We start from the raw sequence: 115,343 nt of genomic DNA, 5'->3' as shown, positions 1-115,343 counted from the left end.
ATGACAATGCATTTTAGTGTTCTCGCAAGCGGGAGTACAGGAAATGCCTTTTTCGTGGAAACGGAGGATCAATCATTCCTTGTCGATGCAGGCTTAAGCGGTAAAGCCCTCGAAGCATTGTTTCAGGATATTGGCCGTGATATGTCGAAGCTATCCGGCATCCTTGTTACCCATGAACACAGCGACCATATTAAAGGTCTTGGCGTGGTAGCCAGAAAACATAAACTCCCGATATATGCGAATGCAAAAACATGGAACGCCATGGATCGATCAATCGGTGAAATTGCAACCGAACAAAAATTCACATTTGAAATGGAACAGGTCAAAACGTTCGGCAGCCTTAATATAGAATCTTTTGGCGTTTCACATGATGCCGCAGAGCCGATGTTTTACGTCTTTCATCATGAAGATAAGAAACTTGTGGTCATTACCGATACAGGGTACGTAAGCGATCGGATGAAAGGAATCATCTCGAATGCCGATGCTTATGTATTTGAAAGTAACCATGATGTGTCCATGCTGAGGATGGGAAAATATCCATGGAGCATCAAGCGCCGGATTTTAAGTGATGTCGGACATGTTTGTAATGAAGACGCCGCCCTTGCAATGAGTGAAGTGGCCGGTGATAAGACCAAGCGGATTTACCTGGCCCACTTAAGCCTTGATAACAATATGAAGGATCTAGCAAGAATGTCGGTGGAACAAACGTTAAAGACAAAGGGGATTATCGTAGGTGAACAATTTTCCTTATATGATACTGACCCGAAAAAACCAACGGAACTTGTTACATTATAAATAAAAGGAATGGATGAGGGATACCTTGTTCATTCCTTTTTATTTTTTTAAAATTTCGCTTCGTAAGTTACGAAACGGGTTAAAAGGGGTATCGTTTGGTTAGAACTGTATAGGTAAAAGAAAAATGGCTGATACTAGACAATTTTAAGTTTCACCATAAATAAAAGCATGCATTTTTTTAGAAAAATTTCGGTAATTGAGTATAATTGAGGGAGGATACCAAACAATAGAATTGCTATAATTCATTCCTAAAATGAGAGGATGGGGCGGTCTTGGGTTATTATGATCAGAATGATGAGAACCAAAATAAAAGGAAAAAGAGCCATACGAGCTATTTTCTAGCAGGCTTGGGGGGCGCCATTATCGGGGCCTTACTTATTTTATTAGCCTTTCCGGGAAGTGGACTGTTAAATAACGAGGATAACGAAATTACAACGGAAAAATCAACGGGAAGTGAGTCCACGGAGCAGGCTCAGCAAAACCTTACTGTTGATGTAACGAGTGCCGTCACCAATGCCGTTGATAAAGCCAGCGACGCAGTGGTCGGCATCACTAACATTCAGGAAACGAACTTCTGGGGCCAAGGGAGCAACGCAGAGGACAGTTCCGCAGAAGCCGGCACTGGTTCTGGTGTCGTCTACAAAAAAGATGGCGGCAAGGCCTATATCGTCACGAATAATCACGTCATTGAAGGCGCTAATGAACTGGAAGTGACATTAAGTGATGGCACTAAATTGCCAGCTGAACTACAAGGCAGTGACCCATGGACAGATTTAGCCGTCATTGTCGTCAATGGTGATAAAATCAAGACCATTGCAGAATTCGGAAAATCCTACAAATTGAAACCTGGTGAGCCCGTAATTGCAATTGGTAATCCATTAGGCCTTCAATTCTCTGGATCGATCACACAAGGGATCATCTCCGGTGTGGAACGCACGATAGAGGTGGATATCAATGAGGACGGCCAAGTGGATTGGAATGCGGAGGTCATCCAGACCGATGCGGCGATTAATCCAGGTAACAGCGGGGGGGCACTCGTTAATATGTCAGGGCAGGTCATCGGAATAAATTCAATGAAGATTGCAGAAAATGCAGTGGAAGGAATCGGTCTTTCCATCCCAATCGATTCAGTTATACCGATTATTAATGATATAGAGGAATTTGGTGAAGTGAAACGTGCCTTCTTGGGTGTGAACTTGGCATCTGTAGAAGAAATATCCCAATATCATCAACAAAATACATTGAAGCTGCCAAGGAAAGTTACCTCTGGCGTTGCAATAACAGGCGTTCAAAGCAACTCTCCAGCATCCAAGGCAGGATTGAAGGAATTTGACGTCGTAGTTGGAATGGATAATGAAAAAATCCATGATGTCGTGGAATTAAGAAAATATCTTTACAATGAAAAACAAGTCGGTGATAAAGTTAAAATCACTTATTACCGTGACGGAAAGAAAGAAACTACGGAAGTCACGCTTTCAAGCAGCGAAATTTAAAGCACAAAAGGACAGGGGGCAGAAAATGCCTCCTGTCCTTTCTATTTCCTTGCGATTTTCTTATTTTTTGTTACGATTACCTGTGGATATATACTGAAGTTAAGGATCTCAAGTAACTTGTGGATAATTGGGAATAGAAGTACTGGGAATAATGAGTGGGAAAGGAGATAAGAAAGATGAAATTATATTGCTGTCAGGAACACGTGGACATGGCGCTGGATGAAGTGGTATACGAATGTGAAACCTATCCTGTTTTAACGCTGGTTTCCGAAGAAAATCAGTTATCAACAACCTGTGAATATTGTCGAAACGTGGCAATATATCTAGTAGGGAACTAATATTCCCATACAAGATGTGGATAGAATTTGTGGATATGTGGATAACTTTTGTGGATAACATGTTTGTAACCTGTTCTTAACATTTTCCGAATAATTAAGCGGCTGGTGGAATTGTTTAGATCAAGCTTTTGGTTGTACGAATAATCAACCATAATTCTTTATCGGATCCTACCTAAGTCCAGCCCAATTTCTTCAATATACATTAAAAAAAATGAAAGTTACCGTTGCCGCTTTCAGGGGCAGCGGTTTTTATTTTTAAAAAATTGGAAAGGATATGCTTGTTTTGCTTATAGGTCACTGTAAGGTATGATAATAGGTAGGCAAATCCAACAATTGATAGTAAAAACATAATGAAAGCTAGAGGTTTTATATGAAAATAACGATTATTACTGTTGGCAAGCTAAAGGAAAAATACTTAAAGCAAGGAATTGCTGAATATACAAAAAGGTTAAGCGCCTATGCTAATATAGAACTTGTTGAAGTGCCGGATGAAAAAGCTCCGGAGAACCTGAGTGCAGCGGACATGGACATTGTAAAGCAAAAGGAGGGTGAACGAATCCTGGCCAAAGTCAGCCCGGACACCTACGTAATAACGCTTGAAATCGATGGAAAACAGCTTACTTCAGAGCAGCTGGCCACTCATATGGATCAGCTCGCCACTTATGGAAAGAGTAAAATTGCCTTTATTATTGGCGGGTCGCTTGGGCTTGGCACCGAGGTGTTATCAAGAAGTGATTATGCCCTTTCCTTCTCGAAAATGACCTTTCCCCATCAATTAATGAAGCTGGTTTTAGTGGAGCAAATATATCGGGCTTTTCGGATAAATAGAAATGAACCATATCATAAATGATAGAACTGATTCCCGGGAATTCCCCGTAACCGATAATGGGTTAACATATTAAATCTTATTGTAATGAAAAGAGGGTAACGAATGAATAAAGAGTCCATTTATGGTTTAACATTCGAACAATTGACAGCATGGCTTTCGGACCATGGCCATAAAAAATTCAGAGCTTCCCAAGTTTGGGAGTGGCTTTATAGAACACGTGTGACGAATTTCTCTGAAATGACAGATGTTAATAAAGACTGCATAAAATTACTTGAAGAGCACTTTGTCATCCAGACCTTGACTGAGCACGTTAAGCAAGAATCAGCGGATGGTACGATCAAGTTTCTGTTTAAATTACAGGATGGAAACCTTATCGAAACGGTTATGATGAGACATAAATACGGAATTTCGGTTTGTGTCACCACCCAAGTGGGCTGCAATATTGGCTGCAGTTTCTGTGCAAGTGGATTATTGGCCAAAAGCCGTGATTTATCCAGCGGGGAAATAGTGGAACAAATCATGAACGTTCAACTGCATCTGGATAAATTGGATCAAGGGGATGTTGTAAGCCATGTTGTTGTAATGGGAATTGGCGAACCGTTCGATAACTTTGAAAATATGATAGACTTTTTGAAGGTGCTCATGGACCATAAGGGCCTTGCCATCGCTGCTAGGCGCATTACTGTTTCGACGAGCGGTCTTGCCAATAAGATTTATGAATTCACCGATACTCAATTACAGGTGAATCTGGCCATCTCATTGCATGCGCCGAATAATGAACTCAGGACACGGATCATGAAAATAAACCGAGGTATTCCGATAGAAAAATTGATGAAATCTCTTGATTATTATTTAGAGAAAACGAATAGGAGAATTACGATTGAATATATCCTGTTGAAAGATGTCAATGACCACCAAGAAGAAGCCGAGCAACTCGCCAATCTTCTTGAGGACAAAAAACATCGCCTCTATGTCAACCTGATCCCATATAATCCTGTAGATGAGCATAGTCAATACCAAAGAAGTGAAAAAGAGTCCGTTCTCTCGTTTTATGATACGCTGAAAAAGAGAGGCGTAAATTGCAAAATCCGCCAAGAACATGGAACGGATATTGATGCGGCTTGCGGTCAGCTTAGAAGCAAACAAATCAAGAAAGCTGAAGCCCAGTAAGTCACTAAGAGAAAACAACAAAAAGAGGCGCATATTTTGCGGCCTCTTTTTTTGTGATTTCATTATTTCGCTATTTCCTTTACCGAGGCGACTTCATACGTTGTAAGCTCGCTGCCTAGAATTGGAGATTCTTTTTTTGCTTCACCGGAACCTGGTTCAGGCCGTTTATGTGCAGCTTTGAATGCATCGCTATTTCTCCAAGCAGTAAAGTTATCAAGGTTTTCCCAGTACATATTAACGCTCAGTTCATCGTAATCCGACAAATTCTGCGTCAATAATACTTCAACTTTTACGAAGCCTTCCATAGTATCAAGTGGACCTGGTGCAGTAAATCCCGGGGCCATGACTGCACCCATCCCTTTTTTGACTCTGATTCTATTCGTTACGATTATCATAAATCAGCACTCCCTTTGGACATCGGTTTAGAATCTACACCCTATTTTCCGCAATTTCATACATATTTTAGCATATTGAAAGAAGCAGGGTCCATTTTGATTAACTCAGATCATAAGATCCTGATGACCATTGTTTTAATGAAGACGGACGTTTCATTATATTGAAATAAGGGAATTGAATTTGGATATTACAAGGTTTATCGATGCATATCGCGTATAATAGAACTCTGTATAAGGAAATTACGATTATGGAAAGAATAAGGAAACATACTAAACAACAAAAGAGGCTGTTATATGAATGAATTGAGTTTTACTGATTATACATTAAGCGATGAAATTGTAAGGGCATTAGAAAGCTTGGGATATCAACGTCCAACCGAAGTACAGCGTGAAGTGATTCCAGTGGCGCTGAAAAAGCGGGATCTTGTCGTTAAATCGCAAACGGGAAGTGGCAAGACCGCTTCATTCGGCATCCCGATCTGCGAAATGGTCGATTGGGAGGAGAATAAGCCTCAGGCGCTTATTTTAACACCGACACGTGAGCTTGCCGTGCAGGTAAAAGAGGATATTACGAATATTGGCAGATTTAAAAGGATAAAGGCTACTGCGGTTTATGGAAAACATCCATTCGCACTGCAAAAAGCGGAATTGAAACAAAAAAGCCATGTAGTCGTTGGAACTCCGGGGCGTGTTCTGGATCATATCGAGAAAGGGACATTCGTATTGGAACGCTTAACTCATTTAATTATTGATGAAGCGGATGAAATGCTGAATATGGGCTTCATTGAACAAGTGGAAGCCATTATTAAAGAGCTTCCGAAAGATAGAGTAACCATGCTGTTCTCTGCTACGTTACCTGAGAGTATAAAAAAGCTATGCAAGCAATATATGAAAGATCCTTTGGATATTGAAATCAAAGCAAAGGGTTTAACGACGGAGAAAATAGAACATGCACTTATTGAAGTGAAGGAAGATGATAAGTTTTCCCTGCTTAGGGACGTCACCATCACGGAAAATCCCGATAGCTGCATCATTTTCTGCCGGACGAAAGATAGGGTGGACCAAGTATGTGAACAGCTGCTGGAACTGGAATATCCGTGTGATATGATTCACGGCGGCATGCTTCAGGAAGATCGCCTTGCAGTGATGAATGAATTCAGAAGAGGTGAATTCCGCTATTTGGTTGCGACAGATGTTGCTGCACGTGGAATTGACATCGATAATATTACCCACGTGATTAACTATGATCTGCCATTGGAAAAGGAAAGTTACGTACATCGAACTGGAAGAACGGGCCGTGCCGGTAAAAAAGGGAAAGCCATTACTTTTGTGACGCCGTACGAAGACAAATTCCTTGCTGAGATTCAAGGATATATCGGTTTTGAAATCCCTAAGATGACTGTTCCTTCAAAAGAGGAAGTCTCCAATAAAAAAATGGAATTCGAAGCGAAACTGGAAGCTCGTCCAAAGATCAAAAAAGATAAAAGTGAACAATTGAATAAACAAATCATGAAGCTGTATTTTAATGGCGGTAAGAAAAAGAAACTCAGGGCTGTAGACTTTGTCGGAACCATCGCTAAGATTGATGGAGTGAATGCAGAGGACATCGGGATCATTACAATCCAGGATAATGTTTCTTATGTGGAAATATTGAATGAAAAGGGACCGCTTGTCTTGAAAGTGATGAAAAATACGAAAGTAAAAGGCAAGCTTTTGAAGGTTTCAGAGGCCTTTAAGAACTAAGGTGTTGAATGAAAAGAAGCGGGAAGAGCGAAAATCGGTCTTCCCGCTTCTTTTTTATATGTTTTTCTTCCCGTCCCCATTGTTTAAAACTGGGGACGGGAAGAATTCAACCTATCTCAGACATAATTCGACCTACTTCCGGAAGAATTCGACCTACATCAAAATAATCTATCCTACACCGTGAAGATTCTTTTTCTGAATTCTGTTTATCCGTCAAAATAGAGTGGTATATGAGGAAGGATAATGCAATTATTTCGACTCAATAAATACATACAACACGATTTAATCTGGATTCTTAGACTTGGAGGGGAATGAAAAGGGATGAAAAAAGCAAATGAAAGCGGAAAAATCGATGAGCTAAGTAAGCAGCGGCAGTTGGATCAATATCGAGTGGATGACAATGGGAAAAAGATGACGACTAACCAAGGTTTGCGTATTTCTGAGGATGAGCATTCTTTGAAAGCGGGAACCCGTGGTCCAACTTTGATGGAGGACTTTCATTTCCGTGAAAAAATGACTCATTTTGACCATGAGCGTATTCCTGAGCGCATTGTCCATGCCCGTGGATCTGGAGCGCATGGATATTTTCAGGTATATGAACCGATGACCGAATATACAAAAGCCAAGTTTCTTCAAGACCCTTCAGTCAAGACGCCAGTATTCGTTCGTTACTCCACGGTGGCAGGCTCCCGCGGATCGGCAGACTCGGTCCGTGATGTAAGGGGATTCTCCACTAAGTTTTATACTGAGGAAGGAAACTATGATTTGGTCGGAAATAATATTCCGGTATTTTTTATCCAGGATGCCATTAAGTTCCCTGATTTAATCCATGCGGTTAAACCGGAGCCTCATAATGAAATACCTCAGGCAGCGTCTGCCCATGATACTTTTTGGGACTTCGTCGCCAACAATGAAGAAACGGCACATATGGTCATGTGGCATCTTTCTGATAGGGCCATACCGAGAAGCTTCCGGATGATGGAAGGGTTTGGTGTCCACACATTCCGTTTTGTAAATGAACAGGGCGTGGCCCATTTCGTTAAATTTCATTGGAAGCCTGTACTGGGAGTTAAATCCCTTGTATGGGATGAGGCACAGAAAATTGCAGGGAAGAATCCTGATTTTCACCGCCAAGATCTGTGGGAAGCGATAGATACCGGAAATTATCCTGAATTTGAATTTGGCGTGCAAATGATCAAGGAAGAAGATGAATTCAAATTCGACTTTGATATCCTCGATCCTACTAAACTATGGCCGGAAGAACAAATCCCGGTGAAAATAATCGGAAAAATGGTTTTGAACCAAAATACGGATAACTTTTTTGCAGAGACAGAACAGATAGCTTTCCATCCGGGGCATGTTGTACCGGGTATTGATTTTTCGAATGATCCGCTGCTTCAGGGACGTTTATTCTCATACACCGATACCCAGCTATCCCGATTGGGAGGACCGAACTTCCATGAGCTTCCGATCAATAGGTCGGTTGCCCCCGTCCATAATAATCAGCGTGATGGCATGCACCGAATGTCAATAAATCCAGGGCCGGTCAGCTACCACAAAAATTCCCTTGCAGGCAACTCTCCTGAACCTGCTTCAAAAGAGGAAGGCGGCTATGCACATCACCAGGAAAAAGTCGATGGCAGGAAGGTCCGGCAACGCAGTGAAAGCTTCAAGGATCATTACAGCCAGGCTAAACTATTTTGGAATAGCATGACGGAAGTGGAGAAGGAGCATATTATACAGGCTTTCCACTTTGAAGTGGGAAAAGTGAAAAATAAGGACATTCAGCAGCAAATTGTCGAGATGTTCAGCAATGTAGATGTCGAACTGGCTAAAACGATCGCTATTGGAGTGGGCGTGAATCCTCCAGCCAACAAGAGTGAGGTCAAAATGGATTTGGTCTCTCCGGCCTTAAGCCAGGAGCAAATGAAAGTGAACACGGCCGCTACAAGAAAAGTGGCAATCTTGGCTGCAGATGGTTTCAATGGCTCAGAGGTTAATCAAGTCTTGGAATCATTTAAATCGGCAGGTATAACGGCTGAAATCATCAGTAATAATCGTGGAGTGATCACAAGTTCCAAAGGACAGCAGGTCGAGGTGAATCAGACATTCCTGACAGCCGATTCTGTACTTTTCGATGCTGTATATGTGGCAGGAGGCCAGGAGAGTGTCGATGCTTTAAAGGCATCCAAGGAACCAATTTACTTTGTTGATGAAGCCTACAATCATTTCAAAGCGATTGGTGCGGGAATGGAAGGAGCCGAGATCTTATCGAAGGCAGGCATCGTTTCCAATGATCCAGCCTCAGGCATTGTAGCAGTTACGGATAAAAATAGCGGTTCTGCCTTTATCGAGGCAATTGCCAAGCACCGTCACTGGAAACGCGCTTAATATTGGATGAAAAACCCCCAGACTTGGAGTCGGGGGGTTTTTCAATAAAGACTACTACGCTTTTTCTTCAAAAAGCGATGCAATGCCAACGATCACCTTAGTGGCCAGGATCATATTGTCAACGGAAATAAATTCATATTTGCCATGAAAGTTCTCCCCGCCCGTAAAGATGTTGGGTGTTGGCAGGCCCATATACGATAATTGAGATCCGTCCGTACCACCGCGTATTGGTGAGATTTTCGGTTTAATATCGAGTTTCTCCATTGCTTCATGGGCAATATCCACGATTTCCTTCACGGGCTCAATTTTTTCCTTCATGTTGAAGTATTGGTCCTGTAATTCAAGCTGGATCCGGTTTTGCCCATATTTTTCTTTTAAATCTTCGATGACTTTTGTTATATATTCCTTGCGGTCATTAAATTTTTGGCGGTCGAAGTCCCTGATGATGTAAGAAAGCTTTGTTTCTTCCACATCACCGTGAAATGAAAGCAGATGATAAAATCCTTCGTATCCCTCCGTATATTCCGGTGCTTCTGCCACTGGGAGCTTATTATGGAGTTCCATGGCGATTTTCGTCGAGTTCACCATTTTTCCTTTAGCCGTACCAGGGTGAATATTCGTCCCTTTGATCAGGATTTTGGCCGATGCTGCATTGAAGCTCTCATATTCAAGTTCTCCAAGTGGGCCACCGTCCACGGTGTAGGCAAATTGGGCATCAAAAGCATCTATATCAAATTTATGGGGTCCCCTGCCGATTTCCTCATCGGGAGTAAAAGCAACACGAATTTTTCCATGCTTGATTTCGGGATGCTGGATCAAATAATCCATGGCAGTCATGATTTCGGCAATTCCAGCCTTATTATCTGCTCCCAACAGGGTTGTCCCATCCGTTGTAATCAAGGTATGCCCTTTATAGTTCTTAAGCGAAGGAAAATCATCAGGTGAAAGAATGACATCCAATTTTTCATGTAAAGTAAGATCTTTGCCATCATAGTTGTCAACGATTTGCGGTTTTACGTCTTTTCCAGTGAAATCAGTTGCTGTATCGACATGGGCCAAGAAACCGATTGTCGGGACATCCTTATTTGAATTGGCTGGCAAGGTTGCCATGACATAGCCGTTCTGATCAATTGTTACATCCTTCATCCCAATGGATTGAAGTTCCTTGACCAATGCATTTGCCAAGGTCAACTGTCCGGGTGTAGAGGGGCATGAGGGATTTTCCTCATTCGATTGGGTATCCACTTTCACATAAGAAGTGAATCTTTCAATGATTTCATTTTTCATTTTTCCTTCAACTCCTTTTTCCCTTATCTTACCATGATTAATCGGAATGGAAAAATTATCTTTTTTCAAATCTTCAAGGGTGGTGTCATCAGCAAAGAACAGCATATCTGCAAAAGACATGCCGTTCTTTGCTATCTCTTTTTAGAGTGGATTATTCAAGGCCCATACGGATACGCTTTTCCCATGAACGGGGAATGTCGCGAAACCATCTTCTTCAATGGTAATGTGGTCATCTCTATGACAAGTCAAATCACTCCAGATTTCACCAGCCCGATGTTCACCGACGAACATCCTTTTTTCACTGTTGTGATCTCCATTCGAGATAATGACTGCACACCCTGAGCCTTCCAGCTCTTCATCTCCGTGCCGTACCCAGCCTATCGTATTTGGGTCATCAAAGTAGTCCGTCTGTTCTCCGTATGCTTTTTCATACCTCGCATATAATAGGCGATCCAGGATATCCTTTTTCCCAGGCACCGGGGAAGGACCGCCGATTCCATAATAGTCCCCGTAAAAGACACAAGGATAACCGCAAAGTCTAAGCAGGGTAAGTGCATATGCCGATGGCTTGAACCAGTCCTTTACCCAGGACTCCAGTGATTCATGAGGCTGGGAGTCATGGTTATCGACAAAGGTGACGGCCTCTGCCGGATTGGTTTGGACGAGGGTATCATCAAAGATGGTTGAGAGGTCGAAGTCTGATCCTGCGTTTGAGGCCTCATGAAATTTATAATGCAGGGAAACATCGAACAAGTTGAGGTCATGATTGGTTTGCTCTAAGTAAGTTTGACAAGCTTTAACATCCGCCTTCCAAAATTCGCCGACCATGAAGAAATGTTCCTTTGTATAAGGAATGAGTTCTTGGAGAAATTCATTGATGAATTCATAATCGATATGTTTAACGGCGTCCAAACGAAAACCATCACACTTTAACGTATCAACCATCCATTTTCCCCAGCTAATCATTTCCTGACGAACTTCCGGCAGGCTGTAATCGATGTTGGCAAACATTAAATAATCATAGTTTCCGAATTCATCGATAACATGCTGATTCCAGTGCTTATTTTCGCCTGTGATTCGATATACGCCCATTTTGTCGTTTTCGGCATCATAGTCTGTACCATTAAAATGAGTATGATTCCACTTAAAGTCAGAGTATTTATTATTACGGCCCGGAAAATCGAATTTTGTCCAGCCTTCCATTTCGAATGGTTCTGAGATATCTTCCATACGGTTGTCTGGATTGACTTCAATCACTTCAAATTTTTCGGTTCCATCAGCTCCTGCTTTATGGTTCATGACTAAATCGATATAAACGCAAAGTCCGTAGTTATGACAAGTGGCTATTGCTTGCAGCAATTCATCTTTGGTCCCGTATTTGGTACGAACTGTTCCTTTTTGGTCAAATTCCCCCAAATCATAACCGTCATATATTCCATATCCATTATCCCCAACGGATTGCCCTTTGGTAACTGGCGGAAGCCAAACGCAGTCAATTCCTATATCCTTTAACTTTGAGGCTGCAAATTTCAATCTGTCCCAATGAGAACCATCTGCCTCAAGATGCCACTCAAAAAATTGCATCATCGTATGATTTCTTTTCATCCGTTCCCCCCCTGACACCGACCCATTTTTAACAAAAGTGAAACTAATGCGATCGGATAAAGTAATAATGAAAATCTTTACCCTCTAAAATCAAATGATAAACAAGTGAACAACCCTCTGGATTGAGGTTCATTTACCTCTCTATTTTACTATTTTATACCAAATAAGGGTATTTTATATTGATTAGCAGCTAAAAATAATTCAAATGTGGAGGAATAACCCGGAAAAGGCTATACGCCCTTCATTAAAAAAGGCATCCCGAATATTTTGGGATACCTTTAGACTATAGATAATTCGAAGAAAGCAGTTTGGCCATTGTTTTAAAACGTTCCAGGTGTTTTCAGAATTCGCTCCCTTTCCGCCGACTGTCTGCCAAGCCTCATCAAACCAAGCGCCTTTGGTGTCTTGGCTAGCCAGTTATTCGGCAGGAGTATCGCAAATTTCTTCAATCTGGCAGGGTTTTCAAAAAAACAGTAAAAAACCATTAGTATACCCTAGTCTTGATCATACTTCGGGATGGAAATCCCTAACCCCCTTTGCACCTTTTTCATATTGGAAGGGGATAGTTCATTATCCTTTTCTACCTCTTCGCTTAAAGAAGTGGGCGAAAGCCATTGCACCAATTAATAAGATTAGGAGCACGGAAGATAGAATGATCGTATCTTTTGAGGAGCTGCTGTTACCTGCCCCTTTTTGGCCCATGTTCCCGTCTATACCAGGAGGTGCACCATTCCCGCCCCGGTCCATATCAGGGGGTTGCATCGCAGCCCCGTTCCCGCCTCCGCCCATGTTTGGTGGTTTCTGGCCTGCATTTGCGTCATCGCCGATATTAGGAGCTCCCCCGCCCATACTGCTTTCTGTCTCGGCTTCCACAACCAGGTCTCCAGAAAGCTGTGCCAAGATCGATTCAGCACGTTGGACAGCGAAGTCAACCAGGGTTTCCTCGCCTGACGTTGCTTCTGTATACTCGTCCATTGTATAAAACTTAGTCGGATCCTTTTTCACATATGGTGTGATTAATGTAGAAATTTCATTGGTCATTGCTGTCATATTTTCTTCAGAGAAAAAATCTGTGGCAATGTCGTCTAGATAATCATAATATTTCTCACGGTACCCGTCGTTGGAAAGCAGGGCATTCAATAAAGGGCGATCTTCAAGGGTCGTACCTGAAACAGGCTCGGTAATGCTGAAGTTGATATTGCTTTCATTCATGAAATTTGAACTCATATCCATCATTTCGCCACCGTTCATATTAGGTGCTTCTCCAAGAAGCTCCGTGTCGTCCTGCTTAGCAGCATCGTCGTTACTCTCAGCCGCCGTCCCTTCTTTTTGGTCAGCGGCCACTTCATTGCCTTCATTTTCATTTTCTTGATCGGATGCGCCTTCCTGCCGTCCTCCGCCTCCGGAAAAGCCTCCAAATGACATATTATAGTCCCAGGGAAGCATGGAAAAGATGCCGTTTTCTTCATATAGGTAGTAGTTATGCTTTAATGTGCCTTGATAATGATCGAGGTTGACGAGGGCTGTATTGGCTGCAAAGTAGCGTAATGTTTCATCTACATCCAAGACCTCTTCCAAATCCCCGCCATTATTGATAGCTTCAAGCATCTTGATCATGGCAGATTGATCAGAATTTTCATTTGTTTTTAAGTTCAACCCTGTATAATCATCAATATCATCACTAATCCATTTTAAATCACTTCCAGTGCCATCAGGATAATAAAGGTCACCGTTGCCAGATGGAAAGTTATTGTTCAAAAATGTTTCATTAATAGATTCAACGCCTAAATACAAGCCCCATTCTTTTCCGTTAATTGTCACGTACATATAGGAATGTCCGGGAGTAGCAATGCCCATCTTTTCCATTAGCTCATATGAAAGGTACTCCCTCATATACGTGGGATCACTATAATTATTATTTAAATCGAATTCTTTCAGGCCGTGTAAATTTTGATCAGTCTGATAGTAATTAAAATCTATATTCCAGCTGTAGCGTTCCGAATCTTCCATTTGGACAACAGAGTTTAAGGAAAGGTTTCCTTTGGTTCGAAACCCCACATTTTCAACTTTTTCCCCATTAATGGTCACATCGGATGCAACAACCTCCTTTTCAGTGGGGTTTTCCAGAATGGAATCCAAATCCTCATCAGCCAATGTTATATCCACGGTTGTCACCTTACTTTGGTCAAATACAGATTCTGTATAAGTATTTCCTTTTGTGGCTTTTTCAACTTGAAGATCGGGAAGGAAAAACAGCACTGCTATAAAAATCATTATCAATAATCCAATGGTCGCTACAACGTATCTTGTTTTTAACATGCCTTGGCTCCTTCCTCTCTTAGTCTTATATAGAGGGGTGGGCATGGATTTTTATGTCCGCCATCTACCTTAAGCTGTGAAGTTGCCATCGTAACTTAACATGATGGCAGAGTGAACGCTGTTCATGTCCTTGACTTGATTAATGAATTCCGCATTATTATCTTTTAATCGAATTTCATATGTCACTTCGAGGTTATTATCCGCCATGACGGATTTCGATTTGACGGAATGCTTTTTCACCTTGTTGGATATCATTTGTTCCAACGTTTTTTCAATTGACGCATCTGAATATTTAACGATTAATAAAAATGGATTTTCAACAGTGATCCGATTGGCAAATATGAGCATGACGATACCTATTAAGATGGCACCGATGATAACCAGCGGAATTAATCCTGCCCCGCATAAAATCCCGGAGGCCGCTGCCCAGAATAGGAATACCAAGTCCATGGGATCTTTGATAGGCGTTCTGAACCGTACGATGGAGAGTGCACCGACCATACCCAGGGAGATAACGATATTCGTTGATATGCCCATGATGATCAAAGCCGTGGCCATTGTCATGATGATGAGGGATATATTGAAATTGTGTGAGTACATCACACCGGAAAAGGTCTTCTTATAAATGACGTAAATGAACAATCCGATGGAAAATGCCAACAGTAATCCGATTAGGGAGTCAATGATTGAAAAGCTCTCTGTCTTGTCCAAAAAGCTTGATTTGAAAATATCATTAAAGGTGGTGCTAGTTGTCGTCGTATCCATTTGCTATTCCTCCAAATATTATGTGTGTGCTGCAATCAGCCGTATCTTCTGCTTAGTTGGTATTTTGAAAAAGCTGTTTTTCTAGTATCGATGATGGATAACAATTGTTTGATGATATCCGGAAGAAATTCGTCAAACTTTATTTCCAGGATGACACAATCTGGGTCTAAAGCATCGACTACGATTAATTCGGGATTCAGGAAGTCCGTATCCCGATAGCTCGTTTTCACATTACTGTCAAAGGTGACCCGCACATTTCCGTACTCATAGATGAATACCTCCCTTTCATAGTCAACGACGGTTGTCGGCTTGATTTGGAAAAGGGTCATTTGAACGTATAAGTCCCTGAGGATATCCCTTGAATCTTCGGACATCCAATCTATATCCCCTGAACGGATCCGTTCGTATTCTTCGGCAGAAATCCTGCATTTCTGTTTATAGGTAAGGTTATTCCGCTTACTCTTTTTTTCTAGATTGATGAAATCGGTATTATAATCATAAAGTCTAGCCCTGAACTTATCCCTGTGATAGAACCCCTCTATTTTTTGCCGCAGGATTTTATTGTCAAAGTTATCGAAATAGACACTTCGAATTAAATATTTCCCATCCAGCCCATGTGGATCAAGCCTCATGAAGTTTTGCAGATTATTTCTTAATAAGTGACAATCCGCTTTGGTGATTGCATGTTTGAGTTCCCGCCTTCCCTTTAAACCATTCATTGTTGTTCCTCCTTTTCCTTGATTTTTGACTGCGTTCAGCTTATTAACAGAATCTTAATAAAACCTTAAGAACATTTTTTTATTCAATAGATAAATGGAGAATAGGCCCCAGTTTTAACCTTTTCTTAATTTTATTGGAATTTACTAGAAGAAAAATGAGTGAATTTACTCATTGAGAATAATTATCATTATCAGTAAAATAAGTTTTATGATAATGATAATTGTTCTCAATTAATTCAATACATGGAGGTTCACTATGGTAACGAACACGCTTACAAAAAATGATCAACTACTGGAACAACAAAATACAAGGGAATCAAATGCCCGGTCATATCCTAGAAGATTACCCATGGCGATCGATCAAGCGGAGGGAATTTACCTTACAGACATGGATGGAAAACGATATATTGATTTTCTTGCCGGGGCTGGAACATTAGCGCTTGGACACAATCATCCGGCAGTGCTTGAAGCAATGGAAAAAGTACTTAAGGATAAACGTCCTTTACATACATTGGACTTTACGACGCCGATCAAAGAGCAGTTCATCGATGAAATTTTTGAATGCCTGCCTGAGGAATTCAGGAAAAATGCAAAAATTCAATTCTGTGGTCCTACTGGCGGAGATGCCATTGAGGCAGCACTTAAACTAGTTAAAACAGCGACAGGCAATAGAAGCATTTTATCCTTCCAAGGAGCTTACCACGGGGCAACGCATGCAACGATGTCAATCAGCGGCAATACAAAACCAAAGGAAAAAATACAAGGGTTAATGCCGGATGTACAATTCCTGCCGTATCCCTATCAATATCGCTGTCCTTTTGGAATAGGGGGAGAAGAAAGCCATAAAATCAGCAGTCAGTATATCGAAAATCTACTGAATGATCCTGAATCAGGATTATTGGCACCAGCAGGAATGATTTTGGAGGCAGTACAAGGAGAGGGAGGTTCCATTCCAGCTCCAATTCCATGGCTTAAGGAAATCAGAAGAATAACAAAAGAGAAGGGCATTCCGCTAATTATCGACGAAGTTCAATCAGGTATCGGCCGTACAGGGAAAATGTTTGCCTTTGAACATGCAGGAATCGTTCCGGATGTTCTTGTACTATCCAAAGCAATAGGCGGAAGTCTTCCATTATCGGTGGTGATTTATAACAAAGAGCTGGACCTATGGTCTCCAGGTGCACATATCGGTACATTCCGCGGAAATCAAATGGCGATGGCAGCAGGAACAGCTACTTTAAAATACATGAAAGAGACGAATCTTGTGGAGCATGCCGCTAAAATGGGAGAAATCTTAAAGGATATTCTTAAAGATTTACAAAAAGATATTAAGCAGATCGGTGATGTCAGAGGCCGGGGATTAATGGTCGGTGTGGAAATGATCAATCATGAAGAACCGCAAAATGCGAATGGAAGCCATCCTGCTGATTCGCAACTTGCCAGTGCCATTCAACAGGAATGTTTTCAAAGAGGGCTGATTCTGGAAGTTGGTGGCAGACATGGAAGTGTAGTGAGGTTCTTGCCTCCATTGATCGTTACGGAATCCCAGCTTCGCGAGGCCACTGCAATTTTTGAACAAGCTGTTCGTGCAGCTGTTGCAAGAGGGTGAATGATCAATGATCGAAATGATAAATAAAACGGATTTTGCTTATTCTCGGTTGTTCTTGAATAACGAGGAAGGCTTCAATAACTACAGCCAGTCATTAAACATCATTGAAAAAAAGCTGACCAGCTTTTTAAAAGGGAATAATTCACCATACTCTGGGAAAAAACCGTATGAAATCGAAGCAAGATTAAGCGAGCTGACCCTCGCTTCCCCAAAAGGGAAAACAATGGAAGCGGTAGCGGCTGAGCTTGCGGAGTTTGTTATTAATGACAGTATCAATGTACACAGCCCTGCTTGTATCGGACATTTGCATTGCCCGACATTAATACCTGCCGTGGCTGCCGAAATGATTATCGGTACGTTGAATCAATCCATGGATTCATGGGACCAAAGCTCGGCGGCAACCTTCGTTGAAGAGCGTTTAATAGATTGGCTGTGCAGCCAGGTAGGGTTACTGGAACAAGCGGATGGGATTTTCACAAGTGGTGGAACCCAATCTAATTATATGGGCCTGCTATTGGCGAGGGACGCTTATTGTAAGCGTTTCTGGGGTGTTGACGTTCAACAGCATGGCTTGCCGGTCGAGGCGAAAAAATTGCGGATCTTATGCTCCGAGGCTGCCCACTTTACGGTTCGTAAATCAGCGGCACAGCTGGGGCTTGGTGAACAGGCTGTAATCACGGTTAAAACGGATTCAAATCACCGTCTGTCCATAGCTGAATTAAATCAACAACTGCTGCTTTTAGAGGAACAGGGTTTACTTCCATTTGCCATCGTGGCAACTTGTGGAACAACGGATTTTGGCTCAATCGATCCATTACACGAATTGTCCGAAGCTGCAAGGAAAAATGGGATATGGCTGCATGTGGACGCCGCATATGGAGGCGCGATGATTTTAAGTAAGGATTACAAAGAGTTAATCAGCGGAATTGAACGGGCCGACTCGATTACGGTCGATTTTCACAAATTATTCTATCAACCCATCAGTTGTGGTGCTTTTCTCGTCTCTGACAGCAACTCATTTCAATATATCCAGCATCACGCCGATTACTTGAATCCACAGGAAGATGAAGCGGAGGGCATGGTTCACTTAGTCAATAAATCGGTTCAAACGACAAGAAGGTTCGACGCACTGAAACTCTGGATGTCATTGAAGGTCGTCGGACTGGATACCTTTGCCGAAATGATCGATTATACTTGTCACCTTGCACGCGAAGCGGCTGTGAAGATCGATAAAGAGGAAGGATTCACAGTATTGAATAAATACCCTGAATTGAATGCGGTTGTATTCCGTTATAATCCCGAAGGAGAAAGCGATCAGTTAGTTAATCTATTAAATAAACAGATTCAGCAGGAATTACTGAAAAGCGGACGGGCATTTTTAGCAAAAACACGTTTTGAGGGACAGGTATATTTAAAAATGACACTATTGAATCCAATGACAAGGCTTGAACACATAGAGGAAATTATAGGTGAAATTCGCGTATTAGGTGAAATGTTCAGGATGATGGAGGAATGAAGATGAATGGTAAGCAAATAGCTGAAAGGGCGACAATGCAAAGCTTTCTGAATTGTTATTTCCGGGAAACCGGAAATTGCAGTTTAGAAGAAACGAAAAACTGGCCGAATTTGGAGGGGGCCATTTCGGATTCATTAATGGTCAGTAAGCTCGTATCCCAAGATATTGCTTTGCTTGTTCCGTTTAAATATCGGTCGGAAACGGGGCGTCATATTTTCAACTTCCCGATATACTATCAAACGGCAGCCAAACAAGTACATGAATTAGATTACGTGACAATGGTCTCGATTGTTTCTAAAGAATTATTGAATGAGCAGGGCCGGACGGATAGTGAAGATGAATTGATGCTGCGTGTCATCTTAAGCAGCCAAAATATTCAACGGTATGTCGAAGCAAGGATGGAAGACATTGGAGCACTTCAAAGTCCTGATTTCACTTACATCGAAGCGGAGCAGTCGCTTTTATTCGGGCACCTGTTCCACCCGACACCGAAAAGTAAGCAGGGCATTTCAGAAAAAGATGAATGGATCTATTCACCTGAATTAAAAGGGGAGTTTCAGCTGCACTACTTCCTGGCAGAACCTTCGATTGTCATCCAGGATTCTAGTGAAGTCACAACGGCAAGTGAGATCATTAAACAGGAATTAGCCGGTGACTTGGAGATTTCCAGTGAATTCCGAGGAACGTATTGCCAAAAGGAAAGCCGGTATATCATCATCCCGGCACACCCTCTCCAGGCAAAAGTGCTTATCGAAAAAGAAGAGGTCAAGAGGCTAATCGAGCAAGGGAAGCTAGTTTATGCAGGACCGCTTGGGAAAAAATTCACGGCCACCTCTTCATTTAGAACGGTATATAGTGCCACATCGAGATATATGTACAAATTTTCCGTTCCGGTTAAAATCACGAATTCTTTACGTGCAAATCTGCAAAAAGAATTAGATCGTGGTGTGGAAATTGCAAAATTAATAGATTCTAAAGTGGGCGACGATCTAAAAGAACGGCACCCCTCCTTCCGTATCATCAAGGACCCGGCTTATCTAACGATCAAAACAACCGAGCAAGAATCAGGGTTCGATGTTGATATTCGGGAAAACCCTTTTTATGAAAACGATAAACAAGCAAGCCTGATTGCCGGCTTATGTCAGGATAATGCCTATGGTGCACCATCAAGGCTTGGAGCGATCATCCGCAAATTATCAGCTGATGAAAACCGCAGTACCGAAGAAGTAAGTAAGGAATGGTTCAAAACCTATCTGTCAATGACATTGAAACCGATGCTTTGGCTATTTGAAGAGTATGGAATTGTTTTAGAAGCCCATCAACAAAATTCCATCATTCAACTTCAAGATGGGTATCCAGCCACTTTTTATTATCGTGATAATCAAGGGTATTACTATTGTGAGTCCAAAGTGGACAGGCTGCTGAAGATCTTGCCTGAACTAAGTGAAAAAAGCTTCACGATTTGTTCTGATGAAGTCGCTGAAGAAAGACTGCAATACTATTTCTTTTTTAATCACTTATTAGGCTTAATCAATAATTTTGGTACGGAAGGATTAGTATCAGAAAAAACACTGTTACAGCTCGTTCAGGAACAACTGGAAACATGCAGCACGGAAAGCGAAGATGAAGGGGTGAAACGAGTTGTTTCAAGGCTGCTTCATGCCCGGGAATTATCTTGTAAGGCTAATTTACTGACACGTTTTCATGATATGGATGAGCTTGTCGGTTCACTTGAGACTCAATCCGTTTATACAACGATTGATAATCCGTTCGCGCAGGGGGTTATGGCAGTCAATGAAAAATAGTTATGAAGAAATGCTGAAGGAATGTAATCAGCAGCTTTCATTTGTCAAAGTTGAATTTGAGAGGGATTTCGATACATTGCATAAATGGATGCATGAAGATCATGTGATACCCTACTGGAATTTGAATTTCACAAAAGAAAAATTCGCTGTTCATTTAAAAAAGGCATTGGCTGATACACACCAAACACTCTATTTAGGCTGTCTGGACTCCGTTCCCATGAGTTATTGGGAGTCGTATTGGGTAAAAGGCGATATCATTGAAAATTATTATGAATCCGAAGAGGGAGATCAAGGCATTCATTTACTCATTGGAGATCCGGATTATCTAGGGAAAGGACTGGCTTTTCCGTTTTTACGTGCAATGGTGAAATACCAACTACTTTCTGCGAAAACTAAAAAAGTGATGGCTGAACCGGATATTCGAAATGCAAAGATGATTCATTTATTTGAAAAGTGCGGGTTTACCCCAATTAAAGAAATTGAGCTCCCAGATAAAACAGCATTGCTTATGTCATGTACACGGGAGAATTTCGAGAGGAAGTGGAAGTATGGAGAAGCAACAATCTATCTTTGACCTGGTAGGGATAGGGATAGGTCCCTTTAATCTTGGACTTGCGGCCCTTTTGGAAAAAACCCCGGAGTTGAATGCCGTCTTTTTTGAGAAAAAGCGGGAATTTAATTGGCATGAAGGGATGCTGTTGGAGGGGACGACTTTGCAGGTGCCGTTTTTTGCCGATCTGGTTAGCATGGCAGATGTGACAAGCCCATATAGTTACCTGAATTATTTACAGCAGCATGATCGGCTCTATCATTTCTACTTCCTTGAAAAATTCTTGATTCCACGAAAAGAATATAACGATTATTGCCGCTGGGCTGCCCATCAACTTGATAGCTGCCTTTTTGGAAAAGCGGTGGAGGCGGTTGAATATATAGGGGATCAAGATGAACCCTGCTATCAAATCAGTGTAAGGGATGCACAATCTCAAAAGATCGAAGTCTATTATAGCCGTCATGTAGTCATGGGAATTGGCAGCACCCCGACTGTTCCATCGGCCTTTCATCCATATATGGGAGAGAGCATCCTGCATTCGGCCGATTATTTACGGAATAAAGAAAATGTCTTAAAGAAAAAATCCGTAACCGTTGTCGGATCCGGACAGAGTGCAGCCGAGGTCTTTCTGGATCTGCTTAATGAGCAGGAGGAATATGGCTTCCAGCTAAACTGGTATACGAGATCCAAGGGATTTTTCCCTATGGAATATTCAAAGCTTGGGTTGGAATACTTCACTCCGGATTACCTTGATTTCTTTTATCGGCTGCCACAGGAAAAGAAGGATGAAATTCTGCCGAAACAGGATTTATTGTATAAAGGGATCAGTGCCACGACAATTGCAGCAATTTTTGACAAGATGTATGAAAAATCGATTGGAAATGTTGAACTTGCCATTGAACTTCGGGCCATGACGGAAGTTGCGGCAGTTACCCCCGCTGAAAATGGCTGGAGATTGCAATGCCGACAGTGGGTAGAAGATAGCGAATTTGATGTGGACACAGAGGCGATCGTTTTTGGGACGGGCTATAAATCAACCCTTCCGGCATTCCTTGAAACCATGGAGGACCATTTAGTCCGCGATGACTTGGGACGTCTTGCAATAACGAAAGACTATCGGGTAGGAACGGCCATCTCTACACCGAATCACCTTTTTATTCAAAATGGCGAGATACATACACATGGTGTTGGTGCTCCGGATCTAGGCTTAGGGGCATTCCGAAATTCGATTATCATCAATCAATTGGCAGGTAAAGAAGTTTATCCATCCGAGCCAAAGGGTGCATTTCAGTCATTCCGTGTAAAAACACCCGTCATGGCTTACTAAGAGAAGGGAAGGGGAGAATTGTATGCAATTCATTAATGAAGTGGAAAAGGCGGTTTCAAAAAAAAATTGGTCGATTGTAAACCAAAATCTGCTGGCCAAGATGATTTCTGAGTATATGTATGAAGATATGATCCATCCAGCTGTTCTGAACGAAAATGCAGCAGGAAACCTATATGAGTTAAAGGTAAATGAGGGGAAATCTTATCAATTTTTGGCGTCGCCCCGTCTTTTTGACAGCTATGAAGTACAGGCCGAGTCGATCCAGGTATGTGAAACGGAAGGTTTTACACAGGCCGATGATGCCATTCAATTCATTTTAGACATCCAGCCTTTAATTGGGATGACTGCAGAAACAACAGGACATTTAATCAAAGAATTCCATCATACTCTGCTTGCGGATCTCCAATTGCTATCCAAACCTGAACAAGATGCGGATGATTTAGTCGAACTGGATTATGCCTTACTTGAAGGAGAAATGAGCGGTCACCCTTGGATTGCTTATAACAAGGGAAGAATCGGTTTCGGTTATGATGATTATTTGAAGTTCGCTCCAGAAAACCAGAAGGAAGTTCAGTTATCTTGGATTGCCGTCCATAAAAAGAGGGGTGAGTTCAATTCAGTCGAAACGTTATCCTATAAGCAATTGATGGAGAATGAACTGGATGGGGAAACCCAAAAATCATTTGCAAATAGATTGACGGAAAAAGGGCTGAATGCAGAAAACTATTACTACCTCCCAGTCCATGAATGGCAGTGGAAGAATGTAATCATCCAGAACTTTACCGATGACTTGGCTAAAGGGCTGATCGTAGCGTTGGGAAATGGTCCTGATGAGTATCTGCCGCAACAATCCATCCGGACATTTGTTAATGTATCGAATAAGGATAAACACCATGTCAAGCTGCCGATGAGCATTTTAAATACGTTAGTCTACCGTGGATTGCCAGCGGAGCGAACGGTCATTGCCCCAAAAATCACAACGTATATAAAGGACATTTATGAAAATGATTCATTCTTGAAAGAACAATGCAAAGTAGTGCTTCCTGGTGAAGTGGCCAGTTTAAATGTTGATCACCCGTATTATTCCAAGCTAGAGAATGTACCTTATCAATATTTAGAGATGCTGGGCGGCATTTGGAGAGAAAGCATTTACAGTTATATGGAAGATGGCGAAAAGCCCATTACGCTAGCGTCCCTTTTACATGTGGACAGCAAAGGGAAACCATATGTGGAAAGCCTTATTGAAAAATCAGGATTGACTGCAGAAGCCTGGACAGCTCAATTATTCGACGTCATTCTCTCACCATTACTACATTTTATCTATCAATATGGATTGGTCTTCTCGCCGCATGGTCAAAATACCATTTTAGTTTTGAAGGATTACAAGCCTCACCGTTTGGCCATCAAGGATTTTGTAGACGATGTAAACGTCAGTGATCAGCCGCTTCCTGAATTAAGCAGCCTTCCTGATGATTTAAGGAAAGTATTAAGAAGTGAGACTCCCGAGGGGCTGGTTCAATTCATTTTCACGGGACTATTCATCTGTCATTTCCGATACTTGTCAACACTTCTGATGAAGAGGTCCCTTTTGGATGAGAATGCATTTTGGGAAGGCGTCGCTCGAACAATCCTTACATATCAGAAAAAATTCCCTATGTTACAGGATCGTTTCGATACATTCAATTTCTTTGCGCCAAAATTAACGAAACTCTGCCTGAATAGAAATCGGATGCTTCAATATGGATATAGCGATGGTGAAGACCGTCCGCATGCATCTGAATTTGGGTATGTGAATAATGCCCTTTATGAAAAGTTACCTGCAAAAACGCTTTAAAGTTAAACTTGCTCAGACTTTTGAGCCAGTTTCAGACAGTAGACAAACACGATGAAAATCGAGTTTATCTACTGTTTTTTTTATCGCTTTTACAATTTGACCGTTGACCTCCGCTCCAGGCACTCGCTTTCCGCGGGCGGTCAGGGAGCCTCCTCGGCTTGCGCCTGCGGGGTCTCCCCTTGACGCGCTTTTCCCGCAGGAGTCTCGTACACCCGATCCAATCAACATCCTTATTAAATTTAGATAGAAACCATATCTAAGGAGTTGAAGGTGTTAATATGTGTTTCGACCCTATTCCACAGTTTGTTAATGGCTTTTACAATTTGACCGTTTATTTACGCTCCAGACACTTGCTTTCCCCGGGCGGTCAGGGAGCCTCCTCGGCTTGCGCCTGCGGGGTCTCCCCTTGACGCGCTTTCCCCGCAGGGGTCTCGCACTCCCGTTCCAATTAATTTTGTTTTAACTGTTAGGTAGAACTCTGTTGCATACAGTCTTTTTTGTTTTAAATAGAAGTATCAAATCTTGAGGTAATGAGGATGTAAAACCTATATTTGCCGAGATGATAGAGTGCGATAATTATTAGCAAATATCACATAAAAAAGGGTTGTGTTATCCTCTTTGGTTCAAATTCCCTAAAAATTATCTTTGGAATAGGGCTTGTCGTTCATATATATTGGTGATAAGCTATGTGTAAACGGTTACACAAAATATTGAGGGTGATATATTGGCAACTATTCGGGATGTGGCAAAGGAAGCTGGGGTTTCCGTGGCAACGGTTTCCAGAGTTATGAATGGCAGTGGTTATGCACATGAGGACACAAAAAAGGCGGTCATGTCAGCTGTTGAGAAATTAAATTATAAACCGAATGAAGTGGCAAGATCCCTCTACAAACGGAAGTCCAAATTGGTTGGTTTGATTTTGCCGGACATTACGAATCCCTTCTTCCCAGAAATGGCAAGAGGTGTCGAGGATTATCTGCAGCAATTTGGATATCGGTTAATTTTTGGAAATAGTGATGAAAAGAGAGATAAGGAAATAGAATATATTGACACTTTCCTGCAAAATAATGTAGTGGGCATGATTGCTTCAACTAGTGAAGAAGCCAATGAAAATTTCGACAATCTGGATATTCCAGTTGTCCTTCTCGACCGTACAGCAGAGAATTTGCCAGCTGTTTATTCCGATCAAAAGACAGGCGGTAAGATGGCAGCACGGGTATTACTGGATAGAGGCAGTACGAATATCGTCCTCATTAGGGGGCCAGTCGAAATAAAGCCCGTATATGAACGGTACATGGCAGCACTGGAAGAATTGAATCAAGCAAAAGTGAATGTGCAAGTCATGGATTCATCCCTAACTCTTCAGGGCGGCCAAACTTGCGTGAAGCAGCTGTTCGAGCAATATCCGGAAACGGATGGAATCATTGCTTGTAATGATATTGTTGCAGCCGCAGCACTTCAAGAGATTTTAAAACGGGGAATACGGATACCGGAAGACATACAATTGATCGGCTATGATGATATCGCCTTCACAACGTTATTGCACCCCCCGTTATCGACAATTCGACAGCCAGCCTATGAGATGGGGGCACAAGCGGCGGAAATGCTAATTAAAAGGATCAATCAAGAAAAATTGGAAGTAACACATAAAAAGCTCCCTGTTTCTTTTGTGGAGAGACAAACAACGAGAAGGAAGGCGGAGAAGACATGATTAGAATTGCAGTAGTGGGAAGTTCTTCAATGGACTTAGTGGTGACATCAGCCAAGCGGCCAATGGCCGGGGAAACGGTTTTAGGAGAGTCCTTTATCACGGTTCCTGGAGGAAAGGGAGCCAATCAGGCAGTTGCAGCGGCACGTCTTGGTGCTGAAGTATCGATGGTTGGATGTGTAGGAGATGATGTCTATGGAGAGGTCATCTTAGAAAACCTTAAAAAAAATCATGTAAACACGGAGTATGTGGAACCGGTTACAGGTTCCGCTTCCGGTACAGCACACATTACCCTTTCGGAAGGTGATAACAGCATCATTGTCGTAAAAGGTGCAAATGATTTCATTACTCCTGAATATGTACAAAAGGCGAAAAAGGTGATTGAGGAATCGGATATCGTGATGGTTCAGCAGGAAATACCTGAGGAAACGGTGGAATATCTGGCTGAGTTGTGCAACACGCTTCAAAAGAAATTACTGTTGAACCCGGCACCCGCCCGCAAGCTAAGCGAGGCTGTCATCCAACAGGCATCATTCCTTACTCCGAATGAACATGAATTCGAGATACTATTCCATGGGAGAGATAGAACGAAGGTCCTGACTGAGTATCCTAATAAATTATTCATTACCGAAGGAAAAAATGGCGTCCGTTATTTTGACGGACATGAAGAAAAGGTTGTTCCAAGCTTTGAAGTGGAAGCGGTGGATACGACAGGCGCAGGGGATACATTCAATGCTGCCTTTGCCGTGGCTGTTGCAGAGGGAAAAAGTTTTGACGATTGTTTGTCATTCGCGAACAGGGCAGCCTCCATTTCCGTGACGAAGTTGGGCGCTCAAGGTGGCATGCCGCAAAGGTTAGAGGTCGAGAGGGGCTTTGAAGCATGAAACGTCAAGGAATCATCAATAGTTCAATAGCCAAGGTCCTGGTTGACCTTGGTCATACCGATTATATTGTCGTAGGTGATGCCGGGCTGCCGGTGCCTCCGGGAGTTTGCAAGATAGATTTAGCATTGACGCCTGGAACACCATCATTTCAAGATGTCGTCCGGGCGGTTCACGAAGATATGGTTGTTGAAAAAGTTATCGCTGCCACAGAAGTGAAGGTTAAAAACCCGGAACAGCATCAATATATGGAGCAGCAATTCGGAGCAGCGATGGAATATGTTTCCCATGAGGATTTTAAAAGGCTGACAAGTAACGCGAAAGCAATAATCCGGACCGGGGAGACGACGCCATATTCAAATTGCATATTGCAGTCTGGAGTATTCTTTTAAAGAAATGAGATGATGAGCATGCAAATCGAAATGCACAATATTTATAAGGCATTTGGTCAAAACAAGGTATTGGAAGGTGTTCATTTTTCTTTAGAGGCTGGGGAAGTACATGCACTAATGGGGGAAAATGGAGCAGGGAAATCAACCTTGATGAACATTTTGACCGGGCTGCATAAACAAGATCAAGGAATGATTGAGATTAATGGTAAAGAAACCTCATTCAAGGATTCAAAGGAAGCGGAAGAGGCGGGAATGGCCTTTATCCGTCAGGAATTGAATATTTGGCCAGAAATGACCGTGCTGGAGAATCTATTCATCGGCAGGGAAATGGTGAATGCCTTCGGTGTCCTGAAGACGAAACAAATGAAAGCGCGTGCAAACGAGATTTTTAAAACACTTAATATTTCCCTTCCTTTTGATAAGGAAGCCGGATTTTGTTCTGTCGGGGAACAGCAAATGATTGAAATTGCCAAGGCGCTTATGACGGATGCCGAAGTCATCATCATGGACGAGCCCACAGCGGCTTTAACTGATAGAGAAATAGAGAAGCTCTTTGAAGTGATGAAGGGACTTACCAAAAAGGGTGTATCGCTTGTTTATATTTCTCACCGAATGGAAGAAATATTCGCCATTTGTGACAGGATCACCGTAATGCGTGACGGAAAAACGGTCGATACGAAAAGAATTGCAGATACAAATTTCGATGAAGTCGTTCAAAAAATGGTCGGGCGGGAGCTGGAGGATCGTTTTCCTCATCGTGAAGCGAATCCTGGCGACATAGTCCTTGATGTAAAAGGTTTAACTAAAAAGGGGCTTTTTGAAGATATCCATTTGGCGGTTCGCCAAGGTGAGATTGTCGGTGTTGCCGGATTAATGGGAGCAGGCAGAACAGAAATAATGCGCGCCCTTTTTGGTGTCGACCAAATAGACAGCGGTGAAATCACCATTGAAGGCAAGAAGGTTTCCATACGTAAACCAACGGATGCAGTTCGACACGGCCTGGCTTTCATTACGGAAAATCGTAAAGAAGAGGGGCTGATCCTGGACTTTTCTGTAAGGGAAAATATCGGCTTGCCGAATCTCAAGAGTTTTGCTCCTAACGGTATCGTAAAAACGGAAGATGAGATGAACTTTGCCGAAATGATGATTAAGCGACTTCACGTAAAGACATCTTCTGCTGAAACGGTAATCGGCAATCTATCCGGAGGAAATCAACAGAAGGTGGTAATAGCCAAATGGATCGGCACTTCCCCTAAAGTTTTAATTATGGATGAACCGACCAGAGGCATAGATGTTGGCGCAAAACGTGAAATTTACGAGTTGATGAATGAATTGACGGAGCGAGGCATCGCCATCATCATGGTTTCTTCAGAGCTTCCGGAAATCATTGGAATGAGTGATAGAATCCTTGTGGTTCACGAAGGTGAGATTGCTGGGGAATTGTTAAAGCAGGAAGCGACGCAAGAAAAAATTATGGCATTGGCGACAGGAGGGAACTAGGATGAAACTTGAGGCTACAGGGAAAATCGGGATTTGGCAGAAATTTGGACCGTTACTCGCCCTAGTACTTTTATTTATCGTAATAACCGTTTTAAATCCATCATTCATGGAACCGAATAATATTTTGAATTTATTGCGTCAAACTTCCATCAATGCACTTATTGCATTTGGGATGACCTTTATCATATTGACAGGTGGCATCGACTTGTCCGTCGGCTCCATTTTAGCTCTATCCAGCGCACTTATGGCTGGTATGATGGTCTCGGGATTAGATCCGATTTTAGCAATATTAGTAGGCATTCTGCTAGGTGCAATAATGGGTGTAATCAATGGGATTCTCGTTTCAAAGGGAAAAATGGCCCCTTTCATCGTGACACTGGCCACCATGACGATTTTTCGGGGGTTAACGCTGGTGTATACGGATGGAAAGCCGATTACTGGAATTGGCGATTCCGTTATGTTCCAGATGCTTGGGAGAGGTTACTTCCTGGGAGTGCCAGTACCGGCAGTTGTTATGGTCATCGCTTTCTTAATCCTATGGTTCCTGCTTCATAAAACTTCCTTTGGCCGTAAAACTTATGCCATTGGCGGAAATGAAAGGGCTTCCCGAATTTCGGGGATTAAAGTTGACCGGGTCAAGGTGGCTATCTATGGTCTGGCCGGTACGATGGCGGCCATTGCTGGTGCCATTTTAACATCCCGTCTGAATTCGGCACAGCCGACGGCAGGCCAATCCTATGAAATGGATGCCATCGCAGCCGTGGTGCTGGGCGGAACGAGCCTTTCAGGCGGTAAAGGGCGGTTGTTCGGTACGCTGGTGGGCGTCCTGATCATCGGTACCTTGAATAACGGCATGAATTTACTTGGTGTATCCTCTTTTTACCAGCAAGTGGTAAAAGGTGCAGTTATATTAATCGCGGTCTTACTTGACCGTAAAAAATCATAAGAAGAGGTGTAATCAATGAAAAAAATAGTATCGATCATCATGGTTCTTTCTTTAATGGTCTTGGCTGCCTGTTCAATGGATTCTGGTCTAACAGATGATAAAAAAGAAAAGAAAGGCTCCATGAAAGACGTGAAAGTCGGAGTCAGCATCTCTACATTAAACAATCCATTCTTCGTTTCCTTAAAAGATGGTATTGAAAAAGAAGCAAAAGAAAAAGGCATGAAAGTCACAGTTGTTGACGCCCAAGATGATACGGCAAAACAAATTAGCGGAATTGAAGATCTAATCCTTCAAAAGGTTGATGTCCTTCTGGTGAATCCTACTGACTCTGCGGCAATATCTTCAGCCGTTCAATCAGCTAATGAGGCGGGCATTCCCGTCATCACGATTGACCGCTCTTCAGACGAAGGTGACATTGAAACGTTCATCGCTTCCGACAATGTGGCTGGCGGGGAAATGGCTGCAGAATATCTAGTTAAAGAGCTTGGCGAAAAAGCGAAAGTAGTGGAACTTGAAGGGGTATCCGGGGCATCTGCAACTCGTGAACGAGGAAAAGGTTTCCACAATATTGCGGACAAGCAGTTAGATGTCCTTACAAGCCAAACGGCGGAATTCGACCGGACAAAAGGGCTTAACGTCATGGAAAATATCCTGCAAGGCAATAAAGACATCCAAGCGGTATTCGCCCATAATGATGAAATGGCACTAGGAGCCATTGAAGCAATCAAGGCAGCAGGAAAAGACATCATCGTGGTTGGTTTTGACGGAAATGATGATGCTTTGAAAGCAGTTGAAAACGGCGAACTAAAAGCTACAATCGCCCAACAACCGGCACTTATCGGTGAAGAAGCGGTTAATGCGGCTGAAAAAATCTTAAAAGGCGACAAAGTGGATGATACAATATCCGTTCCATTGAAATTGGTCACCAAAGAATGATTGTCATCCAAACAATGAGAGTGCCGGAACTTTTCCGGCACTCCTTTTTTTAATCCCATTGAGGTTATCTGGTTGTGGATATTCAGCTTGAATTGATATGAATGAGAGGGAATAAGGAAGTGAAAATCATTCTTTTACAAAAGTAGGCGGCCCATGTCGGGAACATAAAAGGCCTGGTGGGAGCAGGTTTGGGTATAACCTTGATACCTGAGATTTCCTTGATTGATAGCTTGCCACGTTTTACGGTTAAATTGCCGCTGGAGGATCCGTCTGTTACCAGGGCTGTAGGGTCATCGTTCCTACTGATAGGGAACTGATGCCAACGGAGAAATTGTTTTACAAATTTTTGAGGGACACTTTTGCAACATTGGAAGGTTTTCAATAGAAATAAGATGGATATCTATTAGAAAAGTCATAAATCCAGCTAGTGAGAGAATCCTTGAATCGGGTTCTTTTTTTTGTCGTATATGTAGCGAAGTATCTCCATGTAGCACATCCTTAAAAGGGGATAACTTATTTTGAAATAATAAAATATTAGTTTTTTATTTAATAGTAATGTGTTAAACCACTATTTTGAAAGCGCTTTTATTTTATTAGAATAAAAATATCACTTACATTATCAGAAAATTCATGTTATTATACGGTCAGACATTAGCAGACATTTAGGTAGCGGTGCGATATACTTAATAGGCTTTTTTTATAAAGACATTTATTTTTTTTTTTCGATTTTTCGAAATTGAATATTCTGATAATTTTTAAGGAGTGGAGATAAAATGAGCAGGAAAGAATACATCAGCAATCGAATGTACAAGGCATCAACAGGGATAGCCAACGCTGTTTTGGTTACATTAGGGATCGGGTTATTGTTTGAATCCATAGGGGGCTACTTAGGCTGGGAGATCTTCCTGGCAATAGGGGGGGCAGCAAAGGTCTTGTTAGCGCCAGCTTTAGGAGCAGGTATCGCATATCAGCTAGGAGGAAATTCATTAATTATCTTTAGCGCCATGGCTTCAAGTGCTGTTGGAGGTGCTGCCATTCACAGAACTGCTGAGGGTGCCTTCACGATTGTTACGGGTCAGCCACTAAGTGCTGTCTTGGCAGCAGTGATTGCAACATATATAGGTAAGCGCCTAATCGGCAAAACGAAGTTGGACATCATGGCCATCCCAATGGGAGCCGTTCTTGTCGGTGGAGTTTCGGGATATGGCCTGGCTCTTGTCACCACTCCGCTACTAACATGGATAAGCAGTCAAACCACCGCTGCGGTCGAGGGTTCTCCCTTAATCGGTTCCATGGTCATAGCCTTGGTATGGAGCATTTTATTGATGACACCGGCGTCTTCCGCTGCACTGGCGATCGCCCTGCAATTAGATCCCGTTTCCAGTGCTGCAGCTCTAATTGGATGTACCGTTCAGTTTGTCGGGTTCACTGTCATGTCTTATAAAGATAATGATGTGGGCGGGTTCCTGGCACAGATGGTCGTTACGCCAAAAGTTCAATTTCCTAATTTGATCAAAAAACCATTATATGTAATTCCGCCTTTTGTGGCGGCAATCATCTGTGCGCCTATCGCAACCTTGGCATTCGATTTTCAAGTGCCGTATGAGCTTGGAGGTATGGGGTTAAGTTCAATGATTGCCCCGATTGCCATCATAACTGGTCAGGGGTTGTACACGTTCTTGGTTTATGTGGCAGTGGGTATGGTATTGCCAGCTGTGATCACACTTGCCTTACATCGGGTTTTGAAGATGATGGGCAAAGTTAAGCCAGGCGATCTTCATTTGGAAGTTTCATAATCAAAGTTTTCTTAGAAACCAGCCTGGTTAAGGAACCGGGCTGGTTTTTATTTATAAAGGGATTAGGGTAAAATGGGGAGGAAAGCATTTGCATAGATAGGATGATATATATGGGAAAAGAAATAGATATAAAAGTGAAAGCTAAGTTCGTGAGTAAAATCGGCAAGGGTTTTCCCTTGATTGTTAAAGAGTCGATAGCCAACCTTAATGACCTTAAGGAAGAGGGGGCCTTGGTGCGTTTGGTGGATGAAAACCACCGCTTTCTGGCAAAAGGATATTATGGTAAACAGAACAAGGGCTACGGCTGGGTATTGACGCGAAGAGAAAATGAAAAGATCGATCAAGCCTTCTTTAACGGCAAAATCCAGGCAGCATGTGAATTCCGAAAGTCTTTTTTTGAAGATGGGGAGACTACAGCTTTCCGCTTGTTTAATGGCGAAGGAGATGGAATTGGCGGTTTAATCATTGATCATTATGATGGTCACTATGTCATTAGCTGGTATAGCAAAGGGATATATTCCTTTAAAGACTACATCATTAAGGCATTGCAGGAAACGGTCGAGGTCAAATCGATTTATCAGAAGAAACGCTTTGATACAAAGGGGCAGTACGTCGATGAAGACGATTTTGTCATGGGTGAACAGCCGGCATTTCCGCTTCTTGTAAAGGAAAATGGAGTCCATTTCGCTGTTTATCTGAATGATGGGGCAATGGTCGGTGTCTTCCTTGATCAACGCGATGTCAGAAGGAAAATCCGGGATGAATACGCAAAAGGGAAAACCGTGTTGAATATGTTCTCCTATACTGGGGCATTCTCCGTGTTCGCCGCTTTAGGCGGTGCTGTTAAAACAACTAGTGTCGACTTGGCGAATCGCAGTTTACCAAAGACGATCGAGCAGTTCAGTGTGAATGGAATAGATCATGAAGCTCACAATATCGTGGTGATGGATGTTTTTAAGTATTTTAAATATGCAGTGAAGAAGGCTTTGAAATTTGAAATGGTCATCCTCGATCCGCCCAGCTTTGCCAAATCGAAGAAGTTTACTTTCAGTGCCGGGAAAGACTATGTGAATCTATTGAAGGATACCATTTCCATTACGGAAGACAATGGGGTCATTATCGCCTCAACTAATTGCAGTACGTTTGACATGAAAAAATTCAAGAGCTTCATTGATGTTGCTTTCAAGGAAATGAATGGAAAGTATGAAATCATGGAAGAATTCTCATTACCGGCTGATTTTAAAACAATCAGGGAATATAAGGAAGGGAATTATTTAAAAGTAGTCTTCATTAAGAAAATTAAAGGATAAATAAAGGCGTCCACAGTTCAAGCAGAGCTGTGAATGCCTTTTTTAAATGAAAATGTTTCATGTGGAATGATTGGACATTCAGATTCACTGGATAGGCCATATATAATAGCCCCGTGATAGTGATTGCAGCAGGTAAGCATTTCATTAACGTTCAATTCCCTCCTTCAACCTTTAATTCTATGAAAGGGTAAGGAATCCCTTGTCAATTAAAGCACTGTTTGAAGGAAAGTCTTGAAAATGAAAAAACTGGCACCCGTTTTAACCAGGAGCCAGTTCAGTTATAAGAATCATACGGCTGAATTTTCTTTAACGAATGCTTGTTTTAACCAGTTTTTCCCCTCAACAAGCCTTGTGACAAGCATGGCACAAACCGTGTTTCCTGTAGAGTTAAGAAGTGTAGCGGGAGCATCGATGATCGTGGATATAACCGCAATGATCGGCAGGACTTCAACAGGGAAGCCGAATACACTAAGAATCAACATTTCCCCAATCATGCCGCCTCCAGGAATGGCACCCATAACAGCTCCAACCAAAAAGGCAACAGCAAGTATACTTAAAATGCTTGAAATGCTTGTCATATCCTTTCCAAATAAGCTGAATAGGAAAACGATTTTCAATACCCCGCCAAATACCGAACCATCTTTATGAGTGTTGGCTCCGAGTGGGATGACAGTCTCGGCTATATCCTTAGGCACGCCCATTTTCTTGACTGATTCCAGATTGACTGGAATGGATGCGGCACTTGAACAAGTTGCGATGGCTGTAATGGATGGTGTCAGGGCATTTTTCCAAAATAGTTTAACTCCATCTTTCCCGCCTGCGATAAAAGCATACAAAGTGAAGAAGCCGAAATAATAAATCAAGGCCAAGACTAGATAAAGAATGAATGTGCGAGCATAGCCTTCTAAAATCTGCGGCCCAAGCTGCCCGATAATCGCCGCAAAATAAGCACCAAGTCCAATCGGAGCATAGTACATGACGATTTTGACAACCTTCATCATGACAGCTGTACCCGCTGTCAAAAACTCAGTAATCGGTCTTGCTTTCTCACCGACCAGTGCAGTGGAAAGTCCGATTAATACTGAGAAAACGATAAGCTGAAGCATATTGCTTCTGGAGAACAGTTCTGGAAAATCTGACACGGTTACTGTGTTGACCAGTTGACTGAAGAAGGAAACTTCTTCGATGGTCTCTTCAGAGGAACTGTTTTCCATCAGTTCTTTAATGGCTGTCGTATCTGTACCTTCCAACGGATTGACGATGGTTGTCCCAATGAATCCAATGACGGCAGCTAAAGCGGCAGTTGTCAGGAAAACGATTACAATACTGCCCATGATTTTGCCAAGACGATTCATTCCGCTCATATTGGCAATCGCTGAAGCTATGCTGAAAAATACTAATGGCACGATAATCGTGAACATCAGATTTAAGAATAAGTCCCCTAGCGGCTGTATGACCGAGGTTTTCTCCCCGAAAACCACGCCCGCTATCCCACCGATAATGATGGCAGTGAGCAATATTAAAGAGGATCGATAGTTTTTGATAAAGCTCTTCATTAAATTTCCGTCCTTTCAGGATGAAGATATCAATAAAAATATACTTCATTATCAACTCTAAAATGAGGTTTGACAATATATTTTTATAGGAAGGAATGTTAAAAGAAGAAATGCAATAAATAATAATGGGGAATGGGTTTTGAAAAAATCGTGAAGGAGGGATAGAATGGCATTTATTGAGGTGGAAGAAGGCGTTCGGTTGTTTTATGAAGAAAAGGGCAAGGGGAGACCGATTATTTTCATCCATGGTGTGTGGATGAGCAGCCGGTTTTTTAGAAAGCAGCTTCCGTACTTTTCAGAAAAATATAGAACGATCCTACTTGATTTAAGAAGCCATGGACAGTCAAATCATGTGCATTACGGAAATACGGTCTCCGTTTATGCAAAAGATCTTCATGCGTTCATAGGTGAACTGGGATTAAAGGATGTCATACTTGTAGGCTGGTCCATGGGGGCATTTGTCGTCTGGGAATATCTTAAGCAGTTCGGTGAGGAAAATATTCATTCAACCGTGATTGTGGATGAATTGGCCTCTGATTTCAAGTGGCCCGATTTTAATATTGGTGCATTTAATATGGACACGTTGATTGCCTTCATGACTGAAATTCAAACAAATCGTTCCCCATTTTTGCAAAGCTTCATTGCTTCCATGTTCAACAATGAATTATCTGCAGAGGATGCAAGCTGGATGCTTGGGGAAGTGACCAAAATGCCGGAGTCCATTGCCAGTAGCATTCTATTTGACCAATCGATTGTGGACTATCGTGAATTCTTGCCAGAAATCAATATTCCGACTCTTCTCTGTTTTGGAAGGCATGAAAAAGTCATTCCTGTAGCTGCAGGGGAACATTTGCATAAAAACATTCCGAATTCCAAACTAGTAATCTTTGAAGATAGTTGTCATTGTCCATTTATGGAAGAAAGCGATTTGTTTAATGAAACAGTGGATTGCTTCATTCAAAAGGGAGTATAGTCGTAACGGATAGGAAAAAGGGGATGCAGGGTTCGTGCCCGCATTCCTTTTAATTATGGTCATAAATGAATTTTTCTTCTAACTAAACGGTTTCGGCAGGAAATAAAGGGAATACTGGTACTAATGAAAAAAGTAGTGAAGGTTAATGGAATTGATAAATTAAATAGGTAATATTTTTTATATCCTTTTCACAGGAATTGGGCTATTATGAGGTGGATTTAAATTGGTAGGATCGTTATCTGTTATTGAGAGAAACTCATGCAGAAAGTGATGGAGAGGATAAAAATGGATGATCGTTTACCAAACAATGAAATTATAGATGTATGTTTACTTGCGGGAAAAATCATGCTTCAGAATGGAGCGGAAACTTCGCGGGTGGAAGATACGATGGGTAGAATCGCTGCAGCGTTTGGGTGCGGTGAATCACACAGTTTTTCGACCCCTACAGGAATTATTTTTTCGCTGGATGGTATACACCCAGCTTCAAAATTAATTCGAGTTTCCCAACGATCTACAGATTTACATAAGGTGACGCTGGTTAACAGTATATCCCGAAGCATTTCCAGCAAGGAAATGACACCGGAGGAAGCATATTTACGGTTAAAACAAATCGAAAAAGCCGGGATGGGGTATCCCATGTGGGTACAGGTCTTTGCTGCCTTTATAGCGAGCGGCTGCTTTTTAATCATGTTCCAAGGACAGTGGAATGATTTCATCTGGTCCTGTATAGCTGGAGGAATGGGATTCTCTTGCCTGCTTTATTTGCACTGGTTACTGGAAGTTCGTTTTTTTGCTGAATTCATCGCCTCTTTAGTCGTAGGTTTAGTAGCTATGTTCTTTGTCCAGATTGGAGTTGGAAGCCATTTGGACACAATAATCATTGGAGCGGTGATGCCACTTGTGCCAGGGCTGTTAATTACGAATGCTGCCAGGGATTTAATTGCAGGACATTTGGTTTCGGGTCTATCCAAGGGTGCGGATGCAGGTTTGACTGCTTTAGCCATTGGGGCAGGAATATCGGCTGCGTTTGTTTTCTTATGATTTTAGGGGAGGAAGAATGATGATTGCACAGCTTATTACAAGTTTCATTGCCTCAGCCGCCTTTGGAGTCATCTTCAATGTACCAAAAAATTCATTATTTCAATGTGGTTTCGTAGGGATGTTGGGGTGGATCTTATACTTTTTTCTGGTTGAAAATGAGGTTAACAGCATTATTGCAACATTAGCGTCTGCATTTATCGTTGCGGTTATCAGCCAGTATTTTGCCAAAAGGTATAAAACGCCGATCACGATTTTCAATGTATCGGGAATCATCCCTCTCGTGCCTGGAGGTTTGTCGTATGATGCGATGAAGCATTTTGTCGGAAATGATTTTTATGTCGCCGTTCAATTGGCCGCCAAGGCCTTCATGCTGGCTGGTGCCATTGCTATGGGGCTGATCTTTGCAGAAGTCATGAACCAGTTAGTAAATAAATACAATAGAAGGAAGTTAAGATTGAGAAGTTAGCGGGATTATTTTCAATCTTCCTGATAAATATGTTCTAAATAAGAGAAAGGAGAGCAGGTCGAAAAACCCTGATCTCCTTTCTCTTTTTAATATTATAAAATAATAATAAATCTAGCTTATATAGGATCTTTCATCCCAGTGTTAGCCGTGACCAAAATTTCGTCGAATTTTTCGGCATCAGCTTTCTTGCTTGACAAAAGTGTACCGGCGATGGCTGCGATAAAACCAATCGGGATGGAGATGATGCCTGGATTGGCAAGTGGGAATAATGGCTCCCCAACGAATATTGCCGCTCCCTCTACCGGTGACCAGACATTGGGACTTAGGAAAACAAGCAATAAAGAACTGACCAGTCCAACTATCATGCCCGAGACAGCCCCAGCTGTGTTAAAACGCTTCCAGAATACCGTGAAGACAATGATTGGTAGATTGGCACTGGCAGCGACGGCAAAGGCAAGTGAAACAAGGAAGGCGACATTCATGTTTTGGGCAAATAAGGCAAGGATGATGGAGAGGACGGATACTCCGATGGATGCCCAACGAGCTGCAACGACTTGTTCCTTGTCAGTGGCTTGACCTTTCCGGATGATGTGGCCATAGAAGTCATGGGCAAAAGCAGATGCTGCCGATAGGACGAGACCTGCTACAACCGCTAAAATGGTTGCGAAAGCAACAGCAGAGACGAATGCGAACAGGAAGTCACCCCCAATGGCTTCGGCAAGCAGCGGAGCAGCCATATTGCCGGCCGCATTCGCGGCTATGATTTTGTCGTATCCAACAAAAGCTGCCGCTCCAAAGCCAAGGAAAATGGTCATTATATAAAAGATGCCAATGATCCAAGTGGCATATACTACGGACTTTCGGGCTGTGATGGCGTCTTTCACCGTAAAGAAACGGATGAGAATGTGAGGTAGTCCAGCTGTACCGAGTACAAGCGCTAAATTAAGGGATAAGGTATCCAAGGGATCCTTGAATTTGTTACCTGGGTTGAGGAAATCCCCGCCCAAAGGAGTGGCTGTTTTCATTTGCTTGAACATCTCGATCACGCTAAAGTCGAATTTCGCCAACACGATGATGGAGATGATGAATGTACCTGCCATCAATAAAACGGCTTTAACGATTTGGACCCAGCTGGTGGCCGTCATACCGCCGAATACGACATAAACGGTCATTAAAATACCTACAATGATGACGGAGTAAAGATAATCAATTCCAAGTAAGAGTTTTATAAGGGCACCTGCACCGACTAATTGGGCGATCATATAAAAGGTTGAAATGGAAATGGTGTTAAGGGCAGCAACCCCGCGCACTTTCTTTTCATTGAAACGGGCAGCGATCATGTCCGCCAATGTATACTTGCCAAGGTTACGGAGCGGTTCGGCCACGATATAAAGAACGACCAGATACGCAACCAAAAAACCTATGCTATAGAAAAAACCATCAAATCCAGAGAGTGCGACCATGCCGGCTATCCCCAAAAATGAGGCGGCGGACATATAATCTCCCGCAATGGCCCAGCCATTCTGCCAGCCAGTAAGGCTGCTGTCCGCCGTATAAAAGTCCGCGGTCGTTTTGGTGCGCCGTGAAGCAAAATAGGTAATGACCAATGTTAGTCCGACAATGATTAGAAATAATATAAAAGCAAGTATATTCATTGTATATTCACCCTTTATCCTTTCGCTTCTTTAACGATTTTTTCTACTAATTGGTCAAATGTCGCAGCTTTTTTGGAATAGAGGATGCATAATGTCCAGGTCATGATAAATTGAGCGAAGGCAAAAATCCAGGCCCAGCTGATTGCCCCGAAAGCAATTGAGTTAAGAACTTTAGAATAGGAAGTTAGTATTGGCAGTGTGAAATAAAAGACCATGAAAAAGATGGATAGCGGGACGATGAAATTGCGTTTTTTCCTTAGGAGTTCTTGAAATGATTGTGATTGGACGATCTTGGTGTAGTCCGTGGAAGCGCTTGCCTTGGTCTCCTTTGCGATTGAATCGTTTGATGCCAAGTTGGTTCCCCCTTCATCATTATTGATTTGGATTTCATTAACAATTTCCGATAACAGTATCAGTATATAATTATCAGAATATATTGTAAATTTAAATGCTGAAATTAAATCTTTTTTCGTTCGACATCGTTTTAATTTTTTCGTACAAGCAAGGAAGTGTGCCGTATAAACGGAAAATCATGGAAATCAAACGCATGGCCATTAAGGAAAAGTTAAGCTTCTTTCACGATACTGGTTTCAACGAAGGAAATCTGAAAGGAGAAAAGTGATGAAAAAGTTGATAATGATAGGTACGGTTTTAGTGCTGGCCATAGGGGGATGCGTTTGGTTTTTCATGAAGGATAATGCTGAGCCTGTAATTGCAAAGTCGGTGACGGCTACAGTTGAAAAGGGAGATCTTGAAGTTCAAATAAGCGGTTCCGGATCGGTCGCCGCAATCAATAGTGAGGACATCACTTCCTCGGTAACGGGTGAAGTGGATGAAGTCCTTGTAGCGAAGAATGAAATGGTTGAGAAGGGTGATGAACTCATTACCTTCGCGGATGGAAGCGATCCGATAACGGCCCCATTCGATGGTACCGTGACAACATTGGATGTAGAAGAAGGAGATCGTGTATCGAGCAGTGAAGTGGTGGCACATGTTACGGATTATAAAAAATTGAAAACCACGATCAGTGTGGATGAATTGGATGTTCCAAGCGTAAAAAAGGGACAAACAGTTGAAATTAAAGCCAGTGCTTTTGAAGATGAAACGTTCACGGGGGAAGTGACCAGTGTAGCAAAGGAAGGTACATATGAGAATGGAGTTTCTTCATTCGATGTCACTATCAAGATTGACAAACCCGGCGATATAAAAATTGGGATGTCGACTGAAGTGAGCATTTTGACGAATAGTGTAAAAGATGCTTTATATGTTCCGATCGAAGCAGTCCAAATTGACGGTGAAGAGAAATATGTGAATATACAACAATCCGGTACAACTGAAGGAGCTGCCAGTAGAAAGACAGTGGTTGAGACTGGAATCAGCAATGATATGTATATTGAAATAACTTCAGGTCTTGAAGAGGGCCAGTTTGTTTCCTTGCCTATTACCATCAATGAAAGCTCCACTGGCAGTGGCGGCGAAGGAATGAGGGGAGGCCAAGAAGGCGAAATAAGAATGCAGAGCGGCAGCGGAATGCCGAGCGGCGGGATGACAAACGGTGGCGGAATGCCGAGCGGCAAGGGAGGTCAGTAAAATGGCGAAACCCATCATAAAAATCAAGAACATGTCTAAATCATATGAATTGGGCGGTGAAACGGTTAAGGCACTTCAAGATGTCTGTCTTACAATCGATAAAGGCGATTTCATTTCCATCATCGGACCTTCTGGATCAGGGAAATCGACGTTCATGAATATGATTGGCTGCCTTGACAAGCCTGACATAGGTGAATATCTTCTTGATGGAAAAGAAGTGGAAAAGATGAAGGATAATGAGTTGGCTGCCATTCGTAATATTAAAATAGGATTTATCTTTCAAAATTTCAATCTGTTAGCAAAACTGACAGCGTTGGAGAATGTCGAACTTCCCCTTGTTTATAGAGGGGCAAGCGTGAAGGAAAGAAGGGAAGTGGCCAATGCATGCCTTGATATGGTCGGCCTGAGTGACCGGAAGAATCATCTGCCGACCCAACTGTCGGGAGGACAGCAGCAAAGAGTTGCGATTGCAAGGGCACTTGCCGGTAACCCTCCCGTTTTATTGGCGGATGAGCCGACGGGGGCTCTTGATAGTAAAACGAGTAAAGAAGTGCTGCAGATGCTGAAAGAATTGAACGAAAAGGGACAAACAATCATTCTTATAACCCATGACTTGGAAGTGGCAAAAGAAGCAACTCGTGTCGTTCGGATACAGGATGGTCAGCTATTTGAAAATGGAGGTGATTGGATTGAACCTGAGCGAATCAATGAAGATGGCTATACGCAGTATCAAAACCAATAAAGTCAGAGCATTTTTAACCATGCTTGGAATCATAATTGGTGTTGCCTCCGTAATCGTTTTGGTTTCGATTGGGCAGGGTTCCTCACAGTCCGTTCAGGATGAGATCAATAGCCTTGGAACGAACCTGATAACGGTAAGTGTCACGGATACCGACACCGTGGAGCTGACGGATGATACAATTGAACAGTTTAAAGAGCTAAGCGGGATATCGGAAGTGGCTCCTGTGGTAACTGGACGCGTTTATGCTAAAAACGGAGAAGCTTCGGCACAGGTTTCAATGACCGGTGCAACTTCATCCTATTTATCAGTTAGGGATTTGGAGCTCAGTCAAGGCCGGTTTTTGACGGATATGGAAACGGAATTACGCTCCAAGGTCGTTGTCCTGGGATCAAATACGGCCACCACGCTTTTTGAAAACCAAAAAGCGGTGGACCAGAACGTTCTTATCGGCGGCGTTTCCTATCGCGTGATCGGTGTGCTGAAATCGGTAGGCACCTCAATGGGATCGAGCGGGGATGATGTAATCATTGCACCAATCACCACTGCCGAAAGGGCTACAGGCAGCACGACAATCGGAACCGTATATTTAAAAGCGGAGAACGAGAATATCATAGATAGGGCGATGTACCAGGTCCAGGGTGCGATGACCACATCATTCCCAGAACAGAGTGATAACTATTCGGTGTCCAATCAAGAAGATCTGATGGATACAATGAGCTCTGTGTCGGATACGTTCACACTCATGCTTGGCGGTATTGCCAGTATTTCGTTACTGGTAGGCGGAATTGGAATCATGAATATCATGTTGGTTTCCGTCTCGGAGAGAACGAAGGAAATCGGGATTAGAAAGGCAATCGGGGCAAACCGGAAATCGATTCTTCTTCAGTTTTTAATTGAAGCGATGGTCCTGAGCTGCTTAGGGGGATTGTTGGGAGTTGGAATTGGATTGGGAATCGCAAAATTGATTTCAGCTTTTTCAAGTTTAACGATCAGTTATTCATGGTCGGTAACACTGTTTGCCTTCTTATTCTCCATTTTAATCGGGATAATATTTGGCGTATTTCCTGCCAATAAGGCATCCAGGTTAAATCCAATCCAAGCACTGCGTCACGAATGAACATACAATTTTTAGAGAAAGCAGGCGATTAAAAGCCCGCTTTCTTTTGCATATGAAAAAGGATAAAATCAACATATATCACAATTGAAGCGGATGGGAGGTACCCTGAATGAAGGTTTTGGTGGTAGAAGATAATGTTTCATTATTAGAATCGATCCGACAGATTCTGACGGATGAATATGAAGTCGATACAGCAGATAATGGGGAAGATGGGCTATTCATGGCTCAGCAAAGTATATACGATATCATCATTTTGGATGTAATGCTTCCGGGAATCGATGGATTTGAAATCGTACGGAAAATCAGGGAAGCAAAAATCGATACAAGTGTCTTGTTTTTGACGGCAAAAGATGCGCTTGAGGATCGTGTCAGAGGATTGGAAATGGGTGGCGATGATTATTTAGTCAAGCCGTTCCAGGCACCGGAACTTAAGGCCAGGATACGTGCCCTGCTTCGAAGGAGCGGCATTATATCACTTGCGCAGCATGTGAAATACCGTGATATTGAACTGTTGGAAAAAGAAAAGGATATTTTGGTTGATGGAAAGGTCATTAAAATGACCTTGAAACAGTTTGAATTACTGGAGTACTTAATTCAAAATAATGGAAAAATATTGACCCGTGAGCAAATTTTCGACCGCATTTGGGGGTTTGATTCAGATACGACGATTGCCATTGTGGAAGTGTTCATCCATCATCTTAGAAAAAAGCTTGAACCTTTCAATTATCATAAAGATATTCAAACCGTACGCGGTATTGGTTATATGCTAAAACAACCATAAGGGGATCATTATGTTCCAAAAAACACGGCTTCAACTAACATTATTGAATTCTATCGTCTTTATTGTCTTAATAGCCATATTAAGCAGAACGATTTATTTCTATACGGAAAATCAGATTTATAAGGATGTCAATGATTCACTTAAAAAGGATTACAGGGATTTCAATAATGGCGGCATGCCAGGCGGACGTCCGCAAGGTGAGTTTCTCTTAGGACCGGGACCGAGCGTCATCATTTGGGGACCGGATGATACGATTATTGAGCCAAGACTGAGTGTAGACCATTTTTTTAAGGTCAATGAACAACAATTTTTCCCTAAAGCTTTTGATGAAATTGAAGAAATATCGGTGAATGGATACACGTATCGGGCCCTTTCCACCCAGGTCGATACGGGCTATGGTGAGATGGCCGTACAATTCATCAAGAATGTGGATACAGAAAAAGAAATGCTTGATCGCTTGCTGCTCATATTGTTTGTTGGTGGAGGAATTGGAAGTCTAGTGGCGGTAGGCGCAGGCTATCTTCTGGCAGGACGGGCTTTGATCCCGGTCAAGAAATCCTGGGATCAGCAGCAGCAGTTTGTCTCGGATGCTTCGCATGAAATACGAACGCCGCTTGCTGTCATTCAATCGCGGGCTGATTTGCTATTTCAATCACCGAACGCGACAATCGAGGAAAAAGCCGTTGATATATCCATCATTTCGAAGGAAGTCCGGCGATTGAATAAGCTTGTTAACGGACTTTTGACCTTGACTAGAACGGATTCGAATCAAATGGAGGTTAAGAAATCGAACTTCTTCCTTGATGATTTACTTATGGATATCGTGGAACAGTATACGGATATCGCTTCTTTTCAAGAGAAGTCAATCATTTGCCATGCTCCCGAACAGGTGGTGTTTCATGGGGATAAGGAGAGGATTCATCAGCTATTGGTGATTTTGGTGGATAATGCCATGAAATTTACCGAGGAGGGCGGGAAAATTTCCCTATCCTGCATCAAGAATGCTTCATCCATCATTCTTACTGTGGAGGATAATGGAAAAGGCATTCCGCAGGAAGATCTCCCCTTGATTTTTAACCGTTTTTATCAAGTGGAGCAAGCCCGTTCAGCAAATGAAGGCTCCGGTTTAGGTTTATCCATTGCCAAATGGATTGTAAACACACATCAAGGGAACATCAAGGTTACGAGTGAACAGAATGAACAGACCCGTTTTGAAATCACTTTTCCGAGAAATCAAAGGAAAAATTAATCCCCTTTAGAAGCCATTCCAATAGTAAAAGACCCTTACTTTTTTCCTTGTTGCTTAAGGAAAAATTAAGGGTCTTTTTAGATAATCAACTTATCAAGAAATACATATATTTTCGGAGGGGAATCCATGATGAAAAGACTTGGTAAGTTACACTTTTTGGTTGGAATATTGGCTTTTGTCCTTTTAATGGCTCATGCAGTCACCGGGCTCATGATGTATGTGAATGGCAGCGGCAATGACCCCATGAATCGACAGGCAATTATGGGTCAGCCCGCCGACCGCAACACAACAGAAACGAATGATACGGAAAAATCGGCTATCAGTACAACAACCGATGATTCAACTGCGGAAACGACAACTAATGACCAGGGCAATTTGGAGACAACTCCCCAAGGCGGGCCTAATGGTTCTGGAACTCCAAGCGGTGGCGGTTTCCAAGGCAGAGAATCTTTTGCAGGGAAATTTATCGGCTTTTATCAAGGGGCAGGCGGTTTGGCCGCATCCATCATCATCTTTGTAATTGGAGGCGCAGGAATAGTTACCTCGGTGATATCCAGAAAAACGGCAGCCTAAAAAGTCGATACTATTTGAGGAAAGAGAGGTTCCTTTCGAGGGGAGCCTCCTTTTTTAATTCACGAAACCCATTATTGTCACTAATTGTTATTTTAAAAAGGGAAATAATAATTGCACTTAAAAAAATATTAGTTTAATATAGACTTCTGGAGAGGTACGTACATGTATTTTGGATGAAAGAGAAAACGTTTGCATAAATTTTTTGAGGGTAACCTACTAGTAATGCACGATCATTAAATTCACCCTTAGTGGAGGCAGAATATATGAAATTTCTGATTGCAATTTTAGGACTGCTTATTGTTTTTGGACTAGCTCTATTAGTTAGCAGTGACCGGAAGAAAGTTAAAATTAAACCGATCATCCTCATGGTGGTCATTCAGCTTATTTTAACTTATTTATTATTAAATACGAAGTTTGGTTTAGTGATCATCAATTCGATTGCCGATGGTTTCGGAAAACTTTTAGAATGGGCAAATGAAGGGATCACCTTTGTATTTGGCGGGATTGTAAACGAAGGAGCATCGCCCTTCTTTTTAAATGTCCTTCTTCCAATCGTATTCATCTCAGCATTAATCGGGATCTTACAGCACTTCAAGATCCTTCCGTTCATCATGAAGTGGATTGGATTCATTCTAAGTAAGGTGAATGGGATGGGTAAATTGGAATCTTACAATGCTGTCGCATCAGCAATAGTGGGCCAATCCGAGGTTTTCATAACCTTGAAAAAACAACTCGGTGCCATTCCGCCATCTCGCATGTATACGCTTTGTGCATCAGCCATGTCAACTGTATCGATGTCGATCGTCGGTGCTTATATGACAATGATTGAACCAAAATACGTAGTGACGGCAATTGTTATTAACATGTTTGGTGGATTTATCATCGCATCCATTATTAACCCTTATACCGTAACGGATGAAGAGGATATCCTCCCTGTTGAAGAAGGGGCGGAGAAGCAGTCTTTCTTCGAAATGCTTGGGGAATATATCATGGATGGATTTAAGGTTGCTATCACTGTAGCAGCGATGTTAATTGGTTTCGTTGCTTTAATCGCAGGAATCAACAGCGTATTCGATATGATCTTCGGCATCAGCTTCCAAGACATCATGGGGTATATCTTTGCACCGTTTGCCTTCATCATGGGTATACCGATTTCAGAAACCGTGACTGCTGGCGGAATCATGGCGACGAAGCTGGTGACCAATGAATTCGTTGCCATGCTGAGCCTAGGGGAAGCATCGGCAGCCTTGAGCGATAGGACGATAGGAATCGTTTCGGTTTTCTTGGTTTCATTCGCTAATTTCTCATCTATCGGCATCATTGCCGGTGCAGTCAAAGGACTTCATGAAAAACAGGGAAATGTTGTGGCCCGTTTCGGCTTGAAGCTGCTATACGGTGCGACTCTTGTCAGCATCCTATCAGCGATCATTGTAAGTGTGATACTTTAATTAACGGATCTAACACAAAAGGGCACTTAGGTTACTCCTAAGTGCCTGTTTTATATTTGTACACCAAACAATTTTTGAATTTGAAGGTGTTTGGCTTGCTGGTATATAATACATAAAATGACAGGCTTGAAAGGGGAGTTTTAGGATGGCGATGGCTGGAAAAGAAACGGCTATCTTTGCAGGAGGCTGTTTTTGGTGCATGGTTGCTCCCTTTGATGAAATGGATGGTATTATTTCAGTGACATCAGGTTATACAGGCGGTAATTTTGCCGCGCCTAGTTATAAACAAGTGATTACCGGGTCGACCGATCATGTTGAAGCGGTGCAAGTGGTATTCGATCCATCAATCATTTCCTATAAAACGTTATTGGAGATATTCTGGCGCCAAATCGATCCTACGGATGATGAAGGGCAGTTCTCGGATAGGGGAAAGCAATACAAGGCGGCCATTTTCTATCTTAATGAACGTCAGAAACAGGAGGCAGAACAATCGAAGGAAGATTTAATGATGAGCGGGCGGTTTAAGAAACCTATTGTTACGGGTATTCTACCCTCGGGGAAATTTTACGCCGCTGAGGAATATCATCAAGAATTCTATCGGAAAAATCAATTTCGCTATGCATTGTATCGTAAAGGCTCAGGACGGGATGCTTTCATTAACGAAAATTGGCCTAAGGATAATGCACACCTTAGAAAGACCTTAACGGAGAGTCAGTTTCATGTCACCCAGGAAAATGGCACGGAGCCGCCCTTCGATAATGCCTATTGGGATTACTATGAAGAAGGCATCTATGTGGATGTCGTTTCTGGGGAGCCTCTATTCAGTTCGCGGGATAAGTATGATAGCGGCTGTGGGTGGCCTAGCTTCACGAAGCCCATCATGTCGGCAAGTGTCAATGAAAAAATGGATCTCAGCCACCGAATGACCCGGACCGAGGTGCGCAGCAGGGACGCCGATTCACACCTTGGACATGTTTTTCCTGATGGCCCAAGTCCTAAAGGCACGAGATATTGCATAAACTCTGCAGCTCTTCGGTTCATTCCTAGAAATGAAATGGAGAAAGAGGGATATGGAGACTTATTATTACTTTTTAAAATGAAATAACTAGGGAGATAGGGGAACACAAATGGATAAAATAGATGAAAATTTATATCGATATATCCTTGATAACTCATCCAAGATTACGGAAAACTGGCTGGCTTTAAGGGAGAAGCAGTCTGGATCCATCTATTCAATAGATTCTAATGAGGAAATCGAAAATCTACTTAGGGAACAGAATACATTGACGATCAAGACAGTGACCAGTGCTTTACTTGAAGATAAAACTGCTTTTATTGAAACGATGGAGCAGTGGGCCACACTTGTCGCGAAGAGCAGGGTTGAATCGGACACCCCCATTTACGAAGTGTTGGAAGCGCTTAATAAGGTTCGCGAAACATATTGGGCCTTCATCACTGATTATATGCTAAAGGATACGGGGATAACGAAGGAGACAATCATCCGGTGGAGCCAGCTTATTAATCGTGCATTCGATCAATTGAACCGTGAGTTCACTGAGCAGTATTACCTTTTGACAAAAGAACGACTCCTTGCTCAACAGGACCTGATTAATGAACTGGGCGCACCTGTCATTCCCATTGTTGATGCCATTGCGGTATTGCCGTTAATCGGTGAAATCGATACCTATCGGGCAAAGGAAATTTTGAATGCGACTCCAAGCAAATGCATTAGCAAAAATGTCACTCACTTATTCATCGATTTATCGGGAGTTGCCCTTTTAGATATGATGGTTGCCCAACAGATCTATCAATTGATAAGTACCCTGAACCTGTTAGGCATTCAATCGACCATTTCCGGGATTCGTCCTGAAGTGGCCAGGACATCGGTTCAGTTAGGTCTTGATTTTAGTCAGGTTTCGACACATAGTACTCTTAAACAGGCCCTTTCCAAGCAAGGGATCAAACTTTACGAGAAAAAATGATATAAGAGTGCAGAGAATGAAAAAGAACCAGATTCGCTAGGAATCTGGTTCTTTTCCGTGATTCTATAACTTGAATGAACTTTTCAATCCAACGATTTGGTTGAAGACCAAGTGATCGGCCGCAGTGAGCTTTGAATCAACATTATAATAGCCATGCCTGAAGAATTGGAATTTATCCTGAGGTTTAACATCTTTCATGTTAGGCTCGACAAATCCTTGTAGAATTTCTAGAGAATCAGGGTTTACCCGGTCCAAGAATGATTTTTCTTCCTCTTCATCATTTTCCTTATCCAAGATTAAAGGCTGGTAGTTGCGGAATTCTGCTGAAACGGCTTGTGAAGCTTCGACCCAGTGCAATGTACCTTTCACTTTACGGCCAGTGAAGCCAGATCCGCTTTTCGTTTCAATGTCGTATGTGCAGCGAAGTTCAATGACGTTACCGGCTTCGTCTTTTATCACTTCTTCACATTTAATGAAATAAGCATGTTTCAAACGGACTTCATTGCCCGGGAAAAGTCGGAAATACTTTTTCGGCGGGTTTTCCATGAAATCGTCCTGTTCAATATATATTTCACGTGAAAACGGGATTTGGCGTGTGCCCATTTCCGGAACTTCCGGATTGACCTCAGCATCCAGCCATTCTATCTCGCCTTCCGGATAGTTGGTGATGACCACTTTAAGCGGATTTAGGATGGCCATAGTCCGTGGAGCCTTGAGCTTTAAGTCTTCCCGCACGAAATGATCAAGCATTTGTGAGTCCACGACACCGCTTGTTTTTGCGACACCTATCTCTTGGCAGAATGCACGAATCGCTTCGGGTGTATACCCTCGTCTCCGCAAGCCCGAAACGGTAGGCATCCGTGGGTCGTCCCAGCCATCCACGAAGCCTTCATCGACAAGCTGCTTCAGTTTTCGCTTGCTCATTACTGTATTGGTCAGGTTAAGACGGCCAAATTCATATTGTTTTGGTTTGCTTTCCATTTCACAATTTTCAACGATCCAGTCATAAAGAGGTCGTTGATCTTCGAACTCAAGCGTACAAATGGAGTGTGTGACTCCCTCGATGGCATCTTCAATTGGGTGGGCAAAGGCATACATTGGGTAGATGCACCATTTGTTGCCGGTATTATGGTGTTCAGTATGGGAGATACGGTATATGACGGGATCACGCAAATTAATGTTAGGTGAGCTCATATCGATTTTTGCACGCAATACCTTTGCGCCGTTTTCAAATTCGCCGCTGCGCATCTTTTCAAATAGTTCAAGATTTTCTTCGACGGTTCTATTGCGGTAGGGGCTATCTTTCCCCGGCTCAGTCAGCGTTCCGCGATATTCACGGATTTGGTCGGCATTAAGGTCGTCCACATATGCCAATCCTTTATTGATGAGCAGCACAGCTCTTTTATACATTTCATCAAAATAGTCGGAAGCGAAGAAAAGGTTATCCCAGTCGTAACCGAGCCATTTTACATCTTCCTTAATGGAGTTGACGAACTCAATATCCTCTTTCAATGGATTCGTATCATCGAAACGAAGGTTGGTTTTCCCATTGAAATCATCAGCCACCCCAAAATTCAAAATGATTGATTTGGCATGCCCGATATGTAAATATCCGTTCGGCTCAGGAGGGAAGCGGGTGATGACATGATCATGTTTTCCGGACTCTAAATCATCTTTTATAATATTTTTAATAAAATTCGAAGAGTTATTTTCCAACTGAATTCGACCTCTTTCATTTATATACTTCTTTTAATTTTACCTGTATATATACCATAAATACAGATATTTTTCCATGTTCGAGCCGGAATCAGGGTTTATCTGAAACAATTCATCAAGTATTTAGTTTGTACAATCAGAGCGAAAATATCCCTGAAACTTTTGATCATGTAATTTAAGGAACTATCTAACTGGAGAATAAGGAAAACAAGAAAGGGTTTTACATGCAAAATAGCAATACAGGAATTCACGCCTGTATTGCTTAATGTTATAGGCCGAAATTTCTGCGTTAACGGACGAATTGCTCTCGCTAGCAGATCAAAAGACTGTCGTTTGCAAAAATTCTTTTGTGCGCTCTTCTTTTGGATTGGTGAAGAATTCTTTTGGCGGGCCGCTTTCGACAACCCTCCCATTATGCATGAAGACAATCCAATCCCCAACTTCACGTGCAAAGCTCATTTCATGTGTAACGACTACCATTGTCATCCCTTCCAAGGCAAGTTCCTTCATCGTGGCAAGAACCTCCCCGACAAGTTCGGGATCCAGAGCCGAGGTAGGCTCATCAAAGAGTAGGATATCCGGCTTCATGGCAAGGGCACGGGCTATGGCGACACGCTGTTTCTGGCCACCTGAGAGCTTGCTTGGATAGACATCCGCTTTATCCGATAAGCCGACTTTGGCAAGCAATGCTTTTGCTTCTTCAATTGCCTGTGCCTTAGGGATCTTTTTGACGTGAGTAGGCGCCTCGATGACATTTTCCAGTACGGTCATATGCGGGAAGAGGTAAAAATGCTGAAAAACCATTCCGACTTTCTCGCGGATTTTATTAATATCATGGGTACCCGGTTTGATTTCCGTTCCTTCAATGAGGATTTGCCCGCTGTCTTTTTTCTCTAAATAATTCAAACAGCGGAGCAGGGTGCTTTTTCCGGAACCGCTTGGCCCGATCAGACAGACAACATCGCTATCGAGTACCTTCATATCAATATCTTTGAGTACATGCAGGTTTCCATACGATTTATTTAAATTCCTAATGCGAATCATTTCTTTTTGTTCCATTTCAATTCCCCCTATCGATCACTAATGGAAAGTTTCTTTTCGAATAAATTGACGATAATGGTCAGGAATGCCACTAGAATCAAGTAATAGACCGCCACAATCAATAAATAAGTCATTTCATCGAAATTATTCGAACCTAATGTAGTGGCCACGTTAAACAGCTCATTCATGGATATGAAGGCGGCCAGTGATGAATCCTTCAACCCGATGATGAATTGGTTGCCTAGCGGCGGCAATGCGCGACGGAAGGCTTGAGGTAAGATGATCCTTCTTAATGTGAGCGAATTGCTCATGCCAAGGGAGCGTCCGGCTTCCATTTGGCCTTTATCGATCGATTGGATCGTACCACGTAAAATTTCAGAGATATAGGCTCCATTATGGAAGGCCAGGGCAAGTGACGCCGCCCAGAAGTCCGGCAGTAAGAAGAGATTGCTGATACCGAAATATAGTATGAATATCTGTACGATTAGCGGTGTTCCCCGTACCAGGAATACATATGTATCTGAAATCCATGCAAGAATTTTTATATTGGAAATTTTTAAAAGTGCAAATAGCAATCCGATGACGATTCCTACCAATATGGAGACTACCGTAAGTTCCAATGTGAGGAGCATGGCTCGGATGAATACGTCCGAGGAGCTAAATAATGTATCAAAAAAATGTGAAAAACTTGGCAATGTAATGACTCCCTTTCTATCAATCTTTATTCAGGCTTAGTTGTGATGTCCTCACCAAAGTATTTTTTGCTGATTTCCGCAAGCGTTCCATCTTCCCGGAGGTTTTCAAGTGCTTCGTTGATACGGGCAAGCAACTGAGGGTTGTCGTTGGGCAGTACGATGGCCTGCTCGCTTCGTTCGATCAATTGCCTTCCTTCGATGTCGAAACCTTCCTTGGCTGCTTCCTTGCCGGTTACGAAGTCGGTGATGACGGCATCATGACGTCCTCCGCTCAATGCTTTCAGGGCGGTGATATCACTGTCATAGGTTTTTACATTGGTTGTATACTTTTCTGCTGTGGTTGCGTACGTGGAGCCTTTAGAAGCCGCAACTTCCTTTCCCTTTAAATCTTCAACCGTTTTAATGTCACTATCCGAGCGGACGAAAATTTGAGGACCTGAGTAGTAATAAGGGGTCGAGAAGGCAACATGTTTACTTCGTTGTTCATTGATTGTGTGACTGGCAACCGCGGCATCTGCCCGACCGGTTTTGACACCTTCCACGATACCTTTGAATTTAATCCGTTTAGGTACTGGCTCCAGGTCCAGTTCCTTTGCAATTGCATCGCCGACTTCAATATCGAATCCGGTTACGGTCATGTCATCATTGACATAACTGAATGGCTTGAATTCGCCTGAGGCAGCGAAAACAAACTGGTCCTTATTGATCAGCTTACTCCCATCCTCTAGCTGGTCCTTTTCAGCACAGCCGGACAGAAGTCCAAGAACAGCCAGAATGGATACAATGAATGTAACTGATGATTTCATGATAATTTCAATTCCCCCTTTGAAAAAAACTAATAGAATGGTCTATACCCTTATGAGGTAGTGAATAACCTCAATAACTAGGGAAAATAAAATTGAAATAAAAAAGGGTGTCCAGATCATGCCGACATTCCATTCAAGAATCCCCCTTCACTATGCATTTCATAAAGGTTCTCGGCCTTTGCCCTCATTTCCTTCCAAATTACCGGTAATTTCCTGAAATAATGACAATTATTAATAGGGTAAGAGATTTCGGCTGGATTCAACTCTAGAGATGAATATAAAACAATTTATGATGATGGATTAGACTCTATAGAAAACTGCTGAAAACCATATCTAATGAATGGGATGGGATAAAACTGTGGAGGATTTCAAAAAAGGACCATGTTGGCTGTCTACAAAATCCCGTATTTATGGACTGACTTTAATTTTGCCCATGAATTGAAGTATAATATAGCAAAATAGAAGAAGGGCAGTTGGGAAAATGGTTAGCAACTTTGTGCAAGAACAGTTACAGGAGTTTCGCGAAAAGAATCAAGATAGGGGCCGTTTGATTATAAAATGTCCGGACCAGCCAGGAATTGTTTCGACAGTTACAGCCTTTCTTAAAGAATATGGTGCAAATATTGTTGAATTGAGTCAGTATTCGATGAATCCTGAGGGCGGTACCTTTTTCACCAGGATCGAATTCGATTGTCCAGGATTGAAGGATAGGGCAGCGGATATGCAACTGGCATTCCAGGAAGTTTCGACAGCATTCTCGATGCAATGGACATTTAACCATGTGAGTGATCTGAAGAGGACGGCAATCTTCGTTTCCAAGGAGCCTCACTGCCTTCTGGAATTGCTATGGGAGTGGCAAAGCGGCGATTTATTAGCTGATATTGCGCTAGTCATCAGCAATCATGAAGATACAAGGCAAATTGTCGAATCGATGGGCATCCCATTTTATTACATTCCAGCAAATAAGGATATACGTAAGGAAGTGGAGACTAAACAGCTTGGACTTCTGGAAGAATTCGAAGTGGACCTTATTATATTGGCTAGGTATATGCAGATATTGACGCCGGACTTCGTAGCGGCCCATCCAAACAGAATCATCAATATCCATCATTCATTTTTACCTGCATTCATTGGAGCCCGGCCTTATGAAAGAGCTTATGACAGAGGTGTTAAGCTGATTGGGGCGACTTCCCATTATGTGACGAATGATTTGGATGAAGGTCCGATCATCGAGCAGGATATTGAACGAGTGGACCATCGTGATTCTGCCGGGGATATGAAGAAAATCGGTCGTTCAGCTGAACGCAGGGTGCTGGCACGTGCTGTTAAATGGCATTTGGAGGACCGCGTCCTTGTTCATGAAAATAAAACGGTAGTGTTTTAAAGTGAAACCCCCCCCTTTGGGTTGCCAAGGGGGGGTTTTTAGGATGGAATTTAGTGAGTGCTAGTACGTGTACTCCACCCTTACTGAGGCAGTGATGTTCAATTCACCAGGCTGAATCGGGGTAGTCGCCATTTTTGAAAAGGTACTTGTTTGGTAAAGCATCGGTGTTGCCGTTTCAGATAGCTCTTCAATCTTATTAGGGACTGGGTTCAATGAGATTCCCAGTGTTCGGGCCATGGAGAGTGCTTTTTCGTATGCATTTTTTAAAGCAAGAGAAAGTGCCTGGTTATAGTATGCATCCGGGTTGGATAAAGAGAAGCGGATGCTGGTGATTGAATTGGCGCCGCTTCTGACGGCCGTGTCGATTATGCTGCCTATTTTCTCGATTTCGGTCGTTTGGGCCTGGATGATGTGCTGGACTTTGTAGTTCTTGAACAATTCCTTTCCGTCAATATAATCATATTGTGGATCGATTCTGTAATCACTCGTTTTCAATTGCTCTTCGGGAATGCCTGTGGATTTAAGTGATGCGATAACTTTTGCGATTGCTTGGGAATTGGCTTGCTGGGCCTTTTGCGGGTCCTCATCCTCTGTTATGACTCCAAGGGTGATCGTGGCTTGATCCGGAGCAGCAGATAGCGTCTCTGAGCCGGAAACTTTCAATGTATGTTCTTCGTTGCGGTAATGAACCCTATCGGGGGCTTTGTATTCTTGATTCATTTTGACACCAGCCTTTTTAAAGAGATAATCTCACCCCTATTGTACGAATTATGAACGGGAAACATGATTGAAATATCCCATTGTCATTAATTCGGTCGAATGATCACAAAAAAACACTCGGCCTGGACCGAGTGCGCATTACTTATGAATGACTTGAACCCTGCCAACCTGGCCATCAGTCAATCTTACTTTAATTCCATGAGGGTGAGTGCTGGAGTTGGTCAAAATATCCTTTACAGTGCCGCTTGTCAGTTTTCCGCTGCGTTGATCTGCTTTAAGCACAATGTCCACAGAGGTACCTGGGGTAATATCTTTCCGATTTTTACCGTTCATGTTCAATTCAATCCTTTTCAGAGTTATTTGCAACCATTCAACCATGCAGTAACTTCAGTATAAGGAAAACGGCGGGCCCAGTCGAATATTAGATAAAATCACGATGACCATCAGCGTATTTTTTTCAATGGTTCGACAGCAGGGCCATTTAACACTTCACCAGCGATGGAGTAGCGGGAGCCATGACATGGGCAATCCCAAGTACGGTCGCCGCTATTCCAGGCAACTTCACACCCCATGTGTGTACATGTAGAATCAACAATATGAAGCTGACCATCATGATCACGGTAACACCCAGCTTTGTCTCCATTCACCTTCACGACTGCTCCTTCATCAATTCCTATGTCTTCAGGCGTTTTATGAATGACGGCCAATTTACCTTTGATCAAATGCTTCGCTACATCAGCATTATCTTGGACTATATTCTTCATGCCTTTTAAACGGGCTGGGTCATACAAGTCTGCATACCGGTTATCCCTTTGCAAAACCCGGTCAGTTAAGATCTTGGCCGCAATCGATCCATTCGTCATTCCCCATTTCGCATAGCCGGTAGCTATCAGGACGTTTGGATGATTGGGTGTCACTGGTCCGACGAAGGGGATATTATCCGGTGTCACAATATCCTGTGCCGACCAGCGGTAGGGAATTTCCTTCACATCGAAATATTGGGAACTGAAGTCCTTTAGTGCTTCATAATGCTCGATCATCGGGACGCCCTGACCTGTTTTATGACCATCACCGCTGACTAGTATAAGTTTTTCCCCATTGTCCAATTCCGTATAGCGAAGGGAGCGGGTAGGGCTGTCTGCACTGTAATACATCCCACCTGGATATTCCTGTTCAGTCTTGATACCGAGTACATAGGACCTATCTACATGAACACGGGCAAAGTATAAGCCCATTTCATCATTAAAAGGGAAGTGGGAGGCAACGATTACCTGATTGCTTTTGATTGTATGTCCAGTATCGGTCAGAATGGTCGGTGGATCGCCATCTTCAATCTTCATTGCCGTTGTCCGTTCATAAATGGTGCCTCCACTTTCGAGAATTGTCGAAATGAGGGCAGTTAAGTATTTCAACGGATGAAACTGTGCTTGATCTTTCATTATCACAGCAGCCTTACAAGGAATGGAGAAAGGGATACTCTCTGCATAATCCCCGCGAATGCCAAGTTTTTGATAGGCTTTCAGTTCATTTTGGATTTTGCTTTTATATTCATCAGTATTTGCGTAGACATAGGCATCCTGTGCAGTCAAATTACATTCGATGGAATGTTCTTCTACCAAGTCTTTGATTAGCTTCATTCCATCTGAATTGGCTTCATAATAAAGTTTGGCCTTCTCTTCGCCATGGTCAGTGATCAACTGGTCGTATATCAAGCCATGCTGGGCCGTGATTTTTGCTGTAGTGTGTCCTGTCGTTCCATTAAGGATTACGCCAGCATCAATCAGAGTGACTTTAACACCTTGTTTAGCTAGTAGATAAGCAGAAGTGATTCCAGTAATTCCGCCGCCTACTATTAAGACATCAGTGGTTATATCTGTATCTAGTTTAGAAAAAGAAGGGAAAGTTAACGCACTGCGCCAATAAGGTTCCGGAAATCGGGGAAGGTCTGTATTTTTTTCAGTCATTTGAATACCTCCATACAGTTCATTAGTGAATCGTCCATTTATTACCATACCCAAATCCGCTATTTATACGCTTATTTTTGTAAGAAGAAAGATTAAAAAAATACATTATTTGGTTTGTTTACAATTATGTATACATGTAAACAAAAATAGATTAATTGTACACGAATATGTATACGTGTTTACAAATGCGTACACATGGCTTTATATAAGGTGTATACATGTTTGTCCCTATTGTAAACAATCGAAAATTATAGCTACTGTTAATGAAGCATTGACTACCGTGGAAACTTTTTCAGCTTCTAGAATCGTGGAGAGGAGGGCCGTTGAATATTTTAAAGGGGTGAAACTGTGCTTGGATCATGAAAGATTTACAAGGAAATGAGAAAGGGATTTCTTCTGCATAATCCCCGCGAATGGCTAGTTTCGATAGGCTTTTAGTTCATTTTGAATTTTACTTTTATATTCATCAGTATTCGCGTGAATATAGGTATCCATTGCCGTCAAATTACATTCAATGGAATGTTCTTCTACCAAATCTTTGATAAGCTCATTCCTTCTGAATTGGCTACATAATATAGTTTGGCTTTTCTTCACCATGTTTTAGTGAACAAACAAATCGTAAATCAGGCCATGCTGTGGTGTGTCCCGTTGTTCCGTTAAGGATTTCGCCAGCCTCTATCAGTGTAACTTTAATACCTTGTTTAGCTGAGTAATCCCTGTAATTCCGCTGCCTACAACTAAGACGTCAGTGGTTATATCTGTATCTAGTTTAGAAAACGAAGGGGAATTTAACGCACTGCGCCAATAGGGTTCCCGAATTTGGGAAGTTTCTGTATTTTTCTCAGTCATTTGAATACCTCTATATAGTTCATTAGTGAATCGTCCATTTATTACCATAATAAAATTCACTATTTATACGCTTATTTTTGCAGGGGGAAAGATCAATTAAAAATACAATATATGGTTTGTGTACAAAAACGTATACGTGTAAACAAAAAAAGATGCATCGTGCACAATTACGTATACATGTGTACAAACACGTAAACATAGCTATATATAAGGTGTATACATATTTGTCCCTATTGTAAACAATTTGAAAACAATTCGACAAATATAGCTACAACTTATGAAGGATTGACTATCGTGGTAACTTTTTCTATCCTTAAAGGGAAGGCTTCACTTAAATTTTTTTCTATAAAAAAGGGGATGTTTTTTAGATGAGTTCTAGAATCGCAGCAGTAGACGTAGGAAATGATGCCATCAAGGCTATTTTTGGAAAGCTAGAATCCGAACTTTATATACCGAACGTCATTGCAAAAGACATAGAGGATCGTCCTGTCATAGGGATTGAGGAACTTAATGAAAAAAACCCATTGGAAGGGATTCATATCAGAGTTCATTCACCAGCCCTTCAAGATAATAATGCTATTTATCGCGTTGGGAACTTGGCGACAAAAAGCGATAATCCTACCGAACTGGATTTAGGAAGCAGTAAATCAGAAGAAGACCAAACATTAGTCATGCTTTTTGCTGCCCTGGCATTAGACGCTGCCAAACAGGGGAACAATGATACATTCAAAAAAGTGAATAACGTTGTGGAAGCCAATTATACGCTTGGAACAGGCTTGCCTCTTCGTGAGGTTAAAGAAGGAAAAGACGTCGGGTATCGGTCGAAATTACTCGGATCTGTCCATCAGGTGGAATTTTTGATTACCCCTAAATACCAAGGCATGAAGGTTAATATCAAATTTGATGAAGTGAAAGTCTATCCAGAGGGCTTCGCTGCATACATAAATTTGGTCATGGATAAAGATTTGAATATCATTAACCGTGAATTAATAGATAGAAGAATACTCATTCAGGATATCGGTGGATTATCTACGGATATCGCGGTCATTAAAAATCGTAAAGTTGACGATGATAAAGCACAAGGATTCAATTTAGGAGTAGCTGAAGCCCTTGAATCGATTCGTGAAGAAATCAGGAAGAAACATGGTGTCGAGTTGGATAGCAGGCGCGACGTCGTTGAAATCATCACGAAGAAAAATGATCGCAATCATATTATGGTTCGAGGAAGCAGGACAAGCGTCCATGATATCGTCGACCGCATTTTAGGTGAACTGGCCAAAAAGCAATATCGTCACCTGCGCAACGTATGGCAAAAAAATTCCCAAACGGAAATCTGCTATTTTGTAGGCGGGGGATCGATTGTCCTGAAAGATTACTTGAAAACATTGAATCAAAATTTTGATGGCTACAATATAGACTTTTTCGAAGATGAACGGGAAAGCGTTTGGATGATGGCAAACGCCTATTATAAATTGATTTCGGATTTTAATCGCCGGAATTCAAAGGAACAGAATCAGTCCCAGCAAAAGAAGAAAGAACAAAGAACGGGTTCTATTAAATAGGTGAGAGAATGAAAAAAACAGCTTCTTCTGAAATTAAAAGAGGACAAGCCATCACTTTTCGTATCCCTTCGGATGTATCAGATTATACGTTAAGACAGCTGCAGAAATTGAAGGAAACGGAAAGAAGGAATTTTTCCAGTAAAATTGCTGAGTATGTTCTTGATGGAGTCGGGCAATCCACCCATCAGGATCGGGAAATGATTGCCCTGCCCATGCCGAACAAGCTAAGCAAATCTCAGCGTGATTGGCTCAAGCATTCCCACTCAGAAGCTATGCTTGGAACGATAATGTACAACCTTTTATCCGATCCTTTACGAGCTACCGCCTTGCTTGCCTCTTTGAACAGTAATGGATCGAATGAGGAATATATGCAGGTTGAGCTTGAAGAAAGGGAAGTGGAGGAGGTCAAGGAAGACTTACCTAAGAAAGATCTGGATGACTTTGCTTGGAATTTGGATGAACCCTCACAACAAGAGGAAGAAACCGAACCGGAAGAGGAAAATCTTGACGATCTCCTGGGTGATTTCCTTGATCAAATGAACCAGTGAACTGTAGGAGGATATTTGATGTTATGTTGGATATCCTCCTTTTTCTTTGCGGGGGTTATAAAGAATGACACAACCCTGTTGAACCGATAATTGCACGGCAGTTGGAGTACCAAGTGTAATTAAAGGTAAGCGGATGGATAACGTCATAAAATAATTGCACGTAAACAAATAAAGGAGTGTTCAATTAACATGAATTGAACACTCCTTTTTTTTATCCCATGATGCCCTTAAGGATAATGATCAAGCCAGGAAAATCAGTTGGTAAAGGAATAGAACGGCAAACATGTAGACGAACGGATGCACTTCACGGAATTTGCCTCTCGCCATTTTTAATATGGGATAGGCGATGAATCCGAGTGCGATCCCGTTGGCGATGCTTGATGTTAAAGGCATGGCGACAATGACCAAAAAGGCTGGGAATGATTCATCAAAGTGTGTCCAGTCAATTTCATTAATGCTTTTAATCATCATGCTTCCGACGATGATCAAGCTAGGTGCCGTGATTGCCGCTACATTTGAGACAGCTCCTATCAGTGGGCTGAAGAAGGCGGTTATTAAGAAAAGGATGGCCACCACCAACGCGGTTAAACCTGTCTTGCCGCCCGCCCCTACACCAGCTGATGATTCAACCGAGGCAGCTGTCGGGCTTGTGCCGAACATGGCGCCGACAGTAGTGCCGATAGAATCTGCAAAGAAGGCACTGCCGGATTTTTCAAGCTTATTCTCCTTCAGCAATCCAGCTTGCCGGACAATGCCTAATAAAGCACCGGTCGTATCGAAAAGCATTACAAGCAAAATGGAGAAGACGACGCCATAAAGCCCGTAGTTAATGACATCGGCGATGGATGTGATTGGATTGGCGACTATTATCCCTTCAGGTAAGGAAGGGGTGGAAACTAGTCCGTTAATTTCCAATTGGCCTGTAAAGAAAGCGATTATGGCAGTAACGATCATTCCGATGAATATCGCTCCCTGCACATTGCGAACGATCAGCACAATCGTTATGACCAAACCTACCAATGTAAGCGCCACACTGGGATCCGTGAAGCTTCCGAGGGTAACCAGGTTGGATTCATGCTGTGTGACGACACCTGACAAACGCAGTCCGATGAAGGTGATGAAAAGCCCGATTCCGGCACTGATTGCATGCTTCAAGTTATTTGGGATGGCCTCGATCAATTTTGAGCGGAAAGAGGTAAGGGATAAAAGGATAAAGATGATACCGGTAACAAAGACTGCAGAGAAGGCAACTGTGTATGAAATATCATGGGTTCCCAGTACCGAGTATGCAAAATAAGCATTCAATCCCATTGCCGGTGCTATGACAATTGGGTAATTGGCTAAAAAGGCCATGCATAGGGTACCGATTATTATTGCGATTATGGTTGCTGTGAATGCCTGGTCGAATGGAACACCGGCATCAGAAAGGATCATGGGGTTTACAACGATGATATAAGCCAGTGTTAAAAAGGTTGTAAGCCCCGCAAGTACTTCCGTCTTTATATTTGAATTCCGTTCTTTTAAATTAAACATGCGGTCACTCCTTTTTTATATACAAAAAATCCTTGCAAAAATCTACAAGGAGGAAATGCTTACCCTTTTCAAGTAAGTAGCCCGATTGGATAATCTTATAAATTATATTAGAAAAACAACTAAAGTACAATAGGATGAAAAATTTTAAGGTACAGGTTTTCTCGAAAATAGATAATGATATACTAACAAATAGCTTAGACTAAGGAGAATGACATGAATTCAAGGAAGCTGTTACCATTACAGTGGATTTATCAGTCAATAAAATGAAGAAATTCAGAAAGTAGGCATATACATGACGGAATTCATCGACCTCGGCGTCAGCCCGGCGATTAACAACATATTAAAGCAAATAGGAATATCCTCCCCTACCCCAATCCAGGAGAAATCGATACCGGATATCCTTGCTGGAAGGGATGTCATCGCGAAGGCGCAGACGGGGACGGGGAAGACGTTGGCATTTTTGCTGCCAATCCTGGAAAAAGTCGATCCCGCCGCATCCCACATACAATCCCTGATCGTCACGCCGACCAGGGAATTGGCTTTGCAAATCACTGCTGAATTGAAAAAATTCGCTAATGAAATCGAAGGACTTCAAGTGCTTGCAGTTTATGGCGGACAGGATGTCGAGCAGCAAATGAAAAAGCTGACAAGAAACATCTCCGTGGTGGTCGCCACGCCAGGCAGGTTATTAGATCATTTACGAAGAGGCACCATCGACCTCTCACAAACCGGAACACTCGTGTTGGATGAAGCTGATCAAATGCTTCATATTGGGTTTTTACCAGAAGTGGAAGAGATCATGGGACAGCTTCCAGAGGAGCGCCAAACGCTGCTCTTTTCAGCGACGATGCCCGAACAGGTGCATCAATTGGCTAAACGCTACATGACTAAACCATTGACTGCCGCTGTGAAGGCTGAGCAAGTAACGGTCGAGAAAATCAGGCAGCTTGTCATCGAGACCACCGATCGTGCCAAACAGTCTTCATTAATCAACATGATCAAAGAAGAACAGCCATACCTTGCGATCATATTTTGCCGTACAAAACGTCGCGTTTCGGTTTTGAATGATGCCCTGAAGGCAGCTGGATTCAATTCTGAAGAGCTTCATGGTGACCTTTCACAGGCAAAGCGGGAACGTGTCATGAAAAACTTCAGAGACGCAAAGCTTCAATATTTAGTGGCAACGGACGTTGCTGCACGAGGGCTCGATGTAGAAGGCGTGACACATGTGTTTAATTATGATGTTCCCGAGGATGCAGAAAGTTACATCCACCGAATTGGCCGGACGGGCCGAGCGGGTGAGAATGGCTTGGCTGTAACCTTCATAGCAACGAAGGATTTACAACTTTTAAGCGAGATTGAAAAAGGGATCTCCATGAAAATCGAAAGAAGGACGATTGAAGGAGTGAAAATGTTCCAACCCGATGAGGTGAGGCAAAAAAGGAAACGCTATGAAGAATCTTCTGATGAGGGTACCCGCCGACCGCATTCGGGAGGGGGAAGGAAACACCGGGAACGGATAGATACGAGAGGACCGAATCGGGGCAGTCACCGTTCTGCAAACCAAGCGGACAATCGTGAATTCGAGAGGGAGAAACCACGTGGAGGCCGGATGGAAAACAGCCGCGGACCAAAACGTGATGATTCACGTGGAGGCCGGATGGAAAGCAGCGGACTCAAACGTGACGATTCACGGGGAAGCCGCACCGAAAACAGCCGCGGACCCAAGCGTGAGAGTAATTCACGAGGAGATCGCCAAGACAGCCGTGGGCCAAAGCGTGACAATCTACGGGGAGATCAAAGAGACAGCCGTAGATCAACTAGTACACAAGGGCCAAGTAATCGCAGGGGTGGATCTGGAAGCTTTTCTAGAGGGAGAAACCGGTAAAAGGGGGAGACGGGAGTGGAAAAGCCTTGGTTGGCAGAATATCCAGTTTCGCTGGAGCTGGCAGGGAAATTGATATTGCTGCAGTTTCCGGAAATTGAGTTGAAAGAGATCAAGCAACTTGGGGAGGGTTTCGATAACACGGTGATACAAATCAATGGGCAATTTGTATTCCGTTTCCCCCGCCGCCCTATTGCAGTTACGTTGATTCAGGTGGAAAATCAGCTTTTGCCATCCATTGCAGGCACTTTTCCGCTAGCTATCCCTGAACCGATCTTTTTTGGGAAACCAAGTACCCTGTATCCTTATCCTTTTACCGGTTATAAAATGGTAAAAGGACACTTGCCTGTAGAAGGATCAGATGCCAATAAGGTTGAATCGGCAAAAAGGTTTGCCCGTTTTTTGAAGGTTCTTCACAGTTTCCCTGTGGAAAGGGCTATGCGTTTAGGTGTGCAGCCTGATGGGATGATGAGGCTTGATGTATCCTATCGAAAGGAATCACTTATGGAAAATGTCTCAAATCTATTAAAGCTAGGATACTTTGAACAGGCACAGGCGGTTAAGGATTTTGTTGAAGCCTTAGGCGAATTGGATGTTCAGCATCCGATTTCACTCGTTCACGGAGACATTCATATCCGGAATGTTTTACTTGATGACGAAGGCGTTCTCGCAGGTATCATTGATTGGGGAGATGTTCATATCGGGAATCCAGCCATTGATTTCTCCTTTTTATACAGTTATTTCCCAAAAGAGGTGCGCAGAGCTTTTTTCGAAATCTATGGTGAAATCGAAAAGGAAACAGAGAGCTTAGCCCGGTTCAGAGCCATATATATGCTTGTTACATTACTCGTTTATGGCATAGACCGCCACGATGAAGAACTGATTGCCATTACGAGTACAGGTTTGAAATTTGCTATAGAAGAATAATTGTCATGCTCTTTTGATGTTTAGGAGGTACATATGAAGGCAAGTTATTATCATACAATCACATTAATGGCGAACATGTTAAATCAAGCTAATATTCCATACCAATATACAGGTCGATCCGCTCTGTTCGTACAAGGAGTGGATATCGATGAATATAAGAAAATCGATATTGATGTTCAATGGGATGTCTTTAATGAGGCTTTAGATCTTTTTTCCGAATACTCCCCAACAAAGCCTGAAAGAAGTCCTGAGACTGCGTTCTTTCTAATGGATGTCGAGGGGGTTTCTGTCACTGTTCGCTGCCGGTTTAACACGACCATTAAAACGGACCCTTATCGTTTGTCCAGCAAGATGGGGGATATGGAGGTTTGGTGCAGGTCGTTATACAGTTATTTATACGAAGAAGAAATGAGAAAGTACAGTGCCGAGATTCATGCTTACTTATCAGCCGAGCAGCAGGGGTTCACAGCGGAAAATGAACAGGCGTGGAACCAGAATAATTATTTAGCGCTTGTCAATCGTTATGGAGATCCCGTGGATTTGGCATCAAAAATCAAGCAAAACCCAAAATGGAGACTGCATCCTTTTTATAAATATATGGGAGATATATCCGGTAAAAAAATCACTCATTTGATGGGATCGAACGGCGTCAAAGCAGTTGCCCTGGCCATATTGGGAGCTGAAGTGAAAGTTGTTGATTTTTCCCGGGAAAATGCAATGTTTGCAAATGAGCTGGCCAGTGGGGCCAATGCCTCCATCGAGTATATCGTTTCGGATGTCCTTTCACTATCAGCCGAGCATGTATCAGGGAAACAGGATTTGGTTTTAATGGAGCTCGGTGTGCTTCACTACTTAATAGATCTGCAGCCGTTATTTGAAAAAATTAAAAAGATGCTGAAACCTGGAGGCCGTTTCGTACTGCATGAATTTCACCCGATTTCAACAAAGCTCATTACTTCAAATGGTAAAAAACATAAAGTCACAGGCAACTATTTCGCTCCGGCAATCGAAAACAATGAGGTCGCTTTTTCGAAGCATATGCCTGATGAGGAAAAAGGGAGCCTTTCAAGAGTTGTACAGCGTAAATGGACAATTGGGGAACTTATAACGTCAATAGGTCAATCAGGGCTAGTTATTAAAGTACTCGAGGAAGAACCGAATCATAAAATCCATGATATTGGCCTTCCGAAAACATATACCTTGGTGGCGGAACGAGTTTAAGCTGCATGTTGAGGAAATGGAAATTGACTGAAGGAGCCTTTTTTGGTTCTTCACTTGATTTAAAATCGTGCGAAAAATAAATAGAACTCAAAAGAACCAGTATACATACGATACTGGTCTCAGACTGTAGACAAACTCGAAGTAAAGCGTGTTTGCCTGCAGTTTTTTCTTTGAAAGAAGTTACAGTTGATTTCAGAAATCCGTTCCCTTTCCGCCGACTGTCTGCCAAGCCTCCTCGCCGCAAGCATCTAGCAGGGTCTTTGCTAGCCAGTTATTCGGCAGGAGTGTCGCAAATTTCTTCAATCCAATAAGGGTTACAGTAAAAGACCATTAAGGATAATCTAGTCTTAAACATAATTCGGGATGAGACCAGCCTACAGTTTTTTTCAAAAATTTCTAGTTGATTGGAGCGGATGTTCGAGACTCCTGCGGGGAAAACGCGTCCAAGGGAGACCCCGCAGGCGCAAAGACCGCCCGCGGAAAGCGAGTGCCTGGAATGGAAATCAACGTTCAAATTTTACAAACCCTTTTGCCATCGCTGATATTTTCCATTTAGGGTAGGTTAAAACCTACTTTAACGTTCTTGGTTTCCAAAATTTTGGGACTCCATTAAATGTTGCAATTCTTCATAAAGCAATTCTGCAGCTTTAGGAGTCAGAATGATTGAGCCATCTCCTAGGATAAGATTTTGACTGGATGCCTCTCCTGTTAATAAACATGCATTTTGCGGTTCATATTTTTTAAGGATGATTTGTTCGTCATCTATAAACACTTCAAGTGGGTTACTTATCTCCAAATCTAGCATCCTTCTTATTTCACTAGGTATGCAAAATCTTCCTAATGGATCTAGTCTCTGTACAATTCCAGTGGATTTCATATCATGCTCCCCTCTGGCCAGAACCAAGGTTACGGAATATTTCTTCCAGAGATGGTTCATTGACCTCAAGGCGATAGATATCCACTTTTGTATTGGAAAAGGCTCGATTAATGACAGGAATGCTTGATTCTTCAGCTACTACTAACGATGTATTTTCTGTTCCCCACTCAATATCTTTTCCAATTTTCTCGAAAATTTGTTGTAACCCGGCTTTGTGCTCAATAGGAATCTTCCCGTGTTTCACCTTAACTGTTAGTTGAGATTGATACTTATGTCTTAATTGTTCCATGCTTCCCTGAGCTTGAATAATGCCTTTATCCATTATTGCAATTTCATCACAAAGCTTTTCAACCTCATTTAAGTTATGAGATGTTAAAAATATCGTTTTTCCCTCTGCAGCTACATTTTTAATCAAGGAATGGATATTTAGAACCGCGTTTGCATCTACACCAGAAGTTGGTTCATCGAGAAAGATTAAATCCGGATCATTAATGAGCGCCTGGGCGACACCTAATTTTTTCTTCATCCCGAACGAATACTTCTTGGTTTTCGTTTTAATTGCATCTCCAAGTTCAACACGTTCTAATAACGCAATTAAATCAGCCTTTGAACGTCTCACACCTAATACATTTCCTAAGAACTTTAAATGTTCAATACCGGTTAGATCGTCGTAGAAAGTGGAGTAATCAGGAAGGACGCCTATTCTTCGCTTGATTTTATCTTCCGTAATCTCACCTGATCCGAGAATTTTAAAATCGCCGGAGGTAGGTGTGGTTATGCCCGTTACCATATTAATAAAGGTTGACTTTCCAGCTCCATTTTTCCCCAAGAAGCCGAATATATGACCCTGGGTAACATTTAAATCAACCTTATTGACAACGGTATGATCTCCATACTTTTTGGTTATTTGATTTGTTTCAAAAGCATACATTAGAAATCCCTCTTTCTAAGAATTATTATGCTTGATAAGAGAAAGACCAGTGACAAGATTGGGATGAAATAAACATAAAATGACTGTTCCTGCCCTACATAAAAGTAAGGGGTCAAGTAACTAAATATCCTCAGGAAGATTATTTCTTTTGAAACCATACCCCAAATCCCCAAAACTGGAAGTGTAATCGATAGAATGATACCTAAAAATATACTTAATCCAGGTTTATTAATTAAGGTTGAGATTAATAGGAACAGAGCAACAAAGTACGTAATGAAAATAACTGATTCAATCAATTCGGCAAAGTAGAATGTTTTTGCAAAAGGAATCAACATGATTAAAGATAGTAAAATACATACAAACCAGAAGAGTGAAACCCCTAAAAATTTTCCGATAACAATTTTGTCCCTCGACAATTTTGTTACTAAAAAACGCATGGTTCGAGAATGGGTCTCTCGATTTATCACATCATGAGATAAGCTCGTAACAAAAATAGGACCTGCGAGCAACAGGAGAATATAAAGACCGCCCATATAAGCATTATCAAGACCTACATCCTGTAACTCAGAGCTCCATTTACTAAGTAACTTCGCTGACCCTAATGTAACCCCAAGCATAAAAATAATAATAATAATTGAGCGAATACTCTTGAATAGACTCTTGAATTCTCGTAAACATATCGTTGTCATCGTGACAGCTCCTTTCACCACTTATTATAAGAGCGCAAGATTAACATTTACATAAAGGTACATTAACAGAACCTTAAAATTGTTAATTTTGGATAATTACAACATGTTATTCGTGATATATTTTTAATCAGGGGTGATAAATATGCATGCATCAAGAATATTAATCGTGGATGATGAAATGACGTTGGTTAAGATGGTCAAAGTGTTATTGAAAAAAGAAGGCTTTACAAACGTCGATGCTTCATATGTTGGGAGAGATGCACTCGACTTAATTGAACAAAATGAATATGATTTAATTTTGTTAGATGTCATGCTTCCGGATATGGAAGGGTTTGATATCTGTTCCATCATAAGAAGAAGATCGGATGTTCCAATTTTTTTTCTCACTGCTAGAGGTTCAGATTTTGATAAAGTATCAGGATTTGCATATGGGGCTGATGATTATATAACGAAGCCATTTAACCCATTGGAACTAGTTGCCCGAATTAAAGCTCAATTGAAAAGAATTAATAAGAACCTTAGTTTTTCACAAGTTAATGATAGATTTGATAATGGCGTCTTATTCATTAATTACAATGAGGCTGTTGTAAAAGTAAATGGAAAAGAAATAAACTTGTCAGCTCAGCTTTATCAGCTGCTGACTTTCTTCGCCAAGTCTCCTAATCAGATTTTTTCAAAACAACAGCTTTATGATAGGGTGTGGGGGGCAGACTCCTACGGAGATGAAAATACGGTTATTGTACATATGCGAAAGCTAAGGGAAAAAATCGAACAAGATCCAAGTAATCCAAAGCTACTAATTACAGTTCGTGGCATTGGGTATAAATTTGTGAGCAAATCGGTCAAATGAGTGTTACACAGCATCTGATTATTAAATTTATTGTTCAAATTGTCATGGCTTTAAGTTTCTTGATTTTCTTTTCAGTAATTGGCCTTCTCATTCTAGCATTTTCCATCGTTGAACAAGATGCAAAGGAGGATTTTTCCAAAACGCCAGGTGATTTCCTGCAGCAATCCATAAAGCTAAATGACGGACAAGTAAGCGTAAATGAGAATATCAAGGAAAGCATTCTTAAACAGGATGGATGGCTACAGATCATTGATAAAAAAGGTGAAGTTCAGTTTTCCCTGAATACACCTCAGGGCCTTCCATCAGCCTATTCAAAACAACAAATAATTGAAATGACATCAAACCAATCGAATGAAAGAACGTTTTGGTCCCTTGATATAAAAAATCAGTCATTCATTGCTGTATTCGGTTCAAAGCGAACTTTGGATGAAATCATCAGAGTGGTTAGAGAACAGATGGGGAAATCAGACGAAAAACAGTTGGTCACTGAACGAATCAAAAAAGTGTTATCCAAGGAAAAGGCTAATCTTTACATTTATGATGATCAGAGTGAGTTATTGAGACAGTATGTAACGAATGAAAATCTAGCAGAACCTTCCTTGTTTCAGATAGTGGATTTTCAAGATAGCTATTGGGAAAAAACAGAGAACATCGCCACTTACTATAACAAGGAGTCAGACACATCTTATGTCGTAATGGCTCCCAATAAAAACTACGAAGAGCACATGTTTAGTTCAATTAATATTAATCAAACAGTACTAAAAGGGCTAGTTATTACCCTCATTGTGATGTTGCTTATTCTATTTATGATTTCTTGGTGGTATGCTCAGAAGTTTGGAAAGCCGATTATCCATATCATTCACTGGCTTCAATTGCTAGCCAAAGGTGTCTATGAGGAACCACTGGGGAAACGTAAGGATTTGGCGTATAGTCTGAAAACAAACGGAAATCTTAAATCGTCTTTTAAACCGTTTAAAGAGGTCATAAATTCGTTGAAAAAGCTGACAAATATGCTTATAGAAAGTGAATTGCAGCAGAAAAAAATAGAACAAACGAGAGAAGAATGGATTTCGGGACTTTCACATGATTTGAAAACTCCTCTAAGTACTATCTACGGATATGCAGTGATGCTGAATTCCACTGATTATAATTGGACAGAGGATGAAGTTCGTGACTTTTACATATCGATTGAACAGAACGCATCCTATATGTCGGATCTCATAGAAGACATCAACTTAACCTATCGCATAAAAAACAATGCGCTTCCGATGTATAGAGAAGAGGTTGATATTAATGACTTTACTAAGGAAGCTGTAAATCAATTTTTTAGAACGAATGTTGAAAAACATCACTTTTATACCGTCGACGTCGAAGAAAATCCCATTTTCTATAAAATTGATAAGAAGTATTTCAAGAGGATTATTGTGAACCTGTTAAGTAATGCAGCAAAATACAATCTTGAAGGAACCTCTATTGGGGTGATCGTAAAACAAGGGAAAGATTGTTTCACCATCCATGTTCAGGATAACGGAATAGGCATGGACGAATATACGAGGCAAAATTTATTTAATCGGTATTATCGGGGCACATCTGTAACAGAAGATACTGATGGAACAGGGTTAGGACTTGCTATAACAAAACAACTGGTTGAATACCATAATGGAACGATCGAAGTCGAATCTGAAGAAAATAAGGGTACAAAGATTACGCTCCTCTTCCTGAATTAGGACAGTTGCTGCTACTTTTGGATCCAAGTAAGAACAGGCCCCCAATTTAACCTTGTTAAAAAGGATACATATTTTTATGTAAAATGTTTTTTAGAAGCTTGTAGAGAGAAAGGACAATTTTTCTCTACAGGCTAATAGAAAAGTAACGTCATAGAAGGAGTATTATTTTAATGGAGAATGTTATTTTGAAATGCTTTCACAACAATGCCTACTCGTGTATGTACTTCAAGTTTCTTGGAAATATTACTAATATAGTACTCTACCATCCTCTGCGAATAGTTTAATTCTAGTGCAATTTGTTTATTTGGCACCTCACTGGCAATAAGCTGAATAATACGACTTTCTACACTATTAAACCCCACTTTTTCATTTTTCACGATAACACTCCTCCATTCATTATTAAACAAATACTACCAGAGTTATTATCTGATTTGGTCATAAAGGTCCAAGTGGGTCTTAACTACGCTTATTTTATCCCAATTAACAAATATTTTGCCCTAATTTGCAATATTTGCATAAATTATCCTGAAAAATGATGTAAAATTACTCCTTTTATGGTATTTTTGTAAAGTTAAGGAGGAAGTTTGTCGTGTTATTGTCGATTTTCGGTGGGTTTTTGGAAACGGTAATCATTATCCTTGTGGGGTATCGACTGATTGGAATTTCTTTAAAAGATAAAATGATCCCGATATGCATCGTAAGTTTTTATGGAAGTATCATTCTGTTAATGGTAAAAGAAACATTGCCTTCGATAACTTACCTTCTAGTAACGATTTTAGCGATTGGGTTTTTGTTGACATTTGTCACAAACCTGAATAGTTTTGCATCAATTATAGCTGTGTTGCTAGGATGTCTTTTATTGTTAATATCAGAGGTTATCGGATTCACGCTCTTTAAAGAATTCCCCTACATTCATTCATTGAGTGCTATACCTTTAGCAAGGGCCATTCCACATCTTGTGATAATGGTAATATTTTATGTGATCTTGAGAAAAGCAAATTATTATATTCCGATACCAGTCAAGAAAAAACAAAATAAAAACGATGCTATTTTATCTGTTTTAGTATTCTTATTTGGCCTTCTTTTTTTGTTTTACATCTTCGTTTTTGAATTCAAGCAGTTAAAGTTTTTAAGCATAACATCGGCTATAGTGTTAGTTTTTATTACAATTTCATTATTGTATCTAATCCGGTATCATATGGTAAAAAAAATTGAGGATCTGGCTGTTTCCTTAGATGGTCAATATGAAGAAGACATTTCTAAACATATCACTACAATGCGTTCGCAGCGACACGACTTTATTCATCACATTTTAGCGCTGAAACAAATGCTGAACAGTGGAAAATACGATGACTCAGTAGACTATGTTAACTCTTTGCTGGAAGAAATATCATACGTAAGCGATGTATTACCGATATCTTCAGAGGCTGTTGGGGGATTATTACTATCCTACAAAGAGAAGGGTGCCAAAAAAGGCATCAACATGTACTACTACATTGCAGATGATTTATCTTCCTTTCCATGTAAGATTTATGAAACAAATAAGATATTCGGAAATTTAATCCTTAATGCAATTGAAGCCGTCGATCAATTAGAAGAGGATAAGAGATATATCAACATGAAAATCCAAAGAAACGATGTCCATTATATTTTGGAAGTAAGCAATTTTATAGAGGATGGAACTTTTGAAAATATTGGGAGTATCTTCGAGCAAGGCTTTACAACTAAAACTAATGCATGGAACACTGGACAGGGATTGGCCATTGTTGAAAGTCTTGTCATGCAGTATGGAGGACATATATACCCGGAAGTCATAGATGACATGATTACGTTCATTGTAAAAATACCCCATGGAGGGCAATATGTTTAAGTATTTCTTACCGAACTATTGGGCAACGAATATCTCAAATCTAGTTATCTCCGAGAATCCGCAACTCATAAAAAGTAAAGAAAAGATCCGCTATGGACTTGAATGGATGATATCGGGGATGAATCAAATCGTTTTGGTTAGTTTTCTTGTTTGGCCATTAGGGATTTTACCTGAAACAATGATTGGCCTGCTTTCGGGTGCTCTCCTTCGAATGTTTTCAGGAGGCGCCCATTTCAAAGGGTATTATTCATGTCTTATTCTAAGCATGTTGCAAATTATTTTTTTAACATTAATTTGCGTACAATATACAGACATTCTTTCATCCTATAAGATTCCATTTATCTTATTATTATTTATAAGTTTTTTAATTACTGTTCAAAAAGCACCTATATTACATAAAAAAAAGCACCTTTTCACAAGAAAAGGTACTTTAAAACTGAAAATGAGGGCTGTGACCACATTCATTCTATGCATGGTATTTAGCGTTTTCCTACCTCAAACGATGATGTATTGTGTTTGGTCTGCTCTAATTTTCCAAGGACTCACCTTAACAGATTCTTGGGGGAAATGCGTCTTAATTTTAGATGCTTTTATATATAAAATTACCTTAAAGGGGTTACATTGATTATGTTAAAATTTCTTACTTTTGCTATTGGAATGATATCGTTATTTTTTAATTCCATTACCTCGATGAGTAGTTGTTTCTGGTTTTCCTACGAACCAGAGCTACCAGATGAAGAAAACTAGGAGTTTATGATGGGATTTATACGTCTTGCTGTTATTGATGATCAGGAACCTATCCTTAACGAGATTAAGGGATTTGTAAATAAATTCCCAAATGTAAATTTGATATTTAGTACAACAGATGTGAGCGAATTGTTTAATTCTATCGATCAAGGGCTGCCCATTGACGTATTATTATTAGATATTAATATGCCTGTGTCCAATGGGTTTGACATTGCCCATTACCTGAAAGAAAATCATCCCCAAATCAAGATTATTTTCATGAGTGCCCATCAAGACTTCGCTTTGCAGGGTTACAAATATTACCCAGAAGATTTTTTAACTAAGCCCATTAATATTGTTAGACTAAAGCAGACGCTTGATCGCCTTAGTTATACGCATAAAAAGATAAGAAGAATTGGCGTAAAAGCGAATGGGAAAATATCTTTAATCGATACCTCCAACATTCTCTATATTGAGAAAAAGGGGAGAAAAACATTTATCCACCTAAAAGATGCAAAGACTGTGGAATGCTCAGAAGGCTTAAATAAGTTAGAAGACATTCTTAATCAGTGTAATTTTTATCGAACACATCAATCGTATTTAGTGTCGATTGACCAAATTGAATACATAGAATCGGACAATTATATGAAATCATATAATGTGAAATTACATCACTGCAATCACAAGATAAACTTAAGCCGGCACAAATTTACGGCATTAAAAAATCTCATCGAACAACATTTCTAATTTTTTTAAAAGTGCCAAAGAAGGGATAATCTATGGATATGGAGTTTACCTGAATTGCTAGGCATATGTACCAATTAGGCGGTATTCCTTGTTAAGAAGGTGTCAATTTGAAAAAAAGATCAAGTAATACTCTGGGGCAGTATTGCGGTAATTCTATCTTATATGGGTAGTGGGAAAATAGAAAAAGGGTTCTTATCTAAATTTAGATAATAACCCTTTTTCTATTTGGCGTCTGTCAACGGTACTGACCGAGGGGAGGATAAGGAGTTGATGGACTCACTTCACCAAGACCCTCTTGGTGTCTCAAATGGCAACACCTAATTTAACTTCCTTTAGACCCTAGGGGAATTGGGGTAATCTCCCTGCCGGTAATTAATAGGGGGGCCATAAAGTATGGAGGAGCCGTACGATAAACCGCAGGATGGGATCATATTTATCCTTTTCTATACTGTTAAATAACAAGTTGCCATCAATATAAACAAAATAAAAAGCGCAGCTCCTCATGGAGTACGCCTTTTTAAGTGGGAATGGAAGTGGGTGCAGTCATTAAGTGCCTTTATTTATCACTACTTACGGTATCTTTTTTCTTTGTAGATTGTCGAAGCAAGTAACTGATTAAGAAACTAGATCCACCCGTTATGTAAAAGATGATGCCCCAATCTTCTGCCTTTTCAACTCCAAAAAACCGGAGCGTTAAACCAACGAAACTTAGTACAAAGATAATTTCGAAAAATACGGTCAGTTTCTTCACTATAAAAACTCCTTTTCTAAGTTTAAAAGCTGATTATGTATAACATGGATTTTATGCTCTTAATTATAGCGTTTAAAAAATGAAAGCCTCATTTCTCCATCCGGGAGAAACGAAATTACTAATCCATGAAAGGAAATTTTACCATAATTTACATAGAATTTCTATGAATCTAAAAGGAATTGCGGAAAGACGAAACCACCTGAGGGAAAGGGATTTCGCGTTTCCGAAACATTGCCTTTTTTCCCTTTTTTTTCTTATTTCCTTTTGTATTATTAAAGCAGGATATCGTAAATGACATTAGGAAATTAAAAAAAACCAAAAGGTGGATGATTAAAAATGTTAAGTATCGCTATTAAAATTTATAACGCAATCGCAAAATACGGATCTAGAGCATGGGACGCAATCAAAGCTGGCGCATACTCAGTATACAGTGCAGCAAAAGCTGCATGGGAAGCTGGATACTGGGCTTTCACTAAATGGTTAGCATCAAACGCAAGTGCACTATATGCAATCTATGATGCATTAAGAGCTGCTGGACTAATAGATTAATTATTAATTTAACTTAAGCAACAAAACCTAATACTTATCCTAATGTCATTACTTTATCTGTAATTTCTGGTACGATATAGATACTATAAGTTAAATTGGATGTGATTGCGATTAATAGTATAGAGGTTCATCATCTAAATAAGAGTTTTGGTTCCAAGAAAGTATTAGACAATTTAAATTTAACTATTGAACATGATTCAATAGTAGCGATAGTAGGAAGTAACGGAATTGGAAAAAGTGTTTTCTTAAACTGCTTATTGAACTTCATGGATTATGATTCAGGTGAAATTAATATTTTGAATAAAAATCATAATGATCATAACTTCCTGAGAACAGTTACTTCGTTTGTTTCGGTTGATAATCAACTGCATTTGGAGAAGGTTACCGGAAAAGAGTTCTTTGAACTTATAATTTCTATATACAACCTTCCAGAAGAATCAGTTGTTGCTAAATATACATCCTTAGCGGAGGAATTGAATGTCATAAATCAATTAGATTCCACATTTAGTTCTTTATCTTTCGGAACAAAGAAAAAAATCCAATTGATCGGTAGCATTCTTTATAATCCTAAGGTATTGGTATGTGACGAAATTTTCGAGGGCTTGGACCATGAGGCTGTTAACTGGGTGAAAGCATATTTTTTAAAACGAAAAGCAAATGGAGAAGCAACTTTATTCACAAGTCATATCATGGACCATACATGGGATATTTCCGACTGCATATATCGATTGGAAAATGGAAAGCTTCATAGTCAAAAAAATGAAGAAATGACAGAGAGGGTAGTAGAATGAATTTTCATTCATACAGCAAGTTATACAATATCTATACCGAAGAAAAGAGTCTAAACCAAAAACAAAAAGCTGTAAAATTATTATTCACAGCTCTTTTTTGGGTTTCTTTGCTCTTTACCCTTTTTTCCTTTTTTGATGTACATACGAGTACGGTAATCTACTATTATATCATTGTGCTCACCGTAATCGAGTTGTTATTGCTTTTTGTGTTTATGGCTTTATATGAAAGCACCACTTATATCATAAGCTTTTCCAAAACCATTCCGATTAAGCCCAACCAACTCTTTTTTTATCATTTGATTAAATCGAACCTAACAGCAGAAATTGTTCTAGAGCTTACAATCGTGGTTTCTTTTCTTTTATTTTACGGGGCACCAACGTTAAATATCCTATTGCTATTATTCTTTGTTTTCTCATTGAAGTTTCTTCGGACATATTCTGAGTTTTTCATCCTATGGTTTAAGAAGTATCAGGTTCGATTCCCGTATTTTTCAGCCATTGCCCTTCTCATCGTTTTAATATTTTATATTAATTCAAGTAAACTTTCGCCTTTATTATCCAAATTAGATTTCACGATAACAACCATTTTGCTTATTCTCTGTATGTTTTTAGTAATAACGTTTATCACTTATCCAATCATTGTCGGTGGGTTAATAAAAGAAAAAGGTGCCAATCTAAATTCTCAGAAGTTCAATCACGTCACAAACCGGATATCTACAAGGGTAGTGAATATCCTCATACGGAATAAAGTTATAAATGGTCTAATAAAGTACAATTTCTTCAGGCTACTGAGAGATGTTAACTATATTAGTAAACTCATTACGATTAATATTACAGTTATCGTCTTTAATTTAATTAGTATGTATTTACCATTTATGAAAATCGAAGATATACATACTAACTTTTTCGTGGATACCATTTATATTGCATTTTTTGTCAACTTCCTAAATTTAACAAATATCAAAATTGAATATAAATTACATCAAAAGCTTAGACTTGATGTATTACCCATCTCATTAAAAATGGAACGAATCGCCGTAGACATTACGAATGGTTTTTTTCTGATTGTAACGTTCACGCTTCTTCTTTTATTAAAAGTATTGGTAGAGGGTATTCCCTTTTTATTGATACTTGATGGCTATAAGGCCTTCTACTGTTTTCTAATGTTAAGCTTAATCATAGATTGCTTTTATAAGTATGAAATTCAAAAAAAGATAAAGGCCTTGATGATCGTTTCGTATATGGTTATTGGAATCAGTATTGAAACGTTATTTATTATTAAAACAATCTTTATAATTCAATTGACTATAGCCGTTACATTGACACTGATCCTTTACTTCCTGAGGTATAGAGAAAAACCGAAAAAACAAAAGGTGATTAACTACCAATATAATGGAAATTGATAAGCTGAGCTAATGGCCAAGATCACCAAAATCTCCTGAGGCTGTACACATGATAGCATTCTGACTATTCAATAGCACAGTTCAGTTTCATTCAATTACGTTAAGAGTATTGCTTAATTTGGCCAATCTCATGGCAGAAGGAAAATGAAAAAACTATAGAATTTACCTTCAGACTGTAGACAAATTCGAAGAAAGCGAGTTTGCCTACAGTTTTTTTCTGTGAAAAATGTTCCGGTTTTTGGAAATCCGCTTCCTTTCCGCCGACTGTCTGCCAAGCATCATCAAAGCATGCATCTAGCGGGGTCTCCTCTATCCAGTTAGGGTTTTATAAAACAGTGAAAAACCATAAAGGATAACCTAGTCATGTTTTAAAATCAGAATTGAATCTACAGGTTTTGCTATCTTTACTTTGAAGATCGAAGTGAAAATTTCTTCAATCATAATAAGGTTTATCAGCAATCGCCATTGCTTTTTCGTGACTTTCCGAATAAAAAGGGGATGCCGCGTTTTGCGACATCCCCTAAAAAAATTAATTTTGGGCCGACCATTCCTCTACATCCCATACTTTCGTAACCCAATCTTCATAGAAATCAGGTTCATGGCATACGAGGACAATCGTTCCTTTATACTCTTTCAATGCACGTTTCAGTTCTTCTTTTGCAACTACATCCAAATGGTTTGTCGGTTCATCGAATAACAGCCAATTGCTTTCGGTAAGCATGAGTTTACATAGGCGCACTTTTGCTTGTTCCCCACCACTTAAATGGCTCATCGGACGTGTAATGTGCTCGTTTTTCAAACCGACACGGGCAAGGATCGCACGTACCTGCGGTTGGTCCAGATGCGGAAATGCATTCCATACTTCATCGATCGGCGTCGTATCGCCTGCTTTCACTTCCTGTTCAAAATAAGAAGAAAAAAGGAAATCTCCAAGTGATCTTTTACCGCCTAGAGGATCGATTTTACCCAAAATCGTTTTTAATAGAGTGGATTTACCAACTCCATTACAGCCGACTACGGCAATTTTTTCTCCCCGCTCGATGGTCATGGACAACTTCGGAAGCAATGGGCGGTCATATCCGATTTCCAAATCTTCACCTTCAAATACATAACGGCTGCTCGCACGTGATTCTTTAAAGTCAAAGGTAGGTTTCATTGCAGTTTCTGGACGATCGATACGTTCCATGCGATTCAATTGCTTTTGACGGCTCTTTGCCCGGCCGGTCGTTGAATAGCGTGCTTTATTTTTTGCAATGAAATCTTCCTGCTTTTTAATGAATTCGCGCTGTTTTTCATATGCGTTAATATGTTGGTTTTTATTCAATTCAGCCAGCTCAAGGAATTTTTCATAAGTTGCCGTGTAACGGGTCAGTTTAGAAAATTCAAGATGGAAGATTACGTCGACGACGCCGTTCATGAACTCGGTATCATGCGAAATCAATAGAAATGCATGTGGGTATTCCTTTAAGTAGCTGCTCAGCCAGCGGATATGCTCCACATCCAAGTAGTTGGTAGGCTCGTCGAGCAGCAGGACTTGCGGTTGTTCCAATAGTAACTTCGCCAATAAAACCTTTGTCCGTTGTCCGCCGCTTAGGGCAGAGACATCGCGGTCCAATCCGATTGCATCCAACCCTAAACCGCGTGCCGCTTCTTCAATTTTAATATCCAGATTGTAAAAACCGCCGGCTTCCAGCTTGTCCTGGATTTCACCCATTTGTTCCAAGAGTTCTTCAAGTTCCTCCGGAGTGGCCGTACCCATTTTCTCTGTAACTTCATTCAGTGCTTTTTCCTGCTCGAATAAAGGTAAGTACGCATCCCTTAGGACGTCGCGAATCGATTTACCTTTAGAAAGTATCGTATGTTGATCAAGATAGCCATATTCGACACCAGGTGTCCATTCGACCCGGCCATCATCATGGATGAGTTGTCCTGTAATGATATTCATCATCGTTGACTTCCCGACACCATTCGCCCCGACCAGGCCTACATGTTCCCCGGCCATCAGGCGGAAGGATACATCCTTGAATAAGGTGCGGTCACCAAAGCTGTGTGCTAATTTATCTATAGAAAGTAAGCTCATTTTATATTGAACCTCCCAATTAATTTGAAAAAATCCCTACGTTTCATCATACTAAAATCTGCACGGGATTGCTATCTAATCTATTAATTTACATATATGTGGGTGCGGGGAGTCCCGTTCGATCTGTTTATCAATGCCATGCCGGCATGATCGCCCTGACTTAAATTATATGAGATAATAGAGGAACCAGTTTAAAAGCGAAAGGATGTTATTATGAGTAAAACAGTCGTACTGGCCGAGAAACCTTCGGTCGGCAGAGATATAGCAAAAGTGCTGAATTGCGGGAAAAAGGGTAATGGCTTTTTCGAAGGCGAACAGTATATCGTCACTTGGGCACTGGGTCATTTGGTCACCCATGCAGATCCGGAATCTTATGATGAAAAATATAAAACGTGGAGCCTTGAGGACCTGCCCATGCTGCCACCTACTTTGAAATTGGTCGTGATCAAGCAATCAGGCAAACAATTTCAATCAGTAAAAACACAATTGAATCGCAAGGATGTCAAGGATGTCATCATTGCAACGGATGCAGGCCGTGAAGGGGAACTCGTTGCACGCTGGATTCTCGAAAAAGCGAATGTGAAGAAGCCCGTCAAACGGCTTTGGATTTCCTCTGTAACGGATAAAGCGATCAAAGATGGATTCAAAAATCTGAAGGATGGCAAGGAGTATGAAAACCTATTTGCCTCTGCTGTAGCAAGGGCGGAAGCAGACTGGATCGTTGGGATGAATGCGACACGTGCCCTAACAACGAAGCACAATGCCCAGTTATCCTGCGGGAGGGTCCAAACGCCGACACTTGCGATGATTGCAAAAAAAGAAGAAGAAATAAAACAATTCCAGCCTAAGAAATTTTATGGCGTTTCGGCAATTGCAGAATCAAATTTGCGCCTGATCTGGCAAGATGCCCAATCAAAAGATATCCGCACATTTGATAAAACCAAGGCAGAAAAGGTTCTTGCAGCCGTTAGGGGGAAAAGTGCAGAAGTGGTTGAAGTGAACAAGGCGCATAAGAAAAGTTTTGCCCCTTCTTTATATGATTTAACAGAACTTCAACGGGACGCCAATAAGAAATTCGGCTACTCGGCGAAAGAGACGTTATCGATCATGCAGCGCTTATATGAAAGCCATAAAGTCTTGACTTATCCAAGGACGGATTCACGCTTTTTATCAACGGATTTGGTTGATACGCTAAAAGAAAGGTTACAGGCTGTAAGCATTAAACCATATGCCCAGTATGCATCGAGGATCCTGCGCAGCCCGATAAAGGTCAATAAATCGTTCGTGGACGATGGCAAGGTTTCCGATCACCATGCAATCATCCCCACCGAGCAAACGCCGCTGCCGGGAAAACTGAGCGACAAAGAATCGAAAATCTATGATTTGGTCGTTAAAAGGTTCCTTGCTGTATTGATGCCGCCTTTTGAATATGAACAAACGACCATCACCGCAAAAATGGGGCAGGAGACATTCGTGGCAAAAGGGAAGGTCGTCCTGAAATCAGGATGGAAGGAAGTCTATGATCACCAATTCGATGAGGAAGAAGCTAAAGATGGCCTTGCTGAGCAACTGCTTCCGAACGTTCAAAAAGGTGACGGTTTAACCATTTCGACTGTGAAACTAACAGAGGGTGAAACGAAACCGCCGGAACCATTCAATGAAGGGTCGCTTCTTTCGGCAATGGAGAATCCTGCTCGTTTTATGGCAGGGGAAAGCAAAGAGCTCATCAAGACTCTGGGTGAAACTGGCGGGATTGGAACTGTTGCAACGCGTGCTGACGTTATTGAAAAATTGTTCAATAGCTTCCTGATCGAGAAAAGGGGAAAGGGCCTTCATGTTACCTCGAAAGGAAAACAACTTCTTCAATTGGCACCTGAGGACTTGCGATCTCCAGCTTTGACAGCTCAATGGGAGCAAAAGTTAACTGCGATAGCAAAAGGAAAGCTGCCAAAACAGGCCTTCATCGGCGATATGCGCGATTACGCCAAAAATATCGTCCATGAAATCAAAAATAGTGACCAAAAATTCAAGCATGATAACGTGTCAGGAACGAAATGTCCTGATTGCGGCAGGCTGATGCTTGAAGTGAATAGTAAAAAGGGAAAAATGCTTGTCTGCCAAGATCGTGAATGCGGCCACAAAAAAAGTGTTTCACGTGTAACAAATGCCAGATGCCCACAATGTCACAAAAAGATGGAAATGCGCGGTCAAGGAGAAGCACAGACATTCACCTGTAAATGCGGATTTCACGAAAAACTTTCTTCGTACAATAAACGAAGAGGGCAAAATAAAAATCAAAAAGTATCCAAAAATGAAGTATCCAATTATATGAAAAAGCAAAATAAAGAAGAGCCGATCAATACTGCATTGGCGGATGCCTTGGCAAAACTGAAATTCGATAAATAAAAGAAAGAGTCCTTCACCTTTAGCTCCATGGTGAAGGGCTCTTTTTTACTGGGTCAATTCCATGGAGCACGTCTGGGCAAATTTCCTTGTCGGCAGGCCCTCTTTCCAGACAACAATATTGCCGCTTGATGATGGTATAAAAGATAAGATAAAGACGACAGAAAGGGATGGAGCGCTCGCTCCATCCCTTTCCATATATTGCTTCATCTGTTAAATTTCATTCAGTACGGTGCCATGTAATTCATATTCAAGTGTTTTGTCAGTGTGTGTGTGTTTATCCGAATCTACTCGTATGAGCGTACTGAATGGCTTCTGATCACCCGGACTGAAAATTGCTTCATCATTCTCTGGATTCCATAGGCTGTAAATACTCATGATCGTATCCTCCTCCTTTGGATGAGAAGACTAGTAATTCCCAAATTTGATCATCATCTAACTCTTCAATTGACTCTAACGCTGATCACCGGGACTAAACACCGCTGCGTCATTCTCTTTGTTCCATTGGCTTCTGATTGTACTCATCATGCACATCATCTCCTTTGGTGAGAATGTCTTACAGTATTTGTATACCCGGATGGGACAGGTTAAAACATATATTTTAAAAAAAAGCAGGATTATATCCAAAAATTCATTATGTTTCTGCAAATATATAAACAGTTTGAATTGTATTTTTCGCCAATATTTTTGTGCGGGGATGTTCTTATGATTAACAGTAATGCCTATTTCTTAGGACATTATCGGTTAACAAACTCGACAAGTTGTAACATGCCGAGTTTGCGTCTGCTTCCAAATATCCAAAATGCCCCATGGTGGACTGATGTTCTTCATAAAGTAACGTTCTCCTGTAGGCTACGTACCCAGGCAACGTACAATTTCTGTAAGGTGACCTGGTTGATAAGTTGGGAAAAAATCCATACTTGTGAAAATTAAAGAACCTTTTCTACTATATTGACAAATCATTATTGTAAAATGATATAATTTGAAATTGTATGCATGACGAAAAGTAGGAGATAGAATCAATGAATCAACCATTAATTAATATTGAGAGTAAATTCAGACCCGAAATCGAAGGGTTACGCGTTGTTGCCGCACTGCTGGTAGCGGTCTATCATATATGGCTTAATCGTGTTTCCGGCGGGGTTGATGTATTCTTTGTAATCTCAGGTTTTCTTATTACCACTTCAATTGTTTCCACAATCAACCGAACAGGGGAATATCGTTTTCGGCCATATGTCACAAAGTTAATGAAGAGATTACTTCCTTCTGTATTTTTTATTCTTGCAATCGTTCTGGTTTTAAGTTGGTTTTTATTACCAAAATCGATTTTAGATAAAACTATACATGAAGTATTTGCCTCAATGTTTTTTTACCAAAACTGGCAACTGGCTTTTTCGAGCACGGATTATTTAGATTCCAGCCAAATGAAAACACCTGTTGAACACTTTTGGGCTTTGTCTATACAAGGACAATTTTATCTAATCTGGTTTTTAATATTCACTTTAATTTTATTTTTGATAAAAAAATATAAATTAACTAAAGTTAAAACATTAATCAATACTGTTTTAGGAATATTATTTGTTTCTTCTTTTATATATTCAATATATTTAACTTCTGTCAATCAGCCATGGGCTTATTTCATTACAATGACACGTATGTGGGAATTTGCTTTAGGCAGTTTGCTCTGTATCAATTTATCATCAATTAAGGTAAATAAATATATTGCTACAGTGATAGGCTGGCTCGGATTAATCGGATTAATTTTAACTGGAATAGTCTTCAATGTATCTGAAATGTTTCCAGGGTATATTGCCTTATGGCCAATGACCTGCGCATTATTCATTGTTTTGTCCGGTACACGCGATACGAAATATGGTGTCAAACGCTTTTTAGGTTCACCTGTAATGGTGAAGCTAGGCGGTATCGCTTTTGGAATCTATTTGTGGCATTGGGTATTATTGGAGTTCTATCGTTATAATGTCCAGGAAACTCCAGGATTCATCGTTGGAACTCTTATTATCATTTCATCAATTGCCCTTTCGTTTTTAATGACTCGATTTATAGAAGAACCAATTCGAAGCTCAAAGGACAATAAATTCTCATTCAAGAGAATCGGGATAATGGGTAGTGTGAATGTACTCTTGATTGCATCTCTTTTAATTGGAGTGTATATAGATCAAAATAAGCTGGAAAATAATATAAACGATAAAAATTATCCAGGAGCGTTAGCTGTAAAAAACCCTGACGATATACCTGATCAAGAACCAATTCCATCATATTCTGAAGTCTTTGATGATTTACCAAAAGCGCATTTGGACGGCAGTAATCAGGGGTTAAAGGAAAGTGACTTGAAAATTGGGGAATATGGCGAAACTGAAAATTACGATGCTACAATTGCCCTGATCGGCAGTTCCCATTCAGAGCATTGGTTAGGTGCCATATTAAAAGCGACAAAAGATGATAATTATCGTGTATTGAATATGACTCGTTCAGGTACACGCTTTTCAACAGGTTATGCGGATGATGATTTGAAAGGTATCTGGGTCAATAATGTTCTCGATTATCTAAAGGATGCAGATGTAGATCTTGTCATTTCTCATGCCACAGCTTCTGATACGCCCAATAATAAAATACAACAACAGATGGTCGATCAGCTGCAGTATGTTAAAGATGAATATGGTATTGAAGTGTTAGCGGTTCGTGATGATCCAAGATATAGATTTAATGTACTGGAATCATTAGAAACAGATGGACTAGAAGAAACTACAAAAAAAATGAATTCAGTAGATAATCAGAAAGACGAAAGCTTTTGGAGACAATTTGAAAAAGAGAATAAATCATTGCATAAAATTGACTTAACAGATTACTTCAAGGTAAACGGTAAATTTCAGCCCATTATTGGTAATGTTATAATTTACCGGGACAATAGACATTTAACGAATACTTATTCTGAAAGTTTCGGACCTGTTTTTGAAGAAAAAATCAACGAGATAGGTTTAGATTCAAAGTAAGTATAGTTAATGGGAAATTTGTTTGAAGGATAAATATAGGTTATCTTGATATAAAAAATCTGAGTTCTGTGTTTTACAGGGCTCAGATTTTTTATATCTATAGGGCTTTTGTCTAACCGCCCCATAAATCACAGAAAAAACCCTGTTACTACGCGGAAGAACCGCGTAGTAACAGGGTTTTTAATTAGCGTCCCAGATAGGAATCGAACCTACGACCTACAACTTAGGAGAAGTAAGCATATAGCCTGTTATAGTCATTTTTAGTACCGTAAACTACTGATATATTACCTTTTTGTGGCATGTTTAAATTGGTTTAATTATCGGTTGTTTATCTCGAGTTTTTCGGCAAATTTTCGGCAAAAAAAAATAGCGCCTTGTCAAAAGATGCCGCAATTATTTACTTGCCTTAATTCCTAAATCCCCTAATTCCTAAATCCCCTAATACCTTGTCCATACACGAAGCTAAGAGGTGAAGGAAATCGAGATAATGGAGTTATCACCGAGTCGGAAGCTTCACGAATGTTGAAATATTTATTACTGTACTAATAATTTCTTAATTAAGATCCTTCTTTAACTGTGGGGAAGTTTTTTTTATGCCTAATAATATCTTAACCTTTTAAAATTATTGGAATTTAATTCAGTTTAAACGAGTACGGTACATGGGTTCGAAGATAAGTGTGGCTATCGCCATTGTCGAAAAAGGTGCAAAAGGCAATCTTACTTGGATCCTACAGGCTGCACTTTATTTGGAAGGATTTAACCCTGGATCACTTGATTCTATCTTCGGAAAAGGTACTGAATCAGCATTATCTAATTTCCAAAAAGCTAAAAGGATAACTGCAGATAAGAAGGCAGGTAAAGCAACTTTCACCGAATTATTCCCAAAACAATAAATGGAGAATAATAAGAAATTGAATGGACAATAAAATTACTGTACTATCTCCACATGGTACCTCCATCGTAAAAAGGCCCTTCTCGTTTGAGAGGGCATGTTTAAATTGATTTAAATTAGTGAACTATTCTAGTTTTTAAACATAATAAAAAGGAAGTAATTCCGAAGTCAACCTAAGAAGGAAAATAATAATTATTTATATTGTAATAGTCCATATCCATATGTATTATCTAAACCCTTTATTCCGAGGTCTAAAGATTTATTCTTTAATAGGTTAATAATAGCTTTTTGGTCAAATTTTATAGTAGGGTTTTCAGACAGATATAAAGAAATTAGTCCTGTTACAAAAGCAGTAGAATATGATGTACCTTCAAATATTGAATAATCTTTTAGGTTATTAGTAGATAGAATGTCTCTTCCTGGACCTACAACATCAATTTTTCCTCTTGGGGAAAATTTGGCTCGCTCATGCTCATGATCAATAGATCCAACTGAAATTACATTATTATACTTAGCTGGATAATCAACATCTTTAATATAATTATTTCCACTAGAAGCTACTACTATTATTCCATTGTTAGTAGCTTTATTAATGACTTTTTTTAATTTTTGATTGTCATTTTTTAAACCAAAACTAATATTAATAATTTCAACTTTTTCATTAATAGCCCATTCTATACCTCTAATAATATGTTCTACAGACCCTTCTCCTTTATCATTTAGAACTTTAACAGAATAAATTTTTGATTTTGGAGAAATGCCTTTAATACCAATAGAATTATCTTTTGCCGCAATGATGCCAGCTATTGATGTACCGTGATTGAATATATCTTTCATTGGTTCTTTAGAATTAATAGCATTAAACTCTTTGTAAATTTGTCCTTTTAAATCAGGATGTTCTTTATTAATCCCACTATCTAAAATAGCTATTTTAATTTTATTGTTTGATAAAGTTCGTTTAACTACCGTATCCTTATATCCCCAATTATCTTTTTTGCTTACTAGTGAATTATCTGGCTTAATGTGATTATTTGCTTTCTCTTTTGCATTATTTTTCGGAATTATATTAAAAATAAATATTAAAGATGATACTAGAATCAAAAAAAATATAAATTTATTAAACTTTGAAGATATTGGAATTCACCTCGAATTCGAAAAAGATGACTTTAAGCAAAGTCTACTCAAAGTACCTTTCTCTTCTTATTTGTTATTTATATTAGCCAAAAAATAATTTCAGTTAAAGATTCAGCTGACTTACCAGGTGGTTAAAGCTACGCCTTTAATAAAGTTTTTTCTTTTCATCTTGAAACCTCCAAAAATATGTAGTATTTTTAAACCAGTACTATATTACCATAAATTACTTTTTATTGTAAGTTTTTAAAGTAAAAAAATACAAAAAGGGAATTGAATACCAATTATGGGTAAGAAAAATTCGAAAAAATATTCACATGGAGATCATATTTTTGCAATTTCAACCGTAACTTTAATGTGTGCAGCAATTTTATCTGTACCTTTTTTATGTTTTTACCTAGTAGTATACATAGCTTCATTAACATCAGATGTATATATAAATTCTGAGAACACAACTTCATCTATAAAAATTATTTTTAAATTTTTCATTACAACTGTAGTAGTTACTGGCATTGTAGACATTCTATTTTCAAAGATATTAATATTAAAAAAAGGAATTTTGAGTTACGTTTCTGAAACACTATTAATGTTTGCATTTTTCTATTTATATGTTCTTGTATACTCTAGTATATCGAGTGACATTCTATTAAAAGGTAATGGTTATATTTATGTTTCAGCCTTTTTATTAGTTTTATATTTATTAATTCATGTTGTGTATATATCATCTAAAAAGATTTATTCAATTATGGTGAAAAATAATCAGAAGTAAAAAAAAATCATTATAAAGTAAAGCCTAACTGATTTATGGTTGGGCTTTATTTTATATAATTTTATATTTTTAACTTCAGATATAAATTCATCATCAAAATAAAGTTTATTCATAAGCTTGTTCACAATCCCATTGAAATAAGTAAATTGTCCTATATGCATCTTAACTCCACTTTTAATCTTCATAAAAAATTCCTTAAACGGTGTTACAACATCTTCAACATAAACTGCGGAAAACTTGATTCGATCTTCGGAAAAGCTACAGAGTCGCCATTATATAAGTTTCAAAAGCTAAAAAGATAACTGTAGATAAGAAGGCAGGCAAAGCTACCTTCACGGAATTGTTTGCTGCAAAATAAAAAGCGAGGAATATAAAGGATTGTACACGGTTACAATACTAATGTTAGAAGCCCTCACAAGTCTCAACAATTGTAAAATCTTCTCTTATGGAGTGGGTTTTATCTTTTTGTAGGATGAATAAAAAGTAATTGAATAAGGTATTATAATATTGCTTTTCCACTCATATAGCTCCTTCACTTAAAAAGCCCTTCTCCTTAATTGGAGAGGTTTTTTTATTGTAATGTAATGAATATAAAATTATAGATTGGATAAAATTATGATTGTGCAGACTCCTAGAATTGCACAACCTAACCTGGTAAGCTTCAGAACAGGGTTCCCCTTATGAACATCCTTCTCCTTAATTGGGGAAGGAATTTTTTTCTGTCTTTTTTAGGAACACTAGTTCGTATATTATGTGTGAAAAGGAGGGATTTTTCTGATGGGGACAATTCGTGATAGAGGGCTCGTTAAATGGCAAGATAACTCACTGATATTCTTAAAGGAAGAATGCTTTTTCAATAGGTAGTCTGATAAGTATCTGATATGTCGTTTATATTCTTCTAATGTTCTTTCTCTAACGCCTTCAGCGATCTTAAGCACTAAGGAAGATATCTAATGCTTCTGTCAGCGTATATTCAATTGCATGGGTATCTTCAACACCAGTTTGATTCCGTTCTTTTATCTGTTTGCCACGTTTTAATACTTTTTTAGCCAAAAAGAAAAGCACCTCCAAACAATGAAAACTTTTAGTGAATAGAATCACCATTGTTTCCAATGTTCAGAAGTGCTTTCATCCTACATACGTGATACAGCCTTTTTCAGTTAAGCCAAAAGAAAAACCCTGCTATAAAACGGCTTTAACCGCACTATAACAGGGTCTTCCATACATTAGCGTCCCAGATAGGAATCGAACCTACGACCTACAGCTTAGGAGGCTGTCGCTCTATCCTGCTGAGCTACTGGGACATATATAAAAGTCGACGACTTATTTATTATATTTCTTATAGGCAAACTTTTCAAGCTTATAGCACATACTTATGAAAAAAAAACTCATAAATGCTCAGCATGTCACTAAGATCTCGTGTCTCCCTATTATTTCATTAAATGGAATACTTTATTATCTTCTAGTTTTCTGGTACTATTATACTAGAAAAAAGGAGAATGATAGTGGAAAGATATAGAGTTTTAACGAAGAGAGTCTCAGGCTGTCAGAAGAAGCTGGATACAAGATGGCAGTCACTACGGAACCTGGGGGAGCTTCAAGGGAACAAGGGATGCATGTCCTGCATCGAGTTCGGATTTCACCCGGGCTATCAGTCGAGGGGTTTGCTTCACTGGTTGAAAATGCTTCAAGTCATTGAAGTTGGAAGGGTCATTTCAAACTCAGTCAGAAAAATCATATAATAATCGATTCTAACATGGTGTATAATGAAGGCAATGAAAATTATATACATATGAACGATTTGGTGTCGTAATGACTTAAAAGGGAAGCTGGTGAAATGCCAGCGCGGTCCCGCCACTGTATATGGAAGCTGACGGCTGTGTACCACTGTATGAGATATGGGAAGGTGCCGTTGACGATGACCATGAGCCAGGAGACCTGCCAAAATTCGTACACCTGTAACCTACGCGGATGGGAAGGTGTGTGGCAGATCCTAAGAAGTCCGTAATGATATTGTTGCCATACAAGCATCTTCCGTTTAACGGGAGGTGCTTTTTGTTTTGGGGGCATCTTCCGAGATTATTAGGTGAAAAGAAATTAAATAAAAAGATTGTGGGGAATGAAAATGAAGAAAATTTTTGGTCTAATACTGATGATGTTGCTTGTTGCAGGCATAATGGTTGGCTGCAGTGACGCAACTGATGAAGGAAAAGAAAAGCAGCAAACGAATCATGCTCAACACGAAGCTTTCCCGATTACGATTAAAGATGCAACTGGGGAAAAAGTAACGATAGAACAAAAACCGGAGAAAATCGTTTCATTGATACCAAGTAATACGGAAGTGGTGTTTGCACTTGGTTTGGGTAAAAAGGTCATTGGTGTTTCCGATAATGATAATTACCCGGAAGAAACGAAAGAAATTGAAAAAGTTGGCGGAATGGAAATGAACACGGAGCTGATTGTCTCCATGAAACCTGACCTTGTTCTTGCCCATGCATCAAGTGCCCATAATTCGAATGAGGGTTTACAGCAGCTTAAGGATGCTGGAATAGATGTACTCGTTGTCAATGATGCACAAAGCTTTGACCAAGTCTATGAGTCTATTGAAATGATTGGACAGGCAACGGGAGAACATAATAAGGCAAAAGAAATCGTTACGGATATGAAAACGCAGCTTAAGGATATCCAGGAAAAAGCCAAATCCGTAAAGGAAGAGGATAGGAAGACCGTTTTAGTGGAAGTTTCGCCTTCACCGGAAATATACACACCGGGAAAAAACACTTTCATGAATGAGATGCTTAATATTATTTCAGCGGATAATGCTGCTGCTGAGTTGGACGGTTGGGCAAAAATTGATGAAGAGTCGATGATTGCTGCAAATCCCGATGTCATCATTACAACGTATGGTTATTATACGAAAGACGCAGTAAGTGAAGTGAAGGGCCGAAAAGGATGGCAAGACGTAAATGCCATTAAGAATGGCCAAGTCTTTGATGTCCATTCAGACTTGGTGACCCGTTCCGGTCCACGCCTGATAGAGGGAGTAGAGGAACTTGCCAAAAAAGTCTATCCGAACCTATTTGACAACTAAATGGACGTTTGCTTATTTGATTGCGTTGTTATTTTTGTTATTCGCAATGACGATAGGCATTTCCTTTGGTTCGGTTCCGGTGCCGATTCCCGTACTTATACAAATAATCGGCAAGGAGATTTTCCATTTACCGATTTCTGCTGATCCGGATGTGATGCTTACGAACATCGTGATGAACATCCGCTTGCCGCGTGTGTTGCTTGCGGGTTTGGTCGGGGCATCACTTGCGGTTGCGGGTGCGGCATTTCAGGGACTGCTCCGGAATCCGCTCGCTGATCCCTACACTTTAGGTATTTCATCAGGGGCATCGGTCGGTGCCGTAGTGACATTATTCTTCAATATATCGCTGCCGTTCATCGGTTTATATACTCTTCCGGCATTGAGCATCTTATGCTCAGTGCTCACGATTTTCCTTGTACTGACTTTTGCAAAAAAATTGGATCGAACGATGAAAGTGGAAACGATCATTTTAACGGGTATCATTTTCAGCTCGTTTTTAAGTGCCTTCATTTCATTGATGATTGCGCTGACGGGTGAGGAATTAAGACAAATCATCGGCTGGCTGTTGGGAAGTGTTTCAATGCGCGGATGGAATTATATCACAATCATTTTGCCGTTTTTTATCATTGGTTCGTTGATCTTGATCATGAGTACAAGTGAATTGAATGCGATGACTTTCGGGGAAGACCGGGCGAAACACTTAGGTGTGAATGTTCAGCGGCGGAAAATGTGGATATTGATAGCCGGTTCGATCTTGACAGGGGCAGCCGTTGCCGTTTCCGGGACGATTGGCTTTGTAGGCTTGGTCATTCCACATTTTGTCCGTAAGATTTGGGGACCTGACCATAAACATTTGCTTCCGCTGTCATTACTGATAGGAAGCGGATTTCTAATTTTGGCTGACTTTGTAGCACGGACGGTCATTGCCCCATCGGAACTGCCGATCGGGGTGATCACCTCACTTATCGGGGCACCTGCATTTGCGCTGATTTTATTAAAGAGACGGAGAGAAGGGTAAAAACGGATGCTTGAAGTTAAAGGGTTAACAGGTGGATATGACAACAAAGCTGTTTTGGACTCCGTCTCTTTTGATGTACATAAAGGAGAATTATTCGGGATTCTTGGTCCTAATGGCAGCGGTAAAACGACGCTTTTAAGTATGCTTAGCGGGGTGCTCGATTATAAGGACGGAAGCATACGGATAAGAGGCAGGGATTTGAACGATTATTCGTCAAAACAACTTGCACAGGTCATTGCTGTGCTCCCACAACATTCCTCATTAGCTTTCTCCTATACAGTAAAAGAGACGGTCTCTCTTGGGAGATATGCCCACCAATCGGGTTGGTTCCATAGTTGGTCCTCAGAAGATGAAACGGTTGTCCAACGGGTTATGGAACAAACGGGAGTAGCTGATTTTCAGGATCTGCAGTTTGAACGATTATCAGGAGGCGAGAGACAGCGGGTCCTCTTGGCACAGGCACTCGCCCAAGAGCCGGAAATCCTTTTTTTGGATGAGCCTACGAACCACTTGGATCTTTCCTATCAAAAAGATCTTCTTGATCTAATGAGGAAAATGGCAAAAGAGGAGAAGTTGACCGTTATTTCGATTTTTCATGACTTGAATTTGGCTGGATTGTATTGTGATCGGCTGATGTTGCTTGAGAAAGGGAAAATTCAGGTTGTTGATGTGCCGAATGAAGTGCTCCAACAGGAACGGATTCAGGGTGTGTATCATACGACGATCGAAAAACACCCACATCCCGCCCTTCCGAAACCGCAGATGTTCATCGTTCCGGAAAAGCATGGCCATGATACTATCGCATTGGAAATTGATGAATCTTATCTGACAGTCGGACCTGAGATGATTCAATTGGATTCCCCGATCCCGCTTAGGACGATGTCTTCCGGAGTGACTGGTTCGGGGACGGGCTGGCATAAATATTTCGTGAATAGGCACGTCCATCATGGCTATGACTGCGAGGATCATCATGTTGAAATGGCCGACTATTTAAAAGCTCATGGTTTTGAACCTCAGGAAACGGTAGGGATGATGACAGCTGTCTTTCTCGATACGGTTGCTTTCAAGCTATTAAGAGCTGAAGATTTCTCGGTTTTCATTATCGTGACGGCTGGTGTAGGGAATGCCATCGACGCTTCTTTAGCTGACCGGCATTCTTGGAGTTCCGCTCCAGGAACGATAAATACATGGGTATTCGTGAATGGACATTTGGCAGAAGAGGCTTTCATCCACAGCATAGTTACTGCGACCGAGGCAAAAGTAAAAGCGCTTCATGATTTGCACGTATTGGATAAGGTGACAAATACATGCGCAACAGGAACATCGACAGACAGCATTTTGATAGCGGCAGCTCAAAGAGGGGCAAAGCTTCAATATGCAGGCACCATAACTCCATTAGGAAAGCTGATCAGTCGCGGTGTATATGATTGCACAGTGGAAGCATTAAAGAATAATCGGAAACGGATTGAGGATTTATGATTTACCATCATCTTTTTGCTGTTACGCTGGCGTTTTTCCTTGATCTATTAATCGGTGATCCGCCAAATTGGCCGCACCCAGTCAAATGGATAGGAACGATGATAAGCAAGCTGGATAAGAAATTCAATAAAGGAACATATAAGAAACGGAATGGACTGTTCATGTTGATCATCGTCTTAGCTATGGTGTTATTGATTACAGGTCTAACCGTCTATTTGGCTTATCTCATCCATCCGCTTGCAGGTATCCTTTGGGAAGCTGTTGTCATTTCTACTACGATAGCTCAGAAGGGCTTGAAGCAAGCTGGGATGGATGTTTGCCTTCCGCTGAAAGAACGCGATTTTCCTGAAGCGAGGCTAAAGCTTTCCTATATCGTGGGCCGTGATACTGCTGATCTTGATGAATCCGAAATCGTCAGGGGCACTGTGGAAACCGTAGCGGAAAATACCAGTGATGGGATCACGGCCCCATTGTTTTGGGCAGCCATTGGCGGTGCGCCGCTCGCGATGGTGTACAGGGCGATTAATACCTGCGATTCCATGGTAGGGTACAAAAATGAGAAATATGGACAATTCGGCTGGGCTTCAGCCAAGCTCGATGATATTGTGAACTGGATTCCCAGCCGCCTTACCGGGTTCCTGATGTTGCTGAGCTCGAAATCCAGCTATCATGGATTTGGTGCTAGATGGAAGATATTATTCAATGACGCAAAAAAACATCCAAGTCCGAATAGCGGTTGGTGTGAAGCAGGCGTTGCTGCCAATTTGGGAATCCAGCTTGGAGGCCGGAATATGTACAAAGGAATTGTTTCCGACCGTGCGAGGATGGGAGTTCCGCTGGTTCGGTTGGAAGCAAAACATATACCAAAAACGATTACCATCATGCATCGGTCATCTTTTCTATTTCTACTGATGTTATGGCTAGGGGGACTTATTCTTGACATTACCTTCTCATGGCTCTAATCCTCATTATCTTTACGAAGCGCTGGAAATCGAAATGCCTGAATCGGTTCTCGACTTCAGTGCTAACATCAACCCATTGGGGCCGCCTTTACGCATAAGAGAACAATGGTCCGGGTTTTTCGAAGGAATCCTTCAATACCCAGATCCGCAGGCCATTGAACTGACAAAATCAATTGCAAAAAAAGAAGCTCTTCCTGAGCAATCCGTTTTGGTGGGGAACGGTGGTGCTGAAATAATCATGCTGGTAGCGAACGGACTGACCAATAAAAGGGTGCTGATCATTCAGCCGGCATTTGCGGAATATGCTGAAGCTTGTTTGGCAGCAGGATGTAAGGTGGTTTTTCATCAGCTTGATGCTCCTGAGTGGCAATTGGACTTAAATCGGTTGATTCCCCGATTACCCGAATATGATGCAATTTTCTTATGTACGCCTAATAATCCGACAGGTGTTTCATTTAAGCGGGATGCAGTCAGGGAATTGATCATGGAATGCCAAAAAGCGGATTGCCTGGTTGTCCTGGATGAGGCTTTTTATGATTTTTCGGAAGATGCCTTTAGCTATGCTTCTTTAATCAATGTATTTCCACATTTACTCATTCTAAGATCAATGACTAAAATCTTTGCAATTCCGGGTTTGAGACTAGGTTATTTGCTTGCGGCACCTGACATCATAAAACGGGTAAGAAATTATAAACCGCATTGGAGCGTCAACCATGTGGCGCTTGAAGTAGGCAAAATCTGTCTTGAAGAAGAAGCCTACATGAGAAAAACAAGAGACTATATTGCATTGCAAAAGCAAAAGCTATTCCGGTTTTATGAGGAGCAAGGGTTGAATGTCTCCGATAGCACAGTTAATTTCTATTTGGTGAAGGATGAATCCCTATCCCTTTTGCCCTTTTTACTGAAAAAAGGAATCGTACCGCGCCATACCTATAATTTCCCGGGTTTGGATGGATTGTGGCTTCGGTTTGCAGTGAAGAGTGAACATGATAACGAAGCACTGATGGAGGGGGTAAGACAGTGGAGAAAGCAAGGCTCTGTTTTATAACCGGGGGTGTCCGTTCCGGAAAAAGCAGCTTCGCAGAAAGAAAAGCCCTTGAGTATGCACTTCGAATGGATGGGAACTTGCATTACCTCGCCTGCGGCCGTGTCAGTGATGCTGAAATGGGTGAACGCATCCATAGGCACCAGAAAGATAGAGAAACCAGCCCGATTGCTTGGAAGACTTCTGAATACGCAACCGATATTACTAGAATAGGGGCGGACATTGACCAGGATTCCATCATCCTGCTCGATTGTCTGACAACCCTGCTTGATAACGAACTATTTGGCCCTGGCATTCCGCTTGAAAAAGAATTTTTAGATAGCGTTTTTTCAAAAATAATAACCGGAATCAATGAGATAAGAAAACAATCCAGCTGTTTAATAGTCGTAAGCAATGAATTGGTGCAGGAACCGATTTTCCAGAATGATTTCCTCCATATATACGGAAAAACACTGGGCAAGCTTCATCAAACGATTGTCGGGCAGGCGGATGAAGCCTATCTTGTGGAAGCGGGAATTCCATTGCCGAAGAAAGGGTGCATGCAGGAATGAGTGGAATGATCGGATTTTTAATTAACCTGCAGTTCTTTACGGTTTTTCCAATAAAGAAGCAGCTTCCGATGGAGAAGAAATATATACACCGTGCCATTCAAACCTTTCCATTAGTAGGTCTTTTGCTGGGCTTGATATTGGGTGGTGTTTTGTATGCACTAGTGGAATGGACCCCATTGTCATCGCTTTCGATTGCCTTTTTCCTTTGGTTTTTGACGATGGCATTAACGGGAGGTTTGCATCTCGATGGCTGGATCGATGCAAGTGATGCTTTTTTTTCCTATCAGGATAAAGAGCGCCGATTGGAAATCATGAAAGATTCCAGGACAGGTGCATTCGGTGTCATCTCTGTCATAGTCCTATTGGCCGCCAGGTATCTATTTATCTATGAAATTGTCGAGAGGGTAAATGAATGGACATACTTCTTGATCATTGCCCTTCCGCTCCTAAGCAAATGTGTGATGGGCTATTTGCTCATCCGGATGCCGCTGGCTAAAAAAGAGGGTCTCGGTGCTTTTTTTCAAAGTGCAGTAAAGAAAAGCAGTTTGCCCATTTATTGGCTATACCTCATTGTAAGTCTGGCGATTGCCTGGATCATCGATTTTAAGCTTGTCACCTTATTTTTCATCATGTGCCTGGCTGCGATGTTTTTCCTGGTTTATATAAAACGTAAAGTCATCAGTTGGTTCGGTGGGATAACGGGGGACGTGCTGGGGGCATCCGTGGAAGGGGTTGAGCTCTGGTTATGGCTGATATTGTGGCTATTACACTACTTCGTCATGGGCTGACAGTAGCAAATGAGCGAAAGGCCTATTTAGGCTGGACGGATTCTCCATTAAGTACCGAAGGAGAAAAGGAAATACTGGATTTAAGGGGCTCTTACCCACTGTATGAAAAAATTCACAGCAGTGATTTGCCCCGCTGTGTGGAAACTGCACGACTTCTGTTTCCAAATGCAGTCCCGGTCAAAAACCCTTCGTTCCGTGAAATGAACTTCGGCAGTTGGGAAGGGCGGACGTATGAAGAGTTGAAGACAGATGGAGATTATCTTAATTGGCTGGAACGTCCCATGGAGGCACGGGTGCCTGGGGGTGAAAGCTATCCGGCATTTTCCGAGCGTGTTAATAAGGGCTGGAACCAATTGATTGCCTGTAGGGAGAACCGATTTGCCCTAATGACGCATGGAGGGGTAATCCGTGATTTATTGGTCCGCTATGCCCCACAGGAAAAGTCTTTTTTTGATTGGAGGATTTCCCATGGCAGGGGATATGAGCTGATATGGGAAGACCGGAACAGCTTAAGGAGGGGAGAACGCTGCACTTTGTTACAGGAGGCGCCTATAACGGGAAAACTAAATGGGTAAAGCAATTGTATGGTTTGGAAAATGATGTCCTTTGGTTATCCGGTTATCGAAAAGAACAGCCGGAATTGATTGATTTTCAAGGCAAGACTGCTGTATTGCAAGGGTTGGATGCATGGATTCGACAAGATGCAGAAAAGATGGATTCAGATTCGATTCGAAGAAGATGGAAGGAAATCATGGCTGATTGGCGAATATGGGAGAAAGAAAGAGATGACCACAACTGCATTGTGATCGGTTCCGATATCACCAAAGGCATAGTCCCGATGGAAGCAAGAGATCGCAGATGGCGCGATGCCTGCGGGTTTGTCTTTCAAGATGTAGCATCCATATCAAGGCGCGTCGATATCATCTGGTATGGAATTAACCAGCGAATAAAGTAGAGGAGGCAATTGGGATGAAAATCTATACACGTACAGGGGATAAGGGACAAACAAGCGTAATCGGAGGTCGGCTTGATAAGAATGACATCCGTGTAGAAACTTATGGAACGGTGGATGAAGTGAATAGCTATATCGGTCTTGCGGTGACAGAATTGGATTCAGCGATATTTAAGGACGTACTGGCCGATCTAGAGAAAATCCAGCATGAGTTGTTTGACTGCGGCGGTGATTTGGCAACCGTTTCCGAGAAGGCCCCACAAAAGCTGACGGATGAGGCTATTACCTATTTGGAAGAACGGATAGATGCCTTCATACTTGAAGCGCCGGAATTGGAAAAGTTTATCCTGCCTGGCGGCTCAAAAGCGGCTGCAACCATTCATATTGCCCGAACCGTTACAAGAAGGGCAGAACGATTGGTCGTATCATTGATCAAGTCGGGTGCGGCTGTTTCACCATTATCCCTTCAATATTTAAATCGTTTGTCGGACTACTTCTTTGCTGTTGCACGTGTGATCAATTTCCGTCTTGGTGTGAAAGATGTAGAATATATCCGCAGCGCAAATGTGTTCCGTGGAGGGAAAAGAAAGGAAAAAGAGTAAACATGGACGTTAGAAAAATAAGTGCAATCGCTATATTCATTGCCTTATCGGCGGTAGGGGCAATGATTAAAATCCCTTCCCCGATCGGGAGTATCGCTTTGGATAGCTTTCCGGCCCTGTTGGCGGCTGTCATACTTGGCCCGGTATCGGGGGCTATTGTAGCCGGGCTTGGTCATATCATTTCAGCGTTCATCGGCGGCATGCCACTTGGGCCATTCCACTTTTTGATCATGGTCGAAATGGCAGTCCTGGCATGGATGTTCGGCATTTTATATATACACGGAAAAAAAGTAGGCGCATTTTTCCTCTTCTTTATCGGTAATGCCTTCGTTTTAGCCCTGCCTTTCGCATTTCTGATCAGCCCTGGTTTTTACATGTTATTGGTTCCGGGGTTAACGGCAGCGACGGCGGTAAATGTAGTATTGGCTGCGCTTTTACTGCCACGCTTGGAGCCTGTTCTGAAAAAAATGATTTTTAAAGATGGACTCGCAGAATGAGTGATTCATTGATCTTGCCATTTTCAGAATCAGACTCATTGATTGTTTCTAGTGATAATAGCGGCGGTATCGGCCTGAAGGAAAAAGATATTGTCCATGTCCCCTATGAGGTCGTTGGCTATTATTCCTTTCGGGTCGCCGTCATGGAATGCTTGGGCGTTGGCGGAAGACCTGTATCGGTCGTTCTAAATAATTTCTGCGGTAATGAAGCCTGGGAGGATTTGACCAGGGGTGTGAAAAAGGGGCTGAATGAATTGGGAATGGAAGACCTTCCCATTACTGGCAGCACAGAAAGTAACATGCCGCTTCTACAATCAGCACTTGGTCTTATGGTGATTGGTAAGCGTGTGAATGAACCTGTTAAAAAGCAGCATCCTTCACGGAAAATCGCTCTGATCGGCAGGCCGCTCGTTGGAGAAGAAGTAATGGAACAGCAAGATTGGGTCGCGCCATTATCTTTATATAAAAGCCTAAGTGAAATGGAAGACGTTCAGGCACTTCCAGTCGGCTCAAAAGGGATAGCATATGAATGGAAGCAGCTGGACCAAAGCGGTGAAGGTGTTTCCGTACATATAAGTGATAAAGTCGATATCGAAAAATCATCAGGACCATCCACCTGCTTCATCATTGCATATCCTGAACATCTGGAGGATGAAATCAAGCACATATCCGGTCCTCTTTTTATTGGTGAATGATGTTTTCATGACTGAATCAGGTATCGAGTTTAGTTCACAAAGAACAGGTTCGATGCTTTTTTCATTAAGATCTTACTTTTATTGATTGTTAGCCATAACCATAGTTTGTTCTTGATCGTTATAATAGCCAAAGCAACATGGTCCCCATTTATTGCGGTTACTTCTTGCTTCCGTCATTTTAGGGAGTATCGCAGGTATGGATATTCCGGATGTTGCAGATGCTGTTCAGACAGGGGTGCGAATCCCCTTTGGGCATTTTATATGCTTTGATCATCGGAATTCCCAATGCCATTTTTAGCTGAGCGGATTTTTGCTACATATCTAAAAGAATGGATGTACAAGCACCCGAGGGGCTAGCGGTACAATTCTCCAATCTTCGTCATTACCTTGATCACGATTTTAATGCCGGTCTTTTTAATGTTGATCGTGGCTTTCGCTGTGTTTGCTGAAGATACAATATGAAATGATTGGATTGCCTTCATTTGGAAAACCAATCATCGCCCTCATGATTTCTGTGGTGGTTTCATTCTTTACATTAGGCTGCGCTAGAGGTTTTAATAAAGAAGAACTAAACCAATTCATGTCCGCCTGCCTCGCCCCGCCTGCGTCCATCATCTTGATAATCGGAGCGGGCGGGTGCATTTAAAAATGAATTGATCACGAGCGGGGTGGGTGAAGCCGTAGCAGCCATGATCCGTGTCGCTAGAGGTTTTAGCAACTGTCGCGATCACAACTGCAATAGGCATTGTGCTGCCGATCATATCTTCTGGATATTGATTTGCTTGTCCTTGCAATCGGTTCAGGTTCATTAATTCCATCACACGTGAATGATGCAGGATTTTGGATGATCAAAGATTTCTTTAATTTAACAGTCGCACAAACGTTAGTCTTGGACGGTTATGGAAACGATTATATCATTCGTTTCACTTATCCTAATCTTACTATTGAATTCAATTGTTTAAGAGAAAGGAGCATGTTGTAAATATGGGACATTCAGGTTATATGATGGGGATCGATATTGGTACGACGAGTACGAAGGTTGTTCTTTTTTCAAAAGGGGGGGAGGTTGTCCAATCTTGTTCGAGGGGATATCCTCTTCATAGTCCAACTCCTTCCGTTGCGGAACAAGATCCCGAAGAAATTTATAAAGCGGTCATCATTGCAATAGGCGAGGTCATGATTGCAAGTGGAATAGAAAAGCAAGAACTGGCCTTCATATCGTTCAGTTCGGCGATGCATAGCTTGATCGCCATGGGTAAAGACGGCAGCCCGCTGACGAATAGCATTACATGGGCGGATAATCGAAGTGTTGCCTATGCAAAGAAATTGAAGGCTTCGGAACAGGGGATGCAATTGTATCAAAGGACGGGAACACCCATTCACCCAATGTCCCCAATCACGAAAGTAATGTGGTTAAGAAATGAGCATCCCGGGATTTTTAACGAAACGGACAAATTTATAGGAATTAAAGAATACATCATCTATAAATTTTTCAATGAGTATGTGATGGATTATTCGCTCGCTTCTGCAACGGGCATGTTCAACTTGAATGACCTGAAGTGGGATGATGAGGCACTCACCATTGCTGGAATTGGGGCTGACAAGCTGCCGACGCTTGTCCCTACAACGCATATCCTCTCAGGCTTAAGTGATGAATTAGCTGCAAAAATGAACATTCAGGCTGATACCCCGTTTGTGATTGGCGCGAGTGATGGCGTGCTTGCCAACTTAGGGCAAAACGCAATCAAGCCAGGCGTTCTGGCAGTGACAATCGGAACGAGCGGTGCGGTAAGAACCGTCAGTGACCGGCCGCTTACCGATCCGAAAGGCAGGACATTCTGCTATGCCCTTACTGAGAATCACTGGGTAATCGGCGGACCGGTCAACAATGGGGGAATCACCTTCCGATGGGCACGCGATCAATTGGGCCGTGTGGAAATCGAAAAAGCGAAGGCTTCGGGCCAGGACTCCTATGAGATCCTGACGGATATGGCTTCCAATATTGCACCTGGTTCTGATGGGTTGATATTCCACCCGTATATGGCAGGGGAACGGGCACCATTATGGAGTGCCGATGCAAGGGGCTCCTTCTTCGGACTGGCGCTTCATCACACTCGTGACCATATGGTCCGGGCAGTGCTGGAGGGTGTGATGTATAACTTGTACAGTGTCCTTCTTGCCGTAAAGGAATTGACGGGTGCTCCCGAGAAGATCCATGCAAGCGGCGGATTTGTCCGCTCCAAGCTCTGGCGCCAAATAATGGCTGATATATTCAATCAAAACGTGACAATTCCTGAAAGCTTCGAAAGTTCTAGCTTAGGCGCCGCCGTTCTTGGATTATACGCTTTAGGCGAAATCCAAAGCCTTGATCAGGTTGAGGGTATGGTTGGTGAAACGAATGAACTTGTCCCAATTGAAGAGAACGTTAAAGTATATGAAGAATTAATGTCGATTTATTTATCCGTGAGCAGGCAATTGGAAGGCGACTACAAGAGAATCGCTGATTTCCAAAGACGTCATTTAGAATAATTTTCAGGGAAAGCACAGATGCATAAGCACTGTGCTTCCGATTGTTCGGAATGGTCTCACCCCGAACCATGGTAATAAAAGAGACTTGGTTATCCTTCATGTTTCTTTAGATGATACCCAGTACTAGATTGAAGAAATTTGTGACACACCTGCCGAATAACTGGCTAGCCGAGACACCAAAGGCGCTTGCTTTGATGAGGCTTGGCAGAAAGTGGCGGAAAGGGAGCGGATTTCTGAAATCAAGCTGGAACGTTTTTAATAAAAAAATTGAGGCATACAGGCTTTTCTTCGAATTAGTCTATAGTCTAAAAGCACGGATGCATAGGCACTGTGCTTTTCTTTTTGCCTGGTAATTAAAATGGTAAGATGGTAGAAAACGATAAGGGGCATTTTCTATGGGAGCCAGTAAAACGAATGCAATGCGAATTCTTGATAATAAACGTATAGAGTATGGCATGATGAGTTATGATGCCCGCGATGGAAAAATCGACGGGATCACTGTTGCTGACAAAATTGGAAAAGCGCCAGAAACCGTTTTTAAAACGCTTGTTACCCATAACGGACCGCAGCAGCTTTACGTATTTGTCATTCCTGTAGCCACCGAACTGGACTTGAAAAAAGCAGCGAAGGCCGCAGGTGCAAAAAAAATTGAAATGCTTGCGGTTAAAGATCTGCAAAAATACACAGGGTACATTCGGGGAGGCTGTTCCCCGATCGGAATGAAAAAGCAATACCCGACCTTTATCGATGAAAGTGCAGCAAACCTGCCTGAAATCATCGTAAGCGGGGGAAAAATCGGTACACAAATCGTTTTAAAACCTTCAGAATTCCTGGAGGTCACACAAGCGGAATCTGTAGCCCTAATAAAATAGACTGTTAACCTTTAGGCATTCACCTATTGGTTCTTTTCTGCATACGCTGTCTTGAAGATCACATCTGTATTGTGAGGGAGAGTGTGAAAGTGACAGGAAAAGTGATGCATTATTTCGCAGGAGGCAATACGGCTAAAGGTTTTTATAGTTTATATGATTCCAATTTAGCAGGTCTTGAAAGATTGTTCATATTAAAAGGCGGACCTGGTTCCGGTAAATCGACCATTATGAAAAAAATCGGCCAGGAATGGCTGGATAAAGACTATGACATCGAGTATTTACATTGTTCGTCCGATAATGATTCCATTGATGGAGTGATCATTCCTGCTTTGAAAATCGGACTCGTGGATGGGACTGCGCCGCATGTGATTGAGCCAAAGGCACCTGGAGCCATTGAGGAATATGTCAATCTTGGGGCTGCCTGGAATTCCCAGCAGCTTGCTTCTGAAAGAGCGGCCATCATAAGATTGACGAATGCGAGAAGCAAGAGTTTCGAGAAGGCATATGCCCTATTCGCTGAAGCATTGAAGATACATGATGAATGGGAAGACATTTATAAAGCAAATATTGATTTCGCTAAATTGAATGGGTTGACCAATAAATTGATAGAAGGCTTTTATAGAGATATCACCCTTAATAAGAAGTCGGATGTTCGTCACCGATTTTTAGGGGCGGCTACACCAAAGGGTGCAGTTGATTTCATCCCCAATATTACTGAGGGAATACAAAAACGGTACTTTTTAAAGGGACGTCCAGGTTCAGGGAAATCAACGATGCTGAAGAAGATTGCAAAGGCTGCGGAGCAAAGAGGCTTTGATGTGGAAGTATATCATTGCGGTTTCGATCCGCATAGCTTGGACATGGTAATCGTCCGGGAGGTAGGGATCGCCATTTTTGACAGCACATCACCGCATGAATATTTCCCGAGTTGTGAAGGTGATGAAATCATAGATATATATAAAACGGCGATTCTGCCTGGAACAGATGAAATTTATGCCGATCAATTAAAGGATGTTTCCACCAGGTACCGGACAAAAATGAATGAAGCGACAGCAAATCTGGCTAAGGCAAAAGAGCTGCATGACGAACTTGAAAAAATTTATGTAAAAGCGATGGACTTTACAGCCATCGATGACATTCAAAGAGACATCCAAGAACAGATCATTGAACGGGCACAAGATGTCGATAGCCAAACGATTCTGCATTAAGAAAATAAACTGCACCTAACTTATTAGGTGCAGTTTATTTATATACATAAAAGGATTTTTTTATGAGTGAAGTCACACAAGAATAGATACGGGTTTGTTAAACGTGTTTATCCACGCCCTTTCGGTTAAAATAGGGATTATATTGAAAAAAAGGAGCCGGTTGAATTGATAAAGACGATTGCGATTGATATGGACGGAACATTGTTAAACAAAATGCAAAAGGTCAGTGAGGAAAATAAACACGCTATCCAGAGGGCGCAAAGCGAGGGAGTGGAAGTGATCATTGCTACTGGAAGATCTTATGTGGAAGCAAGGTTCGCTTTAGATGAAGCAGGCATCGTTTGCCCTGTCATCTGTGTAAATGGTGCTGCCCTCTTCACGGAGGACGGAAATATTGCCGCTTCCAATCCAATGTCAGCTGCCACTGCTAAAATGGTCGCTGGATTCCTCGAAGAACAAGGGATTTATTTCGAAATATATACGAGTCAGGGGATTTATTCCAAAGACTATGAAAACGCAATATCTGTTTTGGTTGATGTATTCGTTACAGCCAATCCGGACATTGACCCTGAGAATATGCGGAAATATGCGGAGGAGCGTTTACAGCTTGGACAAGTAACTTCCATTTCCGATTATTCCGAGTTATTCAGCCGTTCGAATGAGGAATATTATAAAATTCTCAGCTTCTCAAAGGATTTAAATTTATTAAATCAAATTGCTTCGAAATTGAAAGGTCAGGGAGTTACAGTCACTTCATCGGGACGTGAAAATGTGGAAATCATGAGTGAAACAGCCCAAAAAGGTACGGCACTTGAAACATATGTGAATGGAAAATCCGGCTCGATGCAGGAAACGATGGCTATCGGGGATAATTATAATGATGTATCCATGTTTGAACGGGCAGGTTTGTCTGTCGCAATGGGAAATGCCCCGCTCGAAATTAAAAAACTGTGTGATGAAGTAACAGGCAGGAATGATGAATCGGGTGTAGCGGAGGCCATTTTAAAGGTACTTAAACAGTCAGCCTATTAAACTCATGAATCGAAGGGGGAAAGACTTTTGAAAAAATTGCTCTTATTTTTCCTTATGGCTACATTGACTTTAACTGGTTGTAACATGAATGATGATGACAGCAAAACCGAGCGGGATCCTGACAAAGAAGTGACGGGCACTTTAGGAGAAAATCCGGATGTGCTGGTAACGAACTTGCATGCCCCATGGTCGATTCAGAAGAATGGGGACACAATGTATGTGTCTGAGCGGACAGGAACCATCGTTGAATGGGACAAGGGTAAGATGACACGGCAAAAGGTCAACCTAAAAAAGACATTGTCGTCAAAAGCGGAAGCTGGGTTGCTTGGATTTTTATTAGCTCCCGATTTCTCTAAGAGCGGGCAAGCTTTCGCCTATTATACGTATGAAGAAGGCGGGAATTCCATCAATCGAATCGTCATTTTAGAAAAAAATGATGATAAATGGCAGGAGATGGAGACCTTAATCGACGGAATACCAAGCGGGAACTTCCACCATGGCGGCCGGATCAAGGTTGGTCCGGATGATAAGCTATATGCAACGACAGGTGATGCAAGAAAGCCTGAGATCGCACAGGACACAGATTCTTTAGGCGGGAAAATTCTGCGCATGAACCTGGATGGCACAATTCCGAACGATAATCCTTTCGCGAATTCATACGTCTATTCATACGGTCACCGCAATCCACAAGGTCTGGCTTGGGATGAAGCAGGGCAGTTGTATGAAAGTGAGCATGGAGATTCGGCTCACGATGAATTAAATAAAATTGATCCGGGTAAAAACTACGGCTGGCCAGAGATAGAGGGCGATGAGCAAAAAGCTGATATGGTAAAACCATTGATTCATTCCGGTGAAAATACATGGGCTCCTTCTGGCATGGCCTATTTTGACGGAAAGCTCTATTTTGCAGCCTTAAGGGGCGAAGCGCTTAAAAGTTATGATGTGAAAAGCGGAAAACTGACTAATATCGTTACGGGCTCAGGAAGGATACGCGATGTATTCGTTGATGAAGAATTCCTTTATTTCATAAGCAACAATACGGACGGCCGAGGAAATCCTGATGAAAAGGATGATAAACTATATCGTTTGCCGCTATCTCGGTTAAATATGCCCTGATGTTATCAATAAGAAGAAAAGCGCATATAATCGGAAGCCTCGCTAATAGCGGGGTTTCCTTTTTGTGTATGGCCTCGAAGCATCGACCACAAAAAGCATGCCCCCAATTTGCCCCATACCATTTCGCCCAAACTTACGAGTAAAAGCGTGAAACTCACGAGTAAACGCCCCAACTCACGGGTAAAAGCATGAATCTCACGAGTAAATGCTCCAAATTCACGAGTAAAAGCGTGAAACTTACGAGTATTTGCTTCAAACTTACGAGTAAAAGCTCTAAATTCACGAGTAAAAGCGTGAACTCAAAAGCATTTCCTCCAATTTCACGAGTATTTCTTCCCAAACACCCAAGTAAACGCCCGAACTTCCTGAAAAGAGGTTTTTTTGTTGTGTCGGAAGCGATGGAGACGCTGGGGAAACAATGTGTATACGATTATTTTCGTTCACCAGAAGGCTAGACATTTTTAATGAATAGGTGTATAGTTACCTAGGTAACTACTTTGCAGGAGGAATACCTTTGTCCTTTAATAATGGTTTTTTTCATCATAACTTACAATTTTCTAGGTCATTTACCAAGAAGTTGAATGAGCAATTGGCCAAGGTTGATCTTTTTCATTCCCAATGGTCGATTGTATATTATCTGAATGAGTTTGGCTGTTCTACGCTTGTTGAAATAAGCAATTATCTAGATGTGGAGAAACCGACGGTAACGAGGACGGTAAACCGGTTGGAAGAACTTGATTTGATTGAACAGGTCCCAGGAAAAGACAAGCGGGAGCGCAGAATACAGTTAACGGAGTCAGGTGTAAGGACTTATCATGAGGCCAAAAAGGTGGTTGAAGAATTTGAACTTCAATTAATGAGCGGTTTGGCTGAAGAGGATCGACAGGCAACGTTACGTACGTTGATTTTCCTGAAGGAAAAATTAAAACAATAGTAAGGAAGAAGGATTGAAATGAATCACAAACCGAAATTGTGGACGAAAGACTTTCTGATTGTCTCGTCTGCGAACTTTTTTCTATTTTTAACTTTTTATGTCTTGATGGTGACATTGACCATTTACACGATGGATAACTTTCATGCGTCGCAAGCACAAGCAGGGCTTGCTTCAAGCATCTTTGTTCTCGGGGCTGTGCTTGTCAGACCGATTGCAGGGAAAAAAATTGACAAGATTGGTCGCAGAAAGATGTTGCTTGGCTCGTTGGTGCTATTCCTGATTGCATCCATTGGCTATTTCCTGGTGAATGGTTTATCCCTGTTATTGATTGATCGGCTTATTCACGGTTTTGCTTTTGGACTCGCCACTACGGCAACTGGAACGATTGCTGCAGATATCATTCCGAATGAAAGACGCGGGGAAGGTACAGGTTACTTTGCCATGAGTACAAACTTGGCAATGGCATTCGGTCCGTTTATTGGATTGCTGATTACACAGCATTTCAGTTATTCAATCATTTTTTATACAGCCTCCGTATTTGCCGCATTTTCTTTAGTTGCATCGTTATTCATGAATGTTCCTGAAGGGGAAAAGGGCGGAGCTTCACCACAAAAAGGATTTAAGATCAGTGATTACTTTGAAAAAAGGGCATTGCCCATTTCCATTTTTATCGGATTTGCTGGATTTACCTATTCGAGCATCTTGTCCTATTTAACGTCTTTTGCCAAGGAAATGGATTTAATGAGTGCAGCGAGCTTTTTCTTTGTCGTTTTTGCAGTATTCCTTTTGGCGTCCCGTCCGTTTACAGGACGGATGTTTGATGTGAAGGGGGAGAATGCAGTTATTTACCCATCGCTCTTACTATTTGCCGTCGGTATGGTCATCCTAAGCCAATCCCATCATGGTATCACGCTTCTGATTGCCGGCGCCCTTATCGGAGTGGGGTATGGTACGTTCCAATCAAGCAGTCAAGCGATTTCCATCAAGGAAGCCCCATCAAATCGGATGGGATTGGCCACATCGACGTTTTATACAATGTATGACTTCGGTATTGGTGTTGGCCCATTCCTATTGGGATTCCTTATTCCATATACAGGGTTCAAAGGCTTATTCATAGGAATGTCGATCTTTGCATTCATACTTATTGGCATTTATTTCTTGGCACATGGAAAAAAAGCCTCGGCAAGAACGAAAATGCAGCAAGAGGAACGCTTGTCTGCCTAATTTTTTTGAATATGATTGTATAAAATGAAGAATTTTGGGGATGCTTATATTATGATTGATTTTCCAAAGTAATCCCCCTTTTCTCCGCCTGTAATCCACAGGCGGTTTTTTTATGCCATAAACAAAGAAAACCGCCTTATTGGCGGTTTCTTTAAAATTTATAGGTCCATAATCGTTCTTTACGGATCCAGTCCAGGAAATCGGCATCCTGATTTTCGAATTTCTCTTTCCAATCGATCACCATTGCCTGCGTTTGCGAACGGTGGGCAGTGAATGTAGCAACCTTTTTTTCTTCGACGGCAGAGATATCATGGATGATGTCAGGCTGTCCCAATTCGTCAATGCAGTTATTCGAGAAGGCGACACAATGAAGTTTAGGTCTCTCTTTCTCTTCCATTCTTTCCACGGCCCGAACCACAGCCCGTGCTGTCGCTTCATGGTCTGGATGGACACTGTATCCTGGGTAAAACGTAATGATCAATGAAGGATTCAATTCATTTATGGCATCGGTAAATAATGAAGTCAGCTTTTCATCATCTTCGAATTCAATTGTCTTATCACGCAAACCAAGCATGCGTAAATCTTGGATGCCAATCGCATTTGCTGCATCGATTAATTCCTTTTTACGAATTTTAGGGAGCGATTCCCTTGTTGCAAATGGAGGGTTTCCTAAATTACGTCCCATTTCTCCTAAAGTTAAGCATAAATAGGTGACAGGAGTGCCCGCTTCTCTATGAAGGGCAAGCGTTCCGGAGACCGAGAAGGCTTCATCATCGGGATGTGGGAAAATAACTAATACATGGCGTTCTTTTTCCAAGGTATATTTCTCCTTCCGTTCTACTTACAGTGAGTTTGGTATTGGTGAATGGGAGTTTTCATCGGAATTATATGATATATATCAAGCAAGTTGTCATCATTCAAAGGGAGTGGGACTGAGCTGCATGGAGACAGCAAGTTTTCCGGAAAAATCAAGGCCTGCCAATAGCAATCTCCCTTGTTCATCCATTTCGAAGTGGTTAATGCCTTCTGCATATACCCAGCCAATATTGAGCTTCAAGCCGATGCGGTAGGGTCCATCCCCAACTATCTTCCCATGTTCATACTGTATAAGAGCATTACGAATATAAGCACCTGCCGAAAAGAAAGCTTCATCTACATGAGTGGCATAGGCACCATTTGTCGTTTCAAGGTGAAGATATACATCTTGTCCGGCAAAAGAATCAATGGCATTTTGCACCTCTGTACGGTCTATAGGTTTCATTCTATAATTTCCTCCTTAACTGGGCGGCTAGATAAGCTTTTCCTTCTTTCTATTTTACTAAATAAAAACAAAAAAAGCGAAAAAGGCCGCTCGATGAATTTGAGCGGCCATTAAAACTTGATATTTTATTTTTGTGTTTTTTCCGCAATTCCATATTTATGGTATGCACCATGATTGACAGGTCCGACATAGTCATTCATTTTCCAAGAATGGCGAACCGCCTCGGTGATGAAGTCTTTAGCAATGAGGATAGCCTCACGCGGGCTTTTTCCTTCAGCCAATTGAGCTGCAATGGCTGCTGAAGATGAACAGCCGGCACCATGTGTATTGGTCGTTTCGATTTTTTCTGATTCAAGGATTTCAAATTCTTTTCCATCATATAAAAGGTCAATGGCTTTATCATGATCCAGCTTATTACCGCCTTTGATCAAGACATATTTTGCACCAAGTTCATGAATCTTTTCAGCAGCAGCCCTCATATCATCAACCGTCTTGATAGGCGAAGTTCCCGCTAACTGAGCGGCCTCGAACAGGTTTGGCGTGACTACAGTTGCACGTGGAACAAGCAGTTCACGCAGAGCTACAGCCGTTTCAGGGTGCAATACTTCATCTTCACCTTTACATACCATGACTGGATCGATTACGACCTTGTCCAGTTTCAACTCGTCTATTTTACGGGCAACAAGTTCAATGATTTCCACTGATCCAAGCATTCCCGTTTTCATGGCATCAATGCCGATTGATAGAATCGTTTCGATTTGGGCTTCCAAAACTTCGACCGGTGTAGGGAATACATTATGGGACCAGCCATTCTTCGGATCCATCGTCACGATTGTCGTTAAAGCGGACATACCGTAAACGCCGAATTCTTGGAATGTCTTTAAATCTGCTTGAAGACCCGCGCCGCCGCTCGAATCCGATCCGGCAACTGTCATAGCTCTTTTCATAGTCATTATGTGACCTCCTCAGGAGAATTAGATATCGATATTATCAGCATACCAGGTAATATCCTATTTTTAGAATATACCAAAATTTCTTTTATGTAAAACTTAGTTTTCACCCTAATATGAGTACCTTGAAGAAGGTAATGGAATGGCTCCGCATGAGGCATTTTTCGGACCTGGAATTCAGGGAATTGAATGGGTGGGAGGCCTGCTTTCCATCTTTTGATATACAAAGCAAAGTTTGTGAAAGTGTCATTATTTTCAAAGTTGATTTAAAATATTTAAATATAGTGGACACATTTAGTATAGCTTTACCGTTCGAGCCTGGATTAAACCCAAAAAAGGGAGGTGATTTTTATGGAATGGACAATGTTGCTTTTAGCTGGCGGGAAATCAAGCCGTATGGGAGTGAATAAGGCTCTTTTGACCATAGGTGGCGTTGTGAACATTTCAAGAGTGGTATCCGAATTGAATAAGGTGTCAGAAAACATCATGGTCATTACGAATACATTTGAAGATTATCATTTTCTGCAACTTCCGCTAATCCCGGACTTACATAAAGATCAAGGACCTCTTGGCGGATTGCATGCAGGGTTGACCTCATCGAAAACGGAGCTTCAGTTCCTTGCAGCCTGTGATATGCCGTTTGTGAATGCAGATGCCATAAAGGATATCATTTCCCATTATGAACCTGAATTCGATGCTGTCATTCCAGAAATAAATGGCAGGCTCCAGCCGCTTTTTGCCGTTTACCACAAAAGGTGTCTTCCTGTACTGACGGAGTGTTTAGCAAAACATGAATTAAAAATGAGACTATTTTTGGAAAAGATTTCGGTGAAAATTATGAAAGAAACCGACTTTAAGTTGTATCGCGAGAATCCTGAAAGTTTTCAATACCTTTTCTTCAATATGAATACGAGGGAAGATTATCAAAAGGCAGGTTATATTGATCAAACCGAATTATATATAAAGGATGGTAGACATGAATTATAATATTTCAAAAGAGCCGATTGTCATCCAGGAAGTGATTGATAAAGTAGTCAAGCGAAATGCAGGCGCCGTCACGACCTTTATTGGTACGGTGAGGGAAATGACTAAAGGAAAAAAGACTCTCTTCTTAATTTACGAAGCCTATGTGCCGATGGCCATCAAGAAATTGGAGCAAATCGGATCTGAGATCAAGGAGCGTTGGCCTGATGCAGAAACGGCGATCACCCATCGTGTAGGTAAACTTGAAATCACGGATATCGCAGTCGTTATTGCCGTCAGTACGCCACACCGAAATGATGCATATGAGGCAAACAGGTATGCAATTGAAAGAATTAAAGAAATCGTCCCAATCTGGAAAAAAGAACATTGGGAAGATGGGGAGACATGGGTCGGAAACCAGTTGGAAACCGTTCCATATCCAATGGGGAAACCGGAAGGGGAGGATATTGATGATTAACGTACTTTTATTCGCCCAATTGAAAGATGAGCTAGGCAAAGAGACTCTTTCTATAGAAGGAAATGGAATGAGTGTGGCCCAGCTAAAAGAAAAAATGAAGGTGGATTTTCAATTGGAAGGTCTTGAAAACGTGATGACAGCCGTCAATGAAGAATTTGCCGATGATGACACGATTCTATCTGATGGAGATACAGTAGCTTTCATTCCACCTGTCAGTGGAGGCTAAAGCGTTCGGAAGGGAGGGTTTACGGTGAAAGAGCGATTTTCAAGGCAGACTTTATTCGCCCCCATTGGTGAAGGGGGCCAATTGAAAATTATGAAGAAGCATGTCTTGCTTCTTGGGGCAGGGGCTTTGGGATCTGCTAATGCCGAGGCCCTTACTCGTGCAGGAGTAGGGAAGCTTACCATTGTCGACAGGGATTATGTCGAGACCAGTAATCTGCAGCGCCAACAAATGTATACGGAACGGGATGTTGAGGAGAAACTGCCAAAAGCAGAAGCGGCAAAGCGTCATTTATTTGATATCAATCATGAAGTTGAAGTGAATGCCATCATCATGGACGCAACTGCCCAGAACCTCGAGCAGCTGCTTGGTGATGTTGATTTGATATTGGATGCAACCGATAATTTTGAGACACGGATGATTATTAATGATTTATCACAAAAGCTTCATATACCGTGGATTTATGGGGCATGTGTGGGGAGTGTGGGCATGACTTTGACGATCCTTCCCGGACAGACTCCATGTTTGCACTGTTTGCTAAAAGCAATCCCCATTCAAGGAATGACCTGTGACACAGGAGGAATCATATCACCAGCTGTAACGATGGTAGTGGCACACCAAACTGCCGAAGCTTTGAAAATCCTTGTAGAAGATTGGGCATCGGTACGACCTGCACTTGTTTCTTTTGATCTGTGGAGAAATCAATACCAAACCGTTAAATTGACAAAAGCGAGAAAGAAAGATTGTCTCTCATGCGGGGAGCAGAGGACATACCCCTTTTTAACAATGGAAAATGCAACGAAAACGGCTGTTCTTTGTGGGAGGGATACTGTACAGGTAAGGCCGCCAAAACCTTTGAAACTGCAGCTTGAAAAATTAGCCAAAGACCTGGACGGCAGCGGCTATTTGGTGAAATTCAATCCATTTCTTCTCTCTTGTGAAAAAGCTGGGGAACGTATCGTCATTTTCAAGGATGGACGGGCGTTGATTCACGGTACGAAGGACATGGTCCATGCAAAGGCCACGTACCAAAGCATCCTTGGATGATGATTATAAAAAGCGAGGCTGCCGGTTAAGGAGCCTCGCCTTTTTTATGAATCCATATAGGGTAATGGTTATCGGGCATTAGTGTGTGACCCCGTCTTTATTATCTTGTTTGGAAGCAACGATGACTACTTTTCCTTCGTCAAGCACTTCCTCGTAACGTTCTGCCTCCATATCACTAAGGCCAAGGTTGCTCATTCGATTACGAAGTTCATCTCCGCGTGATTTAAAGAGATTTCCGACGGTATCAAGGAAACCTTGTTCCTTCATGCCTACACCTTCTGTATTTGTATTCTCGGTAAGGTGCTTTGAACGGGTTTTATCATGGGCAAACAAATATACATCGTCTTTCGTATAACCTGACATAACTAATTCATCGATTTTTTCCTTTGCTTGTAAACCGTTTTCTACTACATGTACTTGATACATATAAACTCCTCCTTGAATTTTAGTAAGATTCTCTTGAATATAGGTAAATGGGATCTTGCTTATTACAGATGCTGGTTGGCTATAGTAGTATATATCCTCATTTGGGCACTGATAAACATTTATATCGGAGAATATTTAGTAAGTGGTGAAGCGGAACACCTTCTGTATGCGGTAGGTCAAGTATTTGAAGACAGGCAGTTTCTTTTGGTATTCACTGTAATCCACCGTGTATGTCCCGTTTTGGTTTGTCCAGATTCTTTGAAAATAGCTATCGACATCCTTGGAAACGTCCGCATCGTTTGGGGCATGGATTTCAACATTCGCTTCAAGATTATAGTCATCTAGATTGCGTGAGGTATAGTTAGCCGATCCTCCAAGAATAACCGTTTCATTAGCCTTTTGGATCATCATCAACTTTGTATGGAATTGTTCTTTATCTGTTTTGTACCAGCGGATCGAGATGTTTTCATCCCCCAGTTTTTCGAATTCGGCGGCAACCGGAAGATTGGGAAGACCGATTTTCTCACTTCCGAAAGCGTTTTGATTCGGATCCAATATCATTTGAATCTTCACACCCCTTTCAGCTGCATCCGTTAATACCTCGACAACCTCGCGATCGGCAATGTAGAACATGGCAAGATGGATCTTGTCACCCTTTTTTGCATCATTGATTGCCTTAAGGACATGTTTATTGATTTTTCCTTCCGTTAGCAGTTGCACCGAAATCGGCCCTTTATCTGCCGATGTCCCTTTGAACTCAGGAAATGACTTTGGTCCTCCCGAGAATTTCGAAGCGGCTTCTTCGGCTTTAACGAAATCTCCGATGATATTCCCCTCCATCTGGAACGCGATATTGGAATGGAATCCACTTGCGTCATGAGGATTGGCAGATGAGATGATGGCCGTTTTCTCAGTAGCGACCACTTTTCTGTGATTGGCTTTGATATTCATCAGTCTAAGATAAGAACGCAAGGTGACCTTTGGCGCGCTTTTGGCCATTGGATTCACAATCCAGCCTTTTCCGCTTTCACCGAACCATTGGAAAAAGGTCCGATACACACCTGAATAGAGAGGATTAGGATCCCGAAGGCGGTCTAAGTTGGTAATGATGACATCAATTCCATTTTTCTTCATCGTTTCCAATGCCTCTAACTGGTAGGCATTATAGGAAGTATTCACTTCATCAGTAATGAATATAACCTGGAGGTCAGGTTTCCTTT

At 41.3% G+C, this 115,343-nt stretch carries 109 protein-coding genes, 1 tRNA gene, 3 pseudogenes and 1 riboswitch (1 of these 114 cut by a window edge); of the genes and pseudogenes, 77 read left to right on the top strand and 36 right to left on the bottom strand.

Annotated features, from left to right (window positions below):
- From J7E52_RS07140 to rlmN, 5 genes are all read left to right on the top strand, one after another.
- Complete coding sequence (locus J7E52_RS07140) at window positions 1–795, top strand: MBL fold metallo-hydrolase (protein ID WP_214744466.1); 795 nt, start codon at window positions 1–3, stop codon at window positions 793–795.
- Between the two features lie 272 nt (window positions 796–1,067).
- The gene (locus J7E52_RS07135; RefSeq protein WP_214744464.1) at window positions 1,068–2,288 is read left to right on the top strand and encodes a S1C family serine protease; all 1,221 of its coding nucleotides are present in this window, start codon (window positions 1,068–1,070) and stop codon (window positions 2,286–2,288) included.
- 176 nt (window positions 2,289–2,464) lie between these two features.
- Window positions 2,465–2,626 (top strand): CxxH/CxxC protein, encoded by a 162-nt coding sequence (locus J7E52_RS07130; RefSeq protein ID WP_101223962.1) that lies wholly within the window; start codon window positions 2,465–2,467, stop codon window positions 2,624–2,626.
- A gap of 370 nt (window positions 2,627–2,996) precedes the next feature.
- Window positions 2,997–3,476: a 23S rRNA (pseudouridine(1915)-N(3))-methyltransferase RlmH gene (gene rlmH / locus J7E52_RS07125; protein ID WP_214744462.1), complete on the top strand. Its 480-nt coding sequence runs from the start codon at window positions 2,997–2,999 to the stop codon at window positions 3,474–3,476.
- 81 nt (window positions 3,477–3,557) lie between these two features.
- On the top strand, window positions 3,558–4,625 hold the full coding sequence (gene rlmN / locus J7E52_RS07120; RefSeq protein WP_214744460.1) for a dual-specificity RNA methyltransferase RlmN: 1,068 nt from the start codon (window positions 3,558–3,560) through the stop codon (window positions 4,623–4,625).
- Between the two features lie 62 nt (window positions 4,626–4,687).
- On the opposite strand, the gene J7E52_RS07115 is transcribed toward rlmN, so the two are convergent.
- Window positions 4,688–5,020: a heme oxygenase gene (locus J7E52_RS07115; protein ID WP_214744458.1), complete on the bottom strand. Its 333-nt coding sequence runs from the start codon at window positions 5,018–5,020 to the stop codon at window positions 4,688–4,690.
- Between the two features lie 294 nt (window positions 5,021–5,314).
- Between J7E52_RS07115 and J7E52_RS07110 the strand changes: the two genes are divergently transcribed.
- Both J7E52_RS07110 and J7E52_RS07105 read left to right on the top strand, forming a co-directional pair.
- Entirely contained in the window at window positions 5,315–6,763 is a 1,449-nt protein-coding gene (locus J7E52_RS07110; RefSeq protein WP_214744456.1) for a DEAD/DEAH box helicase, read from the top strand.
- 321 nt (window positions 6,764–7,084) lie between these two features.
- The gene (locus J7E52_RS07105) at window positions 7,085–9,154 is read left to right on the top strand and encodes a catalase (RefSeq protein ID WP_214744454.1); all 2,070 of its coding nucleotides are present in this window, start codon (window positions 7,085–7,087) and stop codon (window positions 9,152–9,154) included.
- Between the two features lie 54 nt (window positions 9,155–9,208).
- Here the strand turns inward: J7E52_RS07105 and pepT are convergent, their stop codons facing one another.
- The 6 genes from pepT to J7E52_RS07075 form a co-directional block, all read right to left on the bottom strand.
- Window positions 9,209–10,441: a peptidase T gene (gene pepT, locus J7E52_RS07100; RefSeq protein ID WP_214744552.1), complete on the bottom strand. Its 1,233-nt coding sequence runs from the start codon at window positions 10,439–10,441 to the stop codon at window positions 9,209–9,211.
- A gap of 141 nt (window positions 10,442–10,582) precedes the next feature.
- Window positions 10,583–12,046 carry an alpha-amylase gene (locus J7E52_RS07095; protein WP_214744451.1) on the bottom strand — a complete coding sequence of 488 codons (1,464 nt, stop codon included), beginning with the start codon at window positions 12,044–12,046 and terminating at the stop codon, window positions 10,583–10,585.
- Between the two features lie 320 nt (window positions 12,047–12,366).
- Window positions 12,367–12,531: a hypothetical protein gene (locus J7E52_RS07090; RefSeq protein WP_214744449.1), complete on the bottom strand. Its 165-nt coding sequence runs from the start codon at window positions 12,529–12,531 to the stop codon at window positions 12,367–12,369.
- Window positions 12,532–12,616: 85 nt separating this feature from the next.
- Window positions 12,617–14,365, bottom strand: a complete 1,749-nt coding sequence (locus J7E52_RS07085; protein ID WP_214744447.1) for a CotH kinase family protein — start codon at window positions 14,363–14,365, stop codon at window positions 12,617–12,619.
- 69 nt (window positions 14,366–14,434) lie between these two features.
- Entirely contained in the window at window positions 14,435–15,130 is a 696-nt protein-coding gene (locus J7E52_RS07080; protein ID WP_214744445.1) for a DUF4956 domain-containing protein, read from the bottom strand.
- A gap of 35 nt (window positions 15,131–15,165) precedes the next feature.
- Window positions 15,166–15,849 (bottom strand): polyphosphate polymerase domain-containing protein, encoded by a 684-nt coding sequence (locus tag J7E52_RS07075; protein WP_214744443.1) that lies wholly within the window; start codon window positions 15,847–15,849, stop codon window positions 15,166–15,168.
- Window positions 15,850–16,105: 256 nt separating this feature from the next.
- On the opposite strand from J7E52_RS07075, the gene J7E52_RS07070 reads away from it, so the two are divergent.
- From J7E52_RS07070 to J7E52_RS07005, 15 genes and pseudogenes are all read left to right on the top strand, one after another.
- Window positions 16,106–17,458, top strand: a complete 1,353-nt coding sequence (locus tag J7E52_RS07070) for an aspartate aminotransferase family protein (protein ID WP_214744441.1) — start codon at window positions 16,106–16,108, stop codon at window positions 17,456–17,458.
- A 7-nt stretch (window positions 17,459–17,465) separates the two neighbouring features.
- Window positions 17,466–18,974 carry a pyridoxal phosphate-dependent decarboxylase family protein gene (locus tag J7E52_RS07065; RefSeq protein WP_286197530.1) on the top strand — a complete coding sequence of 503 codons (1,509 nt, stop codon included), beginning with the start codon at window positions 17,466–17,468 and terminating at the stop codon, window positions 18,972–18,974.
- A gap of 2 nt (window positions 18,975–18,976) precedes the next feature.
- The gene (locus J7E52_RS07060) at window positions 18,977–20,779 is read left to right on the top strand and encodes an IucA/IucC family protein (RefSeq protein WP_214744438.1); all 1,803 of its coding nucleotides are present in this window, start codon (window positions 18,977–18,979) and stop codon (window positions 20,777–20,779) included.
- A complete protein-coding gene (locus tag J7E52_RS07055; protein WP_286197529.1) occupies window positions 20,769–21,353 on the top strand; it encodes a GNAT family N-acetyltransferase in 585 nt (194 codons plus the stop codon). The genes J7E52_RS07060 and J7E52_RS07055 overlap by 11 nt, the downstream gene beginning before the upstream one ends.
- Window positions 21,328–22,656: a lysine N(6)-hydroxylase/L-ornithine N(5)-oxygenase family protein gene (locus J7E52_RS07050; RefSeq protein WP_214744436.1), complete on the top strand. Its 1,329-nt coding sequence runs from the start codon at window positions 21,328–21,330 to the stop codon at window positions 22,654–22,656. Before J7E52_RS07055 ends, J7E52_RS07050 begins: the two co-directional genes overlap by 26 nt.
- 22 nt (window positions 22,657–22,678) lie before the next feature.
- Window positions 22,679–24,490 carry an IucA/IucC family protein gene (locus tag J7E52_RS07045; RefSeq protein WP_214744434.1) on the top strand — a complete coding sequence of 604 codons (1,812 nt, stop codon included), beginning with the start codon at window positions 22,679–22,681 and terminating at the stop codon, window positions 24,488–24,490.
- Window positions 24,491–25,214: 724 nt separating this feature from the next.
- Window positions 25,215–26,201 carry a LacI family DNA-binding transcriptional regulator gene (locus J7E52_RS07040; RefSeq protein WP_214744432.1) on the top strand — a complete coding sequence of 329 codons (987 nt, stop codon included), beginning with the start codon at window positions 25,215–25,217 and terminating at the stop codon, window positions 26,199–26,201.
- A complete protein-coding gene (gene rbsK, locus J7E52_RS07035) occupies window positions 26,198–27,082 on the top strand; it encodes a ribokinase (protein ID WP_214744430.1) in 885 nt (294 codons plus the stop codon). The genes J7E52_RS07040 and rbsK overlap by 4 nt, the downstream gene beginning before the upstream one ends.
- Entirely contained in the window at window positions 27,079–27,471 is a 393-nt protein-coding gene (rbsD, locus tag J7E52_RS07030) for a D-ribose pyranase (RefSeq protein ID WP_214744428.1), read from the top strand. The genes rbsK and rbsD overlap by 4 nt, the downstream gene beginning before the upstream one ends.
- An 18-nt stretch (window positions 27,472–27,489) precedes the next feature.
- Complete coding sequence (locus J7E52_RS07025; protein ID WP_214744426.1) at window positions 27,490–28,971, top strand: sugar ABC transporter ATP-binding protein; 1,482 nt, start codon at window positions 27,490–27,492, stop codon at window positions 28,969–28,971.
- 1 nt (window position 28,972) lies between these two features.
- Window positions 28,973–29,917, top strand: coding sequence for an ABC transporter permease (locus J7E52_RS07020; RefSeq protein ID WP_214744424.1), 945 nt, complete (start codon window positions 28,973–28,975; stop codon window positions 29,915–29,917).
- 15 nt (window positions 29,918–29,932) lie between these two features.
- Window positions 29,933–30,853, top strand: a complete 921-nt coding sequence (gene rbsB, locus J7E52_RS07015) for a ribose ABC transporter substrate-binding protein RbsB (protein ID WP_214744422.1) — start codon at window positions 29,933–29,935, stop codon at window positions 30,851–30,853.
- 164 nt (window positions 30,854–31,017) lie between these two features.
- A pseudogene (locus tag J7E52_RS26845) lies at window positions 31,018–31,238 on the top strand (LysR substrate-binding domain-containing protein); the annotation flags it as partial.
- Window positions 31,239–31,626: 388 nt separating this feature from the next.
- Window positions 31,627–32,649: a PTS sugar transporter subunit IIC gene (locus J7E52_RS07010; RefSeq protein ID WP_214744420.1), complete on the top strand. Its 1,023-nt coding sequence runs from the start codon at window positions 31,627–31,629 to the stop codon at window positions 32,647–32,649.
- Window positions 32,650–32,759: 110 nt separating this feature from the next.
- Window positions 32,760–33,959 carry a class I SAM-dependent rRNA methyltransferase gene (locus tag J7E52_RS07005; RefSeq protein WP_214744418.1) on the top strand — a complete coding sequence of 400 codons (1,200 nt, stop codon included), beginning with the start codon at window positions 32,760–32,762 and terminating at the stop codon, window positions 33,957–33,959.
- A 287-nt stretch (window positions 33,960–34,246) separates the two neighbouring features.
- Here J7E52_RS07005 and J7E52_RS07000 read toward each other — a convergent pair whose 3' ends face one another.
- Window positions 34,247–35,515, bottom strand: a complete 1,269-nt coding sequence (locus J7E52_RS07000; RefSeq protein WP_214744416.1) for a dicarboxylate/amino acid:cation symporter — start codon at window positions 35,513–35,515, stop codon at window positions 34,247–34,249.
- A gap of 166 nt (window positions 35,516–35,681) precedes the next feature.
- Between J7E52_RS07000 and J7E52_RS06995 the strand changes: the two genes are divergently transcribed.
- From J7E52_RS06995 to J7E52_RS06985, 3 genes are all read left to right on the top strand, one after another.
- Window positions 35,682–36,488 (top strand): alpha/beta fold hydrolase, encoded by an 807-nt coding sequence (locus J7E52_RS06995; protein ID WP_214744414.1) that lies wholly within the window; start codon window positions 35,682–35,684, stop codon window positions 36,486–36,488.
- Between the two features lie 285 nt (window positions 36,489–36,773).
- Entirely contained in the window at window positions 36,774–37,529 is a 756-nt protein-coding gene (locus tag J7E52_RS06990; protein ID WP_286197527.1) for a threonine/serine exporter family protein, read from the top strand.
- 16 nt (window positions 37,530–37,545) lie between these two features.
- Window positions 37,546–37,995 carry a threonine/serine exporter family protein gene (locus tag J7E52_RS06985; protein WP_214744410.1) on the top strand — a complete coding sequence of 150 codons (450 nt, stop codon included), beginning with the start codon at window positions 37,546–37,548 and terminating at the stop codon, window positions 37,993–37,995.
- Window positions 37,996–38,111: 116 nt separating this feature from the next.
- On the opposite strand, the gene J7E52_RS06980 is transcribed toward J7E52_RS06985, so the two are convergent.
- Window positions 38,112–39,650, bottom strand: a complete 1,539-nt coding sequence (locus J7E52_RS06980; protein WP_214744408.1) for a solute symporter family protein — start codon at window positions 39,648–39,650, stop codon at window positions 38,112–38,114.
- A gap of 14 nt (window positions 39,651–39,664) precedes the next feature.
- The gene (locus tag J7E52_RS06975; RefSeq protein WP_214744406.1) at window positions 39,665–40,003 is read right to left on the bottom strand and encodes a DUF485 domain-containing protein; all 339 of its coding nucleotides are present in this window, start codon (window positions 40,001–40,003) and stop codon (window positions 39,665–39,667) included.
- A gap of 268 nt (window positions 40,004–40,271) precedes the next feature.
- Here J7E52_RS06975 and J7E52_RS06970 point away from each other — a divergent pair, with 268 nt between their 5' ends.
- The 9 genes from J7E52_RS06970 to J7E52_RS06930 all read left to right on the top strand — a co-directional run bounded on the left by J7E52_RS06970 (window position 40,272) and on the right by J7E52_RS06930 (window position 49,132).
- Window positions 40,272–41,240: an efflux RND transporter periplasmic adaptor subunit gene (locus J7E52_RS06970; protein ID WP_214744403.1), complete on the top strand. Its 969-nt coding sequence runs from the start codon at window positions 40,272–40,274 to the stop codon at window positions 41,238–41,240.
- A gap of 1 nt (window position 41,241) precedes the next feature.
- On the top strand, window positions 41,242–41,982 hold the full coding sequence (locus tag J7E52_RS06965) for an ABC transporter ATP-binding protein (RefSeq protein WP_286197526.1): 741 nt from the start codon (window positions 41,242–41,244) through the stop codon (window positions 41,980–41,982).
- On the top strand, window positions 41,930–43,099 hold the full coding sequence (locus J7E52_RS06960; RefSeq protein WP_286197525.1) for an ABC transporter permease: 1,170 nt from the start codon (window positions 41,930–41,932) through the stop codon (window positions 43,097–43,099). The genes J7E52_RS06965 and J7E52_RS06960 overlap by 53 nt, the downstream gene beginning before the upstream one ends.
- A 109-nt stretch (window positions 43,100–43,208) precedes the next feature.
- Window positions 43,209–43,880 (top strand): response regulator transcription factor, encoded by a 672-nt coding sequence (locus J7E52_RS06955; protein ID WP_214744401.1) that lies wholly within the window; start codon window positions 43,209–43,211, stop codon window positions 43,878–43,880.
- Window positions 43,881–43,890: 10 nt separating this feature from the next.
- Window positions 43,891–45,129, top strand: coding sequence for a sensor histidine kinase (locus tag J7E52_RS06950; RefSeq protein ID WP_214744400.1), 1,239 nt, complete (start codon window positions 43,891–43,893; stop codon window positions 45,127–45,129).
- Between the two features lie 126 nt (window positions 45,130–45,255).
- Window positions 45,256–45,702 carry a hypothetical protein gene (locus J7E52_RS06945; protein ID WP_214744398.1) on the top strand — a complete coding sequence of 149 codons (447 nt, stop codon included), beginning with the start codon at window positions 45,256–45,258 and terminating at the stop codon, window positions 45,700–45,702.
- A gap of 263 nt (window positions 45,703–45,965) precedes the next feature.
- Window positions 45,966–47,150: a NupC/NupG family nucleoside CNT transporter gene (locus J7E52_RS06940; RefSeq protein ID WP_214744396.1), complete on the top strand. Its 1,185-nt coding sequence runs from the start codon at window positions 45,966–45,968 to the stop codon at window positions 47,148–47,150.
- Window positions 47,151–47,295: 145 nt separating this feature from the next.
- The gene (gene msrB, locus J7E52_RS06935) at window positions 47,296–48,255 is read left to right on the top strand and encodes a peptide-methionine (R)-S-oxide reductase MsrB (RefSeq protein ID WP_214744394.1); all 960 of its coding nucleotides are present in this window, start codon (window positions 47,296–47,298) and stop codon (window positions 48,253–48,255) included.
- A gap of 22 nt (window positions 48,256–48,277) precedes the next feature.
- The gene (locus J7E52_RS06930) at window positions 48,278–49,132 is read left to right on the top strand and encodes an STAS domain-containing protein (protein WP_214744392.1); all 855 of its coding nucleotides are present in this window, start codon (window positions 48,278–48,280) and stop codon (window positions 49,130–49,132) included.
- Between the two features lie 63 nt (window positions 49,133–49,195).
- Here the strand turns inward: J7E52_RS06930 and J7E52_RS06925 are convergent, their stop codons facing one another.
- The 4 genes from J7E52_RS06925 to J7E52_RS06910 all read right to left on the bottom strand — a co-directional run bounded on the left by J7E52_RS06925 (window position 49,196) and on the right by J7E52_RS06910 (window position 53,390).
- The gene (locus tag J7E52_RS06925) at window positions 49,196–50,848 is read right to left on the bottom strand and encodes a glutamine--tRNA ligase/YqeY domain fusion protein (protein ID WP_214744390.1); all 1,653 of its coding nucleotides are present in this window, start codon (window positions 50,846–50,848) and stop codon (window positions 49,196–49,198) included.
- Between the two features lie 318 nt (window positions 50,849–51,166).
- Window positions 51,167–51,907 (bottom strand): amino acid ABC transporter ATP-binding protein, encoded by a 741-nt coding sequence (locus tag J7E52_RS06920; protein ID WP_061465868.1) that lies wholly within the window; start codon window positions 51,905–51,907, stop codon window positions 51,167–51,169.
- 11 nt (window positions 51,908–51,918) lie between these two features.
- Window positions 51,919–52,584 (bottom strand): amino acid ABC transporter permease, encoded by a 666-nt coding sequence (locus J7E52_RS06915; protein WP_048685680.1) that lies wholly within the window; start codon window positions 52,582–52,584, stop codon window positions 51,919–51,921.
- 26 nt (window positions 52,585–52,610) lie between these two features.
- Window positions 52,611–53,390, bottom strand: coding sequence for a transporter substrate-binding domain-containing protein (locus J7E52_RS06910; RefSeq protein WP_214744388.1), 780 nt, complete (start codon window positions 53,388–53,390; stop codon window positions 52,611–52,613).
- A 481-nt stretch (window positions 53,391–53,871) separates the two neighbouring features.
- Here J7E52_RS06910 and purU point away from each other — a divergent pair, with 481 nt between their 5' ends.
- Window positions 53,872–54,774, top strand: a complete 903-nt coding sequence (gene purU / locus J7E52_RS06905) for a formyltetrahydrofolate deformylase (RefSeq protein ID WP_214744386.1) — start codon at window positions 53,872–53,874, stop codon at window positions 54,772–54,774.
- Window positions 54,775–54,834: 60 nt separating this feature from the next.
- Here the strand turns inward: purU and J7E52_RS06900 are convergent, their stop codons facing one another.
- The 3 genes from J7E52_RS06900 to J7E52_RS06890 form a co-directional block, all read right to left on the bottom strand.
- On the bottom strand, window positions 54,835–55,494 hold the full coding sequence (locus tag J7E52_RS06900) for an SIMPL domain-containing protein (RefSeq protein WP_214744384.1): 660 nt from the start codon (window positions 55,492–55,494) through the stop codon (window positions 54,835–54,837).
- 138 nt (window positions 55,495–55,632) lie between these two features.
- Window positions 55,633–55,827 (bottom strand): YwbE family protein, encoded by a 195-nt coding sequence (locus J7E52_RS06895; RefSeq protein ID WP_063234246.1) that lies wholly within the window; start codon window positions 55,825–55,827, stop codon window positions 55,633–55,635.
- 110 nt (window positions 55,828–55,937) lie between these two features.
- Window positions 55,938–57,458 carry an FAD-dependent oxidoreductase gene (locus tag J7E52_RS06890; protein ID WP_214744382.1) on the bottom strand — a complete coding sequence of 507 codons (1,521 nt, stop codon included), beginning with the start codon at window positions 57,456–57,458 and terminating at the stop codon, window positions 55,938–55,940.
- 1,217 nt (window positions 57,459–58,675) lie between these two features.
- Between J7E52_RS06890 and J7E52_RS06885 the strand changes: the two genes are divergently transcribed.
- Together J7E52_RS06885 and J7E52_RS06880 are read left to right on the top strand one after the other, a co-directional pair.
- Window positions 58,676–59,869 (top strand): ParM/StbA family protein, encoded by a 1,194-nt coding sequence (locus tag J7E52_RS06885; protein WP_214744380.1) that lies wholly within the window; start codon window positions 58,676–58,678, stop codon window positions 59,867–59,869.
- 8 nt (window positions 59,870–59,877) lie between these two features.
- Window positions 59,878–60,417, top strand: a complete 540-nt coding sequence (locus tag J7E52_RS06880; RefSeq protein WP_214744378.1) for a hypothetical protein — start codon at window positions 59,878–59,880, stop codon at window positions 60,415–60,417.
- A gap of 240 nt (window positions 60,418–60,657) precedes the next feature.
- Here J7E52_RS06880 and J7E52_RS06875 read toward each other — a convergent pair whose 3' ends face one another.
- The gene (locus J7E52_RS06875) at window positions 60,658–61,950 is read right to left on the bottom strand and encodes an NCS2 family permease (RefSeq protein WP_214744376.1); all 1,293 of its coding nucleotides are present in this window, start codon (window positions 61,948–61,950) and stop codon (window positions 60,658–60,660) included.
- 292 nt (window positions 61,951–62,242) lie between these two features.
- Here J7E52_RS06875 and J7E52_RS06870 point away from each other — a divergent pair, with 292 nt between their 5' ends.
- From J7E52_RS06870 to J7E52_RS06860, 3 genes are read left to right on the top strand one after another with little or no spacing between them, the layout of a single operon-like run.
- On the top strand, window positions 62,243–63,838 hold the full coding sequence (locus J7E52_RS06870) for a DEAD/DEAH box helicase (RefSeq protein ID WP_214744374.1): 1,596 nt from the start codon (window positions 62,243–62,245) through the stop codon (window positions 63,836–63,838).
- Between the two features lie 15 nt (window positions 63,839–63,853).
- Window positions 63,854–64,762 carry a phosphotransferase gene (locus tag J7E52_RS06865; RefSeq protein ID WP_214744372.1) on the top strand — a complete coding sequence of 303 codons (909 nt, stop codon included), beginning with the start codon at window positions 63,854–63,856 and terminating at the stop codon, window positions 64,760–64,762.
- Between the two features lie 33 nt (window positions 64,763–64,795).
- Window positions 64,796–65,983 (top strand): class I SAM-dependent methyltransferase, encoded by a 1,188-nt coding sequence (locus J7E52_RS06860; protein WP_286197524.1) that lies wholly within the window; start codon window positions 64,796–64,798, stop codon window positions 65,981–65,983.
- 574 nt (window positions 65,984–66,557) lie between these two features.
- On the opposite strand, the gene J7E52_RS06855 is transcribed toward J7E52_RS06860, so the two are convergent.
- Genes J7E52_RS06855 through J7E52_RS06845 form a run of 3 tightly spaced genes read right to left on the bottom strand, consistent with a single transcriptional unit; the run spans window position 66,558 to window position 68,480 of the window.
- Window positions 66,558–66,860: an AbrB/MazE/SpoVT family DNA-binding domain-containing protein gene (locus J7E52_RS06855; RefSeq protein ID WP_214744370.1), complete on the bottom strand. Its 303-nt coding sequence runs from the start codon at window positions 66,858–66,860 to the stop codon at window positions 66,558–66,560.
- A gap of 1 nt (window position 66,861) precedes the next feature.
- Complete coding sequence (locus tag J7E52_RS06850; RefSeq protein WP_214744368.1) at window positions 66,862–67,791, bottom strand: ABC transporter ATP-binding protein; 930 nt, start codon at window positions 67,789–67,791, stop codon at window positions 66,862–66,864.
- Window positions 67,791–68,480 (bottom strand): ABC transporter permease, encoded by a 690-nt coding sequence (locus J7E52_RS06845; RefSeq protein WP_214744365.1) that lies wholly within the window; start codon window positions 68,478–68,480, stop codon window positions 67,791–67,793. The genes J7E52_RS06850 and J7E52_RS06845 overlap by 1 nt, the downstream gene beginning before the upstream one ends.
- Window positions 68,481–68,622: 142 nt before the next feature.
- On the opposite strand from J7E52_RS06845, the gene J7E52_RS06840 reads away from it, so the two are divergent.
- Window positions 68,623–69,330, top strand: a complete 708-nt coding sequence (locus J7E52_RS06840; RefSeq protein ID WP_214744363.1) for a response regulator transcription factor — start codon at window positions 68,623–68,625, stop codon at window positions 69,328–69,330.
- Window positions 69,327–71,057 carry a sensor histidine kinase gene (locus J7E52_RS06835; protein WP_214744361.1) on the top strand — a complete coding sequence of 577 codons (1,731 nt, stop codon included), beginning with the start codon at window positions 69,327–69,329 and terminating at the stop codon, window positions 71,055–71,057. Before J7E52_RS06840 ends, J7E52_RS06835 begins: the two co-directional genes overlap by 4 nt.
- A gap of 167 nt (window positions 71,058–71,224) precedes the next feature.
- On the opposite strand, the gene J7E52_RS06830 is transcribed toward J7E52_RS06835, so the two are convergent.
- Window positions 71,225–71,434 carry a response regulator transcription factor gene (locus tag J7E52_RS06830; protein ID WP_214744359.1) on the bottom strand — a complete coding sequence of 70 codons (210 nt, stop codon included), beginning with the start codon at window positions 71,432–71,434 and terminating at the stop codon, window positions 71,225–71,227.
- A gap of 212 nt (window positions 71,435–71,646) precedes the next feature.
- Between J7E52_RS06830 and J7E52_RS06825 the strand changes: the two genes are divergently transcribed.
- The 3 genes from J7E52_RS06825 (at window position 71,647) to J7E52_RS06815 (ending at window position 74,400) form a co-directional block, all read left to right on the top strand.
- The gene (locus tag J7E52_RS06825; protein ID WP_214744357.1) at window positions 71,647–72,927 is read left to right on the top strand and encodes a sensor histidine kinase; all 1,281 of its coding nucleotides are present in this window, start codon (window positions 71,647–71,649) and stop codon (window positions 72,925–72,927) included.
- The gene (locus J7E52_RS06820; protein WP_214744355.1) at window positions 72,920–73,552 is read left to right on the top strand and encodes an accessory gene regulator ArgB-like protein; all 633 of its coding nucleotides are present in this window, start codon (window positions 72,920–72,922) and stop codon (window positions 73,550–73,552) included. The genes J7E52_RS06825 and J7E52_RS06820 overlap by 8 nt, the downstream gene beginning before the upstream one ends.
- Window positions 73,553–73,680: 128 nt before the next feature.
- Window positions 73,681–74,400, top strand: coding sequence for a LytR/AlgR family response regulator transcription factor (locus J7E52_RS06815; RefSeq protein WP_214744352.1), 720 nt, complete (start codon window positions 73,681–73,683; stop codon window positions 74,398–74,400).
- Between the two features lie 556 nt (window positions 74,401–74,956).
- Here the strand turns inward: J7E52_RS06815 and J7E52_RS06810 are convergent.
- Entirely contained in the window at window positions 74,957–75,151 is a 195-nt protein-coding gene (locus J7E52_RS06810; RefSeq protein ID WP_137017399.1) for a hypothetical protein, read from the bottom strand.
- Window positions 75,152–75,487: 336 nt separating this feature from the next.
- Between J7E52_RS06810 and J7E52_RS06805 the strand changes: the two genes are divergently transcribed.
- The 3 genes from J7E52_RS06805 (at window position 75,488) to J7E52_RS06795 (ending at window position 77,894) form a co-directional block, all read left to right on the top strand.
- Window positions 75,488–75,700, top strand: a complete 213-nt coding sequence (locus J7E52_RS06805) for a hypothetical protein (RefSeq protein WP_214744350.1) — start codon at window positions 75,488–75,490, stop codon at window positions 75,698–75,700.
- Between the two features lie 101 nt (window positions 75,701–75,801).
- On the top strand, window positions 75,802–76,491 hold the full coding sequence (locus J7E52_RS06800; protein WP_214744348.1) for an ATP-binding cassette domain-containing protein: 690 nt from the start codon (window positions 75,802–75,804) through the stop codon (window positions 76,489–76,491).
- On the top strand, window positions 76,488–77,894 hold the full coding sequence (locus J7E52_RS06795; protein WP_214744346.1) for a hypothetical protein: 1,407 nt from the start codon (window positions 76,488–76,490) through the stop codon (window positions 77,892–77,894). Before J7E52_RS06800 ends, J7E52_RS06795 begins: the two co-directional genes overlap by 4 nt.
- Window positions 77,895–78,423: 529 nt before the next feature.
- On the opposite strand, the gene J7E52_RS06790 is transcribed toward J7E52_RS06795, so the two are convergent.
- Window positions 78,424–79,974, bottom strand: a complete 1,551-nt coding sequence (locus tag J7E52_RS06790) for an ABC-F family ATP-binding cassette domain-containing protein (protein WP_214744344.1) — start codon at window positions 79,972–79,974, stop codon at window positions 78,424–78,426.
- Window positions 79,975–80,187: 213 nt separating this feature from the next.
- Between J7E52_RS06790 and J7E52_RS06785 the strand changes: the two genes are divergently transcribed.
- The gene (locus J7E52_RS06785; protein WP_214744342.1) at window positions 80,188–82,380 is read left to right on the top strand and encodes a DNA topoisomerase III; all 2,193 of its coding nucleotides are present in this window, start codon (window positions 80,188–80,190) and stop codon (window positions 82,378–82,380) included.
- 45 nt (window positions 82,381–82,425) lie between these two features.
- Here J7E52_RS06785 and J7E52_RS06780 read toward each other — a convergent pair whose 3' ends face one another.
- Together J7E52_RS06780 and J7E52_RS06775 are read right to left on the bottom strand one after the other, a co-directional pair.
- The gene (locus J7E52_RS06780; RefSeq protein ID WP_214744340.1) at window positions 82,426–82,587 is read right to left on the bottom strand and encodes a hypothetical protein; all 162 of its coding nucleotides are present in this window, start codon (window positions 82,585–82,587) and stop codon (window positions 82,426–82,428) included.
- A 3-nt stretch (window positions 82,588–82,590) separates the two neighbouring features.
- Window positions 82,591–82,755 carry a hypothetical protein gene (locus J7E52_RS06775; protein WP_156404392.1) on the bottom strand — a complete coding sequence of 55 codons (165 nt, stop codon included), beginning with the start codon at window positions 82,753–82,755 and terminating at the stop codon, window positions 82,591–82,593.
- Window positions 82,756–83,399: 644 nt separating this feature from the next.
- On the opposite strand from J7E52_RS06775, the gene J7E52_RS06770 reads away from it, so the two are divergent.
- Entirely contained in the window at window positions 83,400–85,388 is a 1,989-nt protein-coding gene (locus J7E52_RS06770) for an acyltransferase family protein (RefSeq protein WP_214744338.1), read from the top strand.
- Window positions 85,389–86,047: 659 nt separating this feature from the next.
- Window positions 86,048–86,281, top strand: coding sequence for a peptidoglycan-binding domain-containing protein (locus J7E52_RS06765; RefSeq protein WP_214744336.1), 234 nt, complete (start codon window positions 86,048–86,050; stop codon window positions 86,279–86,281).
- A gap of 191 nt (window positions 86,282–86,472) precedes the next feature.
- Here the strand turns inward: J7E52_RS06765 and J7E52_RS06760 are convergent, their stop codons facing one another.
- The 4 genes and pseudogenes from J7E52_RS06760 to J7E52_RS06755 form a co-directional block, all read right to left on the bottom strand.
- Window positions 86,473–87,381 (bottom strand): S8 family peptidase, encoded by a 909-nt coding sequence (locus J7E52_RS06760; protein ID WP_286197520.1) that lies wholly within the window; start codon window positions 87,379–87,381, stop codon window positions 86,473–86,475.
- 879 nt (window positions 87,382–88,260) lie between these two features.
- Window positions 88,261–88,377, bottom strand: a pseudogene (locus J7E52_RS26840) (helix-turn-helix domain-containing protein); the annotation flags it as partial.
- Between the two features lie 733 nt (window positions 88,378–89,110).
- Window positions 89,111–89,233: a hypothetical protein gene (locus J7E52_RS26835; RefSeq protein ID WP_286197519.1), complete on the bottom strand. Its 123-nt coding sequence runs from the start codon at window positions 89,231–89,233 to the stop codon at window positions 89,111–89,113.
- A 177-nt stretch (window positions 89,234–89,410) separates the two neighbouring features.
- A tRNA-Arg gene (locus tag J7E52_RS06755) sits at window positions 89,411–89,484 on the bottom strand.
- 218 nt (window positions 89,485–89,702) lie between these two features.
- Here J7E52_RS06755 and J7E52_RS26830 point away from each other — a divergent pair.
- The 13 genes and pseudogenes from J7E52_RS26830 to J7E52_RS06695 form a co-directional block, all read left to right on the top strand.
- Window positions 89,703–89,879: pseudogene (locus tag J7E52_RS26830) on the top strand (polysaccharide deacetylase family protein); the annotation flags it as partial.
- Between the two features lie 86 nt (window positions 89,880–89,965).
- A riboswitch (cobalamin riboswitch) is annotated at window positions 89,966–90,140 on the top strand.
- A gap of 165 nt (window positions 90,141–90,305) precedes the next feature.
- The gene (locus J7E52_RS06750) at window positions 90,306–91,271 is read left to right on the top strand and encodes an ABC transporter substrate-binding protein (protein WP_214744334.1); all 966 of its coding nucleotides are present in this window, start codon (window positions 90,306–90,308) and stop codon (window positions 91,269–91,271) included.
- Window positions 91,234–92,289: a FecCD family ABC transporter permease gene (locus tag J7E52_RS06745; RefSeq protein WP_286197518.1), complete on the top strand. Its 1,056-nt coding sequence runs from the start codon at window positions 91,234–91,236 to the stop codon at window positions 92,287–92,289. The genes J7E52_RS06750 and J7E52_RS06745 overlap by 38 nt, the downstream gene beginning before the upstream one ends.
- Before the next feature lie 6 nt (window positions 92,290–92,295).
- Window positions 92,296–93,768: a heme ABC transporter ATP-binding protein gene (locus J7E52_RS06740; protein ID WP_214744332.1), complete on the top strand. Its 1,473-nt coding sequence runs from the start codon at window positions 92,296–92,298 to the stop codon at window positions 93,766–93,768.
- Entirely contained in the window at window positions 93,765–94,730 is a 966-nt protein-coding gene (gene cbiB / locus J7E52_RS06735; protein WP_214744330.1) for an adenosylcobinamide-phosphate synthase CbiB, read from the top strand. Before J7E52_RS06740 ends, cbiB begins: the two co-directional genes overlap by 4 nt.
- Window positions 94,705–95,778, top strand: coding sequence for a threonine-phosphate decarboxylase CobD (gene cobD, locus J7E52_RS06730; RefSeq protein ID WP_214744328.1), 1,074 nt, complete (start codon window positions 94,705–94,707; stop codon window positions 95,776–95,778). Before cbiB ends, cobD begins: the two co-directional genes overlap by 26 nt.
- Window positions 95,751–96,326 carry a bifunctional adenosylcobinamide kinase/adenosylcobinamide-phosphate guanylyltransferase gene (locus J7E52_RS06725; RefSeq protein WP_214744326.1) on the top strand — a complete coding sequence of 192 codons (576 nt, stop codon included), beginning with the start codon at window positions 95,751–95,753 and terminating at the stop codon, window positions 96,324–96,326. Before cobD ends, J7E52_RS06725 begins: the two co-directional genes overlap by 28 nt.
- Window positions 96,323–97,114, top strand: coding sequence for an adenosylcobinamide-GDP ribazoletransferase (gene cobS / locus J7E52_RS06720; RefSeq protein WP_286197517.1), 792 nt, complete (start codon window positions 96,323–96,325; stop codon window positions 97,112–97,114). The genes J7E52_RS06725 and cobS overlap by 4 nt, the downstream gene beginning before the upstream one ends.
- Complete coding sequence (locus J7E52_RS06715; protein ID WP_214744324.1) at window positions 97,072–97,689, top strand: histidine phosphatase family protein; 618 nt, start codon at window positions 97,072–97,074, stop codon at window positions 97,687–97,689. Before cobS ends, J7E52_RS06715 begins: the two co-directional genes overlap by 43 nt.
- A complete protein-coding gene (locus J7E52_RS06710; protein WP_286197516.1) occupies window positions 97,605–98,069 on the top strand; it encodes a bifunctional adenosylcobinamide kinase/adenosylcobinamide-phosphate guanylyltransferase in 465 nt (154 codons plus the stop codon). Before J7E52_RS06715 ends, J7E52_RS06710 begins: the two co-directional genes overlap by 85 nt.
- A 14-nt stretch (window positions 98,070–98,083) precedes the next feature.
- Window positions 98,084–98,668, top strand: a complete 585-nt coding sequence (locus J7E52_RS06705) for a cob(I)yrinic acid a,c-diamide adenosyltransferase (protein ID WP_214744322.1) — start codon at window positions 98,084–98,086, stop codon at window positions 98,666–98,668.
- 2 nt (window positions 98,669–98,670) lie between these two features.
- On the top strand, window positions 98,671–99,165 hold the full coding sequence (locus tag J7E52_RS06700) for an ECF transporter S component (protein WP_214744320.1): 495 nt from the start codon (window positions 98,671–98,673) through the stop codon (window positions 99,163–99,165).
- On the top strand, window positions 99,162–99,860 hold the full coding sequence (locus J7E52_RS06695) for an ATP-binding protein (RefSeq protein WP_214744318.1): 699 nt from the start codon (window positions 99,162–99,164) through the stop codon (window positions 99,858–99,860). The genes J7E52_RS06700 and J7E52_RS06695 overlap by 4 nt, the downstream gene beginning before the upstream one ends.
- Window positions 99,861–100,213: 353 nt before the next feature.
- On the opposite strand, the gene J7E52_RS26825 is transcribed toward J7E52_RS06695, so the two are convergent.
- A complete protein-coding gene (locus tag J7E52_RS26825; protein ID WP_286197545.1) occupies window positions 100,214–100,354 on the bottom strand; it encodes a hypothetical protein in 141 nt (46 codons plus the stop codon).
- Between J7E52_RS26825 and J7E52_RS26820 the strand changes: the two genes are divergently transcribed.
- The 9 genes from J7E52_RS26820 (at window position 100,324) to J7E52_RS06655 (ending at window position 108,775) form a co-directional block, all read left to right on the top strand.
- Window positions 100,324–100,506 (top strand): GntT/GntP/DsdX family permease, encoded by a 183-nt coding sequence (locus J7E52_RS26820; RefSeq protein WP_309476860.1) that lies wholly within the window; start codon window positions 100,324–100,326, stop codon window positions 100,504–100,506. The two genes, J7E52_RS26825 and J7E52_RS26820, sit on opposite strands and share 31 nt — an antisense overlap.
- A 177-nt stretch (window positions 100,507–100,683) precedes the next feature.
- Window positions 100,684–100,842 carry a GntT/GntP/DsdX family permease gene (locus J7E52_RS26815; RefSeq protein WP_309476859.1) on the top strand — a complete coding sequence of 53 codons (159 nt, stop codon included), beginning with the start codon at window positions 100,684–100,686 and terminating at the stop codon, window positions 100,840–100,842.
- A 2-nt stretch (window positions 100,843–100,844) separates the two neighbouring features.
- Window positions 100,845–102,389, top strand: a complete 1,545-nt coding sequence (gene gntK, locus J7E52_RS06685) for a gluconokinase (protein ID WP_214744316.1) — start codon at window positions 100,845–100,847, stop codon at window positions 102,387–102,389.
- Between the two features lie 395 nt (window positions 102,390–102,784).
- On the top strand, window positions 102,785–103,261 hold the full coding sequence (gene ybaK / locus J7E52_RS06680; protein ID WP_214744314.1) for a Cys-tRNA(Pro) deacylase: 477 nt from the start codon (window positions 102,785–102,787) through the stop codon (window positions 103,259–103,261).
- Between the two features lie 89 nt (window positions 103,262–103,350).
- Window positions 103,351–104,469, top strand: coding sequence for a PRK06851 family protein (locus J7E52_RS06675; protein ID WP_214744312.1), 1,119 nt, complete (start codon window positions 103,351–103,353; stop codon window positions 104,467–104,469).
- A 165-nt stretch (window positions 104,470–104,634) separates the two neighbouring features.
- Window positions 104,635–105,501: a Cof-type HAD-IIB family hydrolase gene (locus tag J7E52_RS06670; protein ID WP_214744310.1), complete on the top strand. Its 867-nt coding sequence runs from the start codon at window positions 104,635–104,637 to the stop codon at window positions 105,499–105,501.
- A gap of 27 nt (window positions 105,502–105,528) precedes the next feature.
- On the top strand, window positions 105,529–106,617 hold the full coding sequence (locus tag J7E52_RS06665) for a PQQ-dependent sugar dehydrogenase (protein ID WP_286197513.1): 1,089 nt from the start codon (window positions 105,529–105,531) through the stop codon (window positions 106,615–106,617).
- Between the two features lie 514 nt (window positions 106,618–107,131).
- The gene (locus J7E52_RS06660) at window positions 107,132–107,551 is read left to right on the top strand and encodes a MarR family winged helix-turn-helix transcriptional regulator (RefSeq protein WP_214744308.1); all 420 of its coding nucleotides are present in this window, start codon (window positions 107,132–107,134) and stop codon (window positions 107,549–107,551) included.
- 18 nt (window positions 107,552–107,569) lie between these two features.
- A complete protein-coding gene (locus tag J7E52_RS06655; protein ID WP_214744306.1) occupies window positions 107,570–108,775 on the top strand; it encodes an MFS transporter in 1,206 nt (401 codons plus the stop codon).
- 151 nt (window positions 108,776–108,926) lie between these two features.
- On the opposite strand, the gene bshB2 is transcribed toward J7E52_RS06655, so the two are convergent.
- The 3 genes from bshB2 to pdxK form a co-directional block, all read right to left on the bottom strand.
- On the bottom strand, window positions 108,927–109,592 hold the full coding sequence (gene bshB2, locus J7E52_RS06650; protein ID WP_214744304.1) for a bacillithiol biosynthesis deacetylase BshB2: 666 nt from the start codon (window positions 109,590–109,592) through the stop codon (window positions 108,927–108,929).
- A 96-nt stretch (window positions 109,593–109,688) separates the two neighbouring features.
- Window positions 109,689–110,036: a YojF family protein gene (locus J7E52_RS06645; RefSeq protein ID WP_214744302.1), complete on the bottom strand. Its 348-nt coding sequence runs from the start codon at window positions 110,034–110,036 to the stop codon at window positions 109,689–109,691.
- A 125-nt stretch (window positions 110,037–110,161) separates the two neighbouring features.
- The gene (gene pdxK, locus J7E52_RS06640; protein ID WP_214744300.1) at window positions 110,162–110,989 is read right to left on the bottom strand and encodes a pyridoxine/pyridoxal/pyridoxamine kinase; all 828 of its coding nucleotides are present in this window, start codon (window positions 110,987–110,989) and stop codon (window positions 110,162–110,164) included.
- Between the two features lie 348 nt (window positions 110,990–111,337).
- Between pdxK and mobA the strand changes: the two genes are divergently transcribed.
- From mobA to J7E52_RS06620, 4 genes are read left to right on the top strand one after another with little or no spacing between them, the layout of a single operon-like run.
- Entirely contained in the window at window positions 111,338–111,973 is a 636-nt protein-coding gene (mobA, locus tag J7E52_RS06635) for a molybdenum cofactor guanylyltransferase (RefSeq protein WP_214744298.1), read from the top strand.
- Window positions 111,963–112,427, top strand: a complete 465-nt coding sequence (locus J7E52_RS06630; protein ID WP_214744296.1) for a molybdenum cofactor biosynthesis protein MoaE — start codon at window positions 111,963–111,965, stop codon at window positions 112,425–112,427. Before mobA ends, J7E52_RS06630 begins: the two co-directional genes overlap by 11 nt.
- Window positions 112,420–112,653: a molybdopterin converting factor subunit 1 gene (moaD, locus tag J7E52_RS06625; protein WP_214744294.1), complete on the top strand. Its 234-nt coding sequence runs from the start codon at window positions 112,420–112,422 to the stop codon at window positions 112,651–112,653. Before J7E52_RS06630 ends, moaD begins: the two co-directional genes overlap by 8 nt.
- Before the next feature lie 24 nt (window positions 112,654–112,677).
- A complete protein-coding gene (locus J7E52_RS06620; protein ID WP_214744293.1) occupies window positions 112,678–113,697 on the top strand; it encodes a MoeB/ThiF family adenylyltransferase in 1,020 nt (339 codons plus the stop codon).
- Window positions 113,698–113,775: 78 nt separating this feature from the next.
- Here J7E52_RS06620 and J7E52_RS06615 read toward each other — a convergent pair whose 3' ends face one another.
- Window positions 113,776–114,123, bottom strand: coding sequence for a YflT domain-containing protein (locus J7E52_RS06615; RefSeq protein WP_214744291.1), 348 nt, complete (start codon window positions 114,121–114,123; stop codon window positions 113,776–113,778).
- Between the two features lie 135 nt (window positions 114,124–114,258).
- Window positions 114,259–115,343, bottom strand: the 3' portion of a protein-coding gene (locus J7E52_RS06610; RefSeq protein WP_214744289.1) for a phospholipase D family protein. 349 nt of this gene lie beyond the right edge of the window; 1,085 of the gene's 1,434 nt are visible here — the last part of the coding sequence; its start codon lies off the right edge, out of view; the stop codon is at window positions 114,259–114,261.

The sequence above is a fragment of the Bacillus sp. ISL-34 genome (assembly GCF_018613325.1).
Classification (GTDB): domain Bacteria; phylum Bacillota; class Bacilli; order Bacillales; family DSM-1321; genus Peribacillus.
This window is presented reverse-complemented; position numbering and strand designations above follow the sequence as displayed.

Excerpts from the sequence above, each read along its gene's own strand:
- J7E52_RS07140 (WP_214744466.1), top strand. The coding sequence starts at position 1 with ATGACAATGCATTTTAGTGTTCTCGCAAGCGGGAGTACAGGAAATGCC.
- J7E52_RS07130 (WP_101223962.1), top strand. The coding sequence starts at position 2,465 with ATGAAATTATATTGCTGTCAGGAACACGTGGACATGGCGCTGGATGAA.
- rlmH (WP_214744462.1), top strand. The coding sequence starts at position 2,997 with ATGAAAATAACGATTATTACTGTTGGCAAGCTAAAGGAAAAATACTTA.
- rlmN (WP_214744460.1), top strand. The coding sequence starts at position 3,558 with ATGAATAAAGAGTCCATTTATGGTTTAACATTCGAACAATTGACAGCA.
- J7E52_RS07115 (WP_214744458.1), bottom strand. The coding sequence starts at position 5,020 with ATGATAATCGTAACGAATAGAATCAGAGTCAAAAAAGGGATGGGTGCA.
- J7E52_RS07110 (WP_214744456.1), top strand. The coding sequence starts at position 5,315 with ATGAATGAATTGAGTTTTACTGATTATACATTAAGCGATGAAATTGTA.
- J7E52_RS07105 (WP_214744454.1), top strand. The coding sequence starts at position 7,085 with ATGAAAAAAGCAAATGAAAGCGGAAAAATCGATGAGCTAAGTAAGCAG.
- pepT (WP_214744552.1), bottom strand. The coding sequence starts at position 10,441 with ATGAAAAATGAAATCATTGAAAGATTCACTTCTTATGTGAAAGTGGAT.
- J7E52_RS07095 (WP_214744451.1), bottom strand. The coding sequence starts at position 12,046 with ATGAAAAGAAATCATACGATGATGCAATTTTTTGAGTGGCATCTTGAG.
- J7E52_RS07090 (WP_214744449.1), bottom strand. The coding sequence starts at position 12,531 with ATGGTTTTTTACTGTTTTTTTGAAAACCCTGCCAGATTGAAGAAATTT.
- J7E52_RS07085 (WP_214744447.1), bottom strand. The coding sequence starts at position 14,365 with ATGTTAAAAACAAGATACGTTGTAGCGACCATTGGATTATTGATAATG.
- J7E52_RS07080 (WP_214744445.1), bottom strand. The coding sequence starts at position 15,130 with ATGGATACGACGACAACTAGCACCACCTTTAATGATATTTTCAAATCA.
- J7E52_RS07075 (WP_214744443.1), bottom strand. The coding sequence starts at position 15,849 with ATGAATGGTTTAAAGGGAAGGCGGGAACTCAAACATGCAATCACCAAA.
- J7E52_RS07070 (WP_214744441.1), top strand. The coding sequence starts at position 16,106 with ATGGTAACGAACACGCTTACAAAAAATGATCAACTACTGGAACAACAA.
- J7E52_RS07065 (WP_286197530.1), top strand. The coding sequence starts at position 17,466 with ATGATCGAAATGATAAATAAAACGGATTTTGCTTATTCTCGGTTGTTC.
- J7E52_RS07060 (WP_214744438.1), top strand. The coding sequence starts at position 18,977 with ATGAATGGTAAGCAAATAGCTGAAAGGGCGACAATGCAAAGCTTTCTG.
- J7E52_RS07055 (WP_286197529.1), top strand. The coding sequence starts at position 20,769 with ATGAAAAATAGTTATGAAGAAATGCTGAAGGAATGTAATCAGCAGCTT.
- J7E52_RS07050 (WP_214744436.1), top strand. The coding sequence starts at position 21,328 with ATGGAGAAGCAACAATCTATCTTTGACCTGGTAGGGATAGGGATAGGT.
- J7E52_RS07045 (WP_214744434.1), top strand. The coding sequence starts at position 22,679 with ATGCAATTCATTAATGAAGTGGAAAAGGCGGTTTCAAAAAAAAATTGG.
- rbsK (WP_214744430.1), top strand. The coding sequence starts at position 26,198 with ATGATTAGAATTGCAGTAGTGGGAAGTTCTTCAATGGACTTAGTGGTG.
- rbsD (WP_214744428.1), top strand. The coding sequence starts at position 27,079 with ATGAAACGTCAAGGAATCATCAATAGTTCAATAGCCAAGGTCCTGGTT.
- J7E52_RS07025 (WP_214744426.1), top strand. The coding sequence starts at position 27,490 with ATGCAAATCGAAATGCACAATATTTATAAGGCATTTGGTCAAAACAAG.
- J7E52_RS07020 (WP_214744424.1), top strand. The coding sequence starts at position 28,973 with ATGAAACTTGAGGCTACAGGGAAAATCGGGATTTGGCAGAAATTTGGA.
- rbsB (WP_214744422.1), top strand. The coding sequence starts at position 29,933 with ATGAAAAAAATAGTATCGATCATCATGGTTCTTTCTTTAATGGTCTTG.
- J7E52_RS07010 (WP_214744420.1), top strand. The coding sequence starts at position 31,627 with ATGAGCAGGAAAGAATACATCAGCAATCGAATGTACAAGGCATCAACA.
- J7E52_RS07005 (WP_214744418.1), top strand. The coding sequence starts at position 32,760 with ATGGGAAAAGAAATAGATATAAAAGTGAAAGCTAAGTTCGTGAGTAAA.
- J7E52_RS07000 (WP_214744416.1), bottom strand. The coding sequence starts at position 35,515 with ATGAAGAGCTTTATCAAAAACTATCGATCCTCTTTAATATTGCTCACT.
- J7E52_RS06995 (WP_214744414.1), top strand. The coding sequence starts at position 35,682 with ATGGCATTTATTGAGGTGGAAGAAGGCGTTCGGTTGTTTTATGAAGAA.
- J7E52_RS06990 (WP_286197527.1), top strand. The coding sequence starts at position 36,774 with ATGGATGATCGTTTACCAAACAATGAAATTATAGATGTATGTTTACTT.
- J7E52_RS06985 (WP_214744410.1), top strand. The coding sequence starts at position 37,546 with ATGATGATTGCACAGCTTATTACAAGTTTCATTGCCTCAGCCGCCTTT.
- J7E52_RS06980 (WP_214744408.1), bottom strand. The coding sequence starts at position 39,650 with ATGAATATACTTGCTTTTATATTATTTCTAATCATTGTCGGACTAACA.
- J7E52_RS06970 (WP_214744403.1), top strand. The coding sequence starts at position 40,272 with ATGAAAAAGTTGATAATGATAGGTACGGTTTTAGTGCTGGCCATAGGG.
- J7E52_RS06965 (WP_286197526.1), top strand. The coding sequence starts at position 41,242 with ATGGCGAAACCCATCATAAAAATCAAGAACATGTCTAAATCATATGAA.
- J7E52_RS06955 (WP_214744401.1), top strand. The coding sequence starts at position 43,209 with ATGAAGGTTTTGGTGGTAGAAGATAATGTTTCATTATTAGAATCGATC.
- J7E52_RS06950 (WP_214744400.1), top strand. The coding sequence starts at position 43,891 with ATGTTCCAAAAAACACGGCTTCAACTAACATTATTGAATTCTATCGTC.
- J7E52_RS06945 (WP_214744398.1), top strand. The coding sequence starts at position 45,256 with ATGATGAAAAGACTTGGTAAGTTACACTTTTTGGTTGGAATATTGGCT.
- J7E52_RS06940 (WP_214744396.1), top strand. The coding sequence starts at position 45,966 with ATGAAATTTCTGATTGCAATTTTAGGACTGCTTATTGTTTTTGGACTA.
- msrB (WP_214744394.1), top strand. The coding sequence starts at position 47,296 with ATGGCGATGGCTGGAAAAGAAACGGCTATCTTTGCAGGAGGCTGTTTT.
- J7E52_RS06930 (WP_214744392.1), top strand. The coding sequence starts at position 48,278 with ATGGATAAAATAGATGAAAATTTATATCGATATATCCTTGATAACTCA.
- J7E52_RS06920 (WP_061465868.1), bottom strand. The coding sequence starts at position 51,907 with ATGGAACAAAAAGAAATGATTCGCATTAGGAATTTAAATAAATCGTAT.
- J7E52_RS06910 (WP_214744388.1), bottom strand. The coding sequence starts at position 53,390 with ATGAAATCATCAGTTACATTCATTGTATCCATTCTGGCTGTTCTTGGA.
- purU (WP_214744386.1), top strand. The coding sequence starts at position 53,872 with ATGGTTAGCAACTTTGTGCAAGAACAGTTACAGGAGTTTCGCGAAAAG.
- J7E52_RS06900 (WP_214744384.1), bottom strand. The coding sequence starts at position 55,494 with ATGAATCAAGAATACAAAGCCCCCGATAGGGTTCATTACCGCAACGAA.
- J7E52_RS06895 (WP_063234246.1), bottom strand. The coding sequence starts at position 55,827 with ATGAACGGTAAAAATCGGAAAGATATTACCCCAGGTACCTCTGTGGAC.
- J7E52_RS06890 (WP_214744382.1), bottom strand. The coding sequence starts at position 57,458 with ATGACTGAAAAAAATACAGACCTTCCCCGATTTCCGGAACCTTATTGG.
- J7E52_RS06885 (WP_214744380.1), top strand. The coding sequence starts at position 58,676 with ATGAGTTCTAGAATCGCAGCAGTAGACGTAGGAAATGATGCCATCAAG.
- J7E52_RS06880 (WP_214744378.1), top strand. The coding sequence starts at position 59,878 with ATGAAAAAAACAGCTTCTTCTGAAATTAAAAGAGGACAAGCCATCACT.
- J7E52_RS06875 (WP_214744376.1), bottom strand. The coding sequence starts at position 61,950 with ATGTTTAATTTAAAAGAACGGAATTCAAATATAAAGACGGAAGTACTT.
- J7E52_RS06870 (WP_214744374.1), top strand. The coding sequence starts at position 62,243 with ATGACGGAATTCATCGACCTCGGCGTCAGCCCGGCGATTAACAACATA.
- J7E52_RS06860 (WP_286197524.1), top strand. The coding sequence starts at position 64,796 with ATGAAGGCAAGTTATTATCATACAATCACATTAATGGCGAACATGTTA.
- J7E52_RS06855 (WP_214744370.1), bottom strand. The coding sequence starts at position 66,860 with ATGAAATCCACTGGAATTGTACAGAGACTAGATCCATTAGGAAGATTT.
- J7E52_RS06850 (WP_214744368.1), bottom strand. The coding sequence starts at position 67,791 with ATGTATGCTTTTGAAACAAATCAAATAACCAAAAAGTATGGAGATCAT.
- J7E52_RS06845 (WP_214744365.1), bottom strand. The coding sequence starts at position 68,480 with ATGACAACGATATGTTTACGAGAATTCAAGAGTCTATTCAAGAGTATT.
- J7E52_RS06840 (WP_214744363.1), top strand. The coding sequence starts at position 68,623 with ATGCATGCATCAAGAATATTAATCGTGGATGATGAAATGACGTTGGTT.
- J7E52_RS06835 (WP_214744361.1), top strand. The coding sequence starts at position 69,327 with ATGAGTGTTACACAGCATCTGATTATTAAATTTATTGTTCAAATTGTC.
- J7E52_RS06820 (WP_214744355.1), top strand. The coding sequence starts at position 72,920 with ATGTTTAAGTATTTCTTACCGAACTATTGGGCAACGAATATCTCAAAT.
- J7E52_RS06815 (WP_214744352.1), top strand. The coding sequence starts at position 73,681 with ATGATGGGATTTATACGTCTTGCTGTTATTGATGATCAGGAACCTATC.
- J7E52_RS06805 (WP_214744350.1), top strand. The coding sequence starts at position 75,488 with ATGTTAAGTATCGCTATTAAAATTTATAACGCAATCGCAAAATACGGA.
- J7E52_RS06795 (WP_214744346.1), top strand. The coding sequence starts at position 76,488 with ATGAATTTTCATTCATACAGCAAGTTATACAATATCTATACCGAAGAA.
- J7E52_RS06790 (WP_214744344.1), bottom strand. The coding sequence starts at position 79,974 with ATGAGCTTACTTTCTATAGATAAATTAGCACACAGCTTTGGTGACCGC.
- J7E52_RS06785 (WP_214744342.1), top strand. The coding sequence starts at position 80,188 with ATGAGTAAAACAGTCGTACTGGCCGAGAAACCTTCGGTCGGCAGAGAT.
- J7E52_RS06780 (WP_214744340.1), bottom strand. The coding sequence starts at position 82,587 with ATGAAGCAATATATGGAAAGGGATGGAGCGAGCGCTCCATCCCTTTCT.
- J7E52_RS06775 (WP_156404392.1), bottom strand. The coding sequence starts at position 82,755 with ATGAGTATTTACAGCCTATGGAATCCAGAGAATGATGAAGCAATTTTC.
- J7E52_RS06770 (WP_214744338.1), top strand. The coding sequence starts at position 83,400 with ATGAATCAACCATTAATTAATATTGAGAGTAAATTCAGACCCGAAATC.
- J7E52_RS06765 (WP_214744336.1), top strand. The coding sequence starts at position 86,048 with ATGGGTTCGAAGATAAGTGTGGCTATCGCCATTGTCGAAAAAGGTGCA.
- J7E52_RS06750 (WP_214744334.1), top strand. The coding sequence starts at position 90,306 with ATGAAGAAAATTTTTGGTCTAATACTGATGATGTTGCTTGTTGCAGGC.
- J7E52_RS06740 (WP_214744332.1), top strand. The coding sequence starts at position 92,296 with ATGCTTGAAGTTAAAGGGTTAACAGGTGGATATGACAACAAAGCTGTT.
- cbiB (WP_214744330.1), top strand. The coding sequence starts at position 93,765 with ATGATTTACCATCATCTTTTTGCTGTTACGCTGGCGTTTTTCCTTGAT.
- cobS (WP_286197517.1), top strand. The coding sequence starts at position 96,323 with ATGAGTGGAATGATCGGATTTTTAATTAACCTGCAGTTCTTTACGGTT.
- J7E52_RS06715 (WP_214744324.1), top strand. The coding sequence starts at position 97,072 with ATGGCTGATATTGTGGCTATTACACTACTTCGTCATGGGCTGACAGTA.
- J7E52_RS06710 (WP_286197516.1), top strand. The coding sequence starts at position 97,605 with ATGGGAAGACCGGAACAGCTTAAGGAGGGGAGAACGCTGCACTTTGTT.
- J7E52_RS06705 (WP_214744322.1), top strand. The coding sequence starts at position 98,084 with ATGAAAATCTATACACGTACAGGGGATAAGGGACAAACAAGCGTAATC.
- J7E52_RS06700 (WP_214744320.1), top strand. The coding sequence starts at position 98,671 with ATGGACGTTAGAAAAATAAGTGCAATCGCTATATTCATTGCCTTATCG.
- J7E52_RS06695 (WP_214744318.1), top strand. The coding sequence starts at position 99,162 with ATGAGTGATTCATTGATCTTGCCATTTTCAGAATCAGACTCATTGATT.
- J7E52_RS26820 (WP_309476860.1), top strand. The coding sequence starts at position 100,324 with ATGATTGGATTGCCTTCATTTGGAAAACCAATCATCGCCCTCATGATT.
- gntK (WP_214744316.1), top strand. The coding sequence starts at position 100,845 with ATGGGACATTCAGGTTATATGATGGGGATCGATATTGGTACGACGAGT.
- ybaK (WP_214744314.1), top strand. The coding sequence starts at position 102,785 with ATGGGAGCCAGTAAAACGAATGCAATGCGAATTCTTGATAATAAACGT.
- J7E52_RS06655 (WP_214744306.1), top strand. The coding sequence starts at position 107,570 with ATGAATCACAAACCGAAATTGTGGACGAAAGACTTTCTGATTGTCTCG.
- J7E52_RS06645 (WP_214744302.1), bottom strand. The coding sequence starts at position 110,036 with ATGAAACCTATAGACCGTACAGAGGTGCAAAATGCCATTGATTCTTTT.
- pdxK (WP_214744300.1), bottom strand. The coding sequence starts at position 110,989 with ATGACTATGAAAAGAGCTATGACAGTTGCCGGATCGGATTCGAGCGGC.
- mobA (WP_214744298.1), top strand. The coding sequence starts at position 111,338 with ATGGAATGGACAATGTTGCTTTTAGCTGGCGGGAAATCAAGCCGTATG.
- J7E52_RS06630 (WP_214744296.1), top strand. The coding sequence starts at position 111,963 with ATGAATTATAATATTTCAAAAGAGCCGATTGTCATCCAGGAAGTGATT.
- moaD (WP_214744294.1), top strand. The coding sequence starts at position 112,420 with ATGATTAACGTACTTTTATTCGCCCAATTGAAAGATGAGCTAGGCAAA.
- J7E52_RS06615 (WP_214744291.1), bottom strand. The coding sequence starts at position 114,123 with ATGTATCAAGTACATGTAGTAGAAAACGGTTTACAAGCAAAGGAAAAA.